General features: G+C 71.2%; 94 protein-coding genes (2 of these 94 running past the window's edge). 55 read left to right on the top strand and 39 right to left on the bottom strand.

The annotated features are described in order from the left end of the window. A protein-coding gene (locus tag BCL76_RS25155; RefSeq protein WP_109781641.1) for a type I polyketide synthase crosses the window boundary here: on the bottom strand, nucleotides 1-7773 show its 5' portion. 4008 nt of this gene lie to the left of the window's left edge; 7773 of the gene's 11781 nt are visible here — the first part of the coding sequence; its start codon is at nucleotides 7771-7773; its stop codon lies off the left edge, out of view. Between the two features lie 221 nt (nucleotides 7774-7994). Here BCL76_RS25155 and BCL76_RS25150 point away from each other — a divergent pair, with 221 nt between their 5' ends. The 12 genes from BCL76_RS25150 (at nucleotide 7995) to BCL76_RS25095 (ending at nucleotide 18672) form a co-directional block, all read left to right on the top strand. Continuing rightward, on the top strand, nucleotides 7995-8504 hold the full coding sequence (locus BCL76_RS25150; protein WP_109781640.1) for an NlmOI: 510 nt from the start codon (nucleotides 7995-7997) through the stop codon (nucleotides 8502-8504). A gap of 119 nt (nucleotides 8505-8623) precedes the next feature. Next, complete coding sequence (ccrA, locus tag BCL76_RS25145; RefSeq protein ID WP_109781639.1) at nucleotides 8624-9976, top strand: crotonyl-CoA carboxylase/reductase; 1353 nt, start codon at nucleotides 8624-8626, stop codon at nucleotides 9974-9976. Nucleotides 9977-10284: 308 nt separating this feature from the next. After that, nucleotides 10285-10698, top strand: coding sequence for a hypothetical protein (locus BCL76_RS25140; protein ID WP_109781638.1), 414 nt, complete (start codon nucleotides 10285-10287; stop codon nucleotides 10696-10698). Nucleotides 10699-10884: 186 nt separating this feature from the next. Beyond that, nucleotides 10885-11736 carry a F0F1 ATP synthase subunit A gene (atpB, locus tag BCL76_RS25135; protein WP_109781637.1) on the top strand — a complete coding sequence of 284 codons (852 nt, stop codon included), beginning with the start codon at nucleotides 10885-10887 and terminating at the stop codon, nucleotides 11734-11736. Nucleotides 11737-11802: 66 nt separating this feature from the next. Then, on the top strand, nucleotides 11803-12051 hold the full coding sequence (locus BCL76_RS25130; protein ID WP_109781636.1) for a F0F1 ATP synthase subunit C: 249 nt from the start codon (nucleotides 11803-11805) through the stop codon (nucleotides 12049-12051). Nucleotides 12052-12086: 35 nt separating this feature from the next. Beyond that, complete coding sequence (locus tag BCL76_RS25125) at nucleotides 12087-12632, top strand: F0F1 ATP synthase subunit B (RefSeq protein ID WP_109781635.1); 546 nt, start codon at nucleotides 12087-12089, stop codon at nucleotides 12630-12632. Beyond that, nucleotides 12629-13444 (top strand): F0F1 ATP synthase subunit delta, encoded by an 816-nt coding sequence (locus BCL76_RS25120; protein ID WP_109781634.1) that lies wholly within the window; start codon nucleotides 12629-12631, stop codon nucleotides 13442-13444. The genes BCL76_RS25125 and BCL76_RS25120 overlap by 4 nt, the downstream gene beginning before the upstream one ends. A gap of 130 nt (nucleotides 13445-13574) precedes the next feature. Continuing rightward, nucleotides 13575-15170 (top strand): F0F1 ATP synthase subunit alpha, encoded by a 1596-nt coding sequence (gene atpA, locus BCL76_RS25115; protein WP_109781633.1) that lies wholly within the window; start codon nucleotides 13575-13577, stop codon nucleotides 15168-15170. A gap of 20 nt (nucleotides 15171-15190) precedes the next feature. Further along, complete coding sequence (locus BCL76_RS25110; RefSeq protein ID WP_033218842.1) at nucleotides 15191-16108, top strand: F0F1 ATP synthase subunit gamma; 918 nt, start codon at nucleotides 15191-15193, stop codon at nucleotides 16106-16108. After that, a complete protein-coding gene (gene atpD / locus BCL76_RS25105; protein WP_109781632.1) occupies nucleotides 16108-17550 on the top strand; it encodes a F0F1 ATP synthase subunit beta in 1443 nt (480 codons plus the stop codon). The genes BCL76_RS25110 and atpD overlap by 1 nt, the downstream gene beginning before the upstream one ends. 140 nt (nucleotides 17551-17690) lie before the next feature. Further along, nucleotides 17691-18062: a F0F1 ATP synthase subunit epsilon gene (locus BCL76_RS25100; protein ID WP_030008701.1), complete on the top strand. Its 372-nt coding sequence runs from the start codon at nucleotides 17691-17693 to the stop codon at nucleotides 18060-18062. Between the two features lie 163 nt (nucleotides 18063-18225). Next, complete coding sequence (locus tag BCL76_RS25095) at nucleotides 18226-18672, top strand: DUF2550 domain-containing protein (protein WP_030386947.1); 447 nt, start codon at nucleotides 18226-18228, stop codon at nucleotides 18670-18672. Between the two features lie 65 nt (nucleotides 18673-18737). Here the strand turns inward: BCL76_RS25095 and BCL76_RS25090 are convergent, their stop codons facing one another. From BCL76_RS25090 to BCL76_RS25080, 3 genes are all read right to left on the bottom strand, one after another. After that, nucleotides 18738-20591 (bottom strand): glycoside hydrolase family 18 chitinase, encoded by a 1854-nt coding sequence (locus BCL76_RS25090; protein WP_109781631.1) that lies wholly within the window; start codon nucleotides 20589-20591, stop codon nucleotides 18738-18740. 172 nt (nucleotides 20592-20763) lie between these two features. Continuing rightward, the gene (locus tag BCL76_RS25085; protein WP_109781630.1) at nucleotides 20764-21417 is read right to left on the bottom strand and encodes a response regulator; all 654 of its coding nucleotides are present in this window, start codon (nucleotides 21415-21417) and stop codon (nucleotides 20764-20766) included. Next, a complete protein-coding gene (locus BCL76_RS25080; RefSeq protein WP_258309877.1) occupies nucleotides 21414-22598 on the bottom strand; it encodes a sensor histidine kinase in 1185 nt (394 codons plus the stop codon). The genes BCL76_RS25085 and BCL76_RS25080 overlap by 4 nt, the downstream gene beginning before the upstream one ends. Before the next feature lie 164 nt (nucleotides 22599-22762). Here BCL76_RS25080 and BCL76_RS25075 point away from each other — a divergent pair, with 164 nt between their 5' ends. Beyond that, the gene (locus BCL76_RS25075; RefSeq protein ID WP_109781629.1) at nucleotides 22763-23386 is read left to right on the top strand and encodes a hypothetical protein; all 624 of its coding nucleotides are present in this window, start codon (nucleotides 22763-22765) and stop codon (nucleotides 23384-23386) included. Here BCL76_RS25075 and BCL76_RS25070 read toward each other — a convergent pair. Further along, a complete protein-coding gene (locus BCL76_RS25070) occupies nucleotides 23383-23955 on the bottom strand; it encodes a cob(I)yrinic acid a,c-diamide adenosyltransferase (protein ID WP_109781680.1) in 573 nt (190 codons plus the stop codon). The two genes, BCL76_RS25075 and BCL76_RS25070, sit on opposite strands and share 4 nt — an antisense overlap. A 98-nt stretch (nucleotides 23956-24053) precedes the next feature. Here BCL76_RS25070 and BCL76_RS25065 point away from each other — a divergent pair, with 98 nt between their 5' ends. The 4 genes from BCL76_RS25065 to BCL76_RS39115 all read left to right on the top strand — a co-directional run bounded on the left by BCL76_RS25065 (nucleotide 24054) and on the right by BCL76_RS39115 (nucleotide 28851). Next, nucleotides 24054-24593, top strand: a complete 540-nt coding sequence (locus BCL76_RS25065) for a hypothetical protein (RefSeq protein ID WP_109781628.1) — start codon at nucleotides 24054-24056, stop codon at nucleotides 24591-24593. 156 nt (nucleotides 24594-24749) lie between these two features. Further along, nucleotides 24750-25598: a 3-hydroxyacyl-CoA dehydrogenase family protein gene (locus BCL76_RS25060; RefSeq protein WP_109781627.1), complete on the top strand. Its 849-nt coding sequence runs from the start codon at nucleotides 24750-24752 to the stop codon at nucleotides 25596-25598. Between the two features lie 175 nt (nucleotides 25599-25773). Further along, nucleotides 25774-26097, top strand: a complete 324-nt coding sequence (locus BCL76_RS25055) for an STAS domain-containing protein (RefSeq protein WP_030764081.1) — start codon at nucleotides 25774-25776, stop codon at nucleotides 26095-26097. A 192-nt stretch (nucleotides 26098-26289) separates the two neighbouring features. Next, nucleotides 26290-28851 carry an ATP-binding protein gene (locus tag BCL76_RS39115; RefSeq protein WP_181382715.1) on the top strand — a complete coding sequence of 854 codons (2562 nt, stop codon included), beginning with the start codon at nucleotides 26290-26292 and terminating at the stop codon, nucleotides 28849-28851. Nucleotides 28852-28908: 57 nt separating this feature from the next. On the opposite strand, the gene nucS is transcribed toward BCL76_RS39115, so the two are convergent. Continuing rightward, nucleotides 28909-29580, bottom strand: a complete 672-nt coding sequence (gene nucS, locus BCL76_RS25045; RefSeq protein ID WP_109781626.1) for an endonuclease NucS — start codon at nucleotides 29578-29580, stop codon at nucleotides 28909-28911. A 220-nt stretch (nucleotides 29581-29800) separates the two neighbouring features. Between nucS and BCL76_RS25040 the strand changes: the two genes are divergently transcribed. Continuing rightward, nucleotides 29801-30193: an SCO5389 family protein gene (locus BCL76_RS25040; protein ID WP_030037139.1), complete on the top strand. Its 393-nt coding sequence runs from the start codon at nucleotides 29801-29803 to the stop codon at nucleotides 30191-30193. A 94-nt stretch (nucleotides 30194-30287) separates the two neighbouring features. On the opposite strand, the gene BCL76_RS25035 is transcribed toward BCL76_RS25040, so the two are convergent. Beyond that, a complete protein-coding gene (locus BCL76_RS25035) occupies nucleotides 30288-31319 on the bottom strand; it encodes an LLM class flavin-dependent oxidoreductase (RefSeq protein ID WP_109781625.1) in 1032 nt (343 codons plus the stop codon). A 229-nt stretch (nucleotides 31320-31548) separates the two neighbouring features. Here BCL76_RS25035 and BCL76_RS25030 point away from each other — a divergent pair, with 229 nt between their 5' ends. After that, nucleotides 31549-31875 carry a hypothetical protein gene (locus BCL76_RS25030; RefSeq protein WP_030009607.1) on the top strand — a complete coding sequence of 109 codons (327 nt, stop codon included), beginning with the start codon at nucleotides 31549-31551 and terminating at the stop codon, nucleotides 31873-31875. 24 nt (nucleotides 31876-31899) lie between these two features. Here the strand turns inward: BCL76_RS25030 and BCL76_RS25025 are convergent, their stop codons facing one another. The 7 genes from BCL76_RS25025 to mce all read right to left on the bottom strand — a co-directional run bounded on the left by BCL76_RS25025 (nucleotide 31900) and on the right by mce (nucleotide 42211). Next, on the bottom strand, nucleotides 31900-32736 hold the full coding sequence (locus tag BCL76_RS25025; protein ID WP_109781624.1) for an ABC transporter permease: 837 nt from the start codon (nucleotides 32734-32736) through the stop codon (nucleotides 31900-31902). Then, a complete protein-coding gene (locus BCL76_RS25020; protein WP_109781623.1) occupies nucleotides 32733-33869 on the bottom strand; it encodes an ABC transporter ATP-binding protein in 1137 nt (378 codons plus the stop codon). Before BCL76_RS25020 ends, BCL76_RS25025 begins: the two co-directional genes overlap by 4 nt. A 153-nt stretch (nucleotides 33870-34022) precedes the next feature. Continuing rightward, a complete protein-coding gene (locus tag BCL76_RS25015; RefSeq protein WP_109781622.1) occupies nucleotides 34023-34799 on the bottom strand; it encodes an ABC transporter permease subunit in 777 nt (258 codons plus the stop codon). A 2-nt stretch (nucleotides 34800-34801) separates the two neighbouring features. Then, entirely contained in the window at nucleotides 34802-35797 is a 996-nt protein-coding gene (locus BCL76_RS25010) for an ABC transporter ATP-binding protein (protein WP_109781621.1), read from the bottom strand. Nucleotides 35798-35899: 102 nt separating this feature from the next. Further along, nucleotides 35900-36838 (bottom strand): cellulose-binding protein, encoded by a 939-nt coding sequence (locus tag BCL76_RS25005; RefSeq protein ID WP_030386920.1) that lies wholly within the window; start codon nucleotides 36836-36838, stop codon nucleotides 35900-35902. Between the two features lie 195 nt (nucleotides 36839-37033). Next, complete coding sequence (gene scy / locus BCL76_RS25000; protein ID WP_181382714.1) at nucleotides 37034-41590, bottom strand: polarized growth protein Scy; 4557 nt, start codon at nucleotides 41588-41590, stop codon at nucleotides 37034-37036. A gap of 192 nt (nucleotides 41591-41782) precedes the next feature. Continuing rightward, entirely contained in the window at nucleotides 41783-42211 is a 429-nt protein-coding gene (gene mce, locus BCL76_RS24995) for a methylmalonyl-CoA epimerase (RefSeq protein WP_008738238.1), read from the bottom strand. Between the two features lie 135 nt (nucleotides 42212-42346). Between mce and BCL76_RS24990 the strand changes: the two genes are divergently transcribed. Then, a complete protein-coding gene (locus BCL76_RS24990) occupies nucleotides 42347-43546 on the top strand; it encodes an acetyl-CoA C-acetyltransferase (RefSeq protein ID WP_030764056.1) in 1200 nt (399 codons plus the stop codon). Between the two features lie 105 nt (nucleotides 43547-43651). Next, nucleotides 43652-44614: a methylmalonyl Co-A mutase-associated GTPase MeaB gene (gene meaB / locus BCL76_RS24985; RefSeq protein ID WP_030764054.1), complete on the top strand. Its 963-nt coding sequence runs from the start codon at nucleotides 43652-43654 to the stop codon at nucleotides 44612-44614. Between the two features lie 65 nt (nucleotides 44615-44679). On the opposite strand, the gene BCL76_RS24980 is transcribed toward meaB, so the two are convergent. The 5 genes from BCL76_RS24980 to BCL76_RS24960 form a co-directional block, all read right to left on the bottom strand. Continuing rightward, complete coding sequence (locus BCL76_RS24980) at nucleotides 44680-45261, bottom strand: PepSY domain-containing protein (protein ID WP_109781620.1); 582 nt, start codon at nucleotides 45259-45261, stop codon at nucleotides 44680-44682. A 125-nt stretch (nucleotides 45262-45386) separates the two neighbouring features. Further along, nucleotides 45387-45890: a MarR family winged helix-turn-helix transcriptional regulator gene (locus BCL76_RS24975; RefSeq protein WP_109781678.1), complete on the bottom strand. Its 504-nt coding sequence runs from the start codon at nucleotides 45888-45890 to the stop codon at nucleotides 45387-45389. Between the two features lie 63 nt (nucleotides 45891-45953). After that, nucleotides 45954-46757: an AIM24 family protein gene (locus BCL76_RS24970; RefSeq protein ID WP_109781619.1), complete on the bottom strand. Its 804-nt coding sequence runs from the start codon at nucleotides 46755-46757 to the stop codon at nucleotides 45954-45956. Between the two features lie 11 nt (nucleotides 46758-46768). Further along, nucleotides 46769-47419: an AIM24 family protein gene (locus BCL76_RS24965; RefSeq protein ID WP_030009699.1), complete on the bottom strand. Its 651-nt coding sequence runs from the start codon at nucleotides 47417-47419 to the stop codon at nucleotides 46769-46771. After that, a complete protein-coding gene (locus tag BCL76_RS24960) occupies nucleotides 47419-48057 on the bottom strand; it encodes an AIM24 family protein (RefSeq protein ID WP_030009698.1) in 639 nt (212 codons plus the stop codon). The genes BCL76_RS24965 and BCL76_RS24960 overlap by 1 nt, the downstream gene beginning before the upstream one ends. Before the next feature lie 187 nt (nucleotides 48058-48244). Between BCL76_RS24960 and BCL76_RS24955 the strand changes: the two genes are divergently transcribed. The 5 genes from BCL76_RS24955 (at nucleotide 48245) to BCL76_RS24935 (ending at nucleotide 51057) form a co-directional block, all read left to right on the top strand. Further along, nucleotides 48245-48592 (top strand): DUF3817 domain-containing protein, encoded by a 348-nt coding sequence (locus BCL76_RS24955; protein WP_109781618.1) that lies wholly within the window; start codon nucleotides 48245-48247, stop codon nucleotides 48590-48592. Beyond that, nucleotides 48589-48885 carry an MTH1187 family thiamine-binding protein gene (locus tag BCL76_RS24950; RefSeq protein ID WP_109781617.1) on the top strand — a complete coding sequence of 99 codons (297 nt, stop codon included), beginning with the start codon at nucleotides 48589-48591 and terminating at the stop codon, nucleotides 48883-48885. Before BCL76_RS24955 ends, BCL76_RS24950 begins: the two co-directional genes overlap by 4 nt. A 170-nt stretch (nucleotides 48886-49055) precedes the next feature. Continuing rightward, nucleotides 49056-49754 carry a hypothetical protein gene (locus BCL76_RS24945; protein ID WP_109781677.1) on the top strand — a complete coding sequence of 233 codons (699 nt, stop codon included), beginning with the start codon at nucleotides 49056-49058 and terminating at the stop codon, nucleotides 49752-49754. Next, the gene (locus tag BCL76_RS24940) at nucleotides 49751-50431 is read left to right on the top strand and encodes a DUF4166 domain-containing protein (RefSeq protein WP_109781616.1); all 681 of its coding nucleotides are present in this window, start codon (nucleotides 49751-49753) and stop codon (nucleotides 50429-50431) included. Before BCL76_RS24945 ends, BCL76_RS24940 begins: the two co-directional genes overlap by 4 nt. Next, nucleotides 50428-51057 (top strand): TetR/AcrR family transcriptional regulator, encoded by a 630-nt coding sequence (locus tag BCL76_RS24935; protein ID WP_109781615.1) that lies wholly within the window; start codon nucleotides 50428-50430, stop codon nucleotides 51055-51057. Before BCL76_RS24940 ends, BCL76_RS24935 begins: the two co-directional genes overlap by 4 nt. A gap of 178 nt (nucleotides 51058-51235) precedes the next feature. Here the strand turns inward: BCL76_RS24935 and BCL76_RS24930 are convergent, their stop codons facing one another. Then, entirely contained in the window at nucleotides 51236-52234 is a 999-nt protein-coding gene (locus BCL76_RS24930) for an ArsR/SmtB family transcription factor (protein WP_109781614.1), read from the bottom strand. A gap of 112 nt (nucleotides 52235-52346) precedes the next feature. Here BCL76_RS24930 and BCL76_RS24925 point away from each other — a divergent pair, with 112 nt between their 5' ends. The 4 genes from BCL76_RS24925 to BCL76_RS24910 all read left to right on the top strand — a co-directional run bounded on the left by BCL76_RS24925 (nucleotide 52347) and on the right by BCL76_RS24910 (nucleotide 56327). Further along, nucleotides 52347-53603 (top strand): MFS transporter, encoded by a 1257-nt coding sequence (locus BCL76_RS24925; protein WP_109781613.1) that lies wholly within the window; start codon nucleotides 52347-52349, stop codon nucleotides 53601-53603. Nucleotides 53604-53624: 21 nt separating this feature from the next. Then, complete coding sequence (locus BCL76_RS24920) at nucleotides 53625-54131, top strand: MarR family winged helix-turn-helix transcriptional regulator (RefSeq protein WP_030720792.1); 507 nt, start codon at nucleotides 53625-53627, stop codon at nucleotides 54129-54131. Between the two features lie 67 nt (nucleotides 54132-54198). Continuing rightward, nucleotides 54199-54528 carry a DUF3817 domain-containing protein gene (locus tag BCL76_RS24915; RefSeq protein ID WP_030720789.1) on the top strand — a complete coding sequence of 110 codons (330 nt, stop codon included), beginning with the start codon at nucleotides 54199-54201 and terminating at the stop codon, nucleotides 54526-54528. A 98-nt stretch (nucleotides 54529-54626) separates the two neighbouring features. Beyond that, entirely contained in the window at nucleotides 54627-56327 is a 1701-nt protein-coding gene (locus BCL76_RS24910; RefSeq protein WP_109781612.1) for an acyl-CoA mutase large subunit family protein, read from the top strand. A 110-nt stretch (nucleotides 56328-56437) separates the two neighbouring features. Here the strand turns inward: BCL76_RS24910 and BCL76_RS24905 are convergent, their stop codons facing one another. After that, a complete protein-coding gene (locus BCL76_RS24905; RefSeq protein ID WP_109781676.1) occupies nucleotides 56438-57058 on the bottom strand; it encodes a TetR/AcrR family transcriptional regulator in 621 nt (206 codons plus the stop codon). A 249-nt stretch (nucleotides 57059-57307) separates the two neighbouring features. Here BCL76_RS24905 and BCL76_RS24900 point away from each other — a divergent pair, with 249 nt between their 5' ends. The 4 genes from BCL76_RS24900 to BCL76_RS24885 all read left to right on the top strand — a co-directional run bounded on the left by BCL76_RS24900 (nucleotide 57308) and on the right by BCL76_RS24885 (nucleotide 61605). After that, nucleotides 57308-58312, top strand: coding sequence for a tetratricopeptide repeat protein (locus tag BCL76_RS24900; RefSeq protein ID WP_109781611.1), 1005 nt, complete (start codon nucleotides 57308-57310; stop codon nucleotides 58310-58312). 629 nt (nucleotides 58313-58941) lie between these two features. Next, complete coding sequence (locus BCL76_RS24895; protein WP_109781610.1) at nucleotides 58942-59583, top strand: DUF6230 family protein; 642 nt, start codon at nucleotides 58942-58944, stop codon at nucleotides 59581-59583. A gap of 107 nt (nucleotides 59584-59690) precedes the next feature. Next, nucleotides 59691-60293, top strand: a complete 603-nt coding sequence (locus BCL76_RS24890; protein ID WP_181382713.1) for a DUF6114 domain-containing protein — start codon at nucleotides 59691-59693, stop codon at nucleotides 60291-60293. Continuing rightward, nucleotides 60283-61605, top strand: a complete 1323-nt coding sequence (locus BCL76_RS24885; RefSeq protein ID WP_181382712.1) for a hypothetical protein — start codon at nucleotides 60283-60285, stop codon at nucleotides 61603-61605. The genes BCL76_RS24890 and BCL76_RS24885 overlap by 11 nt, the downstream gene beginning before the upstream one ends. 117 nt (nucleotides 61606-61722) lie before the next feature. Here BCL76_RS24885 and pyk read toward each other — a convergent pair whose 3' ends face one another. From pyk to pta, 3 genes are all read right to left on the bottom strand, one after another. Continuing rightward, nucleotides 61723-63150: a pyruvate kinase gene (gene pyk, locus BCL76_RS24880; protein ID WP_030720761.1), complete on the bottom strand. Its 1428-nt coding sequence runs from the start codon at nucleotides 63148-63150 to the stop codon at nucleotides 61723-61725. 61 nt (nucleotides 63151-63211) lie between these two features. After that, nucleotides 63212-64426 carry an acetate/propionate family kinase gene (locus BCL76_RS24875; RefSeq protein ID WP_109781608.1) on the bottom strand — a complete coding sequence of 405 codons (1215 nt, stop codon included), beginning with the start codon at nucleotides 64424-64426 and terminating at the stop codon, nucleotides 63212-63214. A gap of 54 nt (nucleotides 64427-64480) precedes the next feature. Further along, nucleotides 64481-66577, bottom strand: coding sequence for a phosphate acetyltransferase (gene pta / locus BCL76_RS24870; protein ID WP_109781607.1), 2097 nt, complete (start codon nucleotides 66575-66577; stop codon nucleotides 64481-64483). 224 nt (nucleotides 66578-66801) lie between these two features. On the opposite strand from pta, the gene BCL76_RS24865 reads away from it, so the two are divergent. Further along, nucleotides 66802-67827, top strand: coding sequence for an ATP-dependent 6-phosphofructokinase (locus tag BCL76_RS24865; RefSeq protein WP_030763995.1), 1026 nt, complete (start codon nucleotides 66802-66804; stop codon nucleotides 67825-67827). Nucleotides 67828-67852: 25 nt separating this feature from the next. On the opposite strand, the gene BCL76_RS24860 is transcribed toward BCL76_RS24865, so the two are convergent. Next, nucleotides 67853-68476, bottom strand: coding sequence for a helix-turn-helix domain-containing protein (locus BCL76_RS24860; RefSeq protein ID WP_109781606.1), 624 nt, complete (start codon nucleotides 68474-68476; stop codon nucleotides 67853-67855). A gap of 409 nt (nucleotides 68477-68885) precedes the next feature. Here BCL76_RS24860 and BCL76_RS24855 point away from each other — a divergent pair, with 409 nt between their 5' ends. Both BCL76_RS24855 and BCL76_RS24850 read left to right on the top strand, forming a co-directional pair. Continuing rightward, nucleotides 68886-69278, top strand: a complete 393-nt coding sequence (locus BCL76_RS24855; protein ID WP_109781605.1) for a MerR family transcriptional regulator — start codon at nucleotides 68886-68888, stop codon at nucleotides 69276-69278. A gap of 42 nt (nucleotides 69279-69320) precedes the next feature. Next, nucleotides 69321-69662, top strand: a complete 342-nt coding sequence (locus BCL76_RS24850) for a thioredoxin family protein (RefSeq protein ID WP_109781604.1) — start codon at nucleotides 69321-69323, stop codon at nucleotides 69660-69662. A gap of 22 nt (nucleotides 69663-69684) precedes the next feature. Here the strand turns inward: BCL76_RS24850 and glgB are convergent, their stop codons facing one another. From glgB to BCL76_RS24830, 4 genes are all read right to left on the bottom strand, one after another. Beyond that, nucleotides 69685-72027, bottom strand: coding sequence for a 1,4-alpha-glucan branching enzyme (gene glgB / locus BCL76_RS24845; RefSeq protein WP_441350753.1), 2343 nt, complete (start codon nucleotides 72025-72027; stop codon nucleotides 69685-69687). Further along, nucleotides 71976-73421, bottom strand: a complete 1446-nt coding sequence (locus BCL76_RS24840) for a maltokinase N-terminal cap-like domain-containing protein (RefSeq protein ID WP_109781602.1) — start codon at nucleotides 73419-73421, stop codon at nucleotides 71976-71978. Before BCL76_RS24840 ends, glgB begins: the two co-directional genes overlap by 52 nt. Before the next feature lie 155 nt (nucleotides 73422-73576). After that, complete coding sequence (gene treS, locus BCL76_RS24835; RefSeq protein WP_030763980.1) at nucleotides 73577-75295, bottom strand: maltose alpha-D-glucosyltransferase; 1719 nt, start codon at nucleotides 75293-75295, stop codon at nucleotides 73577-73579. Continuing rightward, nucleotides 75292-77286, bottom strand: coding sequence for an alpha-1,4-glucan--maltose-1-phosphate maltosyltransferase (locus BCL76_RS24830; RefSeq protein WP_181382711.1), 1995 nt, complete (start codon nucleotides 77284-77286; stop codon nucleotides 75292-75294). The genes treS and BCL76_RS24830 overlap by 4 nt, the downstream gene beginning before the upstream one ends. Nucleotides 77287-78073: 787 nt before the next feature. Between BCL76_RS24830 and glgP the strand changes: the two genes are divergently transcribed. Both glgP and BCL76_RS39110 read left to right on the top strand, forming a co-directional pair. Next, nucleotides 78074-80710 (top strand): alpha-glucan family phosphorylase, encoded by a 2637-nt coding sequence (glgP, locus tag BCL76_RS24825; RefSeq protein WP_109781601.1) that lies wholly within the window; start codon nucleotides 78074-78076, stop codon nucleotides 80708-80710. A gap of 175 nt (nucleotides 80711-80885) precedes the next feature. After that, on the top strand, nucleotides 80886-81569 hold the full coding sequence (locus BCL76_RS39110) for a hypothetical protein (RefSeq protein ID WP_181382710.1): 684 nt from the start codon (nucleotides 80886-80888) through the stop codon (nucleotides 81567-81569). Between the two features lie 106 nt (nucleotides 81570-81675). Here the strand turns inward: BCL76_RS39110 and BCL76_RS24815 are convergent, their stop codons facing one another. Next, the gene (locus BCL76_RS24815) at nucleotides 81676-83946 is read right to left on the bottom strand and encodes a M4 family metallopeptidase (RefSeq protein WP_109781600.1); all 2271 of its coding nucleotides are present in this window, start codon (nucleotides 83944-83946) and stop codon (nucleotides 81676-81678) included. Nucleotides 83947-84328: 382 nt separating this feature from the next. On the opposite strand from BCL76_RS24815, the gene BCL76_RS24810 reads away from it, so the two are divergent. Continuing rightward, nucleotides 84329-85804 (top strand): sugar transferase, encoded by a 1476-nt coding sequence (locus BCL76_RS24810; RefSeq protein ID WP_109781599.1) that lies wholly within the window; start codon nucleotides 84329-84331, stop codon nucleotides 85802-85804. A 22-nt stretch (nucleotides 85805-85826) separates the two neighbouring features. On the opposite strand, the gene BCL76_RS24805 is transcribed toward BCL76_RS24810, so the two are convergent. Further along, the gene (locus BCL76_RS24805; RefSeq protein WP_109781598.1) at nucleotides 85827-86771 is read right to left on the bottom strand and encodes a GDP-L-fucose synthase family protein; all 945 of its coding nucleotides are present in this window, start codon (nucleotides 86769-86771) and stop codon (nucleotides 85827-85829) included. A 439-nt stretch (nucleotides 86772-87210) separates the two neighbouring features. Between BCL76_RS24805 and gmd the strand changes: the two genes are divergently transcribed. From gmd to BCL76_RS24785, 4 genes are all read left to right on the top strand, one after another. Then, nucleotides 87211-88224, top strand: coding sequence for a GDP-mannose 4,6-dehydratase (gmd, locus tag BCL76_RS24800; RefSeq protein ID WP_109781597.1), 1014 nt, complete (start codon nucleotides 87211-87213; stop codon nucleotides 88222-88224). Between the two features lie 246 nt (nucleotides 88225-88470). Continuing rightward, nucleotides 88471-91254: a DNRLRE domain-containing protein gene (locus tag BCL76_RS24795; RefSeq protein WP_181382709.1), complete on the top strand. Its 2784-nt coding sequence runs from the start codon at nucleotides 88471-88473 to the stop codon at nucleotides 91252-91254. Between the two features lie 95 nt (nucleotides 91255-91349). Further along, a complete protein-coding gene (locus tag BCL76_RS24790) occupies nucleotides 91350-92021 on the top strand; it encodes a hypothetical protein (RefSeq protein WP_109781595.1) in 672 nt (223 codons plus the stop codon). A gap of 116 nt (nucleotides 92022-92137) precedes the next feature. Next, entirely contained in the window at nucleotides 92138-92350 is a 213-nt protein-coding gene (locus BCL76_RS24785; protein WP_030763956.1) for a DUF6458 family protein, read from the top strand. Nucleotides 92351-92402: 52 nt separating this feature from the next. Here BCL76_RS24785 and BCL76_RS24780 read toward each other — a convergent pair whose 3' ends face one another. Further along, complete coding sequence (locus BCL76_RS24780; RefSeq protein WP_109781594.1) at nucleotides 92403-93518, bottom strand: glycosyltransferase; 1116 nt, start codon at nucleotides 93516-93518, stop codon at nucleotides 92403-92405. Then, nucleotides 93515-94054 (bottom strand): WcaF family extracellular polysaccharide biosynthesis acetyltransferase, encoded by a 540-nt coding sequence (locus BCL76_RS24775; RefSeq protein WP_109781593.1) that lies wholly within the window; start codon nucleotides 94052-94054, stop codon nucleotides 93515-93517. Before BCL76_RS24775 ends, BCL76_RS24780 begins: the two co-directional genes overlap by 4 nt. Before the next feature lie 96 nt (nucleotides 94055-94150). On the opposite strand from BCL76_RS24775, the gene BCL76_RS24770 reads away from it, so the two are divergent. Further along, the gene (locus BCL76_RS24770; RefSeq protein ID WP_375137963.1) at nucleotides 94151-95674 is read left to right on the top strand and encodes a hypothetical protein; all 1524 of its coding nucleotides are present in this window, start codon (nucleotides 94151-94153) and stop codon (nucleotides 95672-95674) included. 406 nt (nucleotides 95675-96080) lie between these two features. Here the strand turns inward: BCL76_RS24770 and BCL76_RS24765 are convergent, their stop codons facing one another. Genes BCL76_RS24765 through BCL76_RS24755 form a run of 3 tightly spaced genes read right to left on the bottom strand, consistent with a single transcriptional unit; the run spans nucleotide 96081 to nucleotide 100278 of the window. After that, nucleotides 96081-97313 carry a hypothetical protein gene (locus tag BCL76_RS24765; protein ID WP_109781592.1) on the bottom strand — a complete coding sequence of 411 codons (1233 nt, stop codon included), beginning with the start codon at nucleotides 97311-97313 and terminating at the stop codon, nucleotides 96081-96083. Beyond that, nucleotides 97310-99070, bottom strand: coding sequence for a lipopolysaccharide biosynthesis protein (locus BCL76_RS24760; protein ID WP_109781591.1), 1761 nt, complete (start codon nucleotides 99068-99070; stop codon nucleotides 97310-97312). Before BCL76_RS24760 ends, BCL76_RS24765 begins: the two co-directional genes overlap by 4 nt. Further along, nucleotides 99067-100278 (bottom strand): glycosyltransferase family 4 protein, encoded by a 1212-nt coding sequence (locus BCL76_RS24755; RefSeq protein ID WP_109781590.1) that lies wholly within the window; start codon nucleotides 100276-100278, stop codon nucleotides 99067-99069. Before BCL76_RS24755 ends, BCL76_RS24760 begins: the two co-directional genes overlap by 4 nt. 150 nt (nucleotides 100279-100428) lie before the next feature. On the opposite strand from BCL76_RS24755, the gene BCL76_RS24750 reads away from it, so the two are divergent. Then, complete coding sequence (locus BCL76_RS24750) at nucleotides 100429-100932, top strand: adenylyltransferase/cytidyltransferase family protein (protein WP_375137962.1); 504 nt, start codon at nucleotides 100429-100431, stop codon at nucleotides 100930-100932. Here the strand turns inward: BCL76_RS24750 and BCL76_RS24745 are convergent. Next, nucleotides 100913-101635 (bottom strand): CDP-alcohol phosphatidyltransferase family protein, encoded by a 723-nt coding sequence (locus BCL76_RS24745; protein ID WP_109781588.1) that lies wholly within the window; start codon nucleotides 101633-101635, stop codon nucleotides 100913-100915. The two genes, BCL76_RS24750 and BCL76_RS24745, sit on opposite strands and share 20 nt — an antisense overlap. A gap of 110 nt (nucleotides 101636-101745) precedes the next feature. Beyond that, complete coding sequence (gene glgX / locus BCL76_RS24740; RefSeq protein WP_109781587.1) at nucleotides 101746-104055, bottom strand: glycogen debranching protein GlgX; 2310 nt, start codon at nucleotides 104053-104055, stop codon at nucleotides 101746-101748. A 182-nt stretch (nucleotides 104056-104237) separates the two neighbouring features. Between glgX and BCL76_RS24735 the strand changes: the two genes are divergently transcribed. The 8 genes from BCL76_RS24735 (at nucleotide 104238) to BCL76_RS24700 (ending at nucleotide 114015) form a co-directional block, all read left to right on the top strand. Continuing rightward, complete coding sequence (locus BCL76_RS24735) at nucleotides 104238-105458, top strand: L,D-transpeptidase (RefSeq protein WP_109781672.1); 1221 nt, start codon at nucleotides 104238-104240, stop codon at nucleotides 105456-105458. 139 nt (nucleotides 105459-105597) lie between these two features. Then, nucleotides 105598-107874 (top strand): choice-of-anchor A family protein, encoded by a 2277-nt coding sequence (locus BCL76_RS39105; RefSeq protein ID WP_181382707.1) that lies wholly within the window; start codon nucleotides 105598-105600, stop codon nucleotides 107872-107874. A gap of 179 nt (nucleotides 107875-108053) precedes the next feature. Beyond that, a complete protein-coding gene (locus tag BCL76_RS24725) occupies nucleotides 108054-109295 on the top strand; it encodes a L,D-transpeptidase (protein WP_181382706.1) in 1242 nt (413 codons plus the stop codon). Nucleotides 109296-109400: 105 nt separating this feature from the next. Continuing rightward, nucleotides 109401-110168, top strand: coding sequence for an enoyl-CoA hydratase/isomerase family protein (locus tag BCL76_RS24720; protein ID WP_109781586.1), 768 nt, complete (start codon nucleotides 109401-109403; stop codon nucleotides 110166-110168). A 255-nt stretch (nucleotides 110169-110423) separates the two neighbouring features. After that, on the top strand, nucleotides 110424-110936 hold the full coding sequence (locus BCL76_RS24715) for an ATP-binding protein (protein ID WP_109781585.1): 513 nt from the start codon (nucleotides 110424-110426) through the stop codon (nucleotides 110934-110936). A gap of 414 nt (nucleotides 110937-111350) precedes the next feature. Beyond that, the gene (locus BCL76_RS24710) at nucleotides 111351-112151 is read left to right on the top strand and encodes a polysaccharide deacetylase family protein (RefSeq protein WP_181382705.1); all 801 of its coding nucleotides are present in this window, start codon (nucleotides 111351-111353) and stop codon (nucleotides 112149-112151) included. Continuing rightward, a complete protein-coding gene (locus tag BCL76_RS24705; RefSeq protein ID WP_109781584.1) occupies nucleotides 112148-113335 on the top strand; it encodes a YncE family protein in 1188 nt (395 codons plus the stop codon). The genes BCL76_RS24710 and BCL76_RS24705 overlap by 4 nt, the downstream gene beginning before the upstream one ends. A 467-nt stretch (nucleotides 113336-113802) precedes the next feature. Continuing rightward, nucleotides 113803-114015, top strand: coding sequence for an EF-hand domain-containing protein (locus tag BCL76_RS24700; RefSeq protein ID WP_030763906.1), 213 nt, complete (start codon nucleotides 113803-113805; stop codon nucleotides 114013-114015). Nucleotides 114016-114067: 52 nt separating this feature from the next. Here the strand turns inward: BCL76_RS24700 and BCL76_RS24695 are convergent, their stop codons facing one another. Continuing rightward, nucleotides 114068-114616, bottom strand: coding sequence for a PadR family transcriptional regulator (locus BCL76_RS24695; RefSeq protein ID WP_109781583.1), 549 nt, complete (start codon nucleotides 114614-114616; stop codon nucleotides 114068-114070). Nucleotides 114617-114716: 100 nt separating this feature from the next. On the opposite strand from BCL76_RS24695, the gene BCL76_RS24690 reads away from it, so the two are divergent. Continuing rightward, nucleotides 114717-115343: the 5' portion of a flavodoxin family protein gene (locus BCL76_RS24690; RefSeq protein WP_109781582.1), read on the top strand. 87 nt of this gene lie beyond the right edge of the window; the window shows 627 of its 714 coding nt (coding positions 1-627); the start codon lies at nucleotides 114717-114719; the stop codon falls past the right edge of the window.

Genomic DNA, 115343 nt, shown 5'->3' with positions numbered 1-115343 from the left:
CGCACGGGTGGCCGCCTCGAACTCCACGGTGTGGCGCAGGTTCTGGTACCAGTACCCGGCGTCCAGCTCCGCGGTGTCCAGCACGTCCGCGGTGAGGGTGGAGAAGAACGGAACGGAGGACGAGCGCGGTGCGATGCCCTTCAACTCGGCGGCGAGATCGGCTTCGATCTCCTCCACCTGCGCCGTGTGGGAGGCGTAGTCCACCGGGATGCGGCGGGCCCGGACGCCGTCCTCGGCGCAGCGGGCGAGCAGCTCCTCCAGCGCGCCGGGTTCACCGGCGACCACCGTGCTGACCGGTCCGTTGACCGACGCCACCGAAATGGCTCCCGGCCAACCCGCGATCAGGTCCCGGGCCGCCGCGGCGGGCAGCGCGACCGACACCATGCCGCCCCGTCCGGCCAGCGTGGAGCCGATCGCCTTGGCCCGCAGGGCCACGATCCGCGCCCCGTCGCCGAGGTCCAGTGCCCCGCAGACGCACGCGGCGGCGATCTCCCCCTGGGAGTGGCCGATCACGGCGTCGGGCTCCACACCGTGGGAACGCCAGACCTCCGCCAGCGAGACCATCACGGCCCACAGCGCGGGCTGCACGACGTCGACCCGGTCCCAGGGTGCACTGCCCGGCTCCTGCCGCAGCACGGAGAGCAGCGACCAGTCGACGTACGGGCTGAGCGCTTCCTCGCACTCCTGTACGCGGGCCCGGAAGACCGGCGAGGAGTCCAGCAGCTCGGCCGCCATCCCCGCCCACTGCGCACCCTGTCCGGGGAAGACGAACACCACGCGGTCGTCACCGAGTACCGAACCCTCGGCCACGCCCGGCGGCAGCGCCGCGTCCGGATCGCCGGCCCGGCCGGCCAGTCCGGCCGCGCCGGCCAGCAGCGCCTCCCGGTCGGCGCCCAGTACCACCGCACGGTGGGGGAGCGCCGCCCTGCCGGTCAGCGTCAGGCCCACGTCGGCCGGCGACAGCTCCGGGTGCGCCTCCAGGTGCGCCACCAGCTGCTCGGCCTGCGCGTACAGCGCCGCCCGGTCGTGGCCCGAGAGCACCCACGGGACCATCGCGGGGGCCGCGGGCAAAGCCGGCGCCGGCTCGGGAGCCGGCGGCTGCTCGATGATCACGTGCGCGTTGGTGCCGCTGATCCCGAACGAGGACACGCCGGCCCGGCGCGGAGCGCCGTCCGCCGGCCACTCCCGGGCCTCGGTCAGCAGCTCCACCCCGCCGGCGGTCCAGTCGATCTGCGTACTGGGCCGGTCCACGTGCAGGGTCTTCGGCATGACGCCGTGCCGCATCGCCATGACCATCTTGATGATGCCCGCGGCGCCCGCGGCGGCCTGGGTGTGGCCCATGTTGGACTTGACCGACCCCAGTCGCAGGGGGCGCCCGGCGGGGCGCTCCCGGCCGTAGGTGGCCAGCAACGCCTGCGCCTCGATGGGGTCACCGAGGGTGGTGCCGGTGCCGTGCGCCTCGACGACGTCGACGTCGCCCAGGCCGAGGCCCGCGTTGTCCAGGGCCTCCTCGATCACGCGCTGCTGCGCGGGCCCGTTCGGCGCGGTCAGACCGTTGGACGCGCCGTCCTGGTTGACGGCGGTTCCCCGCACGATCGCCAGCACGGGATGGCCGTTGCGCCGGGCGTCGGAGAGCCGCTCGACCAGCAGGAGTCCGGCGCCCTCGCCCCAGCCGGTGCCGTCGGCACCGTCGGCGAAGGAGCGGCAACGGCCGTCGGGGGACAGGCCGCCCTGCCGGGACAGTTCGACGAACACGGCGGGGGTCGACATCACGGTCACGCCGCCGGCCAGGGCCAGGTCGCACTCACCGCTGCGCAGCGCCTGCGCGGCCAGGTGCAGGGCCACGAGCGAGGACGAGCACGCGGTGTCGATGGTGAGGGCGGGACCTTCCAGCCCCAGGGTGAACGCGATCCGCCCCGAGGCGACGGAGCCGGCCGAACCGGTCCCGATGAACCCCTCGGCCTCCTCGGGCAGTTCGGCCCGGTCGGTGGCGTAGTCGTGGTACATCATGCCGGTGAACACGCCGGTCCGGCTGCCGCGCACCGTGTGCGGGTCGATGCCCGCGCGCTCCAGCGCCTCCCAGGCCGTCTCCAGCAGAAGCCGCTGCTGCGGGTCCATGGCCAGGGCCTCGCGCGGGGATATGCCGAAGAACTCCGGGTCGAAGTCGGCCGCGTCGTAGAGGAACCCGCCCTGGCGCACGTACGAGGTGCCCGGCCGGGTCAGCTCGGGGTCGTACAGCCGCTCCACGTCCCAGCCACGGTCCTCGGGCATGCCGGCGATCGCGTCCCGGCCGGAGAGCACCAGCTCCCACAGCTCCTCGGGAGAGGACACCCCGCCCGGGTAACGGCACGCCATGCCCACGATCGCGATCGGCTCGTCCGCCCCGGCCGCGGGAACGACCGGCCGCGCGGCGGGCCGGGCCTGCGTCGCGCCCGTCAGCTCGCCGAGCAGGAAGTCCACCACGGCGGACGGCGTCGGGTGGTCGAAGACCAGGGTCGCGGGCAGCCGCAGACCGGTCGCTCCGCCCACGCCGTTGCGCAGCTCGATCGCCGCCAGCGAGTCGAAGCCCAGCTCACGGAAGGTGCGCTTCGCGTCCAGTCCCTCGGACGTCGCGTAGCCCAGCGCGGTCGCGGCGTGCGTCCGTACGAGGTCCAGCAGACGGCGCGTCCGCTCGGCCGGCGCCATGGCCGCCAGCTCGGCGGCGAAGGCCGGACTGCCGGCGGTTCCCGGGGCAGCCGCGGCCCGGCGGGCCGGAGCGCGCACCAGTCCGCGCAGCAGCGGCGACAGCGCGCCCGCACCGGCCTGGGTCCGCAGCGCCGCGAGGTCCAGCGGCATCGGCACACAGACCGGCGCGTCCAGCGCCACGGCCGCGTCGAACAGCGCGAGGCCCTGCTCCTCGGAGATGGGCAGCACACCGGCTCCGGCCATGCGGCGCATGACCGCGTCCTCGTCGGCGAGGTGGCCGGTCATGCCGCTGCGTTGGGCCCAGAATCCCCAGGCGAGGGAGGTTGCGGGGTGTCCGTGGGCGCGGCGGTGGTGGGCGAGGGCGTCGAGGTAGGTGTTGGCGGCGGCGTAGTTGGCTTGTCCTGCGGTGCCGAGTTGTCCGGCGGCGGAGGAGTAGAGGACGAAGGTGGTGACGGGGTGGTGGAGGGTGTGGTGGTGGAGGTGGCTGGCTCCGTCGATCTTGGGTTGGAGGACGTGGTGGAGTTGGTGGTCGGTGAGGGTGGTGGTGGTGGCGTCGTCGAGGGTGCCTGCGGTGTGGATGACGGTGGTGAGGGGGTGGGTGGTGGGGATGGTGTCGAGGAGTTGGGTGAGTTGGTGGGGGTCGGTGATGTCGCAGGCGGTGATGGTGACGTGGGCGCCGGCTCGGGTGAGGGTGTGGTGGAGTTCGGTGGCGCCGGGGGCGTCGGGTCCTTGGCGGCTGGTGAGGTGGAGTCGGGTGACTCCGTGTCGGGTGACGAGGTGGTGGGCGAGGAGTGCGCCGAGGGTGCCGGTGCCGCCGGTGATCAGCGCGGTCCCGTTCCGGTCGATCTCCCGCACCGGGCCGTCCGCGGCACCCGCCCGGGCCAGCCGCGGCACACGGGCCGCGCCCTCCCGCAGCGCCGTCCGGGGCTCGTCCGACCACACCGCCCGCCGCAGAGCCTCCAGCGAATCCGGTGCGTCGTCGAGGTCCGCGAGGACGATCCGGCCCGGGTGCTCCGTCACCGCGGAACTCAGCAGACCCCAGACGGCCGCCTGCACCGGGTCGGGTGCCTCCCCGGGGAGCACGGCGTTCGCGTGACGGGTGACCGCCACCAGCCGTGAGGACACGAAACGCTCGTCGGCCAGCCAGGTCCGCAGGAGGTCCAGGGCGCGCTGGGCGCCGTCGTGCGCCGCGTCCGCCCCGTCCTCGCCGTCCGCCGGGGCGAACGCCGCGACGACGACGAAGTCGGGCACCGGGGCCCCCGCGTCCACGGCGGCACCGAGCGCCGCCAGGTCCGGATGCGCCTGCGCACCGGGAAGCCCGGCGAGCGCGCCCGAACCGAGCACCGCCCACAGCCCGGCCGGTTCGGCCACGGCCGCGGGAGCCCAGGAGGGTACGAACATCGCGTCCGCGGCTCCGCCCGGCTCGGCGACCCGCCCCGCGGGCCGCACCACCAGGGACTCCACCGTGGCCACGGGCAGACCGTCCGCGTCGGCGAAGAACAGTTCGAGCGAGTCGGGCCCGTTCGGCGTCAGCCGTACGCGCAGGAACGACGCCCCGGCCGCGTGCAGCGAGACGCCGCGCCACTCGAAGGGCAGCCGGCCCCGCTGCTCCCGGCCGAACTCGCCCGGAACGAAGGCGGCGGCGTGCAGCGCCGCGTCGAAGAGCGCGGGGTGCAGGCCGAAGCCGTCGGCGTCACCGGCGACCTCGTCGGGCAGCCGCACCTCGGCGTAGACCCGGTCGCCCTGCCGCCACACCCCGCGCAGCCCCTGGAAGGCCGGACCGTAGCGGAACCCGGCCGCGGCGAACTCCTCGTAGAAGCCCTCGACGGACAGCTCCTCGGCCCCGGCGGGCGGCCATGCCGCCAGATCGTCCGCGGGTTCGCTGCCGGCCGCGGTGAGACGGCCGCCGGCGTGCCGGGTCCACACGTCCTCGGCCGAACCCTCCACCTGCGCGTGCACGGTGAACTCGCGGTCCCCGGAGGCGTCGGCGCTACCGAGGGCGACCTGGACCCGTACCCCGCCGCCGGACGGCAGGGCGAGGGGAAGCTCCAGGGTGAGGTCCGCGACGGACTCCAGCCCGATCCGGGCACCCGCCCACAGCGCCAGTTCGGCGACGGCGGTACCCGGAAGCACCACCGTGTCCCCGAGCGCGTGACCGGCCAGCCAGGGGTGGGTGTCCGTGGACAGCCGGCCCGTGAACAGCCAACCGCCGCCCGTGGCCGGCACCAGCGCGGCCCCGAGCAGGGGGTGGTCGGCCGGGGCCAGGCCCGCCGCGGTCACGTCCCCGGAGGCGGGCAGGGTCTGCACCCAGTACTGCGCGTGCTGGAACGCGTACGTCGGCAGGGCGACGTCGCGGGCGCCCCGCCCGGCGAAGAACGCCGCCCAGTCCACCGGCAGCCCGGCGGCGTGCGCCCGGCCCAGCATCGTGACGAGCGTCCTGACCTCGGGCCGTTCCCGGCGCAGGGCGGGGGCGACGACGGCGTCCTCGCCGCCGAGGGCGGCCAGGGTCTCGTTCACCATGGACGTCAGCGCGCCGTCGGCGCCGAGCTCCAGGAACACGCTCACGCCGTCGTCGGCCAAGGCGCGTACGACGTCGTGGAAACGGACGGGCGCGCGGACCTGCCGGGCCCAGTAGCCGGGGTCGGCCCAGTCCTGTGCCGCGAGGACGGTGCCGGTCACGCTGGAGACGACGGGGATGTCCGCGGGTCCGAAGGCCAGGCCCTGCGCCACCTGGCGCAGCTCCTCGACGACCGGCTCCATCAGAGGTGAGTGGAACGCGTGGCTCACCGGGAGGCGCCGGGTCCGCCGGCCGAGCGCGGCGAAGTGCGCCGCGATGGCGGTGACCACGTCCTCGGTACCGGACACCACGACCGAACCGGGCCCGTTGACGGCGGCCACACCGGCCGACGCCTCGTGCCCGGCGAGCATCGGCAGCACCTCGTCCTCGGTCGCCGCGACCGAGACCATCGCGCCGCCCGCGGGCAGCTCCTGCATCAGCCGGCCACGTGCGGCCACCAGCGCGCAGGCGTCGGTCAGCGACAGCATGCCCGACACGTGCGCGGCGGTCAGTTCGCCGATGGAGTGCCCGGAGAGCAGCCGGGGCCGTACGCCCCACTCCTCCAGCAGGCGGAACAGCGCCACCCCGAGCGCGAAGGTGGCCGCCTGGGTGTACAGCGTCCGGTCGAGCAGCCGGGCGTCCTCGGTGTCCGGGGCGGCCAGCAGCACCGTGAGCAGCGGGCGGTCCAGGCGCGGGTCCAGTTCGGCGCAGACCGCTTCCAGCGCGCGGGCGTAGACGGGGAACGTCTCGTACAGCTCCCGTCCCATGCCGGGACGCTGTGCGCCCTGCCCGGTGAAGAGGAACGCGCCGCGCACCTCGCCCGCGAGACCGCTGACGGCTCCGGCGGACGGAGTCCCGTCGGCCTGCCCGGCCAGCTCACGCAGCAGTTCCTCGCGGTCCCCGGCGAGCAGTACGGCGCGGTGCTCGAAGGCGGTACGCCGCGTCGCCAGCGCGCACGCCAGATCGTCGAGCGCCACGTCGGGTCGGGCCAGCAGGTGTTCGCGCAGCCGGTCGGCCTGGGCGGGCAGTGCCGTGGCGGTGGCGGCGGACAGCAGCACCGGCACCACCGGCAGGGCGGCGGGGGCCGGGGAGCCGTCCGCGTCCGGCGCGCCGGTCTCCTCGGGGTCGGCGGCGTAGAGGTCCGCGGCCGCCGGCTCCTCGAGGATGACGTGCACGTTCGTGCCGCTGATCCCGAACGAGGACACGCCGGCCCGGCGGGGCCGGTCGGACCTCGGCCACGGGCGGTTCTCGGTCAGCAGTTCCACCGCACCGGCCGACCAGTCCACCTCGGGGGTCGGGCCGTCCACGTGCAGGGTGCGGGGCAGTTCCTCGTGCCGCATCGCCATGACCATCTTGATGATCCCGGCGGCGCCCGCGGCGGCCTGGGTGTGGCCGAGGTTGGACTTGACGGACCCGAGCCGCAGGGGCTGGTCGGCGGGGCGGTCCTGGCCGTAGGTGGCCAGCAGGGCCTGCGCCTCGATGGGGTCACCGAGCGTCGTGCCCGTACCGTGCGCCTCGACGACGTCGACGTCGGCGGTGCCCAGGCGTGCCGAGGCCAGGGCCTGCTGGATCACGCGCTGCTGGGAGGGGCCGTTGGGCGAGGTGAGGCCGTTGGACGCGCCGTCCTGGTTGACCGCGCTGCCCCGGACGATCGCGAGCACGTCGTGCCCCTTGCGCCGCGCGTCCGAGAGCCGCTCGACCACGAGCAGCGCGGAGCCCTCGCCCCAACCGACACCGTCGGCGGCGGCCGCGAACGACTTGCACCTGCCGGTACGGGACAGGCCGCGCTGGCGGGAGTTCTCCACGAAGGTGGCGGGCGTGGACATGACCGTGGCCCCGCCCGCGAGCGCCATGTCGCACTCCTCGTCCCGCAGGGCCTGCACGGCGAGGTGCAGCGCCACCAGGGACGACGAGCACGCGGTGTCGAGGGTGACGGCCGGCCCCTCGAGGCCGAGGAAGTAGGAGATCCGGCCCGACGCCACGCTCGCGGCCATACCCGTGCTCAGGTAGCCCTCGACCTCGTCGGGCAGCGTGCCCGGACCCGAGGCGTAGTCGTGGTACATCAGGCCGGTGAAGACACCGGTGCGCGAACCGGCCAGGGACCTGGGGTCCACCCCGGCGTTCTCCAGGGCCTCCCACGCGGTCTCCAGCAGCAGCCGCTGCTGCGGGTCCATCGCCAGAGCCTCGCGCGGCGCGATCCCGAAGAACTCGGAGTCGAACGAGGCCGCCCCGGAGAGGAAACCGCCCTCGGTCGCGTACGCGGTGCCCGAGTGGTCGGGATCGGGGTGGTAGAGCCCGTCGATGTCCCAGCCGCGGTCCCGCGGCATGGGTCCGATGGCGTCCCCGCCACGGCGGACGAGTTCCCACAGCTCGTCGGGCGAACCGACGTCGCCGGGCAGCCTGCAGGCCATTCCGACAATTGCTATGGGCTCGGCGTCGCCGGCCTCAAGCTTCTTGATGCGTCGATGGGCCTGCCGGAGATCGGCCGCCATCTTCTTGAGGTAATCAACCAGCTGCGCTTCGTTCGTCACCTGTGAACCTGCCTGAGAGATTGGCAAACCTCGCCCTTCGAGGGGAAGCTACGCCGGGCTCCGCCCCTAGCCGCGTCCCCTCAGCCACCCCAGAAGGCCGTTCCGCGGGCTTCCCGCGCAGGGGCGCGTGCCTCCGCGGACTAGGGGTTGTCGTTAGGGGTGAAGCGTTGTTTAGCATGCGGCGATTTCATGATTCGACAGGACTGGAGCACATCGCCGCCATGACCATCTCTGAGTCGGAAACCGAAACCGCGGTGGAGCAGGAATTCACCAAGCCCGCGGCCCCCGAGAAAATCCACGACCTGGATTTCCTGCTGGGTGACTTCCGCGTCGAGTGGACCAATTTCACCGCCGACCCGGCCACCACCGGCGTCGCCACCTGGAACACCGAATCGACTTTCGGCGGGCACGCGTACGAGATGACGCAGCGCGTGGACGAGCACGACGTCAACGGGCGCTTCATCGTCCAGTGGGTCGAGTCCGAGTCCGCCTTCTCCGGCTACTACTACGACGACTGGGCGAACCGCACCCTCCTGACCGCCGAGGGCTGGAAGGACGGCTTCTTCTCCTTCACCGGCACCTGCGTCGGATTCGGTAAGACGTTCCAGCTCAAGGAGCAGTACGAGATCGTCGACGCCGATCACTACGTCAAGCGCGGGTTCGTCAAGTTCGACGAGAACGAGGAGACGGAGTGGATCCCGGCGGACGAGATCCACGCGTACCGGGTCTGATCCCCCCGGCCGCCGCTCCGCCCCGGCCGGCGGCACCGACGCAGGACCCCGTCGGCCTCTTCCGTGGGCCGGCGGCACGGGACCGGCCCCGGTCACGTGACACCCCGGAAAGGTTGAACATGCCCACGCTGTCCGAAGCCCTCCTCGCCGGCGCCCCTCCGGAGGAGTTGGAGCGCGCCGCGCTGCCGGAGGAGTACACCGCCGCATTCGTCCGCGCCGAGGACGCCGGGATGTTCGAGGGGGTCGGCGACAAGGACGTCCGAAAGTCGCTGCACGTGGGCCAGGTGCCCATGCCGGAGCTGGCTCCCGACGAGGTGCTGGTCGCGGTCATGGCGAGCGCGGTCAACTACAACACCGTGTGGTCGGCCATGTTCGAGCCGATCCCCACCTTCCGCTTCCTGAAGCAGTTCGCCGCCCAGGGCGGCTGGGCGGAGCGGCACGACCTCCCGTACCACGTGCTCGGTTCCGACGGAGCGGGCGTGATCGTGCGCAAGGGGTCCGGCGTGCGCCGCTGGCAGGTCGGCGACCACGTGGTGACCAGCTGCGTCCAGGTCGACGACCAGGAGCCCGCCACCCACGGTGACGGAATGATGGGTGCGGAGCAGCGCATCTGGGGGTTCGAGACGAACTTCGGCGGACTGGCCCACTACGCGGTGGTCCGGGCGAGCCAGCTCATTCCCAAGCCGGCGCACCTGAGCTGGGAAGAGGCGGCGTGCAACCCGCTGTGCGCGAGCACCGCCTACCGCATGCTCGTCGGTGACCGGGGCGCCCGCATCAAGCAGGGCGACGTCGTGCTGATCTGGGGCGCCGCCGGCGGGCTGGGCGCGTACGCGACCCAGTTCGTCCGCAACGGCGGTGGCATCCCCGTGGGTGTCGTCAGCTCGCCCGAGAAGGCGGAGGCGGCGCGCAGGCTCGGCTGCGAGCTGGTCGTGGACCGGTCGGAGATCGGCCTCGACGACAGCGTCGCCGACGACCCCGCGAAGGTGATCGAGGTCGGCAAGCGCCTGGGCCGTCTCATCCGCCAGGGGGTCGGCGAGGACCCGCACGTCGTCTTCGAACACGTGGGCCGCGCGACGTTCGGCGTCTCCCTGTTCGTCGTACGCCGCGGCGGGACCGTGGTCACCTGCGGCTCCAGCAGCGGATACCAGCACAGCTACGACAACCGGTACCTGTGGATGAAGCTCAAGCGCGTCATCGGCAGCCACGCGGCCAACCTGCAGGAACAGTGGGAGGCCAACCGCCTCTTCGCCACGGGCCGCATCGTGCCCACCCTGTCCACGGTCCATCCGCTGGCCGAGATCGGCGAGGCCGCCCGCTCCGTCCAGACCAACCGGCACATCGGCAAGGTCGGCGTGCTCTGCCAGGCGACCGCGCCCGGTCAGGGCGTCACCGACCCGGTGCTGCGCGCCTCGATGGGCGAGGAACGCCTGAACCCGCTGCGCGACCTCCACCGGGTCCGCACGGCCGGCTGAGTCACACCTGTTGCGCCGGACCTGTCCGGGACCGTAGATACTGGTCCCGGACAGGTCTTCGCCATGTCCGCGGGTCGAGGGGGCTTCGCTCAACTGAGCGGGCATTGACCCATCCGTGTGACAAGCGGCACAATAATTGAGTAAAGTCTGCATCAAATACTTTGTGATAACGTTCGCAAGCGCCCGGGATGGGGGCTGGAGACCGGAGTGCGACCGTCTTCACCCACAGTGAACGTCCACGCCCGGGTCACAACCGCCTACTGGCGGTGACCGAACCCACCCAACACCTCGCCGGAGGAGCTGCCCCCATGCAGTCCAACGACGCCCGAACTCTCCTGCACTGCGTCATCCCCACCGTCGTCGCCGGCGGCATCGGGATCGCGGTCAGTGCTGCCCTCGCGGGCGGCAAGGGCGCGCTGGGTGCCGCCATCGGCGTGGCACTCGTCCTCGTTTTCATGGGAGGGGGGCTCGTCGCCCTCCAGCGGACCGCTCGCTCCCTGCCTCATCTCTTCCAGATGATGGGGCTCCTGCTCTACACGACGCAGATCCTCGCTCTGGTGATCATCCTGAGTGTGATCAAGCGCGTCGCGGTCTTCGATAGCAAGTGCACGGCCTTCACGCTGCTCGCGGCCACTCTGGTCTGGATGGCGGCGCAGGTCCGGGCGCACATGAAGTCGAAAATCCTTTATGTGGAGCCGGAAGGGACCCGGACGCCCTCGTAACGTGTAGGCCGGGTGTAAAGGAGCTACCGCTCGTTTGCTATCGTCTCGCCACAGCTGCGGCAGGTTTGCGCGGGCGGCAGACGGACGTCAGATGAGCGTTGTCAGAGCTTGGTGCCCCATCGCCGCACTTAAGTATCCGCCAGTCCAGTCCAGTGCCGTTCCGCGGTCGCAGGCCGCGCCGACACAATGAGGTTGCCGTACCCATGCGTCAAGTTGAAGGAGCTCGCGGTGAGTGACGCCACGACGCTCGCCTTCGAGACCGATTGTCACATCTTCGAAGGGTGCGGCTTCCCGACTCCCGGCCTGCACTCCTTCCTGTTCAAGCCGATGTTCACGGTCGGCGGTATCGAGTTCAACAAGCCGATACTGCTGGCCTTGTTGAGCACGGTGATCGTCGTGGGGTTCTTCTGGGCGGCATTCAATAAGCCGAAGTTGATCCCCGGCAAGTTGCAGATGGTCGGCGAGGCGGGCTACGACTTCGTCCGCCGTGGAGTGGTCTACGAGACGCTCGGCAAGCGTGAGGGCGAGAAATACGTCCCGCTCATGGTCTCGCTGTTCTTCTTCATCTGGATCATGAACATCTGGTCGATCATTCCGCTGGCCCAGTTCCCGGTCACATCGATCATCGCCTTCCCGGTCGGCCTCGCCGCGATCGTGTACATCCTGTGGGTGAGTCTCACCTTCAAGCGTCACGGGTTCATCGGCGGGATCAAGAACATCACGGCTTACGACAAGTCGCTCGGCCCGGTGTTCCCGGTGGTCATGCTGTTCGAGTTCCTGTCGAACATGATCATCCGGCCGTTCACTCACGCGGTCCGTCTCTTCGCGAACATGTTCGCGGGTCACGTGCTGCTGCTGATCTTCACCATCGCGAGCTGGTACCTGCTGAACGGCATCGGTATCGCCTACGCCAGCGTCTCGTTCGTGATGGTCATCGTGATGACGATCTTCGAGTTGTTCATCCAGGCACTGCAGGCGTACGTCTTCGTCCTGCTCTCGTGCAGCTACATCCAGGGTGCTCTCGCCGAGCACCACTGACGGCTCGGCCCCTTATACATCCGGTGGCCAACCCCCACCGGCCCGTGAAACAGAAGGAAGAACGGCATGTCTGCTCTCGAGACCCTCGCTGCGGTCAACCTCCAGGGCAACCTCGCAGCGATCGGCTACGGCCTCGCGGCGATCGGCCCCGGCGTCGGCGTCGGCATCATCTTCGGTAACGGTACCCAGGCGCTGGCCCGTCAGCCCGAGGCCGCCGGCCTCATCCGGCAGAACCAGATCCTCGGCTTCGTCCTCTGTGAGGCGCTCGCCCTGATCGGTCTCGTCATGGGCTTCGTTTACCCGGTCCCTTCTTGATCGCCTGAGAACCATTTTCGACGGAAGGCACTGATGTGATCGCCCTGGTACCGCTCGCGGCCGAGGAGATTCAGAATCCCCTCATCCCGCCGATCCCCGAGCTCGTCATCGGTCTGATCGCCTTCGCCATCGTCTTCGGCTTCTTCGCGTGGAAGTTCCTCCCGGCCATCAACAAGGTCCTGGAAGAGCGTCGCGAGGCGATCGAAGGCGGTATGGAGGCGGCCGAGGAGGCCCGGACCGAGGCTCAGAGCGTCCTGGAGCAGTACAGGGCCCAGCTCGCCGAAGCCCGGCACGAGGCCGCGCGCCTGCGCCAGGAAGCGCTGGAGCAGGGCACTGCGCTCAAGGAAGAACTGCGCGCAGAGGGCCAGCGGCAGCGTGAGGAGATCATCGCTGCCGGCCACACCCAGATCGCGGCGGACCGTAAGGCCGCCTCTCAGGCGCTGCGTCAGGACGTCGGCAAGCTCGCCACCGACCTGGCCGGCAAGCTCGTCGGCGAGTCCCTCGAGGACCACGCCCGGCAGAGCCGCACCATCGACCGTTTCCTCAGCGAGCTCGAGGAGAAGGCCGAGGCGGCCCGATGAACGGAGCGAGCCGCGAGGCGCTGGCCTCCGCGCGTGAGCGTCTCGACGCGCTGACGGACAACACGTCCGTCGACGCGGCGAAGCTCGCCGGTGAGCTGGCTGCCGTCACCGCGCTGCTCGACCGTGAGGTCTCGCTGCGTCGGGTCATCACGGACCCGGCGCAGTCCGGCGAGGCCAAGGCCGAGCTGGCCGGTCGCCTGCTCGGCGGCCAGGTCGGCGGGGAAACCCTCGACCTGGTGTCCGGCATGGTCCGGTCCCGCTGGTCGCAGTCCCGCGACCTGGTGGACGCGCTGGAGGAGCTGGCGGCCACCGCCGACCTCACGGCCGCCCAGCAGGGTGGCGCGCTCGACGACGTCGAGGACGAGATCTTCCGCTTCGGCCGGATCGTCTCCTCGAACACCGAGCTGCGCGCCGCGCTGACCGACCGCGGCGCCACCGCCTCCGCCAAGGGCGAGCTGCTGCGCAGCCTGCTCGGCGGCAAGGCGAACGCCGTCACCGAGCGCCTGGTGATCCGCCTTGTCACGCAGCCGCGTGGACGTAGCCTGGAAGCGGGACTGGAGTCCCTTTCCACGCTCGCCGCCGAGCGCCGCAACCGTATGGTCGCCACTGTGACCAGCGCGGTTCCGCTCAGCGACGTGCAGCGGTCGCGTCTGGGCGCTGTGCTGGCCAAGCTGTACGGCCGACAGATGCACCTGAACCTCGACGTGGACCCCGAGGTCCTCGGCGGGATCTCGGTCCGAGTCGGCGACGAGGTCATCGACGGCACCATCGCGGACCGCCTCGCCGAGGCGTCGCGCCGCATGGCCGGCTGACCAGCCACCAATAGAACAGAAGCATTCCTAGCGGCCCGGTTGGGCCGTGCAGAACTTGCAGAAGATTCCTGGGGGTCGCCCCCAGACCCCTAAGAAGCTTCAGGCCCAACAAGGAGAGCAGGGAACCCAGATGGCGGAGCTCACGATCCGGCCGGAGGAGATCCGGGACGCACTGGAGAACTTTGTCCAGTCGTACCAGCCGGACGCGGCCTCGCGCGAGGAGGTCGGAACGGTCAGCGTTGCCGGCGACGGCATCGCGAAGGTGGAGGGTCTTCCCTCCGCCATGGCGAACGAGCTGCTGAAGTTCGAGGACGGCACCCTCGGTCTCGCCCTCAACCTCGAGGAGCGCGAGATCGGTGCGGTCGTCCTCGGCGAGTTCAGCGGTATCGAGGAGGGCCAGTCGGTGCAGCGCACCGGCGAGGTGCTCTCGGTCGGCGTCGGCGAGGGTTACCTCGGCCGCGTGGTCGACCCGCTCGGCAACCCGATCGACGGTCTCGGCGAGATCGCGACCGAAGGCCGTCGCGCCCTGGAGCTCCAGGCTCCTGGCGTCATGGTCCGTAAGTCCGTCCACGAGCCGATGCAGACCGGCTACAAGGCCATCGACGCCATGGTGCCGGTCGGCCGTGGCCAGCGTCAGCTGATCATCGGTGACCGTCAGACGGGTAAGACCGCTCTGGCCGTCGACACGATCATCAACCAGCGCGACAACTGGCGCTCGGGCGACGTGAACAAGCAGGTTCGCTGCATCTACGTCGCCATCGGCCAGAAGGGCTCGACCATCGCGTCCGTTCGCGGCGCCCTGGAAGACGCCGGCGCGCTCGAGTACACGACGATCGTCGCCGCCCCGGCGTCCGACCCGGCCGGCTTCAAGTACCTGGCGCCGTACACCGGTTCCGCCATCGGCCAGCACTGGATGTACGCCGGCAAGCACGTCCTGATCATCTTCGACGACCTGTCGAAGCAGGCCGACGCCTACCGCGCCGTGTCGCTGCTGCTGCGCCGCCCGCCGGGTCGCGAGGCCTACCCGGGTGACGTCTTCTACCTGCACTCCCGTCTGCTGGAGCGCTGCGCGAAGCTGTCCGACGACATGGGTGCCGGTTCGATGACCGGTCTGCCGATCGTCGAGACCAAGGCGAACGACGTGTCGGCGTTCATCCCGACCAACGTCATCTCCATCACCGACGGCCAGTGCTTCCTGGAGTCCGACCTGTTCAACGCGGGCCAGCGCCCGGCGCTGAACGTCGGTATCTCGGTCTCCCGCGTCGGTGGCTCCGCCCAGCACAAGGCCATGAAGCAGGTTTCCGGCCGTCTGCGCCTGGACCTGGCCCAGTACCGCGAGCTGGAGGCGTTCGCCGCCTTCGGTTCCGACCTGGACGCCGCGTCGAAGGCTTCGCTGGAGCGCGGCAAGCGTCTGGTCGAGCTGCTGAAGCAGGGCCAGTACCAGCCGATGCCCGTCGAGGAGCAGGTCGTCTCCGTTTGGGCCGGCACCACCGGCAAGATGGACGACGTTCCGGTGGTCGACATCCGTCGCTTCGAGTCGGAGCTGCTGGAGCACCTGCGCCGCGAGCGCAAGGACCTCCTCACCTCCATCGCCGACGGCGGCAAGATGTCGGACGACACCCTGTCCTCCGTCGCGGACGCCATCGCTTCCTTCAAGCGCCAGTTCGAGACCTCGGACGGCAAGCTCCTGGGCGAGGACGCACCGGCCGTCAACGTCTCCAAGTGACGACGGAAGGGACCTGACTCATGGGAGCGCAGCTCCGGGTCTACAAGCGTCGCATCCGTGCCATCACGGCGACCAAGAAGATCACCAAGGCGATGGAGATGATCGCCGCCTCGCGCATCGTCAAGGCGCAGCGCAAGGTGGCGGCATCGATGCCGTACGCGACCGAGCTCACCCGTGCGGTGACCGCGGTGGCGACCGGTTCGAACACCAAGCACGCCCTGACGACCGAGGTCGAGGCGCCGACCCGTGCCGCGATCGTGCTCATCACGAGCGACCGCGGTCTGGCCGGCGGCTACTCCTCGAACGCCATCAAGCAGGCGGAGCGGCTCACCGAGCGGCTGCGCGGCGAGGGCAAGGAGGTCGACACGTACATCGTCGGCCGTAAGGGGCTGGCCTACTACGGCTTCCGCGAGCGCAAGGTCGCGGATTCGTGGACCGGCTTCACCGACAGCCCGGCCTACGCCGACGCCAAGCGCGTCGCGGGGCCGCTGATCGAGGCCATCCAGCTGGAAACGGCCGAGGGTGGCGTCGACGAGCTGCACATTGTCTACACGGAATTCGTGTCGATGATGACGCAGAACCCGGTCGACGGCCGGATGCTGCCGCTCAGCCTCGATCAGGCTCCGGAGGAGACCGGTGCGAAGGGCGAGATCCTTCCGCTGTTCGACTTCGAGCCGTCGGCGGAGGACGTCCTCGACGCCCTGCTGCCGCGCTACGTCGAGAGCCGTATCTACAACGCACTGCTGCAGTCGGCCGCTTCCGAGCACGCCGCCCGCCGCCGCGCGATGAAGGCGGCGACCGACAACGCCGGAGACCTCATCAAGAGCCTCTCCCGGCTTGCCAACGCGGCCCGCCAGGCCGAAATCACCCAGGAAATCAGCGAGATCGTCGGTGGCGCGAGCGCCATGGCTGACGCGACCGCGGGGAGTGACAAGTAATGACGACCACTGCTCAGACGGCCGCCGCCACGGGCCGTGTCGCCCGGGTCATCGGCCCGGTCGTCGACGTGGAGTTCCCCGTCGACGCCATGCCCGAGATCTACAACGCGCTGAAGGTCCAGGTCTCCGACCCGGCCGAGGACGGCGCGCTGAAGACCCTGACCCTCGAGGTCGCGCAGCACCTGGGTGACGGCCTCGTCCGTACCATCTCGATGCAGCCGACCGACGGTCTGGTCCGCCAGGCCGCGGTGACCGACACGGGCGAGGGCATCACCGTCCCCGTCGGTGACTTCACCAAGGGCAAGGTGTTCAACACCCTCGGTGAGGTGCTGAACTACCCGGAGGAGAACGCCAACGTCACCGAGCGTTGGCCGATCCACCGCAAGGCCCCTCGCTTCGACGAGCTCGAGTCGAAGACCGAGATGTTCGAGACCGGCGTCAAGGTCATCGACCTTCTCACCCCGTACGTCAAGGGTGGAAAGATCGGTCTGTTCGGTGGTGCCGGTGTCGGCAAGACCGTTCTGATCCAGGAAATGATCTACCGCGTCGCCAACAACCACGACGGTGTGTCGGTGTTCGCGGGCGTCGGTGAGCGTACCCGTGAGGGCAACGACCTCATCGAGGAGATGGCCGACTCCGGCGTCATCGACAAGACGGCGCTTGTCTTCGGCCAGATGGACGAGCCCCCGGGCACCCGTCTGCGCGTCGCGCTTGCCGGTCTGACCATGGCGGAGTACTTCCGCGATGTGCAGAAGCAGGACGTGCTCTTCTTCATCGACAACATCTTCCGGTACACCCAGGCGGGTTCCGAGGTGTCGACCCTGCTCGGCCGTATGCCCTCCGCGGTGGGTTACCAGCCGAACCTGGCCGACGAGATGGGTCTCCTCCAGGAGCGCATCACCTCGACCCGTGGTCACTCGATCACCTCGATGCAGGCGATCTACGTCCCCGCGGACGACCTGACCGACCCGGCGCCGGCGACCACCTTCGCCCACCTCGACGCGACGACGGTTCTTTCCCGTCCGATCTCCGAGAAGGGCATCTACCCGGCCGTGGACCCGCTGGACTCGACGTCCCGCATCCTCGACCCGCGGTACATCGCGGCGGACCACTACGCCACGGCGATGCGCGTCAAGGGGATCCTGCAGAAGTACAAGGACCTCCAGGACATCATCGCGATCCTCGGTATCGACGAGCTGGGCGAGGAGGACAAGCTCGTTGTCCACCGTGCCCGTCGTGTCGAGCGCTTCCTGTCGCAGAACACCCACGTGGCGAAGCAGTTCACCGGTGTGGACGGTTCGGACGTTCCGCTCGACGAGTCGATCGTCGCCTTCAACGCGATCTGCGACGGTGACTACGACCACTTCCCCGAGCAGGCGTTCTTCCTGTGCGGTGGCATCGAGGACCTGAAGGCCAACGCCAAGGAGCTGGGCGTCTCCTGATCCGGCGCGCTCCGCCAGGAGCGCATCCGGTTCGCATGTTCTGCGGAGAGGGGCGGGTGTGTCCCGTCCCTCTCCTCACGCCCATTAGAATTTGACCCAACACCCGGCCGACCCGCCGGGTGGTGACCCGAGGAGCCACCTTGGCTGCTGAGCTGCACGTCGAGCTGGTCGCGGCGGACCGCAATGTCTGGTCCGGCGAGGCCACCCTTGTTGTCGCCCGCACCACGTCCGGCGACATCGGCGTCATGCCCGGTCACCAGCCGCTTCTCGGTGTGCTGGAATCGGGCCCGGTGACCATCCGTACCAGCGACGGCAACACCGTCGTCGCCGCGGTGCACGGCGGTTTCATCTCGTTCGCGGACAACAAGCTGTCCCTGCTGGCCGAGATCGCCGAGCTCGCGGACGAGATTGACGTCCAGCGTGCGGAGCGGGCACTGGAGCGCGCGAAGGCGGAGGCCGATGCGGCCGCCGAGCGTCGCGCTGATGTCCGGCTGCGCGCCGTAACGGGCTGAACGCCCGTCGGAGTTTGATCGTTTGAGTCCCGGGGGGCGACCTTCGGGACTCGGCAGACCTCAGCCGCGGTCCGTGCTGGAATTTTCCAGACCGGGTCGCGGCTGAGGCGATGCGGGTCTGTTTTTTCTCATGTGTATTCGATGAGCGAGGAGGTCGGTGAAGATGCTCCTCGCTCTGCTTGTGAGCGGCCTGGTCGTAACCCTGGTGGTGATCGGGCTGTTTGTCTTCGGGCTGCGCCGCAGACTCATCCAGCGGTCCGGCGGCACCTTCGACTGCAGCATGCGCTGGGGTGTGTCCGAGGAGCCCGACATCTCCGGCAAGGGCTGGGTGTACGGGGTCGCGCGCTACAGCGGTGACCGGATCGAGTGGTTCCGGGTGTTCTCGTACTCCCCGCGCCCGCGCCGGCTGCTGGAGCGCTCCTCCATCGAGGTCGTCGCCCGCCGCGCCCCGGAGGGCGAGGAGGAGCTGGCGCTGCTCTCCGACGCCGTCGTGCTCGGCTGTGTCCACCGGGGGACCCGCCTGGAGCTGGCGATGAGCGAGGACGCGCTGACCGGTTTCCTCGCCTGGCTGGAGGCGGCGCCTCCCGGCCAGCGGGTGAACGTGGCCTAGCCGGTACGCCGAGAGGTCGAGAAGCCGGGGAGACGGGGGCGGACCCGTCTCCCCGGCTTCGGTCTTTACTGGAGCCCGGTGTGGATCGCGTTCGCGAGCTCACCGTTCGTGGTGTCGCCGCTGAACTCCCAGAAGAAGGCTCCCCTGAGGCCCTGCTGCTTGGCCCAGGTCATCTTCCCGGCGATCGTGGCGGGGGTGTCGTAGCTCCACCAGTTGCTGCCGCACTTGGCGTAGGCCGTGCCGGCGATCGTGCCGGTGGCCGGGCAGCTGTTCTTGAGCACCTTGTAGTCCTCGATGCCCTGCTCGTACGTGCCCGGCGCGGGTCCGGTGGCGGTGCCGCCGGGGGCCGCCTGGGTCACTCCGGTCCAGCCGCGGCCGTAGAAGCCGATGCCGAGGTTGAGCTTGGCCCCGGCGACGCCCTTGGCCTTGAGCTTGGCGATCGCGTCGGCCGAGTTGAAGCCTGCCTGCGGGATGCCCGCGTAGGAGGTGAGCGGGGAGTGCGGGGCGGTGGGGCCCTGGGCCGCCCAGGCGCCGAAGAAGTCGTACGTCATGACGTTGTAGAAGTCGACGTACTGCGCCGCGCCGCCGTAGTCGGCCGCGTCGATCTTGCCGCCGTCGGAGGCGTCGGCGGTGATGGCCGCGGTGACCAGGTTGTTCGCGCCGAACTTGGCCCGGGTCGCCTGCATCAGGTTCTTGAAGGCGGCCGCGCCGCTGGTGTCGCAGGACAGGCCGCAGGCGTTCGGGTACTCCCAGTCGAGGTCGATGCCGTCGAAGACATCGGCCCAGCGCGGGTCCTCGACCAGGTTGTAGCAGGACTGGGCGAAGGCGGTCGGGTTGGCGGCGGCCTGCGGGAAGCCGCCGGACCAGGTCCAGCCGCCGAAGGACCAAAGGATCTTGATGTTCGGGTAGGCCTTCTTCAGCTTGCGCAGCTGGTTGAAGTTGCCGCGCAGCGGCTGGTCCCAGGTGTCGGCGACGCCGTCGACGCTCTGGTCGGCGGTGTAGGCCTTGTCGTAGTCGGCGTAGGCGTCACCGATGGTGCACTGGCCGTTCTGGACGTTGCCGAAGGCGTAGTTGATGTGGGTGATCCTGCCCGCGGTGCCGGAGGTGACCAGGTTCTTCACGTGGTAGTTGCGGCCGTAGACGCCCCAGTTGGTGAAGTACCCGAGCTTGACCTTGCCGCCCGGGTCCGGGGGGATGACGCCGCCGGTGGTCGTGACCGTCGTCGAGCCGGAGGAGGGGCCGGTCTGGTCGATGCTGTCGCGGGCGGTGACGCTGTAGGTGTACGTCGTGCCCTTGGTCAGGCCGGAGTCGGCGTAGCTGGTCCCGGTGACCGTGGCGATCTTGGCGGAGCCCCGGTAGACGTCGTAGTTCTTGACGCCCTTGTCGTCCGTGGCCGGGGTCCAGGTCAGGGTGAGCGAGGTGTCGGCGACGTTGCTCGCGGTGGGGGTGCCGGGAGCCGTGGGGGGAGTGTCGCCGGGCTGGGTGCCGCCGTCGCAGGAGGCCCCGTTGATCTTGCAGCCGCTCGGGGCGCCGCCGCCGGCGCCGTTGAAGCCGAAGCTCGCGGTCGCCCCCGGGGCCAGGGTCCCGTTCCAGCCGAGGTTCTTGGCGGTCCAGTGGGTGCCCGAGCCGGTCACGGTGGCGTCCCAGGCCGAGGTGACCGAGGTGCCCGCCGGGTAGTCCCACTCCACGGTCCAGCTGCTGAGGGTGGTGGTGCCGGTGTTCTTCACCACCCACTTGCCCTCGAAGCCGGAGCCCCAGTCGGAGACCTTGGTGTACGTCGCCGTCGCGGAGGCGGCCGCCTGGGCCGGGCCGGCCAGTGCGACGAGACCGGTGACGGGCAGGGCGAGCGCGGCCACGATCGCCGCGACTCGGCTGAAGAATCGGGTGCGCCTGGTGCGGGGTGGGGATGCTGTGCTCAAGGGTGATCCTCCGTAGGTCCGTCGCGGTCGTGGGGCCGACTACGACATGGGGGTGGGACCTGCGCCGCCCGTGAGCACGCTTTGTCATGGCACGCTCACCACAGTGTTGCGGCGAGCGTAGAAAGGTCTGGACCAACCGTCAAGAGGTCCAGACCGGTGGCCGCCGACCCGGCTATATCCCCAACTCCTGTGCCAGTACCGCCGCTTGGAGCCTGCTGCGCAGGTCCAACTTGCCGAGCAACCTGCTGACGTGCGTCTTGGCCGTCGCCTCCGCCATCTCCAGGCGCACCGCGATCTCCGCGTTCGACAGGCCTTCGCCCAAGGCGCTCAGCACCTCCCGTTCCCGCCGGGTGAGGGAGGCGACCGCCGCGGCCCGCTCCGGCGCCGGGGCCGGCCGTGCCGGGCGGGGCGTCGCGAACTCCGCGATCAGCCGCCGGGTCACCGCCGGGGCGATCAGACCCTCGCCGCGCGCGACGGTCCGGACCGCCCCGATCAGCTCCGCGGCCTCCGCGTTCTTGAGCAGGAAGCCCGCGGCTCCCGCCCGCAGCGCCCCGAAGACGTACTCGTCGAGGTCGAAGGTGGTCAGCACCAGGACGTCGGCCAGCCCCTCCGAGACCACCTGACGGGTCGCCGACACCCCGTCCAGCCGGGGCATCTGCACGTCCATGAGGACGAGATCCGGCCGTAGCTCCCGGGCCAGGCGCACGGCCTCCTCCCCGTCGGCCGCCTCGCCCACCACCTCGATGTCGCCCGCGCTGCGCAGGATGAGCACCAGCCCCGCCCGCACCGCGCCCTGATCTTCCGCCACCACGACCCGAACGGTCATGCCTCCACCGCCTTCTCCTCCGCGGGCAGTGTCGCCCGCACCTGCCACACCGCGCCGGACCGCCCCGCCGTGAACTCCCCGCCCAGCAGCTCCGTCCGCTCCCGCATGCCGATCAGGCCGGCTCCGGAGCCCGGGGCGCGGGGCCCCGGCCGGTCCCCGAAGGGCGAGTCCACCCCTACGCTCAGCAGCCCGTCGGTGTGCGCCACGCGGACCGTGACCGTGCCCGGGGCGGCGTGCTTGAGGGCATTGGTCAGCGACTCCTGGACGATCCGGTACGCGGCCAGCTCCACGGGCGCCGCCGCCGGCTCCCCGGACGGTCGCTCGTCGTGGAGCACGAAGGTCAGCCCGCTCGCCGAGCCATTGGTCCTGGCCTGCCCGAGCAGGGCGTCCAGCCCGTCCAGCGAGGGCACGGCGACCGGCTCCTGGTCCCCGCCGGCGTCGCGCAGCAGGCCGATCAGACGACGCATCTCGGCCAGTCCCTGCACGCTGTTCTCGCGGATCACCCCGAGCGCGTCCCGGCTGGTGTCGGCCTTGTCGATGGAGAGCGCGGCGGTGGAGTGGATGGCGATGGCGGAGAGGTGGTTGGCCACCATGTCGTGCAGTTCCCGGGCCATTCGGGCGCGCTCGGCGGTCACGGCCTGGCTGCGGTCCATCTCGGCCAGCAGCGCGGTCTGCTCGGCGCGCAGCCGGGCGGCCTCGGCGGCCTCGCGGTGGTTGCGCAGGGTGGCGCCGGTCAGGGCCGGTCCGAAGCTCACGATGCCGGTGATCGCGCCGATCAGCAGGGCCTGCGGGGTACGCAGCCAGGCCAGCGAGGCGATGGTGACCACGATGGTGATCAGGCCGGTGGTGACCGGTAGCCGCCGGGCCATGGCCGGTTTCCCGTACACGACAGCCGCGTACATCAGGTCGGTGAAGATCACGACGGTGGCGAGGCTGCCGACCGTGAACTGGTCGGCGACCACCCCGACCGTGCCGACGGTCAGGGTCAGGTTCGGCTTGGTGCGGCGCAGCAGCTCCATCGCGCCGAGGGCCACGAGCGGGACCAGGGCAGCCCAGGCCGGCAGGAAGCCCCGACCCGGGCTGCTGTAGACGCCGAGCGACCAGAAGGCCAGGCCCGCGGCCGTGCTGACCACCGCGAGGAAGACGTCGTCACGGTGGGGGCGCAGGTTCTTCTCGGTCACGTTTCCATCCAACAGGGTGCGCGGGCCCCGCACGTCGGCGGAGAGGCCGAAGCGCGGCTACATCGAACGATGCAGTTCCACATGGTCAATGGCGACGACGCGAGGGGGCCGGCCGGACGGGAGCCTGGACAAGGAACGAAGAACCCGAGCGGACGGAGAGTCCCATGATCGTCGCGCTGATCATCGCCTGCGAGGTCGGCTTCTGGGTCCTGCTGGCGGCCGGGCTGGCCCTGCGCTACCTCGCGAAGATGCCCAGGCTCGGCGCGGCGGTCCTGCTCTGCGAGCCGCTGATGGAGCTGGTCCTGCTGGTGGTCACCACGCTCGACCTCAAGAACGGCGCCGAACCGGACTGGAAGCACGGACTGGCCGCCCTGTACATCGGCTACACCGTCGCCTACGGCCACTACACGATCACCTGGCTCGACGGGCATGCCGCGTACCGGCTGGCCGGGGGACCGAAGCCGACGGGACCCGGGTACGGGACGGAGCGGGCCCGGCACGAGTGGAAGCTGTGGATCCGTACCGTGATCGCCGCCGCCGTCGCGCTGACGCTGCTCCAGTCGGCGATCTGGTTCGTCGGTGACGCGGGCGACGTCAGCTCGCTCAAGGGCTGGCAGTTCAGCGCCCTGCGGGTGGTCGGCATCCACGCCCTGGTCGCCGTGGCGTACACGATCTGGCCGAGCAAGGCCCCGAAGAAGGGCTCGGAGCAGGCCCCGGTGCAGGCCCGGGAGCAGGCCCCGGCGGACGCCGCCGAGGACCGGTCCCCCTTGACCCGGACCGAGCGTTAGCGCTCGCCGCCCGGCACCCACAGCACGTCCCCGACCTCCTTGTTGGCCACCCGCGCCAGGATGAACAGGAGGTCGGAGAGCCGGTTCAGGTAGGTGGCGGTCAGCGGGTTCATCACCTCGCCGTGCACCTCCAGCGCCGCCCACGTCGAACGCTCGGCGCGCCGGACCACCGTGCAGGCCTGGTGCAGCAGGGCCGCCCCGGGGGTGCCGCCGGGGAGGATGAAGCTGCGCAGCTTCTCCACCTGCTCCAGGAAGTGGTCGCAGTCCGCCTCCAGCTTGTCCACGTAGAACTGCTCCACGCGCAGCGGCGGGTACTCCGGGTTCTCGACCACCGGGGTGCACAGGTCGGCGCCGACGTCGAACAGGTCGTTCTGCACGCGGACCAGGACCTTCGCCAGCTCCGCCGACAGCCCGCCGAGCGCGATCGCCGTCCCGATGGCCGCGTTCGCCTCGTTGGCGTCGGCGTACGCGGAGATCCGCAGGTCGGTCTTGGCGGTGCGGCTCATGTCGCCGAGGGCGGTCGTGCCCTGGTCGCCGGTACGGGTGTAGATGCGCGTGAGGTTCACCATGCGGCCAGGGTAGACGGGCCCGCGGGCGAAACTCCGGGCGAGGTCGGCGCCGCTCACGTACGGTCCCATGGGGCTCCGGCCCGGAAGGGAGCGGCGAAGTGGCCGACGTGTACTACATCTGGCGGCTCGCCGAGGCCGCCCAGCAGATCGATCTCCTGGCGGGCTTCCTCGCCACCCGGGACACGGGCAACCCTGTCGCCCTCCGGGAGTCGGCCGAATCCGCCCGGGCCGGGAGCGCGGCCGTGGCCGCCGGGCACCTGAGGGAGGCTCTGGACCGCCTGGAGGTCTTGCGCGAACACGCCGCCCGCCGGGCCGGCGACCCGCACCACCCGGGGGAGCCGGCCGCCGCCGAGCACGACGCGAGGGTCTGGGACTACGCCAAGGACATGCTGCGCGCCGAGCTCCCGCCCGGGGAGGCGAAGGTCCTCACCGCGCGCGACATCCTGGGGGCGCTCGGCCGCCTGCGGCGGGAGATCTGCGCGCGCCCGGAGGCCGACGAACAGGCCCGGGCGGACGCCCACCACCTCGCCGGACGCGGCGCCATGGCCGTCGAGATCGGCCACCTCGGCGCCGCGCGCAAGGAGCTGCGACGGCTGCGCGCAGTGGCCGAGAGGTACACCGAGGACGAGGACGGGTGAACTGGACGGCGGCAGAGGGTTGCTGGGCCGTCCCGGTGTGATGTCCGTCATCTGAGACGTGACGCGTGTTACTTCGCGGTCACAGCGCACCGCCCGGGCGCTAGTCTCCGCCGGAGTGGCTACGTGACTGTGCCGTATGGAAACGAGGGGTGTGTAGTGGCTGGGAAGCTCGCCGTCATCGGTGCCGGACTCATGGGTTCCGGAATCGCGCAGGTCTCCGCTCAGGCGGGTTGGGACGTCGTACTCCGCGATGTCACCGACGCCGCGCTGACCCGTGGCACGGACGGAATCAAGGCCTCCTACGACAAGTTCGTCTCCAAGGGCAAGCTGACGGCCGAGGACGCCGAGGCGGCGCTCGCGCGCATCACCACCACCACGGACCTCGACGCGGTCGCCGACGTCGACATCGTGGTGGAGGCCGCCTTCGAGAAGATCGAGATCAAGCACGAGATCTTCCGCGCCCTGGACAAGATCGTCCGCGAGGACACGATCCTCGCCTCCAACACCTCCGCCATCCCGATCACGAAGATCGCGGCCGTGACGGAGCGTCCGGAGCGGGTCGTCGGCGCGCACTTCTTCTCGCCCGTCCCGATGATGCAGCTGTGCGAGCTCGTACGCGGCTACAAGACGAGCGACGAAACCCTGGCCACCACCCGGGCGTTCGCCGAGTCCGTCGGTAAGACCTGCATCGTCGTCAACCGCGACGTCGCCGGCTTCGTGACGACCCGTCTGATCTCCGCGCTGGTCGTCGAGGCCGCCAAGCTCTACGAATCGGGCGTGGCCTCCGCCGAGGACATCGACATCGCCTGCAAGCTCGGCTTCGGCCACGCGATGGGCCCGCTGGCCACCGCCGACCTCACGGGCGTCGACATCCTGCTGCACGCCACCAGCAACATCTACACCGAGTCCCAGGACGAGAAGTTCGCCCCGCCGGAGCTCATGCGGCGGATGGTGGACGCCGGGGACATCGGCCGCAAGAGCGGCCAGGGCTTCTACAAGCACTGAGGCCTGACCCTGCCACGGAGCACCACCGTTCGAATGCCGTCACCCCCCAGGGTGAATTAGGTATCGGTTCGCTCACGGTCGGCAACTTCCCTGCCCGTGCGGCAGTCAGTTGCAGTGAGAGTTGCCGACCACGGACCAGTCGGACCATACGTACGCAGTACCGCCGGGAGTACACATGCACATCAGGGGCGACCACGCCGAACTCGCTGTCGGGGGCCGCCTCGACGTGCGCAGCGCGGCGGACGCCCGTACGGCCCTCCACTCCGCCCTCGACGACGGGCAGGGCGATCTCGTGCTCGACCTCACCGGGCTCGACTCCTGGGACGCGACCGGCCTCGGCGTGATCATGGGAGCGCACCGCCGGGCCGGCCGGACCGGCCGCCGCCTGGTCCTGCGCGGCGTGCCCCCGCAGATGCAGCGGCTGCTCGTCGCGACCCGGCTGCACCGGATCCTCGCGATCGAGGGCGGCCTGGAAGCCGAGTCCCTGCCCCGCGTCTGACCGACAAGCCGCTGACCTCTGCTTTCCCTGCGGAAACGTAACGGTCCGGTGGTGATCGCACCCCTGCGGTTTCCCGCACGACCGGCCACGGTCTAGGGTTCGGGCGGAAACCGGACCGGTGGCGACAGCGGGTGCGCGACGGCCGGGCGGTACGACGGCGAGGCGCGCGGCCCGCGATCGGGGGACTGGGTCATGGACCGTACACAGGGGCAGACCGAGCAGCACGAGCAGCCCACGGGCGGCTCCACGCCCGTGGCGCCCACCGGGCCCGCGACACCCGCGACACCCACGACGCCCACGACGCCCGCGGCGGCCGGACCCGCGCGGGTCGTCAGCCTCACCGCGGGCGGGTTCGCCCTCACCGTCAACCCGGTCGACGGCAGCGAGATCGAACCGCTGCGCCCCGGCACCGAGCCGGGCCGCCCCGCCAAGCGCGACGCGGCCGCCCGCGCGGTGCGCACCGCCGCCGCACGCCCGCCCGTACTGCCGGGCCCCGCGGCCTCCGCCCGCCCCCTGCAGGGGCGCGAGGAGGAGCGGGAGCGGCTCGTCCGGCTGCTGGGTCGCGGCCGCTCGGTACGGCTGACCGGGCCCGCGGGTTCCGGCCGCAGCGCGCTCCTCGACGCGGTCGCCGACCGCTGCGAGGGCCTCGCGCCCGACGGCGTCGTACGGCTCGGCGGATACGGGCAGCAGCAGCCCGGGGAACTGCTGCACGCCCTCTACGCGACCGTGTACGAGGCCGAGCGGGAGCGGCCCGGCCGGGCCGAGCTCCTGGCCCGCGTACGGGAGATAGGCGCCGTCGTCCTCCTGGACGACCTGGAGATGGGCGGGACCGCCCTCGACGAGCTGATGCGCGCCACCCCCGAATGCGCCTACCTGCTGGCCGCGACCCCCGACACCCGGGCCCCCTCCGACGACTCGCACGTCGAGGAGGTCTTCCTCGGCGGACTGGGCAAGGCCGACTGCCTGGAACTGCTCGAAGGGGGCGTCGGACGTCCGCTGACGGACGAGGAGATCGCCTGGGCGGGAGACCTGCGCTTCGCCTCCGAGGGGCTGCCCCTGCGCTTCGTACAGGCCGCCGCGCTGCTGCGGCAGCGGGACGAGCTCAACCACAGCGACGAGGACGACGAGGAGGAGGAGCCCGGCGTCTTCGAGGAACGCCCCCGCGACGCCGTGCACGTGCCGCTGCCGACCCTCGCCGAAGGCGCCGCCCCGGCGGAACTGCTCGCCTCGCGGGTCAGCGAGTCGGCGCGCGCGGCCCTGCGGATCGCGTGCGCGCTGGGCGGCGAGCTGCCGCACCACGCGCACCTGCCCGCGCTGGTGGGGGACACCCACGCCGACACCGCGGTGGCGGAGCTGCTGGCCTGCGGCCTGCTGACGCCCGTCGGGACCCGGTACCGGCTGGCGTCGGGCGTCGCCCGGCAGTTGGAGGAGGTCGGGTACGGGGAGACCGCGTCGGAGGAGGCCCGTACGGCCGCCCGGCACTACGCCTGGTGGACCGGGCACGCCTCGGTGGTCCCCGAGCGGGTCGCGGCGGAGGCGGACGCCGTGCTCGCGGCGCTGGCCGGCGCGGACGTGGTCGCGGCGGTGCTGCTGGCGCGCACGGCGGCTCCGGCGTTCGCGGCCTCGCTGCACTGGGAGGCCTGGGAGCGGGTGCTGCGCTCGGGAGCGGAGGCCGCGCGCAAGGCCGGCGAGGTCGCCGAGCAGGCGTACTTCCACCACGAACTCGGCGTGCTGGCCCTGTGCGAGGAGCGCCTGGACCGAGCACGGGCCGAGCTGGAGACCTCGATCGGGCTGCGCGGCGCCCTGGCGGACAAGCGGGGCACGGTCGCGGGACGGCGCGCGCTGGCCCTGGTCGTCGACCGGGAGACGGCGGGGGCGGCCGCGTCACCCCCGCTGCGGCTGGAGGCACCGGCACCGGCCGCCTTGGCCCCGGCTGCGGCTCCCGAGGCCGTGACGGTGGCCACCCCCGCCACCCCGGCCACCTCCGCACCGCGGGTGGCCCCGTCGGCCACGTCGACCCCGTCGGCCACGTCGTCCGCCTCCGCGCCGGCCGCCCGGGCGGACTCCGAGGCGTCCACGACCCGGGTGCCCCCGGTGGCCGCGGCGGTCCCGGTGTCCGCCGAGGCGGTGACCCGGATGACCCCGGTCGTGCCGGTGACCGGCCGTTCGCAGACGCCCGCGACGCTGTCCGAGGTCTTCGAGGACGCCTTCCCGCTGAATCCGAAGCCGGCTCCGCCCGCCGCCCCCCGTCCCGCCGCCGCACCGGTCCCGGCGCCCGGCCGTCGTCGGCTCGTGGTGCTGGCCGGCGCGGGCGCGCTGGCCGTGGTGGCGCTCGGCACGGTCGTCAGCCTGGCGCTGAGCTCCTCGGACAGCACGCCGCCGGCACAGGGCCCGGCGGTGACCTCCACCCCCACGGTCACGACGCCGGAGACGACCGCGCTCACCAGCGGGAACGATCCTGCAGCGGAGCCGCCCGTATCGGCCCCGCCGGCCGAGACCCCGGAGCCCGGACAGAGCGCCGCCGCCCCGACCCCGGGCCGCAGCCCCGCCCGGACCCCGTCGCGCCGCCCGTCCTCGACGCCCCCGTCCAACTCGACCCCGACGGCGAGCGTTTCGCCGACGCCGACCGGCGCCCAGCCCTCGCCCACCGTGACGGAGACGATCACGCCGACGCCCACGGCGACCACCACGCAGACGGGTACCACCCAGACGGGTAACACCACCGCGGCCGGCTCACCGGTCACCGGCGACTGAACGACGATGGCTCCGTCCCGAGGGACGGAGCCATGGTGTGCGGGGTGGAGCGAGGGATCAGAACAGGCGGAGCTTGTCGTCCTCGATGCCGCGCATCGCGTTGTAGTCCAGGACCACGCAGTCCATGCCGCGGTCCGTCGCCAGGACCTTCGCCTGCGGCTTGATCTCCTGGGCCGCGAAGACGCCCCGGACCGGGGCCAGGTGCGGGTCGCGGTTGAGGAGTTCGAGGTAGCGCGTCAGCTGCTCGACACCGTCGATCTCACCGCGGCGCTTGATCTCCACGGCCACCGTCGCGCCCGAGGCGTCCCGGCACAGGATGTCCACCGGGCCGATCGCCGTCATGTATTCGCGTCGGATCAGCGTGTAGCCCTCGCCCAGCGTCTCGATGCGGTCCGCCAGCAGTTCCTGGAGGTGCGCCTCGACGCCGTCCTTGATGAGCCCCGGGTCGATGCCCAGCTCGTGGGAGGAGTCGTGGAGGACTTCCTCCATGGTGATGATGAGCTTCTCGCCCGCCTTGTTGATGACCGTCCAGATGTTGGCCTCATCGCCGCTCCCCTCCTTGAGGGTGCACGGCGGCGACATCCAGTTGAGCGGTTTGTACGCTCGGTCGTCCGCGTGGATCGAGACACTGCCGTCAGCCTTCACGAGGATCAGACGGGGTGCCGAGGGCAGATGGGCGGTGAGCCGGCCCGCGTAGTCGACGGAGCAGCGGGCAATGACGAGACGCATGGTCGGCAACGCTACTCGACGAGAAGGCCTTCACGCGATTCGCCCCTGAAAGCCCCGTTCGCCGATGGCGCGTTGTATGCGCATTCTCCTGGTGCGTCACCGATGGGACGCCTACCGTGGTGAGCGGGAGGTTGTCGAGCGTGCACTCTGCGTCGCGACCTCCTTCCCTGCCCGTAAGACTCCGGCAATCCGAACAGCCGGGGTCGCGAGAGGAGAACCCATGTCGCTCGACGTCTCACCGGCCCTACTCGAACAGGCCGAGCGAGGCGAGGTCGACGAAGCCGCTTTCGTCGACTGCGTCCGGACCTCCCTGCCCTTCGCGTGGGAGATGATCAGCTCGCTGGTGGCTCAGCTGAAGGTGGACGGCGGACAGTTCGCCGACAACCAGACGCCGCCGCCGGACGAGCAGGCGCGAGGGCAGCTGCTGCGCGCCCTCGCGAGTGACGCGATACGCGGTGCGCTGCAGCGGCACTTCGGAGTGCGCCTGGCATTCCAGAACTGTCACCGGGTGGCGGTGTTCCCGCTGGATCCCTCGGTGGACGACCGGCTGGCCAAGTTCACTTCGATCCGCGGTCAGCTGCTCAACCAGTCGCCCGAGCTGCGGGACTGCTAGACCGGCTCGGCCGTGTCCCGGCCGCCTCTTTCGGATCATGTCCGGGCCCACCGGCGTGATCCGAAAGAAACGGCCCAGGTAGGACCGGTGGATCTCAGTCGAGACGGGGAAGGACCTCGGCGCCGAGTCGTCGTACGTTCTCCTCCGTCGCGGCGAGATCTCCGGAGCCCTCCGTCAGGAGGGCGAAGCGCGTGATGCCCGTCCGTGCCGACGTGGCCGCCAGCCGGTCCGCCGCCACCTGCGGGGTGCCCACCGGGTGCAGGTCGCAGAGCAGTTCCGTGTAGGCGACCGGATCCCGCATCGCGCGCACCCTGCCGTCCACCGTCACATGCGCGTCGAGGCCCTGCTTGAGCCAGCCCGGCATCGCCTTCAGCAGGGTCTCGCGCGCGTCCGCCGTACGGTCGGCGATCTGGCACACCCCGGCGGAGACGTGTCCCGCGTCCTCGACGCGTTCGCGCGAGTGACCCGCCGCCAGCGCCGTGCTGCGCCACAGCGCGACCATCTCGGCCTTGCTCTCGTCCCCGCAGTGCATCCCGAGGAGCATCGACAGCCCCCGCTCCGCGGCCATCCGGACGGACGCCGGGGAGGTGCAGGCCACGATGACCTCGGGCCCCGCCGTGTCCCCGTCCAGGGCTTCCGAGGGGCGCGGTACGACGGCCACCTCGCGGAATCCGTACCGCTCGCCGGCGGCGCCCACCCGGGCCTCCGTCAGCCAGCGCCGCAGCAGGTCCAGGGCCTCCGGGAAACCGTTCTCGTAGCTGTCCAGGCCGCCCCCGAAGACCTCCAGGTCCACCCACGGCCCGCCCCGGCCCACCCCGAGGGTGAACCTGCCGCCCGAGGTCAGGTGCAGCAGGGCGGCCTGCTCCCCGAGCGCCACCGGGTGCGTGCTCGGCAGCACGCTCACCGCCGTGCCCACGCGCAGCCGCCGGGTCCGGCCCAGCAGCAGGGCCGCCAGGGTCGCCGCCGAGGGGCAGACCCCGTACGGGACGAAGTGGTGCTCGGCGAGCCAGACCGAGTCGAGCCCGGCCTCCTCGGCCACCTCGGCGGTCCGCACCGCCCGGTGCAGTGCTTCTCCCTGTCCCTGGCCCGGGAACTGGGCCGCCAGTACAAACGCTCCTACGCGCATCGCCTATAGCCTCCTCGCGGCTGACGCGGCCTCCCCCAGGTGGACCGGTTCTTCCTATGGCAACAACGTCTGACACGTGCCAAAGGCACGGGCTGACAGGAAAGTTATTGGGATTGTCGGGCCATTGCTCGTCGCGCGGCCGTCTTCCTCGGCAACCCTGCGGGTACCCGGCCTCGCTGCGCGTAGTCTGGGAGAAAGTCACTGCCGTCCGCCCATCCGTGAGGTATACGTGTCACCGCGCAACAACCGCCCCAGGGGCGGCGAGACCCCGGACGAACGCCCCAGCACCGGCCTCGACCGCTACGGGCTGGAGCGCACGGAGGAGTACCAGGGGGAGGACTGGAAGGTCCGGCACGTGGCCGGCGCGAGCGCGGCGGGCAAGCGCTACCGCTGCCCCGGCTGCGACCAGGAGATCCCCTCCGGCACCCCGCACCTGGTGGCCTGGCCCGAGTACGGCGGCGTGGACGACCGCCGGCACTGGCACAAGGCCTGCTGGAACGCGAAGGACCGCCGCACCTCGAAGGTGCAGCGGTCCCGCAACGCTCCCCGGTACTGACCGGGCCGATGTTCCCCCGGGCGCCTACACGTCCCGGCGGCCGACGATCACGTACGACGCGGCCACCGCGCCCCCGGTGACCAGCACGATGAGCAGCACGTGCGAGAGGGCGCTCGGCTCCGGGCCGATGTCGCCGCCCTGCGGCAGGCCGAACAGCGTCATCAGTGCCACCGGCACGTTGTGGCGCAGGATGAGCTCGCCGGCGGAGGCGACGGCCTGCCACATGCTGAGCATGGCCCCTATCACCGGCGGCAGCGTGACCAGGCCCAGCATCACCGCGATCGCCCCGGCCGAGTGCCGCACCAGCGCGCCGATCGCCAGTGCCAGCACGCCGAGCAGGGTGACGTAGCCGCAGCCGAGCAGCGCCCCGAACCACTCGCCGGCCGCGTGCGGGCCGGACGCGGAGCCCCCGCGCATCACCGCCGCGGTGACCCCGACCACGAAGACCGACAGCGCGGTGATGACGAAGGCCACCATGCTGAAGACGAGGTACTTGGCCGTGAGCACCCGGTACCGGTCCGGGGCGGCCGTGAACGTGGTCCGCACCAGCCCGGTGCCGTGCTCCGAGCTGATCGTCAGCACCCCGAGGACGATCACCGCGAGCTGCCCGACCAGCAGGCCGATCAGCGCGGGCGTGGTGAAGTTGATCTGCGTGAAGTCCTCGGCCGAGGTCTGCGAGACGACGGTCAGACCGACGCCGACCACGGTCAGCACGAGCGAACCCAGCGTCCACAGGGTGGAGCGGAGCGAGACCAGCTTGGTCCACTCCGAGGCCATCGCGTGCCCCAGGTGCGGCCGCGGCGTGGCGAGGGAGGAGCTGTAGCTCCCGTGCTGCTCCGCCGTCGTGGTCGTCGGGGTCATCGGGTGTCCTCGGGGGTGCGCGGGGTGGTGTTCCTGGTGGTGCTGGCGAGCTCGTCCGGCTTGCCGGGCATCAGGAAGGGCTGCCCGCCCGCCCCGGGGGGCGGGGGAGCGTAGAAGCCGGTCCGGGGGACCTCGGGAGCGGCCTGCGCCTCTTCCTCCTCCTCCCAGGCGGGGACGGTGAGCGGCTCCGGCTCCCACAGCTCGGCCCGCGGGTCGTCGGTGGAGGTGTACTCGACGGTGGACTGGGTCATCCGCATGTACGCCTCCTCCAGCGAGGCCCGGTGCGGTGACAGCTCCCACAGCCGTACGCCGGCCTCGTGCGCGAGGTCGGAGATGCGCGGCAGCTCCAGGCCGGTCACGCGCAGTGCTCCGTCGGGCTCCTGGAGGACCCGCCCGCCCGCTTTGGTGAGGGCCTTACCCAGCGTGTCCCAGCCATCAGGATCGGTGTCGGCCGTCCGCACCCGAGCGAATCCGGCCGAGTTGTGCGCGATGAACTCCTGGGTGCCCATGTCGGCCAGCAGCCGCCCCCGACCGATCACGATCAGGTGGTCGGCGGTCAGCGCCATCTCGCTCATCAGGTGCGAGGAGACGAAGACGGTGCGGCCCTCGGAGGCGAGGCGGCGCATCAGGTTGCGGACCCAGAGGATGCCCTCGGGGTCGAGCCCGTTGACCGGCTCGTCGAACAGGAGCACCTGCGGGTCGCCGAGCAGCGCGGTGGCGATGCCGAGCCGCTGGCCCATACCGAGCGAGAACCCCTTCGTACGCTGCCGGGCGGCGTCCTGGAGGCCGACCACGGCCAGCACCTCGTCCACCCGCTTCTCCGGGATCCCGGAGAGCTGGGCGATGGAGAGCAGATGGGTCCGGGCCCGGCGGCCGCCGTGCACGGCCTTCGCGTCGAGCAGGGCCCCGACGTGGCGCTGGGCGTTCGGCAGCTCCCGGAAGGGTCGGCCGTTGATCGTGACATGACCGGTCGTGGGCCGGTCCAGTCCGACGATCATGCGCATGGTGGTGGACTTCCCGGAGCCGTTGGGCCCCAGGAATCCGGTGACGTGACCCGGCTTGACCTGGAAGGACAGCTGGTCGACGGCGGTCTTGGCGCCGAAGCGCTTGGTCAGGCCGACTGCCTCGATCATCTTGTTGCCCCTTACCAGGCCGGGACGACTTTCGCCCGCGTAAGGGTTAAGAGGATAACGAGGTTCCAGCGGTTCCGTCCCGGGCCGGATCCCTGAGCTGCCCCTGAGTCCGACCCGGGGATCACCCGTAGTACTTCTGCGGGGGCCCGGCCGTCACGCGTCCCTCTTCTTGAGGACGAGGTAGCCCCCGAGTACCGCGGCGGCCACCCACAGGAGCATGATCCCGAGCCCGCCCCACGGCCCGTACGGGGCCTCCGGCGTGCCCATGGCGTCCGGTACGACCTGCATGATCTTCGATCCGGCCGCCGTGGGCAGGTACTGGCCGTACTTGCGGGTCGCGTCGAAGGCGTTGAGGACGGTCGTGACGATCAGGAAGAACGGGATCAGGATGCTGATCGAGGCGACCGAGCTGCGCAGCATGGCGGCGACACCCATGGAGAACAGGGCCAGGAGTGCCATGTACACGCCGGCGCCGACGACCGCGCGCAGGACGTGCTCCCCGCCGAGACCGGTGCCGTGGTCGCCCAGGATCGCCTGACTGAGGAAGAACGACAGGAAGCTGGTCAGCAGCCCGACCAGCAGGGCCAGCAACGTGGCCACGGTGAGCTTGGCGAACAGGAAGCTCCCGCGGGCGGGTACGGCGGCGAGCGAGGTTCGGATCATGCTCGTGCTGTATTCGGTGCTGACCACCAGCACGCCGAAGACGATCATCGCCAGCTGGCCGAACTGCATGCCGGTGAAGCTCACCAGGGTGGGGTCGAAGGTGGCCCGTTCGATCTGGCTCATGTCGTCGAAGGCCGACGCGACCGCGACGGAGATCAGGGCGCCGAAGCCGGCGGTGACGATCAGGGCCAGGGCGAGGGTCCAGGTGGTGGAGGCGACCGTGCGGATCTTGGTCCACTCGGACTGCATGACGGCGGTGAAGGCCATGCTCACTCACCGGCCTTGCGGGTCGCCTCGAAGCCGGCGCCCCAGGCGGGGACGTCGGCCGGCCGGGCCGGGTTGTCGGCAGCCATGCCCGGGGCGTGGGCGTGGTACTCGACGGAGTCCGCCGTCATACGCATGAACGCTTCCTCCAGTGATGCCCGTTGCGGGCTGAGTTCGTGCAGCACGATCTGGTGCTGGGCGGCCAGCTCGCCGAGCTGCTCCGCACTCGCGCCGTCGATCTCCAGGGTTCCGGTGGCGGGGACGCTCACCGCGTTGATCCCGGCCTCGTGCAGGACGTCCTTCAGCCGCTCCTGCTGCGGCGAGCGCAGCCGTACGTAGCTGCGCGAGTTCTGCTGGATGAAATCGGCCATCGGCAGGTCCGCCAGCAGCTTTCCTTGCCCGATGACGACCAAATGATCTGCGGTCAGCGCCATTTCGCTCATCAGGTGGGAGGAGACGAAGATCGTCCTTCCCTCCGCCGCCAGACCCTTCATCAGATTGCGGATCCAGAGAATTCCCTCGGGATCCAGGCCGTTGACCGGCTCGTCGAACATCAGGATTTCCGGATCGCCCAGCAATGCGGAGGCGATTCCCAGCCGTTGGCTCATTCCGAGCGAAAAACCTTTGGACTTCTTCTTCGCCACGGCCGTCAGGCCGACCAGGTCCAGCACCTCGTCCACCCGCTGCCGCGGGATGCGGTTCGACTGGGCCAGACAGAGAAGGTTGTTGTACGCACTTCGGCCACCGTGCATGGCCTTCGCGTCCAGCAGCGCCCCGACGTGCTTCAGCGGCTCCGACAGGTCGCGGTAGTGCTTCCCGTACACCCGGACCGTGCCGCTGGTCGGGTTGTCGAGGTCGAGCATCATGCGCATCGTCGTCGACTTGCCCGCGCCGTTCGGGCCCAGGAAGCCGGTCACCACCCCCGGTCGGATCTGGAAGCTGAGGTGGTCCACGGCGGTCGTCGTGCCGAATCGTTTGGTAAGGCCCTCAAGCTCGATCATGCGGACACGCTAGAACGCCCGAGGGCCCTACGCCACCTCAAAAGGGTGACATAGGGCCCTCGATCGGGCGCACGACGGGTGCCGCGTGCTACCCGCCGGTAATCAGCGGCTCTGCTGAGCCGGGACGCCGCGGGTGACGGGCTCGTCGTCCACGATCGGGTTGGCCGCCGCGACGGCCGCACCGGTGAGCGTCGCCAGCATCTCGCGGACGTTGGTCAGCTGCGCGTTGATCGAGTCGCGGCGGTTGGTGAGCGCCGCCAGCTCGCGCTCGGACTCGCTGCGGATGCGGTCCGCCTTGGCGTTGGCGTCGGCCACGATGTCCTCGGCCTGACGCTGCGCGGTCTCCACGGTCTGACGGGCCCGGCGCTCCGCGTCCGTACGCAGCTTCTCGGCCTCCAGGCGCAGCTGCTCGGCGCGGTGCTCGATCTCCGCGAGACGCTTCTCGGCCTTGGCCTGACGGGAGGCCAGGTCGCGCTCGGACTGCTCGCGGCGCTTGGCCAGGTTGGTCTCGAAGTCCGCGGCGGCCTGGGCGGCCTTGGCGCGGGTCTCCTCGAAGAGGGCGTCGGCCTCCTCGCGCTTGGAGGCCGCGTCCTTCTGGGCCTCGGCGCGCAGGGTCGACGCGTCGCCCTTGGCCTTCTCGACGATGCGGACGCCCTCGTCCTCCGCCTTCGACTTGCGGTCGGCGGCGAACGACTCGGCGTCGTTGCGCACCTGCTGGGCGGCCGACTCGGCGAGCTCACGGTGCTGCTCGGCCGCGCGACGGGCCTCCTCGCGCAGGTCCTTCGCCTCCTCCTCGGCCAGCCGCAGGATCTTCTCGACCCGGGCGCCGAGGCCGGCGTACGACGGCTCGGCGTCGTTCACCTGGGCCTGGGCGTTCTGCGTCTCGAGGTGCAACTCCTCGATCCGCTTTTCCAGAGAGTTGATACGTCCAAGGGCGCTGTCGCGGTCGGAGACCAGCTTGGTAATGCGGTCGTCCACCTGACCACGGTCGTAACCACGCCGCACGAGCTCGAAGCCGAAGGGGGAGGAAGTGTCGCTCATGGGGTTCCTGTCGAATGAGACCGATGAGGTGCTACGTGAGGTGTTAGGGGAATCCTAGGCGCCCGGACGGCGTGTCATCGAGTCAATCCGCGTTTGATCTGGACAATGACACCCCTTTCGAGTGGCAAGACAGCAGAACGCTTGTCACCCGTTCGCCTGAACCTTCATCAGGTGCACACACCTCGGAGCATTTGGCTACCCATCCGACGCCTTGCCACCCGAACGAGTGGATCCCGCAGTCGCGCCGGCCTTCATGCCCCCCGCGCCCTGGCCACCGACCGCCGGCTTTCCCCCGCCCGAAGGCGCCTCGAATGATTCCAACGCCTCAAGAACGTCCTGGACACGGGAGATCTCCGCCTGAATGTCCTCGCGGCGGCGCACCAGGACCTCCAGCTCACGGCGACCCTCGTCGACGAGCTGCTCCGCCTCCGCCTTGGCCTCGGCGAGCGCGCTCTCGGCCTCCCGGGCCAGCTCCGCCTTCTTCTGCTCGGCCTCCTTGAGCAGCGCCTCCGCCTTGCGGACCGCGGCGATGCGCACCTTGCTCGCCTCGCTGCTCGCGTCCGACACGAGCTCCTTGGCCTTCGCCTCGGCCTCGACGCTCTGCTCCGTCGCCGCGCGCACCAGCTTGTCCACGCGCTCGCCGGCCGACTTCATCTGCTCGGCCGACTCCCGGCGGGCCCGCTCGTGCAGCTCCTCGACCTCGCCCTCGACCCGGCCGCGCAGCTCCTCCGCCCGTTCTCTTATGGCGGCCGCGTCCGTGCGCGCGCCGACCAGCAGCTCGTCCGCGTCCGTACGGGCCTTCTCCACCATGGAGTTGCCCTCGACGGTCGCCTCCGAGGTGATCCGCACGGCCTCCTTGCGGGCCGCGTCGACCATCGCGTCGGCCTGCTCCTCGGCCGCCGTGGTGGCGGCGAGGGCCTGCTTCTGCGCATCGGCCGTGAGCTTCTCGGCTTCCGCCGAGGCCTCCGTGATGAGCCGGTCGACCTGCTCCGCGGCCTCGCTGCGGCGCTTGTTGGCCGCCTCGCGGGCCTCGTCCAGCAGCCGCTCGGACTCGGTACGGGCCTCGGCGCGGGTGCGCTCCGCGGCAGCCGCCGCCTGCGCCTTGACCCGCTCGGCCTCCGACCGGGTACGGGTCGCGTGCTCCTGCGCCGAGGACAGCGCCTCCGACGCGTCCGCGCGCAGCCGCTCCGCCTCGCCGGCCGCCTCGCCGACGGTGCGCTCGTTGTCCTTGCGGGTCTGCTCGGTGAGCTTCTCCGTCTCGGACACGGCCTCCGTGACGAGCCGGTCCGCCTGCTCGGCCGCCTCGGTACGCAGCCGGTTCGCCTCGGCGCGCGCCTCGTCCAGCGTCTGCTCGGCGTCGCGCTCGGCGCTCGCCAGCGTCTCGTTCGCCGCGACCGTGACGCGGTCCGCCTCGGCGGTGGCCTCGCCGATGATCCGGCCGCCCTCCGCGCGGGCGTCGTCCAGGACCTCGGCCGCCTCGGCGCGCACCCGGTCCGCCTCCGCCGTCGCCTCGGCGACGGTGGCCTCGTTGGCCACGCGGGTCTCGTCGATCAGTCGGTCGCCCTCGGCGCGCGAGTCGACCATGATCCGAGCGGCGTCGCGCTCGGCGCTCGCCAGGGTCTCGGCCGCCTGCGCCTTGAGTCGGGTCGCCGCGGTGGTGAGCCGCTCGGCCTCCACCGTCGCCTCGCCCACGGTGGCCGCGTTCGCGGCACGGGTCTCCTCGGTGAGCCGGTCGGCCTCCGCGGAGGCCTCGGTGATGAGCCGGTCGACCTGCTCCGCGGCCTCGGTACGCAGCCGGTTGCCCTCGGCCCGTGCCTCGTCCAGGATGCCCGCGGCCTCGATGCGGGTCGCCTCGGCGATCTCGTCCGCCTCGGTGGTGATCCGCTCGGCCTCGGCGCTCGCCTCGGCGAGGGTGGCCGCGTTCGCCGCCAGGGTCTCCTCGGTGAGCCGCTCGGCCTCCGCCGTCGCCTCGGCCGTGATCCGGACGCCCTCGGCGCGGGAGGCCTCCAGGGACTCCGCCGCCTCGCCGCGGATCCGGTTCGCGTCGTCCCGGGCGTCCGCCCGGGTCCGGGCCGCGTCCCGCTCGGAGGCGGCCAGCGCGTCCGTGGCCTCCGTACGCACCCGCTGCGCGTACTCGGCGGTGTCGCCGCGCAATTGCTCGGCCTCGGCGATGGCCTCGCCGACCGTGCGCTCCGCCAGCGCCTTCGCCGCGTCCGTCTCGGCCCGCGCCTCGTTGCGGATCCGGTTGGCGTCCTCGGTGGCCCGCTCCCGCTCCGCGTAGGCGTCGGCGCGGACCCGGCCGGCCTCTTCGTCGGCCTCCGTCCGCGTGCGCTCCGCCGCGTGCTCGGCGGCGTTGCGCAGCCCGGTGATCTCCTCCTCGGCCTGCTCGTGCAGCCCGGCCACGGAGTCCCGTACCTGCTGGGCGGTGGCCTCCGCGGCCGAGACGACCTCCGACGCGCGCCGCTCGGCCTCCTCCGTCAGCCAGACCGCCTCGGCCTGTGCCTCCTCGGAGCGCTTGCGGGCCTGCGCCAGCAGTTCCTCGCTCTGCTCGCGGGCCTGGGCCCGCTCGCTGTCCGCGTCGGTCCGCGCCGACGCCAGGGTCTCCTCGGACTCCCGGCGGCGCCGGGCGGCCTCCTCCTGCGCGGCGGCCAGCGCCTCCGCGGCCTCCTCGGCGACCCGCTCGGCGGCGGCCTTCGCCTCCGCGCGCAGCCGGTCCGCGGTCTCCTGGGCCTCGGAGCGCACCCGCTCCGCCTCGGCCTCGGCCTCGCCGCGCAGCCGCACGGCGGACTGCTCCGCCTCGGCGCGCACCCGGCCGGCGTCCTGCGCCGCCTCGGTGCGCAGCTGGTCGGCCTCGGTCTCCGCCTGCGTCTGCAGGCTGCGGATCCGCTCCGCCGACTCCGCGCGCAGCCGGTCGTTCTCCTCGGTGGTCTCCCGGCGGATGTTCTCCGCCGCACCGCGGGCGTCACGCAGCGTCTGCTCGGCCGTCGTCAGCCGGGTCTCGGCCTCCGTGTGCAGCCGTACGAGCTCCTCGTCGGCCTCCGCACGCTTGGCGGCCAGCGCCTGCTCGGTCTCCTGGCGCCGGGCGGCCGCCGCGGCGTCGGCCTCGGCGCGTACGCCCTCGGCCTCCTCCTCGGCCTCGGCGCGCAGCCGCTCGGCCTCGGCGCGGGTCCGCTCCAGGGTCTCCTCGGCCTGCTTGCGCAGCGTGCCGGCCCGCTCCACGGCCTCGGCGCGCACCCGCTCGCTCTCGGCGGTCGCGCCGCCGCGCAGCTCGTCCGCGTCCGCCTTGGCCTTGCCGAGCAGCTCCTCGGCGGTCCGGGCCGCCTCCTCGATCTGCTGGACGGCCTCGCGGCGGGCCTCGCCGCGGATCCGCTCGCCCTCGGCGACGGCCTCGGCGCGCAGCTGCTCGGCCTCGCCGCGCAGCCGTCGGGCCTCCGACTGGAGCTCGACCGTACGGGCCCGGTACTCCTCGGTGTCGTCCTTCGCGGCGCCCTTGAGCTCGTCGGCCGTGGTCGCCGCCTGCAGGCGCAGCCGGTCGGCCTCGCTCTCGGCCTCGCGACGGATCCGCTCGGCCTCCTCGGACGCGGCCCGGGTGGTGGCCCGGGCGTCCTCCGACGCCTTGTTCAGTACGTCCTCGGCCGTGCGGGCGGCCTTCGCCAGCTGGGCCGCCATGTCCTCGGCCGCGGCCGTACGGGCCTGCTGTCCGGCCTCGGTGCGCTGCCGCTCGGCGTCCGCGCGGGCGTCGGCCAGGGCCTGCTCGGCCTCCGCCTTGAGGGCCTCGGCCTCCTTGGTGGCCTCGCCGACCAGCCGCGCCACCTGCTCCTTGGCGGTGCGGGTGCGCTGCTCGTTGACGGATTCCGCCGACGCGAGCTGCCGGGTGGAGCTCTCCTTCGCCTCCGCGAGGAGCTTCTCCGCCTCGGCGCGGGCCTCGCGCAGCGCGGAGTCGGCCTCCTGCACCCGGGATTCGGCCAGCCGGCCCAGGTCCAGGGTCTGCTGACGGGTGTGCTCGGCCTCGGCGGTGGTGGTGGAGCGCAGCCGCTCCGCGTGCTCGCTGGCCTCCTGGGCCTGCGAGGAGGCGGCGGTCAGCAGCCGCTCGGCCTCCTTGCGGGCGCGCAGCAGGGTGGCCTCGGCCTCTGCGCGGGCGGCCTCGGCGTCCGCGGCCATCCGGCGCCGGGTCTCCTCGGCGACCCGGGCGGCCTCGGCGCGGGCGGCGTTCAGGGACTGCTCGGCCTCGGCACGGGACTCCTCCATGAGCCGGCGCGCCTGAGCCTCGGTACGGGCCCGCAACTGCTCGGCCCAGGCCACGTTCTCGTTGACGTGGGCCTCGACGGTCTGGCGCCGCTCGCCCAGCTCCTGGTCCAGGCGCTGACGGCGGTTGACGGCCTCGGCGTGCAGCTCGGCCTGCAGGCGCGCCTGGTGCTCGGCGTGCTCCTGGAGGATGCGCTGGGTCTGGGCCCGGGCGTCACGAAGCTCGCGCTCGGCGTCCGAACGCAACTGGTCGGCCTGGATCTGGGCATTACGGAGCAGCTGCTCCGCCTGGTAGCCCATGTCCGCGCCGTCGTAGGCGGGGCGGGACGCCAGTGAGCGTCGTACCTCGTGAAGCTTGGCGCGCAGCACCTCGACCTGGTATCCCAGGTCTTCAGCGTGCTGGACGGCCTTCCCGCGCTCCTTCTTCAGCCGCTCCATCTCGGCCTCGAAGCGCGAGAGATGGTCGGCCTCGGCCTGATGGCTCTCCTGGCTTTCGTAGCCCCGCACAGCGCGGTCCCATCCGTCCCCTGGTCGCAAGCTCACTCCCAATGAGCATCGCTCGCCCGCTGAACGACGCCCCCGGGGGAATGGTGTCAGATACCGGGGCAGGGATCACAGGCCCCGACCCCGTCTCCGCACCGAACCCCGGCCGAGCCATGGCCACTCTACCGGCCGGGGAATCGGGCCATCAGTGGTCCGTCAGTGCTCGGGGTTCGAGGTGACCAGTTCGGTGAGAACGCCGTGGCAGTCCTTGGGGTGCAGGAAGGTGATGGAGGACCCCATGGATCCCGTGCGGGGCTGGTCGTAGAGGACGCGGACGCCCTTGCCGCGGATGGCCTCGGAGTCTCCCTGGACGTCCTCGGTGCCGAAGGCGATGTGGTGGACGCCCTCGCCGTTCTTGGCCAGCCATTTGCCCACGGCGGAGTCCTCGCGGGTGGGCTCCAGGAGCTGGAGGTAGGAGGCGCCGCCGTCGGACGTCTCGTTGATCTTCAACATGGCCTCGCGGACACCCTGCTCCTCGTTGACCTCGGAGTGGAACACCTCGAAGCCGTACGTGGCACGGTAGAACTCGACAGTCTTGTCCAGGTCGAAGCAGGCGATCCCGATGTGGTCGATTCTTGTCAGCATGGTGACAGTGCACCGCCGAAGGGGGTCGTCACGCAACGTGCGCGCGATCACACCGGCACCCCGGTGACCGCTGAGGTACCGCCCAGTACATTCACGTAAACCCTCGTTCACTCCTCATCCAAGGGGCTGTGCCTCATGTCCGGATCGAACAACACCACTTCTGTGATCGTCGCCGGGGCCCGCACGCCCATGGGGCGGCTGCTCGGCTCGCTGAAGTCCTTCTCGGGCGCCGACCTCGGCGGCTTCGCCATCAAGTCCGCGCTGGACCGGGCCGGGATCTCCGGCGACCAGGTGCAGTACGTGATCATGGGCCAGGTGCTGCAGGCCGGCGCGGGCCAGATCCCCGCCCGCCAGGCCGCCGTCAAGGCCGGCATCCCGATGAACGTGCCCGCCCTCACGATCAACAAGGTGTGTCTCTCGGGCCTGGACGCGATCGCGCTGGCCGACCAGCTGATCCGCGCCGGTGAGTTCGACATCGTGGTCGCGGGCGGTCAGGAGTCCATGACCAACGCCCCGCACCTGCTGCCGAAGTCCCGCGACGGCTACAAGTACGGCGCCGTCGAGATGCTGGACGCGATGGCCTACGACGGCCTCACCGACGCCTTCGAGAACATCGCGATGGGCGAGTCCACCGAGAAGCACAACACCCGCCTGGGCATCGAGCGCGCCCCGCAGGACGAGTTCGCCGCCTCCTCGCACCAGCGGGCCGCGGCCGCGCAGAAGAACGGCGTCTTCGAGGCCGAGATCGTCCCGGTGGAGATCCCGCAGCGCAAGGGCGACCCGGTGATCTTCTCCACCGACGAGGGCATCCGCCCCGAGACCACCGTGGAGTCCCTCGGCAAGCTGCGTCCGGCCTTCGCCAAGGACGGCACCATCACCGCCGGCACCTCCTCGCAGATCAGCGACGGCGCCGCCGCCGTGGTCGTGATGAGCAAGGCGAAGGCCGAGGAGCTCGGCCTGGAGTGGATCGCCGAGATCGGCGCCCACGGCAACGTGGCCGGCCCCGACAACTCCCTCCAGTCGCAGCCGTCGAACGCGATCCTGCACGCCCTGAAGAAGGAGGGCCTGGAGGTCTCCGACCTGGACCTCATCGAGATCAACGAGGCCTTCGCGGCGGTCGCCGTGCAGTCAATGAAGGACCTCGGCGTGACGCCGGAAAAGGTGAACGTCAACGGTGGCGCCATTGCCCTGGGGCACCCGATCGGCATGTCCGGAGCCCGCGTGGTGCTGCACCTGGCGCTGGAGCTGAAGCGCCGCGGCGGTGGCGTCGGCGCGGCCGCGCTGTGCGGCGGCGGCGGCCAGGGCGACGCGCTGATCGTCCGCGTCGCCAAGTAGGCGGAGCGAGGCCGCCGGGGCCCTGGTGCGGGGGCCCGGCGGTCCCGGTCCACGGGCCCGACGGCCCTCACGTATCCCGTACGAGAACCGAGGAGCGCAGCACGTATGACGGCGGTGGACGTCCCCCAGCTGGTGGCGCAGGCCCGTGAGGGCCGGCCGAGAGCGGTGGCCCGGCTGATCTCGCTGGTCGAGGGGGCGTCCCCGCAGCTGCGCGAGGTGATGGCCGCACTGGCCCCGCTGACGGGCGGGGCGTACGTGGTGGGGCTGACGGGGTCGCCGGGCGTCGGCAAGTCGACCTCGACCTCGGCGCTCGTCTCCGCGTACCGCAAGGCCGGCAAGCGGGTCGGCGTCCTGGCCGTCGACCCGTCCTCACCCTTCTCGGGCGGGGCGCTGCTCGGCGACCGGGTGCGGATGTCGGACCACGCCTCGGACCCGGGGGTCTACATCCGCTCCATGGCCACCCGCGGCCACCTGGGGGGCCTGGCCTGGGCCGCCCCGCAGGCGATCCGGGTGCTGGACGCGGCCGGCTGCGAGGTGATCCTGGTCGAGACGGTCGGGGTCGGGCAGTCGGAGGTGGAGATCGCCTCGCAGGCCGACACCTCGGTGGTGCTGCTGGCCCCCGGGATGGGCGACGGGATCCAGGCCGCCAAGGCGGGCATCCTGGAGATCGGCGACGTCTACGTGGTCAACAAGGCGGACCGGGACGGCGCCGACGCGACCGCCCGGGAGCTGAACCACATGCTGGGCCTGGGCGAGGCCCGGGGCCGGGACGACTGGCGGCCGCCGATCGTCAAGACGGTCGCGGCCCGTGGCCAGGGCATCGACGAGCTGGTCGAGGCGCTGGAGAAGCACCGGGCGTGGATGGACGAGCGGGGCGTACTGGCCCAGCGGCGGGCCACCCGGGCGGCCCGGGAGGTCGAGACGATCGCCGTCACCGCGCTGCGGGCGCGGATGGCGGACGTGCACGGCGACGCGCACCTGGACGCGCTGGCCGCCAGGGTGGCCGTGGGCGAGCTGGACCCGTACGCGGCCGCGGACGCGCTGCTGACGACGCTGACGGAGGCCTGAGCCCCCGCCCCGGGCATACGGCTCGGTGGGGAGCGCGTGCGGCGCTCCCCGCCGATGGCCGGGGATCAGGAGTTGTCGTCGGAGTTCGAGTCGGAGTTCGAGTCGGAGTCGGTCTGTGCGGTGACCTTGCCGGTCGTCGGGTCCACCGACGCGTTCCAGGTCTTGCCGTCGGAGCCCCTGACCTCGACGTGCCAGTACGGGGCCTTGCCGCTGTCGTCGTCGGAGTCCCACTCGACGGTCCACGTCGTGCCCGGGTGGGCGGCCACGGCGGCCTTGGCGGCCTGCGCGGCGGTGATCTTGGCCGCGAGCAGGCCCTTGTGTTCGCCCGGGTTCTCGTTCTTGTCCACGTTCTTGCGGGACACCTTGCCCGTTGCGGCGTCGACCTCCAGCTCGGCGTGGCCCTTGCCGTCCTTGGTGATCACGTCCACGTGCCAGATGTTGCCGTCCCGGTCGAGGGACTCGACCAGGCCCGGATAGTTCTTGAGGGCGGCGGTGACGGCCTGCTCGGCCGAGACGTCGGCCCGGGCCGCGGCGGACGCGGGGGCGGTTCTCGCCGAGTCGGCGGCCGCAGTGGCGGCGGTCGCCAGGGGGGCCGCGGTCAGCAGGACCACGGACGCGGCGGCGGAGACGAACACGTTACGCTTCATAGGCTGGACCTCCTCAGGCCGGCCCGACGGGCAAGGGCCGGCAGCGAGCGTTCCCAGCCATTGTCAGGCCGACGGCCGTCCGGGGCGCGACGAGTGCGCGCGGTCCGGACGGCCCGGCCCCGGCCTCAGACCTTGCCGCGGTTGTCGCGCAGGTGCTCCGCGACCGGGGTCAGCGAGGCGCGCAGCGCCGCCAGGGCTTCCGGCGGCAGCAGGTCGATGAAGTGCTGACGGACGGACGCCACGTGGTGCGGGGCGACCCGGCGCATCGTCTCCATGCCCTCGTCCGTGAGCACCGCGTACAGGCCGCGGCGGTCGGACTCGCAGTTCACCCGGCGGACCAGGCCGGCCGTCTCCATGCGCGTGATCTGGTGCGACAGCCGGCTCTTGGACTGCAGCGTGGCGGTCGCGAGATCGCTCATCCGCATCCGGTGGTCCTGCGACTCCGAGAGGTTCACGAGGATCTCGTAGTCGTTGTTGGTGAGTCCGAAGGGCTGGAGATCCTTTTCCAGCTGGTGCATCAGCAGCCTGCTGACGTCCAGGTGGGTGCGCCAGGCGCACTGCTCGGCATCGGTCAGCCAGCGGGTGCCCCCGGACGGACTCTGGGGGAGGGGGGCCGTATCGGTCTCCATGGTCTCCATGAATGAACTCTACCTAAAAAGTTGAATTGCGTACAAAAATCTCAGGTCAGGGGATCACAGTCCGAGACGGCGCTGGAGATCACCCAGCTGTCCCGGCATCCGCGGCACGCCCAGCTGCCCCATCGGACCCTGACCGGCCCCCGGAACGCCCTGCGCGTTGCCCGTGGCCGCCCCGGCGCCGACCGCGCCGATCGCCTGCTCCGCCATCAGCATCTCCGACGACTGCAGCAGTACCGTCCCCGCGCCGACGAACTCGAACTGGTGCTCCTCGCCCGAGCTGCCCCCTATGCCGGTCAGCGAGCGCAGTCCGCCCATCACGCCCGTCATGTAGCCGTGGTCGTAGTGGTGGCACGGCGAAGGGCAGTCCGCCCAGCCCACCAGCGCCTGCGGGTCCACGCGCAGCGGCGGCTCCATGAACACCACCGGTCCGTTGGACGCCGCCACGAACTTCCCGGTTCCGATCAGCGTCAGGAAGCCCGGGACGATCGACTGCTTCAGGGCGAGCGAGGGCTGGTACGCGAGCAGGTTGCCCGACCGGATCGTCAGGTTGCCGTTGTCCAGGTCGTACGAGTTCACGTCGAAGGCCCGGTCGGCCAGCAGCATCTTGCCCGAGCCCTCGGCGACCACCCAGTCACTGGCGTGCAGGGGCGAGTGGAAGCTGGTGCGCAGCAGGCGGTCGAAGCGGCCGTTGCCGATCCCGTTGAAGTCGATGTTCCCGTAGTACGAGATCATCTTGCCCTTCTGCAGGAACCACTGGCTCCCCTTGAGCTCCACGCAGAAGGTGTACGCGTTCACGTTGTCGTCGGAGGGCAGCGTGTACGGGTCGAAGACCGTCGGGCCGCCCGGTCCGCCGGTCACAGGGCCAAAGTTCACAGCTTCTCCTCGGAGGCCTGTACGTACACCGCGCCCTGACCGGACAGCTCCAGCTGGAACGCCTCGCCCGAGCCGCGCCCCACCATGTCCCGCCAGCCGAGGGCGGTGGAGAGCTTGTTGCGCACGTCACCGTGGTGGGCGACGTACGCCTGCGGGTCCACGTGGATCGGGCGCTGCGGGGTGATCGGCAGCTCGATGACCCCGCCGTGGGCCATCACGGCGACCGAGCCGTGGCCCTTGAGGGTGGTGGTGAAGAGGCCCTGGCCGGTCACCTGGCCGCGGACCATGCCCATGACCCCGCCCTGGGAGCCCATGAACATCGTGCCCTGCTGGAGGGTGCCGTCGAAGGCGAGGAGCCGGTCGGCCTCGACGTAGAGGGTCTCGCCGGTCAGGTTGATCACCTGGATGTGGTGGCCGCCGTGGCCGAACATCACGGTGCCGCTGCCCTCGACCGCCATCAGCGGGGTCTGCTCGTTCGCCACCCGGCGACCGATCATGCCCATCACCCCGCCCTGACCGCCGGTCAGGCTCGGGGTGAAGGAGACCTCGCCGCGGTAGGCGAGCATCGCGCCGCGCTGGCTGTACATCTTCTGACCCGGGATCACCTGGGCCTCGACCATCTTCGAGTTGATCTCGCGGAACGGCATCAGATGTCGCCCCCGACGGTGTTGCGCTCGCTGGGCTGCACGTAGACCAGGCCCTCGCCCTCGAAGCGGATCTGGAACGCCTCGCCGGAGCCCTCGCCGATGAGTGTGCGGAAGTTCACACCGGACTGGAAGGACTGCTGGAGGTTGCCCGTGTGCGCGATGTACGCGCCGGGGTCGACGGACAGCGGGTACTGGGCGCTCACGCGCAGCACCACGGCCGGGCCGTCGGACATGATCGCGGCCTGGCCCGAGCCCTCGACGGTCGTGGTGAACAGGCCGTTGCCCGTCGTCGCGCCGCGCAGGCCGGTGAAGGTCGTGCCGGTCCGCAGACCGGCGTCGGTGCACAGCAGGTTGCTGGACTCGACGTAGAGCTTCTCGCCGCGCAGGTTCACCAGGTTGATCTCGCTCGCGCGGTCGGCGAAGAAGCAGGTGCCGTGCCCCTGCACTTCCATCACTGTCATCTGTTCGCCGGTCAGCCGGCGGGTCACCATGCCGCGGAGGCCTTCGCCGCCGCCGGTCATCTTCTTGAAGGCCATCTGCCCGTCGTACGCGACCATGGAGCCGTTCTTCGCTTTCACGGCGTCCCCGGTCAGGTCGACGGCCAGCACCTTGCTGCCTTGGAGTCGGAACTGAGCCACGGGAAGACGTTATCGGCACCGGGCGACCCCGAACAGGGCCCTGTGGACGATATATGCCACACCCGGGAGATATGGGTGCGACCGGACCCCGTCCGCAGAGGTCGCGGCGGGGGAGGGGTCCGGTCAAGATCCCGTAAAGCGACTGAGACACTGGGAAGGACCCTGGCCTCCAGCCCGAAGGTTCCACGTGGACATCAAGACCGCCTCCGCCCTGCACCGACTGCGCCTCGTCTCCGTTCCGGAGGCGCTGTCGTTCCCGGCCCTGCTGATCTTCGGCTCGCTGCTGAGCCGGATCTCCGACATCGACTACCTGTTGATGCCGCTGGGGATCCTGCACGCGATCCTGTTCATGGCCTACGGGGTGCTGCTGCTGGACGTGTGGAACAAGGCGAAGTGGCCGTTCAAGAAGGTCGTGTTCTTCTTCGTCCTCTCCGTGGTGCCCCTGGGCGGCCTCTACGGGGACAAGCTGCTCAAGCGGGAAGAGGCGGACAGCGTGGTCGCCGCCCGTGTCGCGCGCGAGGCGGCCCAGGCGTGATCGTCGCGTTCTCGGTGACCCCGCTGGGGGTCGGTGAAGAGGTCGGCGAGTACGTCGCCGACGCGGTCCGGGTGGTCCGCGAGTCCGGGCTGCCGAACCGCACCGATGCCATGTTCACCACCGTCGAAGGTGAGTGGGACGAGGTCATGGACGTGGTGCGGCGTGCGGTGGCCGCCGTCGAGGAGCGGGCGCCGCGCGTCTCCTTCATCCTCAAGGCCGACATCCGCCCCGGGGTCCACGACGGGATCACCTCCAAGGTCGAGACGGTGGAGCGGCACCTCGCCGGAGGCTGAGCCGCCCTCACCGGCCCTATTTCCACCGGTACTTCCGAAAGCGCCCCCGGCCCACAGGCCGGGGGCGCTTTCGCGTGCCCGGGCGGTCGACGGTCATCGTTTGAGCGATCGATCAAATTCCCCTAAGGTGCCGGTTGAGCGATCGCTCAACACACGGCACGGGGGTGGAGATGGGCCTGTACGTCGAGACGCGGATCCGGGCGGACATGGACGAGCTCTGGGAGCGCAGCCAGGACCCGGCCCAGCACCAGCGCTGGGACCTGCGGTTCACCTCCATCGGCTACCTCCCGCGCGCCGAGGGCGAGCCCCAGCGGTTCCGGTACGCGACCCGCGTGCTGCCGTTCCTCTCCGTCGACGGGACCGGGATCTCCGCCGGGGAACGCCACCGGGCCGACGGCACCCGGGTCTCCGCCCTGCGGTTCGCCTCGGCGCACCCGCTGTCGCTGCTCGCCGAGGGCAGCGGCTACTGGCGCTACGTCCCCGGCCCCGACGGGATCCGCTTCCTCACCGGCTACGACTACCGCTCGCGCTGGGGCCGCTTCGGGGCCCTCGCGGACCGGCTGGTGTTCCGCCCGCTCATGGGCTGGGCCACCGCCTGGTCCTTCGACCGGCTGCGGCTGTGGTGCGAGCGCGGGACCACCCCGGGCCGCGCCCTCGCCCGCGCGATCGGCGAGAGCGCCCTGCGCGCCCTGCTGTCCGTGGCCGCCCTGGTGTACGCGCCGCTGCCGGCCGCCCTGGTGGTGATGGCCGCCGCCCTGTTGCTGCCCCCGCTGCCCGGCACCCCGGCCGCCCGCCGCTGCCTGCGCACCCCGCCCGGCCGGACCCCCGCCCGCGCACCCCGCCTGCTCAGCACCCTGGAGCCCTCATGACCTCCATCTTCCGGGCCCACATGGGCGCCGAGTTCGACCGTCTGCACCCGCAGGTCCAGCGCCGCTTCTCGGTGGGGCTCACCAGCGGCGAGGGCTGCATCGGCCGCGGCACCATGGAGCGGATATGGCACGGCCCCGGTTATGTGAAGCCCTTCCTCCGGCTCGGCGGCACGCGGAACATCCTGGTGCCGCGCGCCGGGCGCGACGTCCCCTTCGTCATCGAGAACCTCCCCTACCTCGACTCCTTCGGGCGCGAGACCGTCACCTTCGTGCGGACCTTCCAGCTGCCCGGCGGACCCCACCGCTTCGACGCCACCATGGTCCACAGCCCCGAGCGCGACTGCGTCCTCGACTACCTGGGCACCCACCAGCACCTCGCCAGCGACCTCCACATGAGCGCCGAGCCCGACGGCTCGCTGCTCATCCGCTCCGGCGAACACCGCTTCCGCGAGGGCCCCGTCGACGTCCGCGTCCCCGACCTGATCGGCGGCGACGCCGAGGTCCGCGAATCCTTCGACGAGGCCACCGGTCGGTTCCGGATCCGGGTACGGGTGGTCAACCGCCGCTTCGGACCGCTCTTCGGCTACGAGGGCTCCTTCGCCGCGGAGTACGTGGACGTCCGTACGCACGGGGTCCGCGCCGACCTGCGGCCGGTCCGCGAGGAGGTCCGGGCATGAGCGCCGCCACCAAGGAGAAGCTGCTCGAAGGGGCCCTGCGCACCCTGGCCGAGCAGGGCGTCGCCAAGGCCTCGGCCCGCACCATCGCGACCACCGCCGGGGTGGGGCAGGGGCTGATCTTCTACCACTTCGGCTCGGTGGACGAGCTGCTCGCCGCGGCCTGCCGGTACGGCGCCGAGCAGCGGGTGGCCCGCTACCGCGACCGGCTCGCCGCCCTGGGCAGCCTCGCCGAACTGCTGGAGTTCGCCCGCACGATGCACGAGGAGGAACGGGCCGCCGGGAACGTCGCCCTGCTCGGGCAGCTGCTGGCCGCCGGGCAGAGCTCGCCCGTCCTGGCCGCCGCCACCGCCGACGGACTCGGGCTGTGGATCGAGGAGCTGGAGAAGGTCCTCACCCGGCTGCTGGCGGCGACCCCGCTGGAGGGGTACGCCGACCCGGCCGGGCTGGCCCGGGCCACGGCCGCCTCCTTCATCGGCATCGAGCTGTACGAAGGGGTGGACCCGCAGGGCGCGGGGAGCGCGCTCGCCGCGCTGGAGCAGCTGGCCGGCCTGGCCACCGTGCTGGAGGGGCTCGGCTCCCTGAGCCAGCGCGTGGTGCGGCACGGCCTGCGGCGCGGCACCCGCTGACCCGGGCCGCGCGGCCCGGGCCGCCCGCGCCCCTCACCCGTACGGCCCTGCGGTCCCCGACCTGAGGAAGGACCGCCCGGTCGACCGCGTCCCGGCAACCGGTACGGCGCCTCCGTGTTCGTCGGCACCGACAACGCGGTACGGATCAGCGCCCTGCGGGCCGCAGGGGCCGCAGGGCTCAGGGAGCGGGGTCGCCCGTGGTGAGCGCGATCGCCAGCGGGGTGCGCTCGTAGCGGACCTGGTGGCCGTGGCGGGCGGAGATGAGCAGCCCCGCCGCCCGCAGGACCCCCAGATGGGCCGAGACCGTGGACGGGGCCAGACCGAGCCGATGGGCCAGCGCCGTGGTGGAGGCCGGCTCCTCCAGCGCGCACAGCACCTCGGCCCGGGCCCGGCCCAGCAGCCGGACGAGCGCGTGCGGGGTGTTCTCCTGGGCCGAGGTCCACAAGGCGCCGATGCCACGGGCCGGGTAGACGATGGTGGGCTGCCAGGGCGGGTCGAAGCCGCCCGCGATCCCCGGCCAGATGAAGGCGCTCGGCATCAGGAGCAGCCCCTGGCCGCCCAGGACGCGCTCGTGGTGACTGGTGGGCCGCTCGATGGTCAGGGTGAGGGAGGCGGCGTCCCAGGCGAGGCTCGGGTGCAGCCCGTCGAAGAGGGCCTGCAGACCGCCGGCGGCGAGGCGGCGCGAGTGGAAGAGGATGTCCGCCTCCAGCAGGGCCCGCAGCCTCGGCCAGTGCGGCTCGATCAGCAGGCTCCAGGCCCGCTCCATCAGATCGGCCAGGTCGCGTACGGCCCGGGCGGGATCGGCGAGCAGCGACCGGCCCAGGTCGCTGTCGAGGGCGCCGGGCGTACTGGCCAGCGACTTGCGGATGTCCTCGCGCGCCGTGGCCGGATCCGCCCCGCGGATCAGCGCGAGCTCCTCCTCGAAGGAGACCCCCGGTCCGCTCGGCGGCGGGCCGATGAAGTCCACGCTGTGCCCGCGGTGCGGCATCAGCAGCCACAACGGCCGCAGGTCCAGCCCGTCGGCCGCGGCGCGGATCCGCCGCAGCCAGGGCAGGTGGTAGCCCTGCCGCTCCGTGAGTTTCAGTACGCGCACCGCCTCCTGCGTCTCCCACGCGGGCGAGAGCGCGAACCGGCACCGCAGCAGGTCCTCGTGCCCGAAGTGGTGGTGCAATCCCATTCCGGCGCTCCCTCCCCTTCTTCGAGGCGGCCGACGACGTGAGACTCTGCCCTAACATTCGGCCACAGGCGAATCCCTGGAGCGTCGGAGGTGGGCTCGGGACGCTGGGCCCATGCCCGCCGAAAACCATGCGCCCGGGCGGTCCGCACCGCCACCGGGCTACCGCTCCGTGTTCCGGGTCCGTGAGTTCCGGACCGTCTTCGTCGCCCACCTGCTGTCCGTGCTCGGCCTGGTCGTCGCCGAGATCTCGCTGTCCGTCCTCGTCTACCGCACCACCGGCTCACCCTTGATGAGCGCGCTCACCTTCGCCCTCGGCTTCCTCCCGTACGTCCTCGGCGGCACCCTGCTCGCCGGGATCGCCGACCGCCACCCCGCCCGCCGGGTGCTCGTCACCTGCGACCTCCTCTGCGCGCTCTGCGCGGCCGCCATGGTGGCGCCGGGCACGCCCGTCGCCGTGCTCCTCGTACTGCGCTGCGCCATGGCTTTCGTGGCGCCGCTGTTCCAGGGCACGCGCAACGCCTCCCTCTCCGACATCCTCGGCACCGGCGACGTCTTCGTCCTGGGCCGCTCGCTGCTGCGCATGGTCGCCCAGAGCGCCCAGCTCATCGGCTTCGGCCTCGGTGGGCTGCTGCTCACCGTGCTCGCGCCGCGCGCCGCCATCGCCCTGACCGCCGCGGGCTTCCTCGGCTCCGCGCTGCTGCTGCGACTGGGCACGCGCAGCCGGCCCGCCCGCAGCGCCGGCCGTACCTCCCCGCTCGCCGGAGTGCGCGCCGTCCTCGGCCGGCGCCGGCTGCGGGCGCTGATGCTGCTGTTCTGGCTGCCGCCCGTCTTCCTCGTCGTCCCCGAGGCGCTGCTCGCCCCGTACACGGACGGCATCGGCGTCGGCACCGCCGCGCTGGGCCTGATGATGTGCGCCATGCCCGTCGGCACCATCGCCGGGGAGCTCTGGGCGGGCTCGGCCCTCACCGCCCGAACGCGCTCGCGGATCGTGATCCCGCTCGCCTCCGCCGGGCTGCTGCCGCTCCTGCTCTTCGCCGTCCGGCCGGGCCTGCCCGTGGTCGTCGCCGCCCTGCTGCTCGCCGGGCTGGCGCACGCCTACACCCTCGGGCTGGACCAGTGGTACGTGGACGCCGTTCCCGACGAGCTGCGTGGCCGGGCGATGACCCTGCTCAGCACCGGCCTGATGACCCTTCAAGGCGTCGGTATGGCCTTGGCCGGCCTGGCCGCCGAATTCCGCCCGGTGCACGAGGTCGTCACCGGCGCCGGGATCCTCGGAACCGGGGTCGTCCTGCTGCTCCTGGCCGAACTCCGGTCCGCCACCCGGCAGGAGGAACGACTGAGGGATGAGACGGCCCTCGCCGTGAATTGACCTCCCGGTAGGGTCGGACGCGTGCCCAAGCCGCTCAGCCTTCCCTTCGACCCCATCGCCCGTGCCGACGAGCTCTGGCAGCAGCGCTGGGGACCCGTGCCCTCGATGGCCGCGATCACCTCGATCATGCGCGCGCACCAGATCCTGCTCGGCGAGGTCGACGCGGTCGTCAAGCCGTACGGGCTGACGTTCGCCCGGTACGAGGCGCTGGTGCTGCTCACCTTCTCCAAGGCCGGCGAACTGCCGATGTCCAAGATCGGCGAGCGACTGATGGTCCACCCGACGTCGGTGACCAACACCGTGGACCGACTGGTGAGGTCCGGACTGGTCGCCAAGCGGCCCAACCCGAACGACGGCCGCGGCACCCTCGCCTCGATCACGGAGAAGGGCCGCGAGGTCGTCGAGGCCGCCACGAAGGACCTGATGGCCGTCGACTTCGGCCTCGGCGCGTACGACGCCGAGGAGTGCGGGGAGATCTTCGCCCTGCTGCGCCCGCTGCGCGTGGCCGCGGCGGACTTCCAGGACTGAGGCGCCCCGTCCCGGACGCCCGGGGCCGCGTCAAGATCGAGCAAAACGGACGGCTAGGCTCGTCGGCATGAAACGAAGCGTGCTGACCCGCTACCGCGCCATGGCCTACGTGACCGCGGTCATGCTCCTGATCCTCTGTGCCTGCATGGTGGCGAAGTACGGCTTCGACACCGGCGCCGACCTGACCTTCGTGGTCTCGCAGGCCCACGGTGTGCTCTTCATGATCTACCTGGTGTTCGCCTTCGATCTGAGCTCCAAGGCCAGGTGGCCCTTCGGTAAGATGCTCTGGGTCATGCTCAGCGGAACGATTCCGGTGGCCGCCTTCTTCGTCGAGCGCAAGGTCCGCGCCGAGGTCGAACCGCTGGTCAACGACTCGCTCGCGACCGCCAAGGCCTGATCTGCGCCTCGTGCGAGGCGAGCGTCACCCACCCCCGGGGTGAGTCCCCGGGGGTTTGCCATCGACATTTACTAGGACGTCCTAGTAAATTCATGGGTATGGACGCTGACGCCATCGAGGAAGGCCGCCGTCGCTGGCAGGCCCGTTATGACAAGGCCCGCAAGCGCGAGGCAGACTTCACCACGCTCTCCGGCGACGAGGTCGAACCGGTCTACGGTCCCCGCCCCGGCGACGAGTACGAGGGCTTCGAGCGCATCGGGTGGCCGGGCGAGTACCCGTACACCCGAGGGCTCCACGCCACCGGGTACCGCGGGCGGACCTGGACCATCCGGCAGTTCGCCGGGTTCGGGAACGCCGAGCAGACCAACGAGCGCTACAAGATGATCCTGGCCGCCGGCGGCGGCGGGCTCTCCGTCGCCTTCGACATGCCGACCCTCATGGGGCGCGACTCCGACGACCCCCGCTCCCTCGGCGAGGTGGGCCACTGCGGGGTCGCCATCGACTCCGCCGCCGACATGGAGGTCCTCTTCAAGGACATCCCGCTCGGTGACGTGACCACCTCGATGACGATCTCGGGCCCGGCCGTCCCCGCCTTCTGCATGTACCTGGTCGCCGCCGAACGGCAGGGCGTGGACCCCGCCGTCCTCAACGGCACGCTCCAGACCGACATCTTCAAGGAGTACATCGCCCAGAAGGAGTGGCTCTTCGAACCCGAGCCGCACCTGCGCCTCATCGGCGACCTCATGGAGTACTGCACGAAGGGCATCCCGGCCTACAAGCCGCTGTCCGTCTCCGGCTACCACATCCGCGAGGCCGGGGCCACGGCCGCGCAGGAGCTCGCGTACACCCTCGCCGACGGCTTCGGCTACGTGGAGCTGGGCCTCTCGCGCGGCATGGACGTCGACGACTTCGCGCCCGGCCTGTCCTTCTTCTTCGACGCGCACCTCGACTTCTTCGAGGAGATCGCCAAGTTCCGCGCCGCGCGCCGGATCTGGGCCCGCTGGATGAAGGAGGTCTACGGGGCGAAGAGCGACAAGTCCATGTGGCTGCGCTTCCACACCCAGACCGCCGGCGTCTCGCTGACCGCGCAGCAGCCGTACAACAATGTCGTGCGCACCGCCGTGGAGGCCCTCGCGGCCGTGCTCGGCGGTACGAACTCCCTGCACACCAACGCCCTGGACGAGACCCTCGCCCTGCCGAGCGAGCAGGCGGCCGAGATCGCCCTGCGCACGCAGCAGGTGCTGATGGAGGAGACCGGCGTCGCCAACGTGGCGGACCCGCTGGGCGGTTCCTGGTTCGTGGAGCAGCTCACCGACCGCATCGAGGCCGAGGCCGAGAAGATCTTCGACCAGATCAAGGAGCGCGGCCTGCGCGCCCACCCGGACGGGCAGCACCCGATCGGGCCGATCACCTCGGGCATCCTGCGCGGCATCGAGGACGGCTGGTTCACCGGGGAGATCGCCGAGTCGGCCTTCCAGTACCAGCGCTCCCTGGAGAAGGGCGACAAGCGCGTCGTCGGCGTCAACGTGCACCACGGGTCGGTCACCGGCGACCTGGAGATCCTCCGGGTCAGCCACGAGGTCGAGACCGTCCAGGTACGGGAGCTCGCGGCCCGCAAGGCCCGGCGCGAGGACGCCAAGGTCGACGCGGCGCTGAAGGCCATGCTGGACGCCGCCCGGGACGGGTCGAACATGATCCCGGCCATGCTGGACGCGGTGCGGGCCGAGGCCACGATGGGCGAGATCTGCAACGTCCTGCGCGACGAGTGGGGCACCTACACCGAGCCGCCGGGCTTCTAGTCCCGCCGCGCGAAGGTGTGGAACGGCCGGTCATGGCGCCCGTACGGCGGCCCTGTGACCGGCCTTCCTGATTTCCGCGCCCGGAGCCGGCGGCGTGGCCGCCGCGGCTCTCAGGCCGGGGCCGGGCCCTGGAGGCCGTGCATCAGGAGGGCCGTGAAGGTGGCCACCCAGACCTCGTCCACCGGTTCGGAGCTCACCAGGGCGCGATGCACCACCGTGCCCGCGATCACGTCGAAGATCAGGTCCGTGGTGCGGCCCGCGAGGGACTCGTCCTCCTCGTAGGGGAGTTCGCCGCGGGCCTGGGCCCGTTCGCGACCCAGTACGACGAGACGTTTCTGCCGATCCACGATCGCCGACCGGATCCGGTCGCGCAGGGCCTCGTCCCGGGTGGACTCGGCGACGACCGCCATCAGGGCCGTACGGGCCTCCGGGCGCCGCAGCAGCTCCGCGAACTGCAGCACCACGCCCTCGATGTCCGCTTCGAGGCAGCCGCGGTCCGGGAGTTCGAGCGCGTCGAAGAGTTCCGCTACCGCGTCCACGACCAGCTCGTTCTTGCCCGCCCAGCGCCGGTAGAGGGTGGTCTTGGCGACCCCCGCGCGGGCGGACACGTCGCCCATCGTCAGCTTCGACCAGCCCAGCTCGACCAGCGCGTCCCGGGTCGCGGCGAGGATCGCGGCGTCCGCGGCGGCACTGCGGGGACGACCGGTGCGGCCGGGGCTGGGGTTGCGCATGGCCGAGACCATACCCGTCGGTAGCCATACCGGCCGCTGTGGTTCAGATCACGGGCCCGGAAGGGGCGCGGTGGGCCGCCGGGGGAGTTACGCTACGGCTCGTAGCGTAAGAGCGACAACCGCGCGAAGGGCTACAGGCGCCAGGTGGGGACCCGGCGCCGTTCAGCATCACGATCGCGACAGTACGGCGGCACGGCCAATTCACGCGATCTTTTTCGTCGGCGCGCGCACACGGGGGAGGATGTACGCATGCAGCCCAGAAACATGTCCATGAGCGGCGTCGTCGACCTCGCCGCGGTGAAGGCGGCCGGCGAGGCCAAGGCCAAGGCCGAGCAGGCGCGCGCCGAAGCGGCGAGCCGGGCCGGCCAGGCCGGCGAGGCGGGCCCGTCCGCCGGCGCGGTGCCGCCGTCCGCGCTCGTCATCGACGTAGACGAGGCCGGCTTCGAACGCGATGTGCTCCAGCTCTCGGCAGAGGTTCCGGTCGTCCTGGACTTCTGGGCCGAGTGGTGCCAGCCGTGCAAGCAGCTCAGCCCGCTCCTGGAGCGTCTGATCACCGAGGCCAACGGTCGCCTCGTGCTCGCCAAGATCGACGTCGACGCCAACCAGATGCTCATGCAGCAGTTCCAGATCCAGGGGATCCCGGCCGTCTTCGCCGTGGTCGCCGGTCAGGTCCTGCCGCTGTTCCAGGGAGTGGTCCCGGAGCAGCAGATCCGCGAGACCTTCGCCCAGCTCGTCCAGGTCGCCGAGGACCGCTTCGGGATCATCGGCATCGAGGTGGACCCGGACGCGGAGGGTGCCGCTCCGGCCGCCACCGCCATGGAGGAGATCCCGGCCGGCCCGTACGACGCCCTGCTGGAGGCGGCCGTCGTCGCGCTCGACGCCGGTGACCTCGGCGGCGCGGTCCAGGCGTACAAGAACGTGCTCGCGGACGACCCGGGCAACACGGAGGCCAAGCTGGGTCTGGCCCAGGCCGAGCTCCTCGCCCGGGTCCAGCACATGGATCCGCAGGCGGTGCGGGCCGCGGCGGCCGAGAACCCGCGCGACCCGGCGGCGCAGATCGCCGCGGCCGACCTCGACCTCGTCGGCGGTCATGTGGAGGACGCTTTCGGCCGCTTGGTGGACACCGTCCGGGTCACTTTCGGTGAGGACCGGGACGCGGTGCGACTGCGGCTGCTGGAGCTGTTCGAGGTCATCGGCGCGGACGACCCTCGGGTCTCCTCGGCGCGTACGGCGCTCGCGCGGGTGCTCTTCTAGGCCGGCTCCGGAGCGGCTTCGCGGCCGCTCCGGGCCCCTCGCCGCGCGCCTCCCGTACATCGTCGGGCCACCGACGATTTGTTGACACGTAGATAAACAGCGGCCGCACTTTGCCAAAACTTGGCAATTGCGGCCACTGTTACTCGCAGTAAATCGAACCCGGTGAACTGTCCGGTGTGTTCGTCATTTGCCCGTTCTGTCGTGGCCCTGGGTGACACCCTGTGTTGCTGCCCGACGGCAGTGGGTCGTACCCCGGTTATCTGGCCGTTACCCGCCAGTAACGAACCCCCTTGTGCCCCGGCCTGGAATGGACCACGATCGGCGACGCTCGGTCCTTCCCGCAGAGCCGCTCATTCGGAGCCGCGGTGAGGGGTCCCCACCGAGCCGGCCTGTGGCAGTGGCACCGGCCGTGGGACAGGGGGGTCTCCGCCACTCCGGTGGGGCCTGTCCTCCAGGTTGCGCGAACGCGTGGCCCAGTGGTTGTCGCTCGGGGGTGATCGCCGGTGTATCGGACGTGGCTCAGCCGCGGCCCGGCCGCCTGCGCTCCTTCCCGAGGACGTAGCACTTCTCCCATCCCAGGACGGGCACGGCCCGGACCGGAGATGTACGTCCGAGAAGGAGGAACGAAAATGAGTTCTCAGGTTCGTGGCGGGACCAGATGGAAGCGCTTCGCGCTCGTCATGGTGCCGAGCATCGCGGCCACGGCCGCGGTCGGTGTGGGTCTGGCGCAGGGCGCCCTCGCGGCGTCGTTCAGCGTCTCCGGCCAGGACTTCAAGGTCTCGGCCGACGAGCTCGTGGGTGAGAACCTCATCCAGTACGGCGGTATCGCCGAGGGTCACGACCTCAAGGGCAACGCTGCACACCACCCGGTCACCATCTCCGGGTTCAGCAACGCCAAGATCACCAACATGTGCCAGTCCCTGGTCACCCCGACTCCGCTGGGCAACATCACGCTCCAGCTGAAGACCGGTCACAAGGGCACCCCGGCCGAGGCGACCAACATCTACCTGGATGTGGCCGAGCTCGACACCAACGCCGAGTTCACCAACCTGGACATCGGTGTCGCGGTCGGCGACCCGAGCCACAAGACCAAGCCGCAGGCCGGCACGGTCGCCAGCCCGTACGCCTTCTCGCAGCGCGCGGACAAGGCGATCCTGCGGGACGTCAAGCAGAAGGCGTGGGCGACCACGGCGGGCACCTTCAAGCTGCCCAACCTGAAGCTGCGCCTGCTCGGTGGCGACCAGCCCTGCTACCAGGACATCAAGGACTGATCAGTCCCCGTGTCTGACCGGCCGGGCGGGTGGTGACAGCCGTCGCCCCCGCCCGGCCGGGCTCCACAGAGTTCTCAAGTACCACCGTTTCCAGGGAGCTGTTGTCCATGAACCCCCAGGCCCCGGTTTACGTTCGCGCAGAAGACGACGCCTGGCCCACCGTGGTGTACTACCACTTCCATGCCTGGAGCGGCCGCCGTCCCTTCTGGGCCGGGTTGTTCACGCTCCTCGGTGGCTTCCCGATTGCATACTTCCCTTACGCGGACCTCCGGCTGGGCAACGTCAGTCTCGCGATGGCCACCACGGGCGGCGCCGGTGCACTGATCATCGGTGTACTGCTGATCACGCTGGGTCTGGCGCTCTGGTTCCAGGCGACGATCCGCGTCTTCGCCGGCGTGGCCGCGATCCTGCTCGCCCTGGTCTCCATCCCGGTGTCCAACCTCGGTGGCTTCTTCATCGGCTTCATCCTCTCCATGGTCGGCGGCGCTCTCGCCCTGGCCTGGGCGCCGGGTCAGCCGGCCGAGGAGGGTGAGCAGCCGATGGACGCGCAGCCGATGGTCGATCAGCAGCCGGGCGCGATCGGTCTGACCAAGGCGGACGCGACGGCGGACATGGGTATGCAGGGCATCCCGGGCCCCCGTGGGACGGAAACGGCACACGCGAGCGAGACGACTGCCCACGCCGATGGCGGGAGGAACAGTGCGGGGTGACGAGACGCAGCGGGGCGTGGCCCCTGGCGCAGAGTCCCGTGTAGTGAAGGGGCCGCGCCACGCGGCGCCCAGGAAGTCGCTGCTGAACAAGATCCAGATACCCGTCGGCAAGACGATGGCGCTCGCGGCGATGCCGACGGCCGTGTTCGTCGGGATGGGTATGGCGCCGAAGCTTGCGGTGGCCGACGACAAGGAGATCCCCTTCGCGCCCGGCCCGTGTGTGACGCGGTCCGACGAACCCGCGGAGACCGAGTCGAAGTCCCCGTCCCCCTCGCCCTCGACGACGCCTTCGCCGAGTACGTCGCCCACCGCGACGCCCTCTCCGTCCGTGTCCCCGTCGGCGAAGACGAAGCCGAGCACCTCCCCGTCGGCGGAGGCCAAGCCCCCGGTGACGAAGGAGAAGGCCGCAGTCCCGGCCCCGGCCACGACACCGGCTCCGGAGCCGACGAAGTCCACGAACCCGTTGGACCCGCTCGGCGTCGGTGACGCGCTCAAGAACCTCGTCGACGAGCTCGGCAGGCCCCTGAAGGACGCGACGGCGAAGGCGACCCCGACGCCCGCGCCCACCCCGTCGGGCGCCGCCACGCCGACCCCGGACCCGGCCGCGGACGCGATCCGCGACGCGGCGAAGAAGGCCGGTGTCGACGTCAAGGAGCTGTCCGAGGAGGTCAAGAAGACCGAGAAGGACCCCAAGAACGAGACGGGCGAGGCCAAGGACAAGGCCAAGGACGAAGCCGCGGACGACAAGTCCGAGGCGGACGACAAGGCCAAGGACGAGGACAAGGCCAAGGACGAGGAGACGAAGGACCCGGACGGGAAGCAGCCCTTCCCGTGCCCGACCTACGACGCCAAGGCCCTGGCCGATGCCGAGCTGGAGCAGGGCGTCCCGCTCCTGCCGGACGAGCCCTGGTACCTCGACAGCTCGCTGCTGACCCTCTACGGCCTGGACTACCACGGCATCGTCGAGGTGAAGACGGCCGGCGGCAAGACCAAGAAGGTCCTGAAGTTCACCGCGGACTCGCTGGACATCAAGGACCTCTACCAGACGGTCGGTACGTCGGGGAACGTCGCCCACCTGAAGTCGCGTCCGGGCTCCACGTCCAAGATCCGCGGCGGCACGGTGACGATGTACACCGAGAGCCTCAAGGGGAACCTGTTCGGTCTGATCCCGATCGAGTTCACCCCGAACAGCCCGCCGCCCCTGAACGTCCCGTTCGCGTTCTTCACGAACGTCAAGGTCGTCCAGGCCGGCCAGTTCGGCGGCACGCTCACCGTTCCGGGTCTGAAGAACTACATCGGCCCGCCGGAGTAGCGGTCCCGCAGGGACGAGAGGCTGACCCGGACCCCCGAACACACCGAGGGCGGTACCCCGGATCCTGGAAGGGATCCGGGGTACCGCCCTCGGTCTCTGTGCGGCAGAGGTGGTGCGTCAGGCCTGGGTGTCGCCCAGGTGGTGGACGCGGACCATGTTCGTGGTGCCGGGGACGCCGGGGGGCGAGCCGGCGGTGATGACCATGGTGTCGCCCTGGTTGTAGCGGTTGAGCTTGAGCAGCTCGCCGTCCACCAGGTCGACCATCGCGTCCGTGGTGTCCACGTGCGGGACGATGTAGGACTCGACGCCCCAGCTCAGCGTGAGCTGGTTGCGGGTGTTGACGTCCGTGGTGAAGGCCAGGATCGGCTGCGTCACGCGGTAGCGGGACAGGCGGCGGGCGGTGTCGCCCGACTGGGTGAAGGCGATGAGCGACTGGGCGTCGAGGAAGTCCGCGATCTCGCAGGCCGCGCGGGCGACGGAGCCGCCCTGGGTACGGGGCTTCTTGCCCTGGACCAGCGGCTGGAGGCCCTTGGAGAGGAGCTCCTCCTCGGCCGCCGTGACGATCTTCGACATCGTCTTGACGGTCTCGATCGGGTAAGCGCCGACCGAGGACTCGGCCGACAGCATGACCGCGTCCGCGCCGTCGAGGATCGCGTTGGCGACGTCGGAGGCCTCCGCGCGCGTCGGGCGGGAGTTGGTGATCATCGACTCCATCATCTGGGTCGCGACGATCACCGGCTTGGCGTTGCGGCGGCACATCTCGATGAGCCGCTTCTGGACCATCGGGACCTTTTCGAGCGGATACTCGACGGCCAGGTCACCACGGGCCACCATGACCGCGTCGAAGGCGTCGACCACGGCCGCCATGTTCTCGACGGCCTGCGGCTTCTCCACCTTGGCGATGACGGGGACCCGGCGGCCCTCCTCGTCCATCACCTTGTGGACGTCCTTGACGTCGTTGGCGTCGCGGACGAAGGAGAGGGCGACCATGTCGCAGCCCATCCGCAGGGCGAAGCGGAGGTCGTCGACGTCCTTCTCCGACAGGGCGGGGACGTTCACGGCGGCACCCGGCAGGTTGATGCCCTTGTGGTCCGAGATGACACCGCCCTCGATGACGATGGTCCGCACCCGGGGGCCCTCGACCTCGGTCACCCGGAGCTCGACGTTTCCGTCGTTGATCAGGATCTGGTCACCCTTGGCGACGTCGCCCGGGAGACCCTTGTAGGTGGTGCCGCAGATGGACTTGTCACCCGGGACGTCCTCGGTGGTGATGGTGAACTCGTCACCGCGTACCAACTCGACGGGACCCTCGGCGAAGGTCTCCAGACGGATCTTCGGGCCTTGGAGGTCGGCGAGGACGCCGACGGCGCGCCCGGTGTCCTCGGAGACCTGCCGGACGCGGTCGTACCGCTCCTGGTGTTCTGCCTGGGACCCGTGGCTGAAGTTGAATCGGGCCACGTTCATACCTGCCTCGATGAGCGCTTTCAGCTGCTCATACGAGTCGACGGCGGGGCCCAGCGTGCAGACAATTTTGGAACGGCGCATGACTGGATCCTATCGGTTTGTTTCGTAGCGGAATATTCCGTCTGGCGGAAACTCCAAGTGACTAGCGAGTAACCAGCTCGTACGCCTGGGTGGCGATCTCCAGTTCCTCATCCGTGGGGACCACCGCCACCGCCACCCGGGCCTGATCCGCCGAGATCAGCCGGGGCTCGGCCGAGCGCACGGCGTTGGCCGCCGGATCCAGCACCAGGCCCAGCGCGGCCAGGCCGTCGATCGCGGCCTCGCGGACCTGGTGGGCGTTCTCGCCGACCCCGGCCGTGAAAGTCACCGCGTCCACCCGCCCGAGCACCGCCGTGTAGGCCCCGATGTACTTCTTCAGCCGGTGGACGTACGTGGCGAAGGCGAGGCTCGCCGCCTCGTCGCCCTCGCCCGCGCGCCGCAGCACCTCGCGCATGTCGTTGTCGCCGCACATGCCCAGCAGACCGCTCTTCTTGTTCAGGAGCGAATCGATCTCATCCACCGAGAAGCCGCCGACCCGCGCCAGGTGGAAGACGACCGCCGGATCGACATCGCCCGAACGGGTTCCCATGACCAGCCCCTCCAGCGGGGTCAGGCCCATGGACGTCTCCACGCAGACCCCGCCGCGCACGGCCGAGGCGGAGGCGCCGTTGCCCAGGTGCAGCACGATCACGTTCACGTCCTCCACCGGCCTGCCCAGCAGCCGGGCCGTCGCCCGCGAGACATAGGCGTGGGAGGTGCCGTGGAAGCCGTACCGCCGGACGGAGTACGCGTCGGCGACCCGGGCGTCGATCGCGTACCGCGCCACGTGCTCCGGCATCGTCGAGTGGAAGGCCGTGTCGAAGACGGCGACCTGCGGGACGTCCGCGCGCAGCGAGCGCGCCACCTCGATACCCGTCACGTTCGCCGGGTTGTGCAGCGGCGCCAGCGGGATCAGGCTCCGGATCTCCGCCAGCACCTCGTCGTCGATCACGGTCGGCCGGGTGAAGCGCGTTCCGCCGTGCACCACCCGGTGTCCCACCGCCGCCAGTTCGGGGGAGTCCAGACCCATCCCGTCCGCGGCGAGCTCCGCGGCCACGGCCTTGAGCGCCGCCCCGTGGTCCGCGATCGGGCCGACCTGTTCGCGCCTGCCGCCGGCCGCGCCCGGACCCACGAGCGGCTCGTGCACCAGTCGGGAGGTCTCCTCGCCGATGCGCTCCACCAGGCCGGCGGCGAGCCGGGACCGGTCCGCCATGTCGAGGAGCTGGTACTTGACCGACGAGGAGCCGGAGTTGAGGACGAGTACGCGCGATGCGGTCACGATGAGGGTCTTTCCTGGTCGCGGGCGGTGGGGAGGAGGGGCGGAGCGGGCGGATCAGGCGGTGGGCGCGGGTACGGGCCCGGGCGCGCCCTGCGCCTGGATCGCGGTGATGGCCACGGTGGTGACGATGTCCTGGACGAGCGCACCGCGCGAGAGGTCGTTGACCGGCTTGCGCAGACCCTGCAGGACCGGTCCGACCGCCACCGCGCCCGCCGAACGCTGCACGGCCTTGTACGTGTTGTTGCCGGTGTTGAGGTCGGGGAAGATCAGCACCGTCGCCCGGCCGGCCACCTGGGACCCGGGCAGCTTGGTCGCCGCGACCGAGGGCTCCACGGCCGCGTCGTACTGGATCGGCCCCTCGATCTGCAGGTCCGGGTGCTGCGCGCGGACGAGCTCGGTGGCCTTGCGGACCTTGTCGACGTCCGCGCCGCTGCCGGAGGTGCCGGTCGAGTACGAGAGCATCGCGATCCGCGGCTCGACGCCGAAGGCGGCCGCGGTGGTGGCCGACTGGACGGCGATGTCGGCGAGCTGCTCGGCGTTCGGGTCCGGGTTGACCGCGCAGTCGCCGTAGACGAGGACCCGGTCGGCCAGGCACATGAAGAAGACCGAGGAGACGATGGACGCCTCCGCCTTCGTCTTGATGATCTCGAAGGCCGGGCGGATGGTCGCCGCGGTGGAGTGCACGGAACCCGAGACCATGCCGTCGGCCAGACCCCGCTGGACCATCAGGGTGCCGAAGTAGTTGACGTCCGTGACCACGTCGGCCGCCAGCTCGACGGTCATCCCCTTGTGGGCGCGGACCTGGGCGTAGTACTCGGAGAAACCTTCCCGCAGCGGGGAGGTCGCCGGGTCGATCAGCTGCGCGCCCGAGATGTCGACGCCGAGGTCGGCGGCCTTCTTCAGGATCGCCTGCTCCTCGCCCAGCAGGGTCAGGTCGCAGACCCCCCGGCGCAGCACCACGTCCGCGGCGCGCAGCACGCGCTCCTCGGTGCCCTCGGGCAGGACGACGCGGCGGCGGTCCGAGCGGGCCCGCTCCAGCAGCTCGTGCTCGAACATCATCGGGGTGACGCGCTCCGAGCGGGCCACCGACAGCAGACCGCGCAGCTCGCCGGTGTCCACGTGCCGCTCGAACAGGCCGAGCGCGGTCTCCAGCTTGCGCGGGGTCGCGGAGTTCAACCGGCTCTGCAGCGAGAAGAGTTCGGCGGCGGTCGGGAAGCTGTTGCCGGCCACCGACACCACGGGGGTGCCCGGTGCCAGCTTCGATGCCAGGGTCAGGACCTCCTCGGTGGGGCGCTCGTTCAAGGTCAGCAGCACGCCCGCGATCGGCGGGGTCCCGGAGGTGTGCGCGGCCAGCGCCCCCACGAGCAGGTCGGAGCGGTCCCCGGGGGTGACGACCAGGCACCCGGGGGTCAGGGCGTTCAGGAAGTTCGGCAGCATCGCGCCACCGAAGACGAAGTCCACGGCGTCGCGGGCGAGCCCTGCCTCGTCGCCGAGGAGTACCTCGCCGCCGAGCGCCCGGGTGATCTGGGCGACGGTCGGGGCGGAGAGCGACTTGTCGTCCGGCAGCACGTAGCAGGGCACGGGCAGCCGGGCGGCCAGCCGCTCGGCTATGACGTCGCGGTCCTGTGCGGCCACCCGGTTCACGACCATCGCGACGACGTGGCAGCCCAGGCTCTCGTAGGCGCGATAGGCGTTGCGGGCCTCGGCGCGCACGGCCTCGGCCTGGTGCTTGGTGCCGCCCACCACGGGGACGACGACCGCGCCCAGCTCGTTGGCGAGGCGGGCGTTGAGCGCCAGCTCGTCGGGGAGGTTGGTCTCCGCGTAGTCGGTGCCGAGGACGAGCATGACCTCGTAGTCGCGGGCCACCCGGTGGTAGCGGTCGACCAGCCGCGAGACGAGCTCGTCGGTACCCTTCTCGGCCAGGATCGCCGAGGCCTCCCGGTAGGACATGCCGTAGGCCGCCGCGGCGTCCTGATCGATCCGGTAGCGGGCCTTGAGGAGGTCGAAGAGCCGGTCCGGCGCGTCGTGCAGCAGCGGACGGTAGACGCCCACCCGGCCCGTCTGCCGGGTCAGCAGCTCCATGATGCCCAGCTCGACGACCTGCCGGCCGTCCCCCCGCTCGATACCGGTCACGTACACGCTGCGCGTCACGCCCGCTCTCCGTCCCATGCTGTGCATGTCATTTTTCTCTGACTCGACCTCTTGACAATACCTCTGTCAATGGATAGGGCGCCCCCCGGAAAAAGGCCTGGCCGGGACGGCCGAAAGGCCTCCGGGGCGGAGCCTTCGAAAGCGCGCGGCGCCCCGGGCCCGTGGAACAATCGGACAGGCTTCACCATTACGCCCTTCATATGTACGGCAGGAGACACAGCACGATGCGTATCGGAGTTCTCACCGCAGGCGGCGACTGTCCGGGCCTCAACGCTGTCATCCGGTCGGTCGTACACCGTGCCCTGGTCGGGCACGGAGATGAGGTCATCGGTTTCGAGGACGGCTTCAAGGGCCTCCTCGACGGCCACTTCCGCCCCCTCGACATCAATGCCGTCAGTGGCATCCTCGCCCGCGGCGGCACGATCCTCGGTTCGGCGCGCATGGAACGCGCCCGTCTCCACGAAGCGGCCGAGAACGCCCAGGAGCTGGCGACGCGCTACGGCATCGACGCCCTCATCCCGATCGGCGGCGAGGGCACCCTGACCGCCTCCCGGATGCTGGCGGACGCCGGGATGCCCGTCGTCGGCGTACCGAAGACCATCGACAACGACATCTCCTCCACCGACCGCACCTTCGGCTTCGACACGGCCGTGATGGTCGCCACCGAGGCGATCGACCGTCTCAAGACCACCGCCGAATCGCACCAGCGCGTGATGGTCGTCGAGGTCATGGGCCGCCACGCGGGCTGGATCGCCCTGGAGTCCGGCATGGCCGGCGGCGCGCACGGGATCTGTCTGCCGGAGCGCCCCTTCGAGGTGGACGCCTTGGTGAAGATGGTGGAAGAGCGATTCGCCCGCGGCAAGAAGTTCGCCGTGATCTGCGTCGCCGAGGGCGCGCACCCGGCCGAGGGCTCCATGCCGTACGAGAAGGGCGCGATCGACCAGTACGGGCACGAGCGCTTCGCCGGCATCGGCAACCGCCTCGCGATCGAACTGGAGCACCGTCTCGGCAAGGAGGCCCGCCCGGTCATCCTCGGCCACGTCCAGCGCGGCGGCACCCCCACCGCCTACGACCGGGTGCTCGCGACCCGCTTCGGCTGGCACGCCGTCGAGGCCGTCCACCGCGGCGAATTCGGCAAGATGACCGCGCTGCGCGGCACCGACGTCGTGATGGCCCCGCTCGCCGAGGCGGTCACCACGCTGAAGACCGTTCCCGAGGAGCGCATGTACGAGGCCGAATCGGTCTTCTGACCCCGGCCCGGTCGGTGCCGTCGCCCTACGCCGCACCGCCCGCGAGGTTCCAGAACCGGTCCACGATCTCGGCGAGGAACTCCCGGCCCGCGTCCCCGCTGCCCGCCTCGCCCTGGCCGCCGCCCCAGCTGAGCGTCGCCACCATCCGCGACTGGTACTCGCCGTGCAGCCGCTCCAGCACCGACTCCAGATGGTGCTTGGGGATCGGCAGCAGCTTGCCCAGCGGCTTCACGTACGCCTGCCAGCGCGTGGTCACCGCGCTGCGCAGCAGCTCGGCGAGCTCCTCGTGCTTGCCGGTCGCCGTCACGAACTGGGCCAGCGTCAGACCCAGCACCGTGGCCAGGGCGGCGGACTGCCGTTCGTTGCCCCTCCAGCGCCCGGTGTCCTCCATCTTCTGGTACGAGCTCGTGTCCAGGCCGATCCGCCGGGCCAGTTCGTCCGCCGCGAGCCCTCGCGCGATCCGGTGCTCCCGCAAGGTGATCGCTTCGGCGAGCAGCTCGGCGGGCGCACACCACAGCACGCCCGCGAGCGCGGTGAGTTCGGCGGAGGAGGGTGATATCTCGCCACGCTCCCAGGCCATCACGGTCTCGGGCGCGACGACGAGTCCGTACTGGGCGCGCAGGCCGTAGGCGACATGTCCGGGAGCCATGCCCAGGGCCGCACGCAGACGACGCGCGGCGGGGGCATTGAAAGGTGGGCTGGAGTGCACACCGCACACCGTAGAAGTGGCCAGGCTGCGGCGCCTACAGACCAAACAAACAAGCCCATACCTCGTAGGAACGTCCTATGAAGTTAAGGCCTTTCGCCGGGTTTCCGTGCGACTGTCCGGTAATCGGTGAGCCCGAAGATCCTTTCCTTCCGTACGGTTCCAGCCAACGCCCGCGGATGCAATACCCCTCACAGTCTTCGCACAATGTGAACCGGACGGGCGTTTTCTGCGTGATCCTTTCCGGGGCCCTCACCCACGGGGGTGGCGAGGGCCCCGCCCCGCTCTCTCCCCCGGTTCCGGACCTTCCCTCCCTTGCCTTGACGTCGGCGTCAAGGAATACGGTCGTCCCATGCGCATCGGCGAACTGGCGGAGCGGGCCGGGACCAGCACCCGGACGCTCAGGTACTACGAGTCGCGCGGGCTGCTCCCCGCACGGCGGGCCGGCAACGGCTACCGGAGCTACGACGAGGACGACCTGCGGCTGCTGCGGCAGATCCGCATGCTCCAGGACTTCGGCTTCGAGCTGGAGGAGACCCGGCCCTTCGTGGACTGCCTGCGGGCCGGACACCCGGCCGGGGACTCCTGCCCCGCCTCGCTCGCCGTCTACCGGCGCAAGCTCGCCGAGCTGGACGGCCTGATCGGCCGGTTGGCGGACGTACGCGAACAGCTCGGGCGGCAGTTGGTCGAAGCGGAACAGGCGGCCGGCGAAGCGGCCGTGCCGAAGTGCGAGATGACCGGATGACCGGGTGACCGGGTGACCGGACGGACGAGAGGGACCGGGGACATGAAGGCTCAGGGTGTGGCGCAGGTGACCGACGCCGATTTCGAGGCCGAGGTGCTGGGGGAGCGGGGACGGCCCGTCCTCGTGGAGTTCACGGCGGACCGGTGCGGCCCCTGCCGCCAACTCGCCCCCGTACTCTCCTCGATCGCCGCCGAGGAGGCCGACCGGCTCAAGGTCGTGCAGATCGACGTGGACAGCAACCCCGGGACCGTCATCCGGTACGGGGTGCTCTCCATGCCGACCCTGCTCGTCTTCCGGGACGGCGAGCCCGTCCAGCAGATGGTCGGGGCCCGGGCCAAGCGCAAGCTGCTCCAGGAACTGGAGGAGCAGCTCGCCACGGCCTGAGCCCCCGCATCCGGCCCCCGCGTCAGCTCTGCGGCCGGAACCAGACCGTCGCCAGCGGCGGCAGCGTCATCCGCAGGCTCGCCGGTCGGCCCTGCGCCGGCACCGGCTCCGGTCGCAGCGGCTGCGTGTGGTGGATGCCGCTGCCGCCGTAGACCTCCAGGTCGGTGTTGAGCACCTCCCGCCACAGCGGCACCTCCTCGGGCACCCCGATCCGGTAGCCGTGCCGGACCACGGGCGAGAAGTTCGACACCGCCAGCAGCTGCGAGCCGTCCTGCGCGTACCGCAGGAACGCGAAGACGTTGTCGTCCGCGGCGTCCGCCTCCACCCAGGCGAAGCCCTCCGGCACGGTGTCCCGCTCCCACAGGGCCGGCGCCGCCGTGTACGTGCGGTTCAGGTCGCGCACGAGGTCCCGCACGCCCCGGTGGTCACCGGCCGCCGCGTAGGAGGAATCCAGCAGCCACCAGTCCGGCCCGTACACCTCCGACCACTCCGAGCCCTGGGCGAACTCCTGCCCCATGAACAGCAGTTGCTTGCCCGGGTGGGCCCACATGAAGCCCAGGTACGCCCGGTGCGCGGCCCGCCGCTGCCACCAGTCCTCCCCGGGCATCCGCGAGACCAGCGAACCCTTGCCGTGCACCACCTCGTCGTGCGAAATCGGCAGCACGTAGTTCTCGCTGAAGGCGTAGATCATCCCGAAGGTCATGTCGTGGTGGTGGTACTTGCGGTGCACCGGCTCCTTCGACATGTAGCGCAGGGTGTCGTGCATCCAGCCCATGTTCCACTTCAGGCCGAAGCCGAGCCCGCCCGCATCCGTCGGCCGGGTCACACCCGTCCACGCCGTGGACTCCTCCGCGATGGTCACCACCCCCGGGCAGCGCCGGTACACGGTCGCGTTCATCTCCTGCAGGAACGCCACCGCGTCCAGGTTCTCCCGCCCGCCGTGCTCGTTGGGCGACCACTCGCCCTCCTTGCGCGAGTAGTCGAGGTAGAGCATCGAGGCCACCGCGTCCACACGCAGGCCGTCCACGTGGAACTCCTCGCACCAGTACACGGCGTTGGCGACGAGGAAGTTACGGACCTCCTTGCGGCCGTAGTCGAACTCCAGGGTCCCCCAGTCCGGGTGCGCGGCGCGCCGCGGGTCCTGGTGCTCGTACAGCGGCCGCCCGTCGAACTCCGCGAGGGCCCAGTCGTCGCGCGGGAAGTGCGCCGGCACCCAGTCGACGATCACCCCGATCCCGGCCCGGTGCAGCGCGTCCACGAGGAATCGGAAGTCGTCCGGGGTGCCCATCCGCGAGGTCGGCGCGTAGAAACCGGTGACCTGGTAGCCCCACGAACCACCGAACGGGTGCTCGGCGACCGGCATCAGCTCCACGTGCGTGAAGCCCAGCTCCTTGACGTACGCGGGAAGCTGCTCGGCGAGCTGCCGGTAGGAGAGCCCGGGCCGCCAGGACGCCAGGTGCAGCTCGTACACCGAGAAGGGGGCCTGGTGCGGGGACCGGGTGCCGCGCTCGGCCATCCATGCCGCGTCCTGCCACTCGTACCGCGAGGCGGTGACCACCGAGGCGTTCGCCGGAGGGACCTCCGCGGAGCGGGCCATCGGGTCGGCGCGCAGGGTGTGGCTGCCGTCGGGGCGGGTGATGTCGTACTTGTAGAGCGTGCCGGCGCCCACCCCGGGCAGGAACAGCTCCCACACGCCCGTGGAGCCGAGCGAACGCATCGGGTAGGCGACCGAGTCCCAGTACGAGAAGTCCCCGGTGACCCGGACCCCCTGGGCGTTCGGCGCCCACACCGTGAACCGGGTCCCGGCCACGCCCTGGTGCTCCATCGGCTGGGCGCCCAGCGCCGTCCACAGCTCCTCGTGGCGGCCCTCACCGATCAGGTGCAGGTCCAGCTCACCGAGCGCGGGCAGGAACCGGTACGGGTCGTGGATCTCGATCTCGTCGCTGTCGTAGGCGACCAGCAGCCGGTACTCCGGCACCTCGGCCAGCGGCAGCAGCCCCGAGAACAGCCCGTCCCCGTCGTCGAGGAGCTCGGCCCGCAGCCCCTTGGCGACGACCGTGACCGACGTGGCGTACGGACGCAGCACCCGGAAGGTCACCCCGCCCCGCTGGGCGCGCGCCCCCAGCACCGCGTGCGGATCGTGGTGGCGGCCCTCCAGCAGCCGGGCCCGGTCGTCGCCCCCGAGTACGGGCGCCGGCCGGACGCCGCGCGGCGGGGTGGCGCGGCGGGCCCGGGGAGCGCGGGCCTTCTTCACCGCCGCCGGGGCGGGTGCGGCTTCGTCGCTGACGGTCGGTGACGGCTGTCGTGCGGCGCTCACGCGAGCGGCCTCCTCGGGGGCTTCGGGTGGGGGTGCGGGGAGATGGATCCGGGGGCGGACGGGGTCGGCGGCACGCGGTGGGCGGGTCGTACGGGCTCCGACAGCCGCCGGATCGCGGCCATCGGGACGTGCAGCCAGTCGGGGCGGTGCCGGGACTCGTAACGGGCCTCGTACACCGCCTTGTCGGTCTCGTACGCCCGCAGCAGCACGGGGTCCTCGCGGGGGTCCCGGCCCGTGGTGCGGGCGTAGCCCTCGCAGAAGGCGGCCCGGCAGTCGTCCGCCCAGGCGGGGGCGAACGGCCGGTGCGAGCGGGCGGCGTAGTCGAAGGAGCGCAGTATCCCGGCGATGTCGCGCACCGCCGGTTCGGGACGGCGCCGGTCGGCCAGCGGCCGGGCCGGCTCGCCCTCGAAATCGATCAACGACCAGCTGCCGTCGAGGGTGCGCAGGGTCTGACCCAGATGGAGGTCCCCGTGGATCCGCTGGGCGGGCACCCCCGCCCCCCGGGAGGCGGCCAGGGCGTCGAAGGCGCCCCGCAGCCCCGCCTCGTAAGGTCGCAGCGCCGCCACCTCCCGGGCGGTGGCGGCCAGCCGGGCCGTCATCCCCGCGGCGAGCCGGGCGGTCTGCTCCGGGCCGAGCGCGACCGTGGGCAGCGCCGAGGCCAGCGCGCTGTGCACCTCGGCGGTGGCCCGGCCGAGCGCGTGGGCCTCGGCGGTGAAGTCGGCCCCGGCGCCGAGCCGGCGCAGCGCGAGCTGCCAGCCGTCGTCGGAGCCGCGCAGGTACGGCTGGAGCACGCCCAGGGTCAGCGGTTCGCTGCCGGGCGGCTCGGCCTCGTACCAGGCGACGGGGGCCGGGACCCGGGTGCAGCCGGCGGCGGCCAGCGCCCTGGGCAGTTCCAGGTCCGGGTTGACGCCGGGGCCGACCCGGCGAAAGACCTTCAGGATGAACGAATCTCCGTAGATGAGCGAGGAGTTCGTCTGCTCCCCGGAGATCGGCCGGGGGGTGAGCCCCGCCGGGATGGGCGTGGCCGGATCCCGGTCGAAGCGCAGCGGGCCGAGCGACCCGGGGGAGCGCAGCCGTTCCAGCAGCATGGCCGCGAGCCGGGGATCGCCCAGCGCCTCGTAGACCGCCCGGCCCGCGTACGGCCCGTCCTCGGCGTGGCCGATCAGGGTGGGCGCGAGGGCGGGCGGCAGGGACGGGCGGATGCCCAGCAGCAGCTGGTAACAGTCCCCGTCCACGTCGAGGAGCAGGTGCAGCAGGCCGGGGGTGGATCCCGGCGGCAGCAGCTCGGCCGCCGAGACGGTCCTGAGCCTGCTGATGGTGCGGCCCTTGCCCGCGAACCAGCGCTGTGCGGGCAGCCAGGCTTTCAGCATCGGCTCCAGTGGAGCGATCCCGGCGGCCCGGTCGGCCGTCAGCCGGCTCCGGGCGGATGCAGCCTCCGACATGGCGTCGCGTCCTTTCCCCGGGCCGTCACAGAATGCGCAGAGTGTCCCGGATGCGCGGCAGTTGCTTCTCCGGCATGTGCGAGTGTCGGGTCAGGATGGTCCGTACAGGGGCGGGCGATTGACCCATTCGAGCTGCCCGCCCCGTCCTCGGCCCGCTACTTCGCGCGTTTGTCGACGCGCTGTTCGGCCCGCAGCCGGAACCAGTAGAAGCCGTGGCCCGCCAGGGTCAGCAGGTACGGCCACTCGCCGATCGGCGGGAAGCGCACATCACCCGTGAGCTCCAGCGGGACCCGTCCGTTGAACGACCGCAGATCGAGCTCGGTGGGCTGCGCGAAGCGCGAGAAGTTGTGCACGCACAGCACCAGGTCGTCCCCGTGCTCACGCAGGAACGCGAGCACCGCCGGGTTCGACGACGGCAGTTCGGTGTACGAGCCGAGTCCGAAGGCCGGGTTCGCCTTGCGGACCTCGATCAGCCTGCGGGTCCAGTGCAGCAGCGAGGAGGGCGAGGACATCGCGGCCTCGACGTTGGTGACGCGGTACCCGTAGACGGGATCCATGATGACCGGCAGGTTGAGCCTGCCCGGATCGCACGAGGAGAAACCGGCGTTGCGGTCCGGGGTCCACTGCATCGGCGTGCGGACGCCGTCGCGGTCGCCCAGCCAGATGTTGTCACCCATGCCGATCTCGTCGCCGTAGTAGAGCACCGGCGAGCCGGGCAGCGACAGCAGCAGGGCCGTGAACAGCTCCATCTGCTTGCGGTCGTTGTCCAGGAGCGGGGCGAGCCGGCGCCGGATGCCGATGTTGGCCCGCATCCGCGGGTCCTTGGCGTACTCGGCGTACATGTAGTCACGCTCTTCGTCCGTGACCATTTCGAGGGTGAGCTCGTCGTGGTTGCGCAGGAAGATGCCCCACTGGCAGCGGTCCGGGATCGCCGGGGTCTTGGCCAGGATTTCGGAGACCGGGTAGCGGGACTCTCTCCGTACGGCCATGAAGATGCGTGGCATGACGGGGAAGTGGAAGGCCATGTGGCACTCGTCCCCGCCCTTCTCGTAGTCGCCGAAGTAGTCGACGACGTCCTCGGGCCACTGGTTGGCCTCGGCGAGCAGCACGGTGTCCGGGTAGTGCGCGTCGATCTCGGCCCGGACCCGCTTGAGGAGCTGGTGGGTGCGGGGCAGGTTCTCGCAGTTGGTGCCCTCCTCGGCGTAGAGGTAGGGCACGGCGTCGAGGCGGAAGCCGTCGATGCCGAGGTCGAGCCAGAAGCGCAGCGCGGAGACGATCTCCTCCACCACGGCCGGGTTCTCGTAGTTGAGGTCCGGCTGGTGCGAGAAGAATCTGTGCCAGTAGTACTGCTTGCGTACCGGGTCGTACGTCCAGTTGGAGGTCTCGGTGTCGACGAAGATGATGCGGGCGTCCTGGTACTGCTTGTCGTTGTCGGCCCACATGTAGTAGTCGCCGTACGGGCCGTCCGGGTCCTTGCGCGACTGCTGGAACCACTCGTGCTGATCGCTGGTGTGGTTCATGACGAAGTCGATGATCACCCGCATGCCGCGGGTGTGCGCGGCGTCCACGAACTCCACGAAGTCGGCGAGGTCGCCGAACTCGGGGAGCACGGAGGTGTAGTCGGCGACGTCGTAACCCCCGTCGCGCAGGGGTGAGGCGAAGAACGGCGGCAGCCAGAGGCAGTCGACACCGAGCCACTGGAGGTAGTCCAGTTTGCTGGTGAGCCCCTTCAGGTCACCGACGCCGTCGCCGTTGCTGTCGTGGAAGGAGCGGACGAGGACCTCGTAGAAGACCGCCCGCTTGAACCAGTCGGGATCGCGGTCCTTGGCGGGGGTGTCCTCGAAGGTGTCGTGGACGGGATCGTTGATCATCATGTGGTGGGTGACCCTCCGGTGGGCGGGGACGGTCGCAGAGCGGCCAGTACGTGCGCGGGCGTGCGGCCCGGTTCCAGGCGCACGTAGTTCGCCCTGCCCCAGTGATAGGTCTCGCCGGTGAGCTCGTCGCGCACCGCGAGGGACCCGTGCCAGTCGAGGCCGAGTACCGGCATGTCCAACGACACCGTCGCCTCCTGGGTGTGGTGCGGATCGAGGTTGACGACCACCAGTACGGAATTGGCTCCGGCGTGCTTCGAATAGGCGATCACCTGTTCGTTGTCGGTCGAGTGGAAGTGGATGTCGCGCAGCTGCTGGAGCGCCGGGTTGCGGCGGCGCAGCCGGTTCAGCGAGGTGATCAGCGGGGCGATGGTCTCGCCGGTGCGGTCGGCGGCGGCCCAGTCGCGCGGCCGGAACTCGTACTTCTCGGAGTTCAGGTACTCCTCGCTGCCCTCGCGCACCGGGGTGTTCTCGCAGAGCTCGTAGCCCGCGTAGACCCCCCAGGCGGGGGAGAGGGTGGCGGCCAGGACGGCCCGGACCTCGAAGGCGGGACGGCCGCCGTGCTGCAGGTACTCGTGCAGGATGTCCGGAGTGTTGACGAAGAAGTTCGGCCGCATGACCGAGGCGGACGGGGTGTCCGCCAGCTCGGTCAGGTACTCGGTCAGCTCCGCCTTGGTGTTGCGCCAGGTGAAGTAGGTGTACGACTGCTGGAAGCCGACGGCGGCCAGCGCCCGCATCATCGCGGGCCGGGTGAACGCCTCCGCCAGGAAGATCACGTCCGGGTCCGACTTGTTGATGTCCGCGATCACCTTCTGCCAGAAGACGACCGGCTTGGTGTGCGGATTGTCGACCCGGAAGATCCGGACGCCGTGCTCCATCCAGTGCCGCAGGATCCGGCAGGTCTCCTTGACGATGCCGGCCATGTCGGTGTCGAAGTGGATGGGGTAGATGTCCTGGTACTTCTTCGGCGGGTTCTCGGCGTAGGCGATCGTCCCGTCGGCCCGGTGGCGGAACCACTGCGGGTTCTTCTCCACCCAGGGGTGGTCGGGGGAGCACTGCAGCGCGAAGTCCAGCGCGATCTCCATGCCGAGCTCGCGGGCGCGCCCGACGAAGGCGTCGAAGTCCTCGATGGTGCCGAGCTCCGGGTGGACCGCGTCGTGCCCGCCCTCGGTGGAGCCGATGGCCCACGGCACGCCCGGGTCCCAACTACCGGCGGAAAGGGTGTTGTTCGGGCCCTTCCGGTAGGTGGACCCGATCGGGTGGATGGGCGGCAGGTAGACGACGTCGAAGCCCATCGCGGCGATCGCGGGCAGCCGCTCGGCGGCCGTCCGGAAGGTCCCGCTGACGGGAGCCTCGTCGGGCTCCAGCACCGCTCCCTCGGAACGCGGGAACATCTCGTACCAGGAGCCGAAGAGGGCCCGCTTGCGCTCCACCAGGAGCGGCAGGGGCTTGGAGGCGGTGACCAGCTCCCGGTACGGGCGCCTGGCGAACGCGGCGTCCACGGCCGGATCGAGGGCGGCCTCGTAGCGTTCGGCGGCGGACAGGTCCTCGTCGCGCATCGTGGCGGCGGCGGACAGGACGGCCTCGCGCCCGTCGCGCTTGGGGATCCGGGCCCCGGCCCGCTCGTAGAGCTCCGCGCCCTCCAGCAGCATGAGGCCGGTGTCGATCCCGGCGGGGATCTTGATCGCGGCGTGGGCCCGCCAGGTGGCCACCGGATCGCTCCACGCCTCGACGGTGTACGTCCACCTCCCCTCGACGTCGACGGAGACCTTGGTCCCCCACCGGTCGGTGCCGGGGGCGAGTTCGCTCAACGGCACGGGGGCCCGCAGCCGCCCGCCCGGATCACGCAGGACGAGGTGGGCGGCGACGGCGTCGTGTCCTTCGCGGAACACGGTGGCGGAGATCTCGAAGACCTCGTCCACGACCGCCTTTGCGGGTCTGGCGCCGCAGTCGACGGCGGGGCGGACGTCCAGCACGGGAATGCGACCGATCATGATGGGATCACCTGGGGGCAGTTCGCAGGGCTCGGTGACAACAGGCCAGCCGGAATCACGACTGGTAGTGCACGCTCTGTTCGCTCTGTTTCTAGCCGCTCAGTGGACGGCTGGGCTGCGGGCATGGCCGCTCCTGTCCGCGTTCACTCGGGTGGCGGGGAGAGGGTTTGTGGGCGGAGGCGCCGTGCGTGTACGCGTGTACCCGGGGAGCCCTTCCCACTATCACCCCGCCCAACCCGGGTGCTGGGTTAACTACTCGTACGTAGTGGCACGGGCGATACCAAGCGTGGGCTCGACATCCGCCGGGGCTCCGTCAAGTCGGCCGGGACTAGGTGACGTAGGGGCGCACGCGGCGCGGAACCGGGGTGCCGGCGGGGTCGGAACCACCCGTCCCACGGGCCCCGTGCGCCCCGTTGGGAGGGTCGCTCACCGCCGGCCCGGCCCGGTGGCACGACCCCGCGCCGCGGCCACGACGCCTCGGCCACGCGGCTCCGCACGGATCGACTCTGTCCGAAAAGCATCCCCGAGCGCCGGCATCTCCGGGCCGTCCCGGGCCGGAGCCGGCGAATCGTTCATACGGGCGATGACACGACAGGTGTTCCCGCGTGCTCGCCTGCCCGCGTGCCGCGCACCGTGGTCGACGGCCGATCGATGCGCGCGAGGTGACGGTCGCGGCCGGGTGACCTGTCGGAGGAGGACCGTCCTCGCTAGCCTTCCGGGGGTGATGCGCGGGTGCACAGCGTGGTGAGCCCGCTCCGATCCGCAATCCCCTGCGAAGGTGGAACGTGTGAAGGCTATCCGTCGATTCACCGTGCGCCCCGTCCTCCCGGAACCCCTGCTGCCGCTCACCGACCTCGCGCGCAATCTGCGCTGGTCGTGGCATTCCGAGACCCGTGAACTCTTCCAATCCGTCGACCCCGAGGGCTGGCAGGCCGCCGGCGGCGATCCCGTCCGGCTGCTCGGCGCCGTCTCCGCGGCCCGGCTCGCCGAACTGGCCGCGGACCGCCGGTTCCTGCGCCGGCTCGCCGTCGCGGCCGCCGACCTCGATGACTACGTGAACGGCGGGAGGTGGTACCAGAGCCAGGAGAACGGCGCGGAACTGCCCGCCGCCATCGCCTATTTCTCCCCCGAGTTCGGCATCACCGCCGCCCTCCCGCAATACTCCGGCGGCCTCGGCATCCTCGCCGGGGACCACCTCAAGGCCGCCAGCGACCTCGGCGTCCCGCTCATCGGGGTGGGCCTGCTCTACCGCCACGGCTACTTCCGCCAGTCCCTCTCCCGCGACGGCTGGCAGCAGGAGCACTATCCCGTCCTCGACCCCAACGAACTCCCGCTCGGCCTGCTCCGCCAGGACGACGGCACCCCCGCCCGCGTCTCGCTGACCATGCCCGGCGGACGCACCCTGCACGCCCACATCTGGCAGGCCCGCGTCGGCCGGGTGCCACTGCTGCTCCTGGACTCCGACGTCGAGGACAACGACGCCGCGGCCCGTGAGGTGACCGACCGGCTCTACGGCGGCGGCAGCGACCACCGCCTGCTCCAGGAGATGCTGCTCGGCATCGGCGGTGTGCGCGCGGTGCGCGCGTACTGCCGGATCACCGGCCACCCGGACCCCGAGGTCTTCCACACCAACGAGGGACATGCCGGCTTCCTCGGGCTCGAACGCATAAGGGAACTGGAGCGGGAGCAGGGCCTCGGCTTCGAGGCCGCCGTCGAGGCGGTACGCGCCGGGACCGTGTTCACCACGCACACCCCCGTCCCGGCCGGGATCGACCGCTTCGAGCGGGCCCTGGTCGCCCGGCACTTCGGGGAGGGCGGGGAACTGGCCGGGGTACCGGTCGAGCGGATCCTCGAACTGGGCGCGGAGACCTACCCCGGCGGCGACCCCGGCGTGTTCAACATGGCCGTGATGGGCCTGCGCCTGGCCCAGCGGGCCAACGGGGTGTCCACCCTGCACGGCGCGGTCAGCCGGGAGATGTTCGCCGGGCTGTGGCCCGGCTTCGACCCGGCCGACGTGCCCATCACCTCCGTGACCAACGGGGTGCACGCCCCGACCTGGGTGGCCCCCGAGGTGGTCCGGCTCGGCGCCCGCCAGATCGGCGCGGGCCGTACCGAGGACGCCCTGTCGGTCGGCGGCTCCCCGCGCTGGGACGCCGTCGCCGAGATCCCGGACCAGGACGTGTGGGACCTGCGGCGGGTGCTGCGCGAGCAGCTGGTGCAGGAGGTACGGGACCGGCTGCGGGCCTCGTGGCGCCAGCGCGGGGCCGCCGCGGCCGAGCTCGGTTGGGTGGACTCCGTACTCGACCCCGACGTGCTGACCATCGGCTTCGCCCGGCGCGTGCCCTCGTACAAGCGGCTGACACTGATGCTGCGCGACCCGGAGCGGCTGCGCAGGCTGCTGCTGGACCCGGAGCGGCCGGTGCAGATCGTGGTCGCGGGCAAGGCGCATCCGGCCGACGACGGCGGGAAGCGGCTCGTGCAGGAACTGGTGCGCTTCGCGGACGACCCGCGGGTACGGCACCGGATCGTCTTCCTCCCCGACTACGGCATGGCCATGGCGCAGAAGCTCTACCCGGGCTGCGACGTCTGGCTGAACAACCCGCTGCGGCCCCTGGAGGCCTGCGGCACCAGCGGCATGAAGGCCGCGCTGAACGGCTGCCTCAACCTGTCCGTGCTCGACGGCTGGTGGGACGAGTGGTTCGAGCCGGACTTCGGCTGGGCCATCCCGACCGCCGACGGGCTCGGCGCGGACGAGGACCGGCGCGACCACCTGGAGGCGAGCGCCCTCTACGAGCTGATCGAGAACCGGGTCGCGCCCCGCTTCTACGACCGCGTCGGGCACTCGGGACTCCCGGTGCGGTGGATCGAGATGGTCCGGCGCACGCTCGTCTCGCTGGGCCCGAAGGTGCTCGCCGGACGGATGGTCCGGGAGTACGTGGAGCGGCTGTACACGCCGGCCGCGCTCGCCCACCGGGCCCTGGACGCCGGGGCGGCGCGTGACCTGGCCTGGTGGAAGGGGCGGGTCCGGGCGGCCTGGCCGCGGGTCTCCGTCGAGCACGTGGAGACGCTCGCCGCGGCCCCGGTCAACGGCACCGCCGAACTGGGCGCCACCTTGACCCTGCGCGTGCAGGTGGCGCTGGACACGCTCACCCCCGAGGACGTGGAGGTGCAGGCCTTCGGGGGCCGGGTGGATCCGCAGGACGTGATCCGGGACGGGCGGAGCTTCCCGCTCAAGCCGGCCGCCGGGCCCGATCTGGAGGGCCGCTGGGTGTACGAGGGCCCGCTCGCCCTCGACCGTACGGGGCCCTTCGGCTACACGGTGCGCATCCTGCCCGCGCACCCGCTGCTGGCGACCCCGGCGGAATTGGGCCTGGTCGCGGCCCCGGTGGAGACGGACGCGGGGGGCGGGGTGGTCCTGCGCTGACCTCGTGCGGCCGGGCGGTGCGCCAAGGGTGCGCGCCGCCCGGCCTCATGGGTGAACCACGCTCGCGCCGGGTCTGCTGAAACGTATCTGCGGAGTGTCGCGCTCCTACGCTGCCCGAGGATGCCACCGGACCGGTATCCGCGGAACCCGAGGAACCCGAGGAACGGACTCCCCCATGCGTCTTCGCTCGACCGCCGCCGTGTTCGTCGGCGCTCTCGCGCTCGCCCTGCCCACCGCCGGGCCGTCGATGGCCGACGACCACGGCGAACGCGCCCTCGGCACGCTGCACTACCGGTACCTCGACGCGGCCGGTACCGAGAGAAGAGGTCAGATCCGGCCGGCCGACAACGACACCTGCTACCTGCTGACGCGCACCTCCCGCGACGAGCCCGCCGTCGAGGTGCGCAACGACACGGAGTCGCTGGCGATCCTCTTCGACAACCGCAGCTGCGACGGTGAGGCGGAGAAGGTGCTGAAGCCGGGGGAGAGGGCGAAGCGGGTGGAGGTCGTCTCGGTCTACTTCAAGCCGGTGGACGAGGAGGACGCGGGCCGGGGCGACAACGGCGGGAACGGCGGCAACGGCGGTAATGGCGGGAACGGAACCTGGCCGGGTCGGGACGACCAGTCGCGCGAGGACGAGGTCGACGAGAACCAGACCGACGAGAGCAACACCGGCAACACCGGCAACACCGGCAACGGCGGGAACGGAACCTGGCCTGGCCGACCCGACCAGAACCAGCAGAACCAGAACCAGCAGAACCAGAACCAGAACCAGAACCAGAACCGTGACGACGAGGAAGAGGAGGAGGCGGACCTCCTGACCGCCATCTTCCGCGCCCTGGGCCGACCCGGAGCCTGAGATCCGGCGCCGCGGCGCCCATGGAACAGGGCCGCCCGGGGAGGATTCCTCCCGGGCGGCCCCGTGATCTATCTGCTCAGCCGACGTTCACCCTGCCCCGATGGGGTCAGAAGGTGAGCTTCCAGCTGTTGATGTAGCCGGTGTCCAGGCTGGCGGCGTCCCGGACGCGGAGCTTCCAGGTGCCGTTCGCGACCTCGGAGGAGGCGTTCACGGTGAACTGCTGGACGATGTTGTCCGCGCTGCCGCCGGTGCGGTTGCGCAGGTTGTAGACGCTGCCGTCGGGGGCGACCAGGTCGACGACCAGGTCACCGACGTAGGTGTGGACGATGTTGACATCCACCTTGAGGGCACTGGAGGCGTTGCCCGAGCGCGTCACGTTGATCGGGGACTCGACGGTCGCGTTGTCCGCGATCTGGTAGTCCGTGGTGTTCTCGAAGACGCCCGGCTGCGAGGTGCCGACCGTCCAGGTGAACGCCGCGGTGCCGGTCTGGTTCTGCGAGTCGGTCACCGTGACGGTCACGTTGGACGTGCCCGCGGTGGTGGCCGTGCCCGAGATCAGGCCGTTGGAGGCGTTGATCGACAGGCCGGCCGGCAGGCCGGTCGCCGCGTAGCTCAGGGCACCCGGGTTCGTGCTGGTGGCCTGGACCTGCAGGCTGACGGCACCGCCCGTGGCCGTGTTCTGGTTGGCGATCGGGCTGACCGTGACGCCGTTGGAGATGCGGGATCCGACGGCGATGCCGGCCCACGCGTTGGCGACGTTGTTGTAGACGGTCGAGCCCTGACCGTAGAGGTCGGCGGCGGCCTTCAGCGTCTGGACGCGGGCGTCGGCGTAGTTGGTGTTCGACTTGAAGTAGCCGACCGTCAGCGCACGGAACCAGATCTTCGAGGCGGCGTCACGGCCGATCGCGGTGACGGGCAGGTTGTCCGCGGTCGGCGAGTTGTAGCTCACGCCGTTGATGACCTTGGCGCCGGAGCCCTCGGAGGCCAGGTAGTACCAGTGGTTGGCCGGGCCCGAGGAGTAGTGGACGTCGATGCCGCCGAGGCCCGAGTACCAGCTGTCCTTGGACGAGCCGTCCTTGCTGGGCTTGTCCATGTAGCGCAGCGGGGTGCCGTCGCCGTTGATGTCGATCTTCTCGCCGACCAGGTAGTCGCCGACGTCCTGCGGGTTGTTGGCGTAGAACTCGACGGCCGCGGCCATGATGTCCGAGGTCGCCTCGTTCAGACCGCCGGGCTCACCGCTGTAGGTCATGTTGCCGGTGACCGAGGTCAGGCCGTGCGTCATCTCGTGCGCGGCCACGTCGGTGGAGGTGAGCGGCTTGTTGTTGCCCTCGCCGTCGCCGTACGTCATGCAGAAGCAGGAGTCGCTCCAGAACGCGTTGACGTAGGCGTTGCCGTAGTGGACCCGGCTGTACGGGGCCACGCCGTCGTTGCGCAGACCGTTACGGCCGTGCACGTTCTTGTAGTAGTCCCACGTGGCGGCCGCGCCGTAGTGGGCGTCCGCGCCGGCGGTCTCCAGGTTGGCGGCGGTGCCGTTGCCCCAGATGTCGTCCGGGCCGGAGAACAGCGTGCCGGTGCCGGAGCCGGAACCACGGTTGAGGTTGTACGTCTTGTGGCCGCCGCGCGCGGCGTCGGTCAGGTTCCAGGTGCTGCCCGACTGGGTGGTCCCGAGGGTCACCTGGCCGCTGTACATCGTGTTGCCGGTGCCGGTCTCGATGGCCTGCCACTCGGTGATCTTGGCGCCGGTCTTGGCGTTGGTCACCACGTGCAGCTCGTTCGGCGTGCCGTCGTGCTGGAGGCCGCCGACGACGGTCTCGAACGCGAGGACCGGAGCGCCCTCGGCCGCCCAGATCACCTTGCGGGCGTTCTTGGAGGGCTTGGCCTCCCTGGAACCCTCGGAGCTCGCGGCGGAGACGGCCTGGCTCTCGGCGGCCGCCGGCGTGACGGTGGCGCTGGTGTCGGCGACCTTGATCTCGTGGTTGGTCGCCTTCGTCACACTCTTGGTGACGCCGTCCTTGGCGTGGACGGTGAGGTCACCACCGAGGACGGGGAGTCCGTCGTAGGTGCGCTCGTAGGTGGTGTGCGTGGTGCCGTCCGCATCCTGGACCACATCGCGGACGACGAGCTTCTCGCCACTGCCGAGGCCGAGCGCCTTGGCGGCCTGCACGGTGGTCGAGTTGGCATCGGCCAGGAGCGTCGCACGCTCCGAGGCACTGAGTGCGCGGTTGGCCGCGCCCGGGTTGGGCTGGGCGGCCTTGGAGGCCTGCGACGCGGTGGCGTCGGCGGTCGCGGTGCCGGTCTGTATACCTACGGCGAGCAGGGCAGCCGCGGCAACGAGCGCGCCGGCAGCGGTGGCACGCCTCTGGGGGGTGGACCTCAACGCAGACTCCTTCTGCAAGGGGGGTTCCGGATGGCTGGGTGGGCCTCCGGGCAGAACAGGGCTGGTGCGATGAACGGTCGAAGATTGCCACTCGCAGCGGCAGATGTCAGGGCCGCGTCAAAAGGTTGGCCGGAAACGGTCCGTTGTCCGAAGATGCGTATCCGCTATCCGGACCATTCGCCTCCGTAGGCTGCCTGGGCCGTTCGACATGCGGAACGCCTGGTACCGGTTGCTAACACTTGCGCAACAAGAGGCTGCGTTGACCCAAACGGCATTTACCGTACGGGTGTTTGTCGTACTGTTTCCCGGTGCGGCAGAAGTTCGTTGCCAGGGGAAGCCACGGACACCTGCCACTGTCATAGACCACGTGCCAGGGGGGCCCATGAGGCATGTCCATATTCCTGCGCAAAGAGTGGCCAGAGCGGCCCGGGAGTCCCTTGCGCCCGCACGGCGCCTCGGGGACAAAGCCCGTTGGTACCGCCCGGCCGCAATCGCCGCCGACTTCCTCGGCGCCGCGATCCCGGTAGGGCTCGTCTTCGACGCCGCGCAGCAGGTCCGGCCCGTCTACTGCGCCCTGGCCGCCGCTGTGGCGTGGACCGGGGTGCAGGCGCTGCGCCGGCGCTACGCGACCCGGACGCTCGGGGAGTCCCGCGGCGTACTGCCGGTCGTGCACGACTGGCTGATTCTGATCGGCGTGCTGGCCGTGGCGCGCGTGGTGACCGAAGAGGCCACCCCTCGACTGTCCGCGCTCGGCGCCCTGCTGCCCGCTCTGCTCATCACCATCGCCGTCCACAAGCTGACCTACCGCCACCTCTCGGCCGCCCGCCGCGAGGCCCAGGCCGTCAGTCGGGTCCTCGTCGTCGGTGAGCCCGACGCGGCCGAGGACGTCATCGCGCACCTCGCCGCCCGCACCGACCACCCGTACGTCGTCGTCGGTGTGGTCCCCGTCGGTGACGGGCCGCTCGCCAGCGGGGTACCCGTGGCGGCGCGGCTCGACGGATCGGCCCCCGAGGCACCGAACGGCGACTCCGCCGCCGTGCTCGGCGCCGTCGCCAGCCACCACGCCGACCTGGTGCTGGTGGCCCCCGGCGTGCGGATCACGGGGGAGCGGCTGCGCCGAATCGCCTGGGCCCTGCACGACACGGGTCTGGAACTCGCGGTCTTCCCCGGTCTGGTGGAGGTCTCCGTCAAGCGGCTGGAGACCCTGTCCGCCGGCGGGCTCGCCGTGCTGCGGGTGGCGCCGCCCGTCAGCCGCGGGGTGCAGACCCTGCTCAAGTCGGCCCTGGACCGGGTCGGAGCCGCGGCCGGACTGCTGCTGCTCTCCCCGATCCTCCTGGGGATCGTCCTGGCCATACGGCTGGGCTCGCGCGGCCCGGCCTTCTACCGGCAGCGCCGGATCGGCCGTGACGGGGTCCCGTTCGTCATGTGGAAGTTCCGCACGATGGTCGTGGACGCCGACGCGCTGAAAGCCGAGCTGTCCGGGTCCAACGAGAACGACGGTCTGATGTTCAAGATGCGCCGCGACCCCCGGGTGACCCGGGTGGGCAGACTGCTGCGCCGTACCTCGCTGGACGAGCTCCCGCAGCTCATCAACGTCCTGATCGGGAACATGTCGTTGGTCGGCCCGCGCCCGCCGCTTCCGGAGGAGGTGGCGAAGTACGACGAGGTCGAGCTGCGCCGGCTCACCGTAAGGCCCGGGATGACGGGATTGTGGCAGATCAGTGGAAGGTCCGACCTGTCCTGGGATGAAACGATCCAGCTCGACCTGCAGTACGTCGACAACTGGTCCTTCACCAGCGATGTCGACGTCATGGGCCGCACGCTCCGCGCCGTCGTGGACGGACGCGGAGCGTACTGAGGGACCGGGGCCGCCTGTGCGATCAGCTCTGCTCGCGCCACCACTTGTACGTGGCGGCGATGCCGTCCCGCAGCGGGACGGCGGGCTTCCAGCCGAGCGACGTCAGGCGGCTCACGTCCAGCAGCTTGCGCGGGGTCCCGTCCGGCTTGGACGTGTCCCAGGCGAGCCGGCCGTGGAAGCCGGTCACCTCGGCGACCGTCTCGGCCAGTTCCTTGATGGTCAGGTCCTCGCCGCAGCCGATGTTGACGGGCTCGTCGCCGTCGTAGGAGTTCAGCAGCACGGCGCAGGCCGCGGCCAGGTCGTCCACGTGCAGGAACTCCCGGCGCGGGGTGCCCGAGCCCCACAGCGTGACCTCGTCACGACCCTCGGCGGCGGCCTCGTGGAAGCGGCGGACGAGCGCCGGCAGGACGTGCGAGGTCTCCAGGTCGAAGTTGTCGCCCGGGCCGTAGAGGTTCGTCGGCATGGCCGAGACGAACGAGGCCCCGTACTGCTTGCGGTACGACTGGACCTGGACGATGCCGGCGATCTTCGCGAGGGCGTAGGCCTCGTTGGTCGGCTCCAGCGGGCCGGTCAGCAGGGCGTCCTCGCGGATCGGCTGCGGAGCCAGCTTCGGGTAGATGCAGGAGGAACCCAGGAACAGCAGCCGGCCCACGCCGGCGGCGTGGGAGCCGCCGATCACGCTGAGCTGGATCTGGAGGTTCTCCTCCAGGAACTGCACCGGGTACGTGCTGTTGGCCATGATCCCGCCGACCTTGGCGGCGGCCAGCACCACCGCGTCCGGGCGGACGTCCTTCAGGTACGCCGCGGTCGCCGCGGCGTCGCGCAGGTCGAGGTCGGCGCGACCCCGGGTCAGCACCTCATGGCCGTCGGCGGTGAGCCGCCGGGCGACCGCGGATCCCACGAGGCCGCGGTGGCCCGCGACGAAGACGCGGGCGTTCGGGGGCAGGAGCGGCAACGAACTTGTCATACCGCCGATGATGCCAGTCCGCTCCCGCGGCGGTGGCAGTGGTCCACGGCCCGGGCCGTGGACCCGGTTGCGGCCGCGCCGGGCGTGGCCGTCGGTTCGGGGGTGACCCCGGCGGACCCCACCACTCGGGCGGCGGCGCTTCGGTACCCGCGGGTGGCCCGGGCCCGTGAGCGTCCGGTCCCCGGCCCGCGCCCCGAAGCGGGGCCGCCGATCCCGTCCCCGATCCGCCGCCGGAACCGGGAGCGGGCCGGCCCGCGTCCGCTTCGGGCAGGGGCGTCCGCCCCGCCGGGGCGGTCCGGGAGCGGCCGTGTACGGTAACGCAATCCGGCCCCCGGGCCGCGGCCGGGCCGCTCGGTGCGACGCCTGACGGCCCGCTCCGCACCCACCTCCGAGGCACAGCCTCACCACGACCGACAGAAACCACCAGCAAGGGGACCCCATGGGCAAGACCGCACTGATCACCGGAGTCACCGGACAGGACGGCTCGTACCTCGCCGAGCTCCTGCTCTCCAAGGGCTACACGGTGCACGGGCTCGTGCGGCGGTCCTCCAGCTTCAACACGGAGCGGGTCGACCACATCTACCAGGACCCGCAGACCGCCAACCGGTCCTTCGTCCTGCACCACGCCGACCTCTCCGACGGCGTCGCGCTCGTGAACCTGCTCCGTGACATACGCCCCGACGAGGTCTACAACCTCGGCGCGCAGTCCCACGTCCGCGTCTCCTTCGACGCCCCGCTCTACACGGGCGACGTGACCGGCCTCGGCGCGCTGCGGCTGCTGGAGGCGATCCGGGCCAGCGGTGTCGACACCCGCATCTACCAGGCCTCGTCCTCCGAGATGTTCGGCGCGACCCCGCCGCCGCAGAACGAGGAGACCCCGTTCCACCCGCGCAGCCCGTACGGCGCCGCGAAGGTCTTCGCGTACTGGACCACGGTGAACTACCGCGAGGCGTACGACATGTTCGCCGTGAACGGGATCCTCTTCAACCACGAGTCCCCGCGCCGCGGCGAGACCTTCGTGACCCGCAAGATCACCCGCGCGGTCGCCCGCATCAAGGCCGGTCTCCAGGACCACCTCTACCTCGGCAACCTCGACGCCGTGCGCGACTGGGGCTACGCCCCCGAGTACGTGGACGCCATGTGGCGGATGCTCCAGCAGGACGAGCCCACCGACTACGTCGTCGCCACCGGGGTGGCCGCGACCGTCCGCGAGTTCGTCGAGTCCTCCTTCACGCACGCCGGCCTCGACTGGACCGACCACGTGCGCTACGACCCCAAGTACGAGCGCCCGAGCGAGGTCGACGCCCTCATCGGCGACGCGTCCAAGGCTCATGAGCTGCTTGGCTGGAAGCCGACGGTCCTGGTGGCGGAGCTGGCGCAGATCATGGTCGACGCAGACATCCGCCAGGTCGAGGACCAACTGGCAGGCGTGACGGTCCGCATCGACCGCTGAGGCCTTATATTTCCCCTACGGTTTGCCGTGTTCCGGCCATACTCCGCAGCTCTGCAGGGGTATGGCCGGGGTAAACCTGCCGTATGTCCCTTGTGCACCCTCCATGCTGAACCTGTTGATTCCAAGTTGGTATGCAATGGGTCAAGAGAGGTGACCAGGCCTTCACATGAGCCCTAGTCTGCGCCAGTACATATGGCTGTTCGGATAGTTCCAGCCATCAAACCGGGCAATTGCCCTGGGGGGCTCATGCGTAGATCCAGAGGGCTGACTGCCGCCCTCGTCCTGTCACTGGCCGGTACGGGCACCGGCATAGGCCTGGTGCTGATGCCTGAGGCGTCGGCCATCACGGCTCCAGTGGCATTCACCGCCGACGAACTGCCGACCTGGCAGACGAACGGCGTCGTCTGGGCGATGGCCCAGGCCAACGGCACCGTCTTCGCCGGCGGTACCTTCTCGGCCGTCCGCCCGCCCGAGGGCGCGGCAGGCGCGGAGCAGAACGCCGTGAACTTCGTGGCGCTCGACGCCGCGACCGGCAATCCCACCTCCTGCAAGCTGGCCTTCACCATCGGCGAAGGCACGGCGACCGTTCGTACGCTGGTCGTCTCGAAGGACAAGAAGACCCTCTACGCGGGCGGGTCCTTCGGCGCCGTCAACGGCACCCCGGTGTCCAGCCTCGCCGCGATCGACATCGCGAGCTGCACCCCCAAGGCATCGTTCCACCCGAGCTTCCCCGCCACCGTGCGCGCGCTCGCCGTCACCGACGACACCCTGTACGCGGGTGGCGACTTCGGCACGGTCGAGGGCCAGACCCGCGAGCGGTTCGCCGCCGTGGACGCCGCCTCCGGTGCGCTGAAGCCCTTCGTCGCCAACGTCGACGAGCCGGGCCGCGCGATCGAGGTCACCCCCGACGGCAAGAACGTGCTCCTCGGCGGCGACTTCTTCACCGTCAACAACTCCAACAGCCACGCCCTCGCGGTGGTCAACGCCACCACGGGCGCGGTCACCAAGACGTACAACAACATCCCGTCGAACTCGGTCGTCAAGGACATCGCCACCGACGACACCGGCTTCTACACCGGGCACGAGGGCTCCGGCGGCGGCGTCTTCGACGGCCGCATCGGCCTGCGCCTGAGCGACTTCACCGAGAAGTGGCGCGACCGCTGCCTCGGCGCCACCCAGTACGTCCTGCCGTACGAGGGAGTGCTCTACAGCTCCTCGCACGGGCACGACTGCTCCACCGAGCTGGAGTTCCCCGACGGCAAGCGGAACTTCCTGCTGGCCCAGCCGACCAACCACGAAGGCGCCGCCCCCGCGCCCGTGGACGGCTTCGTGCGCGGCCCGGGCAAGCTCGGCTGGCACCCCACGGCCAACGACGGCATGGACGGCACCGAGGGCATCGGCCCGCGCGTCATGACCGTGGCCGAGAAGAACGACACCAAGTACATGTGGGTCGGCGGTGAGTTCACCCTCATCAACGGCAAGCCGCAGTGGGGCCTGACCCGCTTCGCCTCGAAGGGCGACGTCGGCGCGCCGACCACCCCGGTGGCCAGCGCCTCCAGCGTCAAGCCCGGCGAGGTCCAGGTCCGCTGGCGCACCAGCTACGACGCGGACGACAGCAAGCTGACGTACCGCATCTACCGCAACGGCTCGGCCACCCCGGCCGCCACCGTCACCGCGAGCTCGCTGGAGTGGGAGCGCCCCCAGGCCTCCTGGAACGACGCCACGGTCAAGGCCGGCCAGAGCTACACCTACCGGGTGACCGCGACCGACGCCGCCGGTAACACCAGCGCCCTGTCGGCCGTCGCCTCGGTGAGCGTCCCGACCTCGGTCCAGTCCTACGCGAACCAGGTCCGCACGGACGGCGCCGACCTCTACTGGCGCTACGACGACGCGGTCAGCCCCTACGTCGCCGACTCCTCGGTGTCCGGCAACCGCAGCGGTGTCCAGCTCAACGCCCCCGCCCTGAAGCAGTCCCCGGGCGCCGTCTCCGGCAGCACGGCGATGGGCTTCAACGGGACCAGCCAGCAGGTCTACAGCGACCGCCGTCAGACGGTCGGCAACGCGTTCACCGTCGAGACCTGGTTCAAGACGAACACCACGCGTGGCGGCAAGCTCATCGGCTTCGGCAACAACAACGCGCGCAGCAGTGGCTCGTACGACCGTCAGATCTACATGACCAACACCGGTCGTCTGGTCTTCGGCGTCTACAACGGCTCGACCCGCACCGTCTCCACGGGTCTGTTCGAGACGTACAACGACAACAAGTGGCACCACGTGGTCGGTACCCAGGGCCCCGGCGGCATCACGCTGTACGTCGACGGCCAGAACAAGGGTTCCCTGAACGCCACGAGCAACACCACCTTCGCGGGCTACTGGCACGTCGGCGGGGACAACCTCGCCAACTGGCCGACCCGTCCGACGAGCAACTTCTTCGCGGGTCAGCTCGACGAGACGGCCGTCTACCCGTCGGCGCTCACCCAGGCCCAGGTCAAGAGCCACTTCGACCTGGCCAAGGCGCCCACCGACACGGTCTCCGCGGTCAAGACGACCGAGGACACCTACATCAACCAGGGCGCCCCGAGCACCGCCTACGGCACGTCCACCTCGCTCGCGGTGCGTGGCAGCGGCTCGCTGTACGAGACGTACATGCGCTTCAACCTGCCGGCCGCCCCGGCCGGCCAGGTCCTGAAGTCCGCCTCGCTGCAGATCAAGACCAGCACGCAGGCGAACGCCGGTACCACCGACACCGTGAAGGTGCTCCCGGTCACCGGTAACTGGACGGGCGCGGGTACGACCTTCAACACCAAGCCCACCCTCGGCACCACCCCGCTCGGCACCATCGCGGGCGTGCCGGAGGGCTCCGCGGTCCACAACGTGGAGCTGGACACCGCCGCGGTCACCGCGGCGCTGGGCACCAGTTACGGCCTGGGCCTGACGAGCACGGGCACCGACCCGCTGTGGATCTGGTCCTCCGAGGCCACGGCGGCGGAGGGTACTCCGCAGCTGGTCCTCACCTTCGGCGCGAAGTAAGCGACGAAGACCGAAACAACCGCCTGACGGCGTGCGGGGTCCGGCTCTCTGTGGCCGGGCCCCGCTGCACACCCCCTTGAGTACGGGAGCCATTGATGTACCGACGCTCCGCAGCGGCTGCTGTCCTGCTGGCCGCCGCCCTGACGCTGACCGCCTGCAGTTCGGACGGGGACAAGGCCGAATCCGGCGCCTCGCCGAAGCCCCCGGCCTCCTCGTCGGCCCCCGACCCGGCGGACGCTCCGCAGCCGTCGACCGACCCCGACGCGAAGCCGACCGGTCCCACGGTGCCGGACGCCAAGCTCACCCCGAAGACGGGCAGCTTCACGGCGGAGGAGAAGAAGTACCTGAGCGGGCGGGTCCCCGACAAGGTGGACCCGGCGTCCGTGCTGCAGGGCGGCCAGGACTCCTGCCAGCGGGTGCAGCGCACCGCGAAGCACGACAAGGACGCGGCGACCGGAGCCGTCATCACCGGCGAGATCCCGGGCGCCAAGGACGCGATCACCCTCCTGTGCCCGGACCAGAAGCCGATCCTCGCCGCGGCGGAGAAGGGCTTCCCCGAAGGCCCCCGGACCTCGCCCGCCGCGGGCACCTACCGGGCGCTCACCCAGGCCACCAACTGCACCTGGGAGGCCAAGGGCAAGGACGGTGGCACGCTCGCCTCGGGCCCCGAGACCCCGCCCAAGGCCGGCGACAAGATCACGGCGACGATCCCGGCCGGCACGGCGGAGTTCAACTCCTCGGGCTGCTACGCCTGGATCCCCGCCTAGTCGAACCGACGACGCCCCCGCGGACCGGACTCCCGGCCCCCGGGGGCGTTTTCGTGCCCGGAACCGGGGTACCCGCGCCGTCACACGTCACAACCCCGACGGCGGAAGGCAGATCCATGGGCATCGGCGGATGCATCGTCCTGATCGTGGTGGGTGCCATCCTCACCTTCGCGAGCGACTGGGAGCTGGAGAGCGTCAACCTCGACCTGGTCGGTCTGATCATGATGGCGGTGGGCGGGATCGGCCTCGCCGTGTACACGAGCATCTACAAGCGCCGCCGGGCGGGCGCCATCCCGGTGGTCGAGGAACACCGCCGCGACGTCATCTGACGCGGCGGATCGCGAGGGACGACCCGCGCCGCGCCGGCGCGGGCCGCCCGCCTCAGTGGCGGATGCCCTCGTAGATCGGGAGCAGGGTGTCCAGGACCGCTTCCATGGAGAAGGACTCCGCGGCCAGCTTGCGGGCCGACACCGAGGCCTCGCGGTTGGCGGTCGGGTCCAGGAGGGCCAGGACGGCCGCGGAGACGCCCGCCGGGCCGGGGTCGACCGCACGGCCCGCGCCGGCGCGGGCGATGTCGCGGGCCAGTCCGTTGGAGTGGGTGACCACCGACGGGACGCCAACGGAGAGGGCTTCCAGCACCGACATGGGGAACGGCTCGTCCACCGACGGCAGTACGTAGACGTGGGCGCGGCGCAGCTCCGCCAGGACCTCCGTGCCGGACAGGGCCCCGGGGACCGTGAAGCGGTCGGTCAGGCCCAGCGTCCCGATCCGGGCCCGTACGGCGGCCAACTCGCCCTCGTCCGGGCCCGCGACTACGAAATGCGCGTCCGGGTGCGCCGCGAGGACCTCCGGGGCCGCGTCCACGAAGTCCACCGGCCGCTTACGGGCCTGCAGGCGCGCCGAGTACAGGATGCGCGGCGCGCCCTCGGGCGTGGGGCGCTCCTCCTGCGCCGGGGTCCCGTTGACCAGCCGGACCGCCTGCGCCAAGGGCGGCGCGCCGACCACCGCGTCCAGCCCCTCCCGCTCGTGCGGGGTCAGGTACAGCACCGCGTCCGCGCCGCGCAGCAGGCGGCGTACCGCCACCGCGTCCAGCACCTTCGCCAGCAGCTTCTCGCTCGGGTCCACCATGCCGTGGGTCTGCAGCACCAGCGGCTTGCCCGCCCGCAGCGCCGCCAGCGCCACCGGCAGCGTCACCAGGTCCCGGGCCAGGTGGACGTGCACGACGTCGGCGTCCCGCACCAGGCGCCCGGCCGACGCCAGCAGCGCCGGCGAGGTCATCCCGCTGAAGCCGAGGGGCAGGAGGCGACGGGCCGGGAAGAGCTTCGCAGGAACGCCCTCCACCTCGGTCGGCCACGGGTCGAAGCCCTCGCCGAGCGCGAGCAGCCGTGCCTCGTGGCCACGGGCCCGCAGCCCCTTGGTCAGGTTGAGCGCGACCCGGACCGGTCCGCCGAAGGCGTGCGAGGGGGAGTGCAGGGTGACGGCGTGCAGGACTCTCACTTGGGCTCCTCCACCGGGCGGCGCTGCCCGTCCTGGGTCTGCAGGGTCAGCGCGGGAAGGTTTCTGTGGACCACCGAACCGGCGCCCGCGACCGCGCAACGGCCCAGCGTGACCCCGGCGAGCACGGTCGCCCGTACGGCCACCCACGCACCGTCCTCGACCACGATCGGGGCGTTGCGGTAGCGGAAGTCCGCGGCCCGGTGGTCGTGCGAGCCGGTGCACAGCATCGCTTCCTGCGAGACGCACACGTTCGCCCCGATGGTCACCGGCTCCAGGTTCAGCAGCCAGGCGCCCTCACCTATCCAGGTGTGGTCCCCGACGGTGAGCTTCCACGGCCACAGCACGCGCACCCGGTGCCGGATCAGGACGCCCTCACCGATCTTCGCCCCGAAGGCGCGCAGCAGCGCCACCCGCAACCGCGCCGGACAGAACCAGCTCATGAACAGCGTGTTCATCACGGCGAACCAGAGCGCCTGCGTCAGCAGCCCGCGCCCTTTGTCGTACCCGGCCAGCGTGAAGGAAGGAAGATCACGCAACAGAAGCCCCCATCGTGCTCTCGGCCGCCGCCTCCCCGGGCGTGGCCCGCTCAGACTAGACTGCGCGCGGACCAGGCACATCGGGTGGGGGCGGCAGTGACGACGGACATACGCAAGCCCTCCACGACCCCCGCGAAGCCGCCCGTTCCCTCGCCCTTCGAGGACGAGAGCCTGTGGGGCCGGGCCACCCTCCCGCGGACCCTCCTCTCGCGCGCGCTGTCCGTTCCGCTCGCGCTCGGATTCACCGTCTTCCTGCCGCTGTTCGTCGCCCTCCAGTCGGGTGCCGGAGCCCGCGACGCGGCCTTCTGGCTCCAGCTGCTGCTCACCATGTACGCGGGCGCCCGGCTCTCCGCGATGGTCCTCACCAGCCGCCGCAAGCTGCTCCAGGGCTCCTTCTGGCTCTTCGTCTACATGGCCATGGGCGTGGCCCCGCTCGCCCAGGCCGTCCTCGGCCAGGTCCCGACCCCGGTCGTCGGCCCGCGCTCCGACCTGACCGTCGCCATCGGGCTCGTCCTGCTCGGCTGCACGGCCTTCGACGTCGGGGTGCTGCTGGCCCGGCACCGGCCGGCCGGGCGCGCGGGCGGCTCCCAGAAGGAGTCGCGCCCCGTCATGGCGCACCGGCGCCGCCTCCAGCTGCTGACGGTCCTGTCGTTCCTGTGCAGCGCCGTCTTCATCATGAAGCTCGGCGGCCCGGCGGTCTTCTTCTCCAGCCGCCAGGAGATCATCGCGGGCATCGAGGAGGCGGGTGTCTCCAACGGCGACGGCCAGGCCGGCCAGGCCCTGCTGCGCGGCTTCGGCACCGTACCGGCGCTGCTCGCGCTGCTCCTGTACACCCGCTGGCTTGTCACCTCGAAGTTCGCCCGCCGCAAGGTGTCGATCATCGTCACGTGGGGGGCGCTCGCCGGGCTCAACCTGATCGTCAACAACCCGATCTCGAACCCGCGGTACTGGTTCCTGACGGTCATGTTCGCCCTGCTGTTCACCGTCTTCCCGGTGAGCGCGGCGATGTACCGGGTCGCGCTGTCCATGGCGGTGGTCGTCGCGCTGCTGATCTTCCCGTTCGCGGACCGCTTCCGCTACGACGAGAAGAACTACCGGCCGGTGGAGACCACGTCCTTCCTGGAGCCGATGGCCCTCAAGGACTACGACCAGATCGGCATGTTCGCGAACACCATCACCTTCTCGAACTCCGGGCCCGGCCACTCCTACGGCCGCCAGCTCGCGGGATCGGTCTTCTTCGCGGTGCCCCGCGCGGTGTGGCCCGGCAAGCCGAGGGACACCGGCGTGATGGTCGGCCAGTGGATGGGCACGGTCAACACCAACCTCTCCTCCCCGATCTGGGCGGAGCTGTGGCTCGACTTCGGACCGCTGGGGATGGGCGCGGGGTTGCTGGGCATGGGGTACGCCTCCGCCCGCGTCGACCGGCGCTACGCGAAGCGGGCCACGCGGCGCAGTCCACCGGGCAGCCTGATCTCGGTGGTGGTCCCGCTGGTCGCGGGGTACTCGTTCATCCTGCTGCGCGGGCCGCTGCTGCAGGCCTCGGGCCGGGTGGCGATCGCGGCCCTCTGCCTGGCGCTGGTCGCGACGTACCGCTCGGACAAGGCCACCACCCTGCGCTGAGGGCACGGCGCCGACCCGCGACGGCGTCCTCCCCGGTCGGGGCACCCCACCGGTGACGGGGTCACCGGCGGCGGCCCGCACGAGGTGGTGCGGGCACCGGGGGAGCGCCGAGGCGGCCCCGGAGGTCTCCCTTCCGGGCGTCGGCCGTCCCGCTCGGGGCCGATCCGGCCGCCTCAGGGGCGCCGGCCCCGGGCCCGTCCGGGTGCCGCCGGGCCGGCCGGGTGGCCGGTCGCGCATCCGGTGCCGCAGGTGTGTGGCGGGCACACCTGGGCACGGACCGACCCCGGCGCGCACGGTGGAGGTCGTCCCGGTGCTCCGCAAGGAGATGGAGGCGGTCCGCCGCCCGGACGTCCCGGACGCCCCCCGCCACCCCTCGGCGCCGCGAGCGTAGGTCCTGGGGGACGGGTCAGGCGGCCGGGGCCGGCACCGGTTCGTCGTCGCGTGCGGCGGCCGTGGCCGGCAGGCGGGTGACCCGCCACCACGCCGCCAGGGCCTTGAGGGCCGAGCCGGCCGCCAGACCCCACGCGGCGCCTGCCACGCCCCACACCGCGTAGCCGCCGAGCAGCAGCCCCACGGACAGCAGCGAGAAGACCACCTGCAACGACAGCGTGGCCTTCGGGGCGAGCACCCGCAGGGTCAGCAGCGCGCACGTGCCGAGCCCCATCACGGCGTACTGCGCCCCTGTGGCCGGCAGCAGCGCGGACGCGCCCGCCCAGGTGTCGCCCAGCAGTTCGCGGCCCAGCCGGTCCGGCAGCAGGTACAGGGCCGTGGCCCACCCCGCGCCGACCGTGGCGAGTACGAGTCCCAGCGCGGCCGTGGCCCGCACCGTGGCCCGCTTGCCGCCGAGCCGCCCGAGGACCGGCGGCCCGAAGGCGTTCGCGGAGTTGAACAGCACGTTCAGCGGCCCGAAAAGGGTGGTCGCACCCCGCAGCGCGCCGACGGCCAGCGGCGTGGCGAACACACCGAGGCCCAGGACGGCGAGCTGGCTGGAGCCGTTGCCCACCGCGAACTCGACCACGAACCGCTGCCCCAGGTGACCCCGCCGCAGGTACGGCCGCAGGTCGGCCCGGCTGCCGCGCACGTACGGGCGCAGCAGCCACAGCCCCAGGCCCAGCGCCGGCAGCGCGGAGAGCCCCCAGGCGAGCACCAGCCGTCCGGCCGAGGCCCCTTCGGGCTGCGCGGCCAGCGCCGCGACCACGCACACCAGCCGCAGCGCGTCGGCGGCCAGCGCCCGCTCCGGGGCGCGCAGGGCGGAGAAGCAGTACCGCAGGCCGTCCTGGAGGAGCACCACCGGCAGGACCAGGCCCAGCGCGAGGAAGGCCGTCCCGGTGGCGCCGGGCAGCGCCAGGCCCACCGCCGCGAGCAGGACGCCCACGGCGGCCGACCCGGCGGCGGTGAAGCCCACGGCCGAACGGCACTCGGCGCCGAGCCGCTCACCCTTCTCCAGCACCAGGCTCTGGCCGACGTAGGCCATGTTCAGCCCGAGGAGCACGCTGAACGTCACGTACACCATCGAGAAGTCGGCGAACCCGGACGCCGAGGACAGCCGGGCGGCCAGCACCAGCACCAGGATGTTCGTGGCGCTGGACGCCGCCTGGTCCAGGACCGACGCGACCGCGGCGAGGCCGCGTCGGCTCATCTGCGGCCCATGCGGACGGTGCGCAGCGCGACGGTGTCGGTGCCGTCACCGGGGATGTGCTGTTCGGGCTCGGCCACTTCGTACGGGATCGGCTGGGGCTGCGGCACCGGCTTGCCGGACTTCGCCGCGGTCCCGGGACCCGCGCCGGGGCCGACGGGGGCCGGACCGCCCTTGCCCTTGCCGCGCTTCTCGCCCGGCAGCGGCGCGTGCAGCACCGCGCCGAGCACGGTGCCGCCGGCGCCGCTGATCAGCTCGCGGATCCGGGACAGGTCGGTGCGGTGCACGGCGCGCGGGTCGGCGACGACCAGGACGCCGTCGACGCGGTCGACGAGGGCCAGGGCGTCGGCGTAGGAGAGCACGGGCGGCGCGAGCACGACGACCGTGGAGTTGGGGGAGTCGGCCTCGGAGATCAGCCGGGTGGCGCGGGCCGAGGTCAGCGAGCGCGGGACGTTGCGCGCCCGCTCGCCCGGGATCAGGTCGAAAGATCCGGACTCACCGGCGTCCACGACGAGCTGACGTCCGTCGGGCCACTCGGTGTCCGAGTGCCGGCCGCCGCCGCCCGGGCTGCCCGGGGTCTGGCTCCAGCGCGGCCGGCCGCCGGCGTCCGTCGGCAGCTGGCTGGCCAGGACCGGGGTACGCAGGTCGGCCTCGATGAGGAGGACGTCCTTGCCGGTCTCCGCGAAAGAGGCGGCGAGGTTCACGGCCACCGCGGCGGCGGTCTCGCTGCTGCCGCGCGGGGCGACGACGAGCAGGCGGCGCCGGTCGGCGAAGCGGGCGTCGTAGGCGAGGCGGAAGGCCACCGAGCGGTACTCCTCGGCGAGCCGGGGATCGGCCTCACCGGCGGCGAGCAGCGGTCCGCCGCCCGTCCGGTCCCGGGGCAGGTAGCCGAGCACGGGCGCGCGCAGCGCCCGGGCCACATCGCCCTCGGAGCGCGGGGCCGGGTCGAAGACCAGCCGGACCCAGGCGGCCAGCAGGCCCAGCGCGAGGCCCACGGCCGCGCCGAGCGCGAGCGACATGAGGATGCCGGGACCGTCGGTGGCGGTGGGCGCGGTCGCCGCGCTGGTGACGCGGCCCGGGGTCATGTCCAGGGCCTCAAGCTTGGTGATCTTGGTGTTGTAACCGCCGACCTCGCTCTGCAGGTCGGTCTTGGAGGAGCTGGCGGCGTCGCGTGCGGCGCCGGCCGGCATCCGGGCGATCTCCTTCGACACCTCGTCGAGCTGCTTGGCGATCGGGTCGCGCTGCTCCTTGTACCCCTTGACCATCTTGTCGCGGGTGGCGTCGAGGGCCTCCTGCCGCTTCAGCAGGTACGCCTCGGTCATCGTGTTGGCGCGCTTGGCGGCCTCCTTGGGGGAGTCCGCGGTGTACGTGAAGCGCAGCACCATGGTCTGCGGCGGGTTGGTGACCTGCAGCCCGCTGCGCAGGGAGGCGAAGCCGGACGCGCCCACGCCGAGCTTCTTCGCCGCCTCGTTGGCTATGGAGGAGCTGAGCGCGACCTGGCGCTCCGAGCCGATGTTGATCGCCTTGTCCGGGGCGAGGCTCGGGTTGAACGGGTCGTCGGTGGGCGCGCGCAGGACCACGTCGGCGGTCGCGACATACGTGTCGGCCGTCGAGATGCCGAGGTAGACGCCGCCCAGCAGACCGATCCCGATGCCCGCGCCGATGAGCCTGCGGTAGCGCAGGAGCTGCCGGAACTGATCTCTGAGGAGATCGGGTTCGTCGTCGACCGGTGCCGCTGCAGGGCGGTTCGTCTCGATCACGGCCGGGGTCCCCCAAGTGCTTCGTCCATCAGTGCGTCGATGCGGGCCAGGCCCGCCTCACGGCTCAGATGCGCCGCCACGTGGCGGGGTCCGGCCGCTCCCAGTGCGTCCGCGCCGTCCGGGTCCTCGGCCAGGGCCCGTACGGCCTTCAGCAGTGCCTCGGGGTCCTCCGGTGGTACGAGAACCCCCGCGCCCGAGCGTTCCACCTCCTGGGCGGTACCGCCCTCCGCCGCCACGGAGGCGACGACGGGCCGACCGGTCTGGAAGTAGGAGGTCAGCTTCGACGGGACGCTCATGTCCAGCACGGCGGCGTGCTGCGTGACCGCGAGAACGTCCGCCGCGGCGAGGATATCCGGGAACTCGCCGTCAGCGGCAGGGGGGATGATGTCCAGATTCGGCACATCCGCCGCGAGATCGGACAGAGCCGACCGCTGACTGCCGTCGCCCATCAGGACGAAACGGACGCTCGGATCGAGCCGGGCGGCGCCCACCAGGACCTCCAGGCCCTGCTTGAGGCCCATGTTCCCGGAGTGCAGGACGACGGTCTCGCCCGGGGCCCAGCCGAGGTGGTGGCGGGTCTCCCCGCGCGGCTTGGTGGGCACGGGCACGTGCGACCAGTTGGGGACGAGACGGATCTTGTCCGGGTCCACGCCCATGCCGACGACCCGGTCCACGAAGGTCTCGTGGATGACGCCGACGAGGGTGGCGCGCCTCAGGGCGTACGCCTCGGCGCGGCCGGCGATCGCGGCGGCCTTGTCCCCGCCGCTGATCCCGCTCTGCGCGGCGGCGGCGCCCATCAGGTCCTGGACGACCGGGACGTACGGGACCTTCCAGCGCGCCGCGAGCCGGGCGGCGAGCACGCCGCCCGCCAGGCTGGGCATCTGGGCGAGGATCGCGTCGGGCTTCGGCATCCGGGGCGGGGCCACGGCGCCGTGCAGCAGAATCGATCCTTCGAAAAGGGCGCGCTTCACGGCGGTCTGGCGCGGCGGCACGGTGTGCGCACGCCGGTGCACGGTGACCCCCGCGCGCTGTTCCGTGCGCTGGAACGCCCCCTTGTACTCGGGCTCGAGCGACCACGCCGGGTAGTGCGGCATACCCGCCAGCACGTGGGTCTCGTGACCGAGATCCGCCCAGTGCTCCGCGATCTGGGTGGCGTACGGGCCGATCCCCGCGTGCTCCGGAGCGTAATTGGTGGAAACCAGCAGCATGCGCCGGTGACCGGATCTGGACACTGAGCGTCCCCTTCTCCCCTGGATGATGCGCACGTCACCCTATTCGTTCACCCGCGTGGTGCGGAACGTGCACGCTATTGTCTGCTAATCCGCTACACCGGGGGGTGTGGCTGCTGGGGGTAAAAGATGACGGAGCACGACATGTCCGACCTTGCTGCGCCTGCGCGCAGGCCGTATCGAGTCGGCTATGCGCCCGGCGCCTACGATCTGTTCCACATCGGGCATCTCAACATCCTTCGCCATGCCCGGAGCCAGTGCGACTATCTGGTCGCCGGAGTGGTCTCGGACGAGATGGCCGAGCTCGCCAAGGGGCGCCGCCCGATGATCCCGCTCGTCGAGCGACTGGAGATCGTCCGCAGCGTCAAGTACGTCGACGCGGCCTTCGTCGAGACGGTTCCCGACAAGGTGGAGACCTGGAAGCAGGTCCGCTTCGACGTCATCTTCAAGGGCGACGACTGGCGCGGCACGCCCAAGGGCGACCGGCTGGAGAAGGACTTCGCCGCCCACGGCGTCGACGTCGTGTACTTCCCCTACACCGTGCACACGTCCAGCACCCAGCTGCGCCGGGCACTGGACGCGCTCGCGGAACCGGCCCAGGCCCCGGGCCAGGTCACCGGCGAACGGCGCTGAGCTCCCGGAACCACTTCGCGAGGAACGCCAGCAGGAACAGCGCGGCGACCACGCCCAGTCCCGCATAGGCCCAGACGAACAGCTTCCCGCCGCCGAGCAGCAGGAACACCAGGCAGAACACCCCGTAGTCCACGGGCAGCAGGGCCACCGCGCGCGCGGTCGACGGCGCGGCCGCCGGGCTGCCGGGGGCCGGCTTCGGCTTGAGCTTCTCGGTCAGCAGGCCGCCGAAGAAGGTCACCACCGCGGCGAACTGGAAGCCCAGCGGCACCAGCAGCCAGCCGTCCGAGCCCGTCCCGTACGCCTCGGGGAAGCGGTAGAAGGCGATCAGCACACAGGAGTGCAGGGCGGTGAGCTTGGCGGCGTCCACGACGTGGTCGAGCCACTCGCCGGCCGCGCTGCCACCACCGCGCAGCCGGGCCAGCTGCCCGTCGGCGGAGTCGAAGGCGAAGCCGACGGCGAGGGCGGCCCACACCGCGATCCCCAGCCCCCACGAGGGGGCGGCCAGCGCGACCGCGGCCACCGCGGCGAAGCTGAAGGCGGCACTGATCAGCGTCACCTGGTCCGGGGTGAGCCCCAGCGCGTACGAACCGGCGGCCAGATACCGCCCGGCGGGCCGGTTGACGAACCGGGAGTAGAGCGACACCCCCTTCGCCGACTTCTGCGCCCCGCGCAGTTCCTGCAGCGCGGTCGTGACTCTGCCCATACAGGGACCCCCTCCGAGATGATGTCGAACACATCATCGCAGTACGAACGAGGGTGCTGGTTCCGGATGTCGCATACGTCCGGAACCAGCGGCACGGTCCGGGGCCCGGCTCAGCTCACCACCCTCAGCAGCAGCACCGACCGCGCCGGGACCGTCAGGGTCCGTCCGCCGCGGTGCCGCGTCCGGGGAGGGTCGGCCTGGGCCTCCGAGGAGGTGTCCAGGACGACCTCGTACTCCTCGGCCCACGGCGCCTGGGGCAGCACCCAGGCCACAGGCCGGTCCCCGGAGTGCAGCAGGGCGAGGAAGCTGTCGTCGGTCACCTGCCGGCCCCGTTCGTCACGGCCCGGGATGTCCCGCCCCGACAGGTACATCCCCAGCGCCCCGGCCGGCGCGTACCAGTCCCGCTCGGTCATCTCCGCGCCCGCCGGGGTGAACCAGGCCAGGTCCCGCAGCCCGTCCGCGCCCTGCGAGCGCCCCGAGAAGAACGCCCGCCGCCGCAGCACCGGATGGGCGTGGCGCAGCGCGATCAACCGGGAGGCCAGGGCGAAGAGCGACTGCCAGGCCGGATCCTCCAGCAACGACCAGTCCACCCAGCCCGTCTCGTTGTCCTGGCAGTAGGCGTTGTTGTTGCCGTCCTGGGTCCGCCCGAACTCGTCCCCGGCCACCAGCATCGGCACGCCCGTGGACAGCAGCAGCGTGGTGAGCAGGTTGCGCAGCTGGCGGCGGCGCAGCACGCCGATCCGGGGATCGTCGCTCTCGCCCTCCGCCCCGCAGTTCCACGACCGGTTGTCATTGGTCCCGTCCCGGTTCGCCTCCCCGTTGCCGTCGTTGTGCTTGCGCTCGTAGGTGACCAGGTCGCGCAGGGTGAAACCGTCGTGCGCGGTCACGAAGTTCACCGAGGCGTACGGCCGCCGCCCGCCCCACGCGTACAGGTCGCTCGACCCCGACAACCGGTACCCCAGATCCCGGACGTCGGGCAGCGCGCCCCGCCAGAAGTCCCGTACGGCGTCCCGATAGCGGTCGTTCCACTCCGTCCACAGCGGGGGGAACGCCCCCACCTGGTAGCCGCCCGAGCCCACGTCCCACGGCTCGGCGATGAGTTTCACCCGCCGCAGCACCGGGTCCTGGGCGATCACCGCGAGGAACGGCGACAGCATGTCCACGTCGTGCATCGACCGGGCCAGCGCCGCCGCCAGGTCGAAACGGAAGCCGTCCACCCCCATCTCCGTGACCCAGTAGCGCAGCGAGTCCGTGATCAGCCGCAGCACGTGCGGGCGCCCCGCGTGCAGGGTGTTCCCGCAGCCGGTGTAGTCGGAGTAGCGGCGCTGGTCGGACTGGAGCCGGTAGTAGCCCCGGTTGTCGATCCCGCGCAGCGACAGCGTGGGACCCAGCTCGCCCGCCTCCGCCGTGTGGTTGTAGACCACGTCGAGGATGACCTCGATCCCGGCCGCGTGCAGGGCGCGGACCATCCGCTTGAACTCCCCGACCTGCTGACCCGCGGTACCGCTCGCCGAGTACCCGGCGTGCGGGGCGAAGTAGCCGATCGAGTTGTAGCCCCAGTAGTTGCGCAACCCCCGGCGCAGCAGATGGTCCTCGTGCGCGAACTGGTGCACCGGCAACAGCTCGACCGCCGTCACGCCCAGCCGCGTCAGGTGCTCGATCGCCGCCGGATGGGCCAGGCCCGCGTAGGTGCCGCGCAGTTCCTCGGGAATACCCGGATGGCGCATCGTGAAGCCGCGCACGTGCAGCTCGTAGATCACCGAATCGGCCCACGGCGTCTTCGGCCGGACGTCGTCCGCCCAGTCGTCGTCATCGTGGACGACCACGCCCTTGGGGACGAACGGCGCGGAGTCCCGGTCGTCGCGCACGGTGTCCGCGATGTACTGCTGCGGCCAGTCCCGGACGTGCGCGTACACCTCCGGGGGCAGCGTGAAGTCCCCGTCCACGGCCCGCGCGTACGGGTCCAGGAGCAGCTTCGCCGGGTTGTAGCGGGCACCCGTCCAGGGATCCCAGCGGCCGTGCACCCGGAACCCGTACCGCTGCCCGGGGCGTACGCCCGGCACGAACCCGTGCCAGATCTCGTGCGTGTGCTCCGTCAGGGTGCACCGGGTCTCGGCGCCGGCCTCGTCGAACAGACACACCTCCACCGCCTCCGCGCCCTGCGCCCACAGGGCGAAATTGGTGCCCGCCGTCCCGTCCGGACCGTGATGGAACCGGGCCCCCAACGGATGGGAGGACCCCGGCCACACGGGTGCCCCCGGGCGCGTGTGCACCCGTACCACCTGGCCCCTGACCTGCCCGTTCGGCCGCTCCTTCAGTCGGCCGTCGATCTGCGGTACGGGCACGGCCCGGCCGCTCCGCACCGCTTCCGCGGCATTGCTGACGGCTTCCACCGCCTCTTGCTCGGCTGCGCTCGACACTGCCCGCCTCCACGGCTCCTGGGTACCGGCGGGGGGAGGGGAGAGTGCGGCCCCGGCGTCCCGGCCTGGGCCCGCCCCCGTCTGGTCCTTCACACTGTTCTGCCCGGAGAGATCTGCCCGGAACGTGGCCCGCGCTCACGTTTCCCCCGCAGCGCCCGGTCGTTGGAGGGATCGTGACACTTCTGACGAGGCGGGCAGGGGCGGGCTTGGCCGCCGTGGCGGCATGGGCGGGTCTGCTCGGCGGCCTGACCGGATGCACCCAGGACGGCAAGGCCCCGGTGGAGATCCAGCTGCCCGGCAAACCCCGTTCTCCGGACGAGGCCATCCGTATCACCCCCGACGACAACGCCAAGGAGGTCCCCGCGGACGGACGGTTGTCGGTCACCGTGCCCGAGGGCCGCCTGGAGCGGGTCGTCGTCACCAAGGTGGAGGACGCCCAGCAGGAAGAGGTCCCCGGCACCATCGCCGAGGACGGGCTCAGCTGGAGCCCCGACCCCGCGTCCGGACGGCTCGCGCTCGCCGCCAAGTACACGGTGGACGCCGTCGCCCTCGACGGGCACGACCGCCGCCAGGCCCGCCACACCACCTTCACCACCTACGTTCCCGAGGAACGGTTCATCGGCTACTTCAAGCCCGAGAACCGCTCGACCGTCGGTATCGGGATGATCGTCTCCTTCCGGTTCAGCCGCGCCATCGAGCGCCGCGCCGAAGTGGAGCGGGCCATTTCCGTCACCTCCGACCCGGGCACGCAGGTCGTCGGCCACTGGTTCGGGAAGGAGCGGCTCGACTTCCGGCCCAAGGAGTACTGGAAGCCCGGCACCAAGGTCACCGTGAAGATGGACCTGCGCGACATCGAGGGCGCGCCCGGCTCGTACGGAATCCAGGACAAGTCCATCACCTTCACCGTCGGCCGTTCCCAGATCTCCACCGTGGACGCGGCCGCGCACACCATGGAGGTCCGCCGGGACGGGCAGCTGGTGTCGACCGTGCCGATCAGCGCCGGGGCGCCCAAGACCACCACCTACAACGGGAAGATGGTGGTGATGGAGATGTTCGACGTCACCCGCATGAACGGCCAGACCGTCGGCTTCGGCGGCGAGTACGACATCCCCGACGTCCCGCACGCCATGCGCCTCACCGCCTCCGGGACCTTCCTGCACGGGAACTACTGGTCCAGCCCCGACACCTTCGGCACCACCAACCAGAGCCACGGCTGCGTGGGCCTGCGCGACGACAAGGGCGGCGGCTCCGACACCCCGGCCGGTTGGTTCTTCGACCGGACCCTCGTCGGGGACGTGGTGGAGGTCGTGAACTCGCAGGACAAGACGGTCGCCCCGGACAACGGGCTGGGCGGCTGGAACATGTCCTGGGCGGACTGGGTCGCCGGCTCCGCCATCGCCTGAGCCCGGGCGGCGGTCCCGCCCGGGAGAGTGATCACAGTGATCGAAATGCCGTAGCGGAGAGTGTCCGCACCGCGCGTCGCCGAAGCCTGCCGCCAGCCTGTCAGGGCAGATCAGGGCAGCAGGCAACGGACGGAGCGTCATGTCAGTCAGAAACTGGACCCTCGGGCTCGCGATCGGGGCCGTACTGGCCTCCGCCGCGCCCGCGGCCTTCGCGGAGGGTCCCGGTGGCGACCGCCCGGCGGCGGTCGCCAGAGCTCCGCTTCCCGACGGGCTGGGCCCCTGCGTCCCGGGCCGCTGCCCCGACCCGTTCCCGCCCATCGGCACCGACGGCGTCCCGCAGGGCCGCGACAACGGCATCAACATCTTCGCGGGCGGCGACTTCCGGGTCCGGGGCCGGGCCTCCGAGGCCGAGGGTCGGCTCGTCGTCCTCGGCGACTTCGACCAGGACAAGCAGGCGGGCGGGGACAGCCGCTACAACGTCGGCATCGTCGGCGCCGGATCGAGGGTCCCCCCGCCCGTCGGCGCCGACTTCCTCACCACCGGCGGCTCCGTCGACGTCGCGACCGGCGAACGTCTGCTCGCCGACGGCGGTGTGGTCCGGCACGCGGGCCCGGTCACCGGCGTGGTGACGGGCCGCCTGGTCCCCGACCCCGCCGCCGTCACCCCGTACGCGGGGCTGCGCGACCGGCTCGCCGCCGCCAGCCAGTGCTACGCCCGGGTCGACGGTCGCCCGCGCCCGGCCACCGGCACGGCCGTCGACAACGGCTACGAGACGCTGTTCACCGGCGACGGCACCTCCTCGCTCCAGGTCTTCAACGTCGACGCGAACCTGGTCGGCACCGGGGGAGGCCAGCAGGGCATCCGGTTCACCCGGGTCCCGGACACGGCCACCGTGCTGGTCAACGTCCTGGGCACCACCCGCACGATCAACACGTACAGCGGCGGCATCCAGGACACCGACCCCCTCAACGCCTACCGCGAGCGGCTGCTGTGGAACTTCCCCGACGCCACCACCGTGACCCTGACCGGCGGCGGCCAGTTCCAGGGCAGCTTCCTCATGGGGCAGCCGTCCTCGGAGACCACCGTCACCCTGCCCGGCATCAACGGACGCTTCTTCACGACCGGTTCGGTCACCCACGGCAGTGACACGATCGGGGGCGGCGGTCAGGAGTTCCACGCCTACCCCTTCGTCGGAGACCTGCCCTCGTGCGGCGGCCCGGTCCCGGTGACCGGCACGGTCTCGGTGCTCAAGCGGGACGAGACGACGGGAGCGGCGCTGCAGGGGGCGCGCTTCGAACTGTGGCGCGAGACGAACGGGGTCGCCGGCCTCCAGGACACCGCTCCGCGGGCCGACACCCTGGTCGCCGAATGCGTCACGCCGGTCGGCGGCGTCTGCGAGCGGACCACCGAGCCCGGCACCTACTACTGGCGCGAGACCGGGGCCCCGCTCGGCTACGACCTGGACGCGACCGTCCACGAGCTGACCCTCACGGCCGAGAACGCCTCGGCCGGCGTCCGGTACGTGGCGGACAACCGGCGCACCCCCGAGCCGCCGCTCGCCGCCCGGGTGGTGCTGCGCAAGACCGACCGGGCCACCGGCCTCCCGCTGGCGGGCGCGCGGTTCGAGCTGTGGCGGGAGAGCAACGGCTCCGCCGGTCTCCAGACGGACACGGCCGGCGGCGACACCCGACTCGACGGGGCCTGCGTCACGGACGCCCGGGGAACCTGCACGGTGGAGCTGCCGATCGGGCAGACGTACTACTGGCGGGAGACGGCCGCCCCCGTCGGCTACGAGACCCCGGCCGACCCGGCCACCCGGTTCGACCTGGACCGTGGTGACGTGGCGGACGGCATCGTCGTCGACGTCGCGAACACCCCGGTGGGCGAGGAGTACCGGGGCTCGATCCGGGTCGTGAAGCAGGACGCCAGGACCAAGCTGCCGCTGCGCGGCGCGGTCTTCGAGGTGTGGCAGGAGACCAACAACGTGCCGGGCCTGCAGACGCGCGGCGCCACCGCCGACCGTCGGGTCGCCCCGGGCTGCACCACCGACCGGACCGGCGTCTGCGACTTCGGTCCGCTCCCCGAGGGTTGGTACTACCTGGTCGAGACGGCCGTTCCCGCGGGCTACGTCCTGCCCGCGGACCGGGTCACCGGCCCGCTCCGGCTGGACGTCGGAACCCCGGACCAGCGGGTCGTGGTGACGGTACGGAACAAGCCGGTCGACCACGGCAAGGACGACCACGGCAAGGACAAGCACCCGAAGCATCCCAAGCACCCGAAGGGTGACCACGGGAAGGGCAAGCACTCCAAGAACCCCCAGCACTCCAAGAACCCTCCGCACTCGAAGCACCCCAAGCACCCGAAGCACTCCGAGCGCCCGAAGCACGCCAAGCACTCCAAGGGCCCTCGGGCCTGACCCCTCGGCGGCCGCCCCCACGGGTTCGGCCTGGTCACCCACCGTCCCGGACCACGCGGGCGGCCGCCGCGGCACCTCTCCGGGCAGTTGGGACGGAACGGTGACAAGACCGTGGCTCATCGTGATCTCTCGCTGTGATTACCTGTCGACAAGCGCGCGACAGTCCGCGCGCGGGGGACATGGGGAGAACACGAGTGAACCTGCAGCCGATACGCGGCCGTGCCCGCACCGGCCTGCCGGCCCTTCTGCTGGGGGCGGCCCTGCTGTTCACCACCGCGTGCAGCGGCGGTGGCGGTTCCAACAGCGGCGGCAGCGGTGGCGACAACGCCGGGGGTGGCGGTAAGACCGGTACCGAAGCCTCCAAGGCGGTCGTCAGCGTCAAGCCCGACGACGGGGCCAAGGAGGTCGCCACCAGTGGCGTCCTGAAGATATCGAGCACGGGCGGCAAGCTCAGCACGGTGACCGTGGCGGACACCAAGGGCAACGCGGTCGAGGGCAAGCTCGCCGACGACGGCGCCAGCTGGGAGCCGGCCCGCCACCTGGCCTCCGCCACCGAGTACAAGGTGCACGCGGTCGCCAAGGACGAGGCCGGCCGGGAGTCGGCCAAGGACACCACCTTCACCACCCTGACCCCGACGAACACCTTCGTGGGCCACTACACGCCCGAGGACGGCGCCACCGTCGGCGTGGGCATGCCGGTCTCGATCAACTTCACCCGGGGGATCACCAACCCCGAGGCCGTCGAGAAGGCCATCACCGTCACGGCCGAGCCGGCCGTCCAGGTCGAGGGCCACTGGTTCGGCAACGACCGCCTCGACTTCCGCCCCGAGAACTACTGGGCCGCGGGCACCAAGGTCACCGTGAAGCTCGCCCTCGACGGTGTCGAAGGCCGCCCCGGTGTCTACGGCAAGCAGACCCGTACGGTCACCTTCACCATCGGTCGCTCCCAGGTCTCCACGGTCGACGCGAGCACCAAGCAGATGGAGGTCGTCCGTGACGGCCAGGTGTTCAAGAACGTCCCGATCACCGCGGGCGCCCCGTCGACGACCACCTACAACGGTCAGATGGTCATCAGCGAGAAGTACGAGGTGACCCGGATGAACGGCGCGACCGTCGGCTTCGGCGGCGAGTACGACATCGCCGACGTCCCCCACGCCATGCGCCTGTCGAACTCCGGCACCTTCGTCCACGGCAACTACTGGGCCTCCTCGGGCACCTTCGGCTCCTCGAACGTCAGCCACGGCTGTGTCGGCCTGCGCGACCAGCGCGGCGGCGGCGACCCGGACGCCCCGGCGGCCTGGTTCTTCAACGAGTCGCTGATCGGTGACGTGGTCGTCGTGAAGAACTCGAAGGACAAGCAGATCGCCCCCGACAACGGCCTCAACGGCTGGAACATGCCGTGGGCGGACTGGATCAAGTAGTCACGAAGCGGACGTCCCGCGCGTCGCGTACGTAGTCCGGGTGGCCCGGTGCTGTGACCCACAGCACCGGGCCACCGCACGTTAACCGGCGCTAACCTGACCCTCATGACCCTCTCTCTCGAAGTCTCCGAAGGCGTCGGCACCATTCGTCTGGACCGGCCGCCCATGAACGCCCTGGACATCGCCACCCAGGACCGGCTGCGCGAGCTCGCGGTGGAGGCGACCGACCGCGCCGACGTCCGCGCGGTGATCATCTACGGCGGCGAGAAGGTGTTCGCGGCGGGCGCGGACATCAAGGAGATGCAGACGATGGACCACGCGGCGATGGTCGCCCGGTCCCGCGCGCTCCAGGACGCCTTCACCGCCGTCGCCCGGATCCCCAAGCCCGTCGTCGCGGCCGTCACCGGCTACGCGCTGGGCGGCGGCTGTGAACTCGCGCTGTGCGCCGACTACCGGATCGCCGCGGACAACGCCAAGCTCGGCCAGCCCGAGATCCTGCTCGGTCTGATCCCGGGCGCGGGCGGCACCCAGCGGCTGTCCCGGCTGGTCGGACCGTCCAAGGCGAAGGATCTGATCTTCACCGGACGCATGGTCAAGGCCGACGAGGCGCTGACCCTCGGTCTGGTCGACCGGGTGGTGCCCGCCGCCGAGGTGTACGAGCAGGCGCACGCCTGGGCCGCGAAGCTGGCGCAGGGTCCGGCGATCGCGCTGCGTGCCGCCAAGGAGTGCGTGGACGCGGGCCTGGAGGCCGACATCGACACCGGCCTGACCATCGAACGCAACTGGTTCGCGGGCCTGTTCGCCACCGAGGACCGCGAGCTCGGGATGCGCAGCTTCGTCGAAGAGGGCCCGGGCAAGGCGAAGTTCGTCTGAGTCGAGGCCTCGGCGGCGGGCCCTGGTCCTCCCTGTGGGTGGATTAGCCAGGCCTTAAGGCAGACTTAAGGAGAATCGGTGATCCACTCGCTGTGATCACTTTTGTGCGGGCTGTCACCGCAGGTCAAGCTATGCGCCAAGGCCTTCCGGTTGCCTCGCGCATATGACAGGACACCCCCTTGGAGTTGTTGAATCCGGGGGGTGTTTTCCTGTGGAACGGCCCGGGAGGGCGGGTCGGCCCTCCATGATGGGTGCATGGCGGGCCTGGAGGGTGTGGAACAGCCGCGGCAGCGCGGCAGCGCTTCGGCGGTACGGCTCACGGCGGCCGTTGAGGACGAACAAGGTCTCAAGGCGCTGGAGTTGTACGGAAATCCGGCCGAGGCCGAAGTGACACTGCCGTCCATGCCGGAGTCGGCGAGCACCGCGCGCCGGCTCACCCAGTGCGTGGTGGTCCGCCTCTGGGGCCTCTCTCCGCAGATCGCCGAGCACGCCGTCCTGCTGGTCTCGGAGCTCGTCGGCAACGCGGTCCGGCACACCGGGGCCCGTTCCTTCGGCTTACGCATGTTGCGGCGCCGGGGCTGGATCCGGGTGGAGGTGCGCGACCCCTCGCGGGGGCTGCCCTGCCTGATGCCGGTCCATGAGCTGGACACCACCGGCCGGGGCCTCTTCCTGGTCGACAAGCTGTCCGACCGCTGGGGCGCGGACCTGCTGCCGCGCGGGAAGATCACCTGGTTCGAGATGCGCGTCGCCGACCGCCAGAACACCTGAAGCCCCGGAGCGCCTGCCCCTGCCCTCGGAGCGCCTGCCCCCGGAATGCCTGAAGCCCCCGTGCGCCATGTGAGGCGGTGGGGGCTTCATGGGTGCGCCGAGGATCGGAAGGGGTGTGATCCTCGGCGTGGTGACTTCGCTCGGGTCAATGGGAAGTCGTGGTTCCGACTATGGCAGACGCCGGCCCGAACGCCAAAAGTCCCTACTTGGACATAAGTGGGCAAATAGTAAGACTTTCTAGCTAAATCCTAGGTGAGGTGGGCCACTCACCTCGCAATCTACGAATAAGTATCGACTGCTCTGTGTAAATCGTTGATCACATAGCGGCCTGACCACCCGATCGGCCCCTTCCGGCGACCGTCCTGAATTGGGTCAATCGTTATCTTCCGGGTCATCGCCCCCTTAAATGGGCAGGTGCTCTCACAACCAGGCCGCCGCGCGGCCCTGCGCGCGGCCGCCCTCGGGACGGCCGGCGCCGCCGCGGCCGGCCTCACCGCCGCCTGCGGCCCGGGTCGGCCCGCCACCGCGTCCTCCGGCCCGACGCCGGGCCCGGCTCGTCCGGCCCGCCCGGCACAGGCGGCCCCGGCCGCAGCCCCGCGGCGTTTCGCCGGTCAGCCCGTGGAGATCGGCCACGGCCCGCGCGACCGTCCCCAGGTCGCCCTCACCTTCCACGGCAACGGGGACCCCGCCATCGCCCGGTCGGTGCTGGCCGCGGCGGAGAAGGGCGGCGCGCGGGTCACCGTACTGGCGATCGGGACCTGGCTCGACGCCCACCCGGAGCTCGCCCGGCGGATCCTCGACGGCGGCCACGAGCTCGGCAACCACACCCAGCGCCACCTGGCGATCAACGACATGTCCGAGGCGCAGGCCTACGCCGAGATCACCGGCTGTGCCCAGCGGCTCAAGCGGCTCACGGGCTCCATCGGCACCTGGTTCCGGCCGTCCCAGACCCAGTACGCGACCCCGCTCGTCCAGAAGCTGGCCCAGCGGGCGGGCTACCCGCACGTCCTCTCGTACGACGTGGACTCCCTCGACTTCACCTCGCCCGGCGCCGCGGCCGTCATCCGCACCGTCATCGGGACGATCCGGCCCGGATCGGTGGTGAGCCTGCACTTCGGCTACGCGGACACGGTCGACGCGATGCCTCCCCTCCTCGAAGAACTCGCGCGCCGCGAACTGCGCGCGGTGACCACCACGGAGCTGCTGACCCCATGAAGACCACCCGCCTTCCCCGGAAGGCCACCGTGCTGCTGGCCGGTCTGGTCCTCGCCGCCCTGGCCGGCTGTGGATCGGCCGCGAAGGGGCCCGCCGAGGCGCTCGGCACCAAGGGCCCGGCCAAGCCCGTCAAGGCCGCGCCGGCCGCCCCGCCCGGTCTGCCCGGCATGCCGCCCGTACTCGATCCGAACGACGTCTACGCGGCGGACCGGCCGAACAAACTCTCCCCCGTGGTCAAGGACTTCCCGTCCCGCGTGTACGTGCCGAACACCAACTCCAACACGGTGTCCGTCATCGACCCGGCGACGTACAAGGTCATCGACACCATCCCGGTCGGCGTCCAGCCCCAGCACGTGGTCCCCTCCTGGGACCTGAAGACCCTGTGGGTCAACAACAACCGCGGTCACACCCTCACCCCGATCAACCCGGCCACCGGCGAGGCCGGCAAGCCCGTCGAGGTGCACGACCCGTACAACCTGTACTTCACGCCCAACGGCAAGTACGCGATCGTCATGGCTTCGATGGACAAGGAGCTGGTCTTCCGCGACCCGCACACGATGGACCGGGTGAAGACGGTCCCCGTGACCTGCTACGGCGTCAACCACGCGGACTTCTCCGCCGACGGCCGCTACTTCATCGTGAGCTGCGAGTTCTCCGGCGAGCTCCTGAAGGTCGACACCGAGCGGATGGAGGTCGTCGGCCAGCAGAAGCTGCCGTTCGAGGGCGCGATGCCGCAGGACGTCAAGGTCTCCCCGGACGGGAAGACCTTCTACGTCGCGGACATGATGGCCCACGGCATGTGGGTGCTGAGCGGCGACACGTTCGAGACCCCCAAGCTGCTGCCCACCGGCAAGGGTTGCCACGGCCTCTACGTGAGCCGCGACTCCAAGGAGATGTACGTCTCCAACCGGGGCGAGGGCACCATCTCGGTCTTCAACTTCCCCGAGAACAAGCTCACCAAGAAGTGGACCCTGCCGGACGGCGGCAGCCCCGACATGGGCGGGGTCTCCGCCGACGGCAAGGTGCTGTGGCTGTCGGGCCGCTACAACTCCGAGGTCTACGCGCTCGACACGCAGACCGGCAAGCAGCTCGCCCGGATCCCGGTGGGCGGCGGACCGCACGGACTCGCCGTGTACCCGCAGCCCGGCCGCTACTCGCTCGGCCACACCGGCATCTTCCGCTAGGGGATCCGGGTGAAGCGGTGCCCCGGGAGCTCGCACAGCTCCCGGGGCATCGCCGTCCATGCGTCGACCCGCGGGCCACCGGGCGAGCGGAGGGCGCTGCGCAAGTCGCTCGGCGAAGCCGTGGGGCGGACGAGATCTGTCACCAGGAAGGGGGGAAGGGCGGGGTCCGACCGGAATGCGGAACGTCGAACGACGCGTCGGTCGTGATCGCCATCTGATGGATCGCCCTTGTCGCCGCTCGTCCCTGGGAGCCCTGCGCTCCTGGTGTGGCGGCAATGCCATGACGTTATGTGGTCCCACCGGAGTGTGACAAGGGGGGTCTCGGTCCGCCCGGCCGGAATCGATAATTCCGTTCATGGGTCGGTGAGGGAACGGTCCTGTCGCGCGAACGGGACCCGAGGCGGGGGCGGACCGGGGCGGCCGCTACCCTGGGCCGGTCAACAAGGCATCAAGAAGGAGTGGACCCAGTGGCGGACATCGAGAGCGCACGGACGACGTTCGGCAAGTTCGACGTGAACGGTGACGGCTTCGTCACGGCCGACGAGTTCAAGGCGGCCATGGCGGCCATGGGCGACCCGTTCGTCACCGGCCCCGTCGCGGACGCCGTGATCGCCGCCAAGGACACGAACGGTGACGGCCTGCTGAGCTTCGACGAGTTCTGGGCCTCCCTGAACAAGTAGTCCCTCCGCCGACGCCCCGCCCCGGACCGCCGGAGCGGGGCGTCGGTGTGTGTCAGGCCTGCGGCCCGGACATGTCCTCGACCTCGCCCAGGGCCTCCTCCAGCCAGTGCAGCCAGAACGTCTCCAGGGCGATCCCGCCGTGCAGCACGAGCCGGCGCAGCCGGTCCTCCACGGCGTCCCGCTCCGGCGGGAAGTCCTTCTCCTCGATGGCCTCGTACTGCGCGAGCTGGTGCCGGTGCAGCTCCAGATGGCGCCGCAGCTCGGGACCGAGCCCCTGCGGCCCCACGACACCCGCCGCGCGGATCCGCAGCAGCAGCGGGTCGCGCATCGGCTTGGGGTCCTGGCTCTCGGCGACCCACCGGGCCAGCTCCGCGCCGCCCGCCGGCAGCACCTCGTACTCCTTCTTCTGCCCGCGCACGGGCACCTCGCTGGGCAGCTCCCGGATCAGCCCGGACTCCTCCAGGCGTCCCAGCTCGCGGTAGATCTGCTGGTGCGTCGCCGACCAGAAGTACCCGATCGACTTGTCGAACCGCCGGGTCAGCTCCAGCCCGGACGAGGGCTTCTCGAGCAGGGCGGTGAGGATGGCGTGCGGCAGCGACATGGCGCCATCCTAGGTTTGCGGCGCCGCCGCCCCCGCACGGCGGCCCCCGGACGGGCGCGGCCCGGTGGCGGAGCCCAGCCCTCGTGGCGAGGCTGGGGGCGTGGCTGCCGAATACGACTACTCGGACCTGACCGCCCTCTACGTGAACTGCACGCTCAAACGCTCACCCGAGACCAGCAACACCGAGGGCCTGATCGACAAGAGCCGCCGGGTCATGGAATCGGCCGGCACCCGGACCTCCCTCGTCCGCGCCGTCGACCACGACATCGCGACCGGGGTCTGGCCCGACATGACCGAGCACGGCTGGGAGAGCGACCAGTGGCCGGTCCTCTACAGCCGGATCATGGACGCCGACATCCTCGTCCTGTGCGGTCCCATCTGGCTCGGCGACAACAGCTCCGTGATGAAGCAGGTCATCGAGCGCCTGTACGCCTGCTCCTCGCTGCTGAACGAGCGCGGCCAGTACGCCTACTACGGGCGGGTCGGCGGCGCGCTGATCACCGGCAACGAGGACGGCGTCAAGCACTGCGCCATGAACATCCTCTACAGCCTCCAGCACCTGGGCTACGCGATCCCGCCGCAGGCCGACGCGGGCTGGATCGGCGAGGCCGGTCCCGGACCCTCCTACCTGGACCCCGGTTCCGGCGGCCCCGAGAACGACTTCACCAACCGCAACACCGCCTTCATGTCCTGGAACCTCATGCACCTGGCCGCCCTGCTCAAGCGC

The sequence above is a fragment of the Streptomyces sp. CG 926 genome, assembly GCF_003148825.1.
Lineage (GTDB): Bacteria > Actinomycetota > Actinomycetes > Streptomycetales > Streptomycetaceae > Streptomyces.
Note: the sequence above shows the minus strand (reverse complement) of the source record. Positions and strands in the feature narration are given on the sequence as shown.

Coding starts and splice junctions, on each gene's coding strand:
- BCL76_RS39110 (WP_181382710.1), top strand. CDS start 80,886: ATGCGTCTTCGCTCGACCGCCGCCGTGTTCGTCGGCGCTCTCGCGCTC.
- BCL76_RS24915 (WP_030720789.1), top strand. CDS start 54,199: ATGAAACGAAGCGTGCTGACCCGCTACCGCGCCATGGCCTACGTGACC.
- atpD (WP_109781632.1), top strand. CDS start 16,108: ATGACGACCACTGCTCAGACGGCCGCCGCCACGGGCCGTGTCGCCCGG.
- BCL76_RS24965 (WP_030009699.1), bottom strand. CDS start 47,419: ATGCCGTTCCGCGAGATCAACTCGAAGATGGTCGAGGCCCAGGTGATC.
- BCL76_RS25020 (WP_109781623.1), bottom strand. CDS start 33,869: ATGATCGAGGCAGTCGGCCTGACCAAGCGCTTCGGCGCCAAGACCGCC.
- BCL76_RS24795 (WP_181382709.1), top strand. CDS start 88,471: ATGCGTAGATCCAGAGGGCTGACTGCCGCCCTCGTCCTGTCACTGGCC.
- BCL76_RS24865 (WP_030763995.1), top strand. CDS start 66,802: ATGCGTATCGGAGTTCTCACCGCAGGCGGCGACTGTCCGGGCCTCAAC.
- BCL76_RS25035 (WP_109781625.1), bottom strand. CDS start 31,319: ATGCGCGTAGGAGCGTTTGTACTGGCGGCCCAGTTCCCGGGCCAGGGA.
- BCL76_RS24935 (WP_109781615.1), top strand. CDS start 50,428: ATGAGCGCCGCCACCAAGGAGAAGCTGCTCGAAGGGGCCCTGCGCACC.
- BCL76_RS24860 (WP_109781606.1), bottom strand. CDS start 68,476: ATGGCTCCCGGACATGTCGCCTACGGCCTGCGCGCCCAGTACGGACTC.
- BCL76_RS25005 (WP_030386920.1), bottom strand. CDS start 36,838: ATGAGCGACACTTCCTCCCCCTTCGGCTTCGAGCTCGTGCGGCGTGGT.
- pyk (WP_030720761.1), bottom strand. CDS start 63,150: ATGCGCCGTTCCAAAATTGTCTGCACGCTGGGCCCCGCCGTCGACTCG.
- BCL76_RS25075 (WP_109781629.1), top strand. CDS start 22,763: ATGATCGTCGCGCTGATCATCGCCTGCGAGGTCGGCTTCTGGGTCCTG.
- BCL76_RS25040 (WP_030037139.1), top strand. CDS start 29,801: ATGTCGCTCGACGTCTCACCGGCCCTACTCGAACAGGCCGAGCGAGGC.
- gmd (WP_109781597.1), top strand. CDS start 87,211: ATGGGCAAGACCGCACTGATCACCGGAGTCACCGGACAGGACGGCTCG.
- BCL76_RS24895 (WP_109781610.1), top strand. CDS start 58,942: ATGAGTTCTCAGGTTCGTGGCGGGACCAGATGGAAGCGCTTCGCGCTC.
- BCL76_RS24975 (WP_109781678.1), bottom strand. CDS start 45,890: ATGGAGACCGATACGGCCCCCCTCCCCCAGAGTCCGTCCGGGGGCACC.
- BCL76_RS24890 (WP_181382713.1), top strand. CDS start 59,691: ATGAACCCCCAGGCCCCGGTTTACGTTCGCGCAGAAGACGACGCCTGG.
- mce (WP_008738238.1), bottom strand. CDS start 42,211: ATGCTGACAAGAATCGACCACATCGGGATCGCCTGCTTCGACCTGGAC.
- BCL76_RS24980 (WP_109781620.1), bottom strand. CDS start 45,261: ATGAAGCGTAACGTGTTCGTCTCCGCCGCCGCGTCCGTGGTCCTGCTG.
- BCL76_RS24900 (WP_109781611.1), top strand. CDS start 57,308: ATGCAGCCCAGAAACATGTCCATGAGCGGCGTCGTCGACCTCGCCGCG.
- BCL76_RS24850 (WP_109781604.1), top strand. CDS start 69,321: ATGAAGGCTCAGGGTGTGGCGCAGGTGACCGACGCCGATTTCGAGGCC.
- BCL76_RS25095 (WP_030386947.1), top strand. CDS start 18,226: ATGCTCCTCGCTCTGCTTGTGAGCGGCCTGGTCGTAACCCTGGTGGTG.
- BCL76_RS24805 (WP_109781598.1), bottom strand. CDS start 86,771: ATGACAAGTTCGTTGCCGCTCCTGCCCCCGAACGCCCGCGTCTTCGTC.
- BCL76_RS24720 (WP_109781586.1), top strand. CDS start 109,401: ATGACCCTCTCTCTCGAAGTCTCCGAAGGCGTCGGCACCATTCGTCTG.
- BCL76_RS25140 (WP_109781638.1), top strand. CDS start 10,285: ATGCAGTCCAACGACGCCCGAACTCTCCTGCACTGCGTCATCCCCACC.
- BCL76_RS25010 (WP_109781621.1), bottom strand. CDS start 35,797: ATGATCGAGCTTGAGGGCCTTACCAAACGATTCGGCACGACGACCGCC.
- BCL76_RS24755 (WP_109781590.1), bottom strand. CDS start 100,278: ATGCTGCTGGTTTCCACCAATTACGCTCCGGAGCACGCGGGGATCGGC.
- BCL76_RS24765 (WP_109781592.1), bottom strand. CDS start 97,313: ATGAGCCGACGCGGCCTCGCCGCGGTCGCGTCGGTCCTGGACCAGGCG.
- BCL76_RS24725 (WP_181382706.1), top strand. CDS start 108,054: ATGGGGAGAACACGAGTGAACCTGCAGCCGATACGCGGCCGTGCCCGC.
- BCL76_RS25085 (WP_109781630.1), bottom strand. CDS start 21,417: ATGACCGTTCGGGTCGTGGTGGCGGAAGATCAGGGCGCGGTGCGGGCG.
- BCL76_RS24925 (WP_109781613.1), top strand. CDS start 52,347: ATGCCCGCCGAAAACCATGCGCCCGGGCGGTCCGCACCGCCACCGGGC.
- atpA (WP_109781633.1), top strand. CDS start 13,575: ATGGCGGAGCTCACGATCCGGCCGGAGGAGATCCGGGACGCACTGGAG.
- meaB (WP_030764054.1), top strand. CDS start 43,652: ATGACGGCGGTGGACGTCCCCCAGCTGGTGGCGCAGGCCCGTGAGGGC.
- BCL76_RS24855 (WP_109781605.1), top strand. CDS start 68,886: ATGCGCATCGGCGAACTGGCGGAGCGGGCCGGGACCAGCACCCGGACG.
- BCL76_RS24990 (WP_030764056.1), top strand. CDS start 42,347: ATGTCCGGATCGAACAACACCACTTCTGTGATCGTCGCCGGGGCCCGC.
- BCL76_RS24705 (WP_109781584.1), top strand. CDS start 112,148: ATGAAGACCACCCGCCTTCCCCGGAAGGCCACCGTGCTGCTGGCCGGT.
- BCL76_RS39105 (WP_181382707.1), top strand. CDS start 105,598: ATGTCAGTCAGAAACTGGACCCTCGGGCTCGCGATCGGGGCCGTACTG.
- BCL76_RS24945 (WP_109781677.1), top strand. CDS start 49,056: ATGGGCCTGTACGTCGAGACGCGGATCCGGGCGGACATGGACGAGCTC.
- BCL76_RS24785 (WP_030763956.1), top strand. CDS start 92,138: ATGGGCATCGGCGGATGCATCGTCCTGATCGTGGTGGGTGCCATCCTC.
- BCL76_RS24930 (WP_109781614.1), bottom strand. CDS start 52,234: ATGGGATTGCACCACCACTTCGGGCACGAGGACCTGCTGCGGTGCCGG.
- BCL76_RS24910 (WP_109781612.1), top strand. CDS start 54,627: ATGGACGCTGACGCCATCGAGGAAGGCCGCCGTCGCTGGCAGGCCCGT.
- BCL76_RS25025 (WP_109781624.1), bottom strand. CDS start 32,736: ATGACCCCGACGACCACGACGGCGGAGCAGCACGGGAGCTACAGCTCC.
- BCL76_RS24715 (WP_109781585.1), top strand. CDS start 110,424: ATGGCGGGCCTGGAGGGTGTGGAACAGCCGCGGCAGCGCGGCAGCGCT.
- BCL76_RS25150 (WP_109781640.1), top strand. CDS start 7,995: ATGACCATCTCTGAGTCGGAAACCGAAACCGCGGTGGAGCAGGAATTC.
- BCL76_RS24745 (WP_109781588.1), bottom strand. CDS start 101,635: ATGGGCAGAGTCACGACCGCGCTGCAGGAACTGCGCGGGGCGCAGAAG.
- BCL76_RS24830 (WP_181382711.1), bottom strand. CDS start 77,286: ATGATCGGTCGCATTCCCGTGCTGGACGTCCGCCCCGCCGTCGACTGC.
- atpB (WP_109781637.1), top strand. CDS start 10,885: ATGAGGTTGCCGTACCCATGCGTCAAGTTGAAGGAGCTCGCGGTGAGT.
- BCL76_RS24695 (WP_109781583.1), bottom strand. CDS start 114,616: ATGTCGCTGCCGCACGCCATCCTCACCGCCCTGCTCGAGAAGCCCTCG.
- BCL76_RS25015 (WP_109781622.1), bottom strand. CDS start 34,799: ATGGCCTTCACCGCCGTCATGCAGTCCGAGTGGACCAAGATCCGCACG.
- nucS (WP_109781626.1), bottom strand. CDS start 29,580: ATGCGTCTCGTCATTGCCCGCTGCTCCGTCGACTACGCGGGCCGGCTC.
- BCL76_RS25130 (WP_109781636.1), top strand. CDS start 11,803: ATGTCTGCTCTCGAGACCCTCGCTGCGGTCAACCTCCAGGGCAACCTC.
- BCL76_RS24840 (WP_109781602.1), bottom strand. CDS start 73,421: ATGTCGGAGGCTGCATCCGCCCGGAGCCGGCTGACGGCCGACCGGGCC.
- treS (WP_030763980.1), bottom strand. CDS start 75,295: ATGATGATCAACGATCCCGTCCACGACACCTTCGAGGACACCCCCGCC.
- BCL76_RS24750 (WP_375137962.1), top strand. CDS start 100,429: ATGACGGAGCACGACATGTCCGACCTTGCTGCGCCTGCGCGCAGGCCG.
- BCL76_RS25055 (WP_030764081.1), top strand. CDS start 25,774: ATGCACATCAGGGGCGACCACGCCGAACTCGCTGTCGGGGGCCGCCTC.
- BCL76_RS24905 (WP_109781676.1), bottom strand. CDS start 57,058: ATGCGCAACCCCAGCCCCGGCCGCACCGGTCGTCCCCGCAGTGCCGCC.
- BCL76_RS24790 (WP_109781595.1), top strand. CDS start 91,350: ATGTACCGACGCTCCGCAGCGGCTGCTGTCCTGCTGGCCGCCGCCCTG.
- ccrA (WP_109781639.1), top strand. CDS start 8,624: ATGCCCACGCTGTCCGAAGCCCTCCTCGCCGGCGCCCCTCCGGAGGAG.
- BCL76_RS39115 (WP_181382715.1), top strand. CDS start 26,290: ATGGACCGTACACAGGGGCAGACCGAGCAGCACGAGCAGCCCACGGGC.
- BCL76_RS24810 (WP_109781599.1), top strand. CDS start 84,329: ATGAGGCATGTCCATATTCCTGCGCAAAGAGTGGCCAGAGCGGCCCGG.
- BCL76_RS25110 (WP_033218842.1), top strand. CDS start 15,191: ATGGGAGCGCAGCTCCGGGTCTACAAGCGTCGCATCCGTGCCATCACG.
- BCL76_RS24940 (WP_109781616.1), top strand. CDS start 49,751: ATGACCTCCATCTTCCGGGCCCACATGGGCGCCGAGTTCGACCGTCTG.
- BCL76_RS25070 (WP_109781680.1), bottom strand. CDS start 23,955: ATGGTGAACCTCACGCGCATCTACACCCGTACCGGCGACCAGGGCACG.
- BCL76_RS25120 (WP_109781634.1), top strand. CDS start 12,629: ATGAACGGAGCGAGCCGCGAGGCGCTGGCCTCCGCGCGTGAGCGTCTC.